General features: G+C 71.1%; 78 protein-coding genes, 1 tRNA gene, 3 rRNA genes, 1 pseudogene and 1 riboswitch (1 of these 84 running past the window's edge). Of the genes and pseudogenes, 55 read left to right on the top strand and 28 right to left on the bottom strand.

What is annotated here, in order from left to right; translation table 11 throughout:
* The 30 genes and pseudogenes from argH to ACWPQI_RS12715 all read left to right on the top strand — a co-directional run.
* Positions 1–894, top strand: the 3' portion of a protein-coding gene (gene argH / locus ACWPQI_RS12860) for an argininosuccinate lyase (RefSeq protein WP_010595384.1). It extends 528 nt beyond the left edge of the window; 894 of the gene's 1,422 nt are visible here — the last part of the coding sequence; its start codon lies off the left edge, out of view; its stop codon occupies positions 892–894.
* Between the two features lie 127 nt (positions 895–1,021).
* Positions 1,022–3,985, top strand: coding sequence for an AMP-binding protein (locus ACWPQI_RS12855; protein WP_474738851.1), 2,964 nt, complete (start codon positions 1,022–1,024; stop codon positions 3,983–3,985).
* Positions 3,986–4,028: 43 nt separating this feature from the next.
* On the top strand, positions 4,029–4,262 hold the full coding sequence (locus tag ACWPQI_RS12850) for a Trm112 family protein (RefSeq protein WP_010595386.1): 234 nt from the start codon (positions 4,029–4,031) through the stop codon (positions 4,260–4,262).
* A gap of 2 nt (positions 4,263–4,264) precedes the next feature.
* A complete protein-coding gene (locus ACWPQI_RS12845) occupies positions 4,265–4,882 on the top strand; it encodes a DNA-3-methyladenine glycosylase (RefSeq protein WP_010595387.1) in 618 nt (205 codons plus the stop codon).
* A gap of 7 nt (positions 4,883–4,889) precedes the next feature.
* Positions 4,890–6,167 carry a tyrosine--tRNA ligase gene (tyrS, locus tag ACWPQI_RS12840; protein WP_474738360.1) on the top strand — a complete coding sequence of 426 codons (1,278 nt, stop codon included), beginning with the start codon at positions 4,890–4,892 and terminating at the stop codon, positions 6,165–6,167.
* A gap of 461 nt (positions 6,168–6,628) precedes the next feature.
* A 16S ribosomal RNA gene (locus ACWPQI_RS12835) occupies positions 6,629–8,151 on the top strand.
* A gap of 304 nt (positions 8,152–8,455) precedes the next feature.
* Positions 8,456–11,588: ribosomal RNA gene (locus ACWPQI_RS12830) — 23S ribosomal RNA — on the top strand.
* Positions 11,589–11,693: 105 nt separating this feature from the next.
* Positions 11,694–11,810, top strand: a 5S ribosomal RNA gene (gene rrf / locus ACWPQI_RS12825).
* The 16S, 23S and 5S rRNA genes sit together here, the layout of an rRNA operon.
* 67 nt (positions 11,811–11,877) lie before the next feature.
* A complete protein-coding gene (locus ACWPQI_RS12820; RefSeq protein ID WP_072786395.1) occupies positions 11,878–13,083 on the top strand; it encodes a tetratricopeptide repeat protein in 1,206 nt (401 codons plus the stop codon).
* Positions 13,080–14,069, top strand: a complete 990-nt coding sequence (locus ACWPQI_RS12815; protein ID WP_048773824.1) for an HAD-IIA family hydrolase — start codon at positions 13,080–13,082, stop codon at positions 14,067–14,069. Before ACWPQI_RS12820 ends, ACWPQI_RS12815 begins: the two co-directional genes overlap by 4 nt.
* A 109-nt stretch (positions 14,070–14,178) precedes the next feature.
* Complete coding sequence (locus tag ACWPQI_RS12810; RefSeq protein WP_010596551.1) at positions 14,179–14,346, top strand: hypothetical protein; 168 nt, start codon at positions 14,179–14,181, stop codon at positions 14,344–14,346.
* 1 nt (position 14,347) lies between these two features.
* On the top strand, positions 14,348–15,172 hold the full coding sequence (locus ACWPQI_RS12805; protein WP_010596550.1) for a TlyA family RNA methyltransferase: 825 nt from the start codon (positions 14,348–14,350) through the stop codon (positions 15,170–15,172).
* Positions 15,169–16,113, top strand: a complete 945-nt coding sequence (locus tag ACWPQI_RS12800) for an NAD kinase (protein WP_010596549.1) — start codon at positions 15,169–15,171, stop codon at positions 16,111–16,113. The genes ACWPQI_RS12805 and ACWPQI_RS12800 overlap by 4 nt, the downstream gene beginning before the upstream one ends.
* Before the next feature lies 1 nt (position 16,114).
* Positions 16,115–17,908 (top strand): DNA repair protein RecN, encoded by a 1,794-nt coding sequence (gene recN / locus ACWPQI_RS12795; protein ID WP_017682149.1) that lies wholly within the window; start codon positions 16,115–16,117, stop codon positions 17,906–17,908.
* Between the two features lie 56 nt (positions 17,909–17,964).
* The gene (steA, locus tag ACWPQI_RS12790; RefSeq protein WP_010596547.1) at positions 17,965–19,149 is read left to right on the top strand and encodes a putative cytokinetic ring protein SteA; all 1,185 of its coding nucleotides are present in this window, start codon (positions 17,965–17,967) and stop codon (positions 19,147–19,149) included.
* Positions 19,146–20,096: a copper transporter gene (locus ACWPQI_RS12785; RefSeq protein WP_010596546.1), complete on the top strand. Its 951-nt coding sequence runs from the start codon at positions 19,146–19,148 to the stop codon at positions 20,094–20,096. The genes steA and ACWPQI_RS12785 overlap by 4 nt, the downstream gene beginning before the upstream one ends.
* Before the next feature lie 160 nt (positions 20,097–20,256).
* A complete protein-coding gene (locus ACWPQI_RS12780) occupies positions 20,257–22,041 on the top strand; it encodes a CTP synthase (protein WP_026138095.1) in 1,785 nt (594 codons plus the stop codon).
* Between the two features lie 6 nt (positions 22,042–22,047).
* Positions 22,048–22,674, top strand: coding sequence for an NUDIX domain-containing protein (locus tag ACWPQI_RS12775; RefSeq protein ID WP_048773822.1), 627 nt, complete (start codon positions 22,048–22,050; stop codon positions 22,672–22,674).
* A gap of 4 nt (positions 22,675–22,678) precedes the next feature.
* A complete protein-coding gene (xerD, locus tag ACWPQI_RS12770; RefSeq protein WP_010596543.1) occupies positions 22,679–23,596 on the top strand; it encodes a site-specific tyrosine recombinase XerD in 918 nt (305 codons plus the stop codon).
* Positions 23,597–23,696: 100 nt separating this feature from the next.
* Positions 23,697–24,698, top strand: coding sequence for a ParA family protein (locus ACWPQI_RS12765; protein WP_010596542.1), 1,002 nt, complete (start codon positions 23,697–23,699; stop codon positions 24,696–24,698).
* Positions 24,699–24,701: 3 nt separating this feature from the next.
* Positions 24,702–25,541: a segregation and condensation protein A gene (locus tag ACWPQI_RS12760; RefSeq protein ID WP_010596541.1), complete on the top strand. Its 840-nt coding sequence runs from the start codon at positions 24,702–24,704 to the stop codon at positions 25,539–25,541.
* Positions 25,538–26,224 (top strand): SMC-Scp complex subunit ScpB, encoded by a 687-nt coding sequence (gene scpB / locus ACWPQI_RS12755; RefSeq protein WP_010596540.1) that lies wholly within the window; start codon positions 25,538–25,540, stop codon positions 26,222–26,224. The genes ACWPQI_RS12760 and scpB overlap by 4 nt, the downstream gene beginning before the upstream one ends.
* 12 nt (positions 26,225–26,236) lie before the next feature.
* Positions 26,237–27,268 (top strand): pseudouridine synthase, encoded by a 1,032-nt coding sequence (locus ACWPQI_RS12750; protein WP_017682153.1) that lies wholly within the window; start codon positions 26,237–26,239, stop codon positions 27,266–27,268.
* Between the two features lie 17 nt (positions 27,269–27,285).
* Positions 27,286–27,948 (top strand): (d)CMP kinase, encoded by a 663-nt coding sequence (cmk, locus tag ACWPQI_RS12745; RefSeq protein WP_040269849.1) that lies wholly within the window; start codon positions 27,286–27,288, stop codon positions 27,946–27,948.
* Complete coding sequence (der, locus tag ACWPQI_RS12740) at positions 27,945–29,366, top strand: ribosome biogenesis GTPase Der (RefSeq protein ID WP_017682154.1); 1,422 nt, start codon at positions 27,945–27,947, stop codon at positions 29,364–29,366. The genes cmk and der overlap by 4 nt, the downstream gene beginning before the upstream one ends.
* A gap of 83 nt (positions 29,367–29,449) precedes the next feature.
* Positions 29,450–29,523: transfer RNA gene (locus tag ACWPQI_RS12735), tRNA-Pro, on the top strand.
* 369 nt (positions 29,524–29,892) lie between these two features.
* On the top strand, positions 29,893–30,198 hold the full coding sequence (locus tag ACWPQI_RS12730; protein ID WP_225222424.1) for a nucleotidyltransferase family protein: 306 nt from the start codon (positions 29,893–29,895) through the stop codon (positions 30,196–30,198).
* Positions 30,188–30,301: pseudogene (locus tag ACWPQI_RS12725) on the top strand (HepT-like ribonuclease domain-containing protein); the annotation flags it as partial. The gene ACWPQI_RS12730 and the pseudogene ACWPQI_RS12725, both read left to right, overlap by 11 nt.
* Before the next feature lie 684 nt (positions 30,302–30,985).
* Complete coding sequence (gene adhE / locus ACWPQI_RS12720; protein ID WP_010596534.1) at positions 30,986–33,646, top strand: bifunctional acetaldehyde-CoA/alcohol dehydrogenase; 2,661 nt, start codon at positions 30,986–30,988, stop codon at positions 33,644–33,646.
* Positions 33,636–34,073, top strand: coding sequence for an SRPBCC family protein (locus ACWPQI_RS12715; RefSeq protein WP_059174660.1), 438 nt, complete (start codon positions 33,636–33,638; stop codon positions 34,071–34,073). The genes adhE and ACWPQI_RS12715 overlap by 11 nt, the downstream gene beginning before the upstream one ends.
* A gap of 579 nt (positions 34,074–34,652) precedes the next feature.
* Here ACWPQI_RS12715 and ACWPQI_RS12710 read toward each other — a convergent pair.
* Together ACWPQI_RS12710 and ACWPQI_RS12705 are read right to left on the bottom strand one after the other, a co-directional pair.
* The gene (locus ACWPQI_RS12710; RefSeq protein WP_010596532.1) at positions 34,653–35,621 is read right to left on the bottom strand and encodes a vWA domain-containing protein; all 969 of its coding nucleotides are present in this window, start codon (positions 35,619–35,621) and stop codon (positions 34,653–34,655) included.
* 24 nt (positions 35,622–35,645) lie between these two features.
* Complete coding sequence (locus tag ACWPQI_RS12705; RefSeq protein ID WP_432373586.1) at positions 35,646–36,584, bottom strand: AAA family ATPase; 939 nt, start codon at positions 36,582–36,584, stop codon at positions 35,646–35,648.
* A gap of 130 nt (positions 36,585–36,714) precedes the next feature.
* On the opposite strand from ACWPQI_RS12705, the gene ACWPQI_RS12700 reads away from it, so the two are divergent.
* The 11 genes from ACWPQI_RS12700 to gcvP all read left to right on the top strand — a co-directional run bounded on the left by ACWPQI_RS12700 (position 36,715) and on the right by gcvP (position 46,472).
* Positions 36,715–37,332, top strand: coding sequence for an NUDIX hydrolase (locus ACWPQI_RS12700; protein WP_432373588.1), 618 nt, complete (start codon positions 36,715–36,717; stop codon positions 37,330–37,332).
* 74 nt (positions 37,333–37,406) lie between these two features.
* The gene (locus ACWPQI_RS12695; RefSeq protein ID WP_026137989.1) at positions 37,407–38,024 is read left to right on the top strand and encodes a CDP-alcohol phosphatidyltransferase family protein; all 618 of its coding nucleotides are present in this window, start codon (positions 37,407–37,409) and stop codon (positions 38,022–38,024) included.
* On the top strand, positions 38,021–38,887 hold the full coding sequence (locus tag ACWPQI_RS12690; protein WP_017681698.1) for a DUF881 domain-containing protein: 867 nt from the start codon (positions 38,021–38,023) through the stop codon (positions 38,885–38,887). The genes ACWPQI_RS12695 and ACWPQI_RS12690 overlap by 4 nt, the downstream gene beginning before the upstream one ends.
* A gap of 5 nt (positions 38,888–38,892) precedes the next feature.
* A complete protein-coding gene (locus ACWPQI_RS12685) occupies positions 38,893–39,249 on the top strand; it encodes a small basic family protein (protein WP_040269832.1) in 357 nt (118 codons plus the stop codon).
* A gap of 4 nt (positions 39,250–39,253) precedes the next feature.
* Positions 39,254–39,994: a DUF881 domain-containing protein gene (locus ACWPQI_RS12680; RefSeq protein ID WP_010596527.1), complete on the top strand. Its 741-nt coding sequence runs from the start codon at positions 39,254–39,256 to the stop codon at positions 39,992–39,994.
* Between the two features lie 43 nt (positions 39,995–40,037).
* Positions 40,038–40,442, top strand: coding sequence for a glycine cleavage system protein GcvH (gene gcvH, locus ACWPQI_RS12675; protein WP_010596526.1), 405 nt, complete (start codon positions 40,038–40,040; stop codon positions 40,440–40,442).
* A 174-nt stretch (positions 40,443–40,616) separates the two neighbouring features.
* Positions 40,617–41,084, top strand: a complete 468-nt coding sequence (garA, locus tag ACWPQI_RS12670) for a glycogen accumulation regulator GarA (RefSeq protein WP_003937274.1) — start codon at positions 40,617–40,619, stop codon at positions 41,082–41,084.
* Positions 41,084–41,821, top strand: a complete 738-nt coding sequence (ftsR, locus tag ACWPQI_RS12665) for a transcriptional regulator FtsR (protein ID WP_026137991.1) — start codon at positions 41,084–41,086, stop codon at positions 41,819–41,821. The genes garA and ftsR overlap by 1 nt, the downstream gene beginning before the upstream one ends.
* Before the next feature lie 104 nt (positions 41,822–41,925).
* Positions 41,926–42,399 carry a bifunctional nuclease family protein gene (locus ACWPQI_RS12660; RefSeq protein ID WP_010596524.1) on the top strand — a complete coding sequence of 158 codons (474 nt, stop codon included), beginning with the start codon at positions 41,926–41,928 and terminating at the stop codon, positions 42,397–42,399.
* 258 nt (positions 42,400–42,657) lie between these two features.
* The gene (locus tag ACWPQI_RS12655) at positions 42,658–43,284 is read left to right on the top strand and encodes a MerR family transcriptional regulator (RefSeq protein WP_003937271.1); all 627 of its coding nucleotides are present in this window, start codon (positions 42,658–42,660) and stop codon (positions 43,282–43,284) included.
* 72 nt (positions 43,285–43,356) lie between these two features.
* Positions 43,357–43,451: riboswitch (glycine riboswitch) on the top strand.
* Between the two features lie 168 nt (positions 43,452–43,619).
* The gene (gcvP, locus tag ACWPQI_RS12650; RefSeq protein ID WP_017681701.1) at positions 43,620–46,472 is read left to right on the top strand and encodes an aminomethyl-transferring glycine dehydrogenase; all 2,853 of its coding nucleotides are present in this window, start codon (positions 43,620–43,622) and stop codon (positions 46,470–46,472) included.
* A 141-nt stretch (positions 46,473–46,613) separates the two neighbouring features.
* Here gcvP and ACWPQI_RS12645 read toward each other — a convergent pair whose 3' ends face one another.
* From ACWPQI_RS12645 to ACWPQI_RS12565, 17 genes are all read right to left on the bottom strand, one after another.
* The gene (locus ACWPQI_RS12645; protein ID WP_010596522.1) at positions 46,614–47,768 is read right to left on the bottom strand and encodes a metallophosphoesterase; all 1,155 of its coding nucleotides are present in this window, start codon (positions 47,766–47,768) and stop codon (positions 46,614–46,616) included.
* Between the two features lie 4 nt (positions 47,769–47,772).
* On the bottom strand, positions 47,773–49,512 hold the full coding sequence (locus ACWPQI_RS12640) for a vWA domain-containing protein (RefSeq protein ID WP_017681702.1): 1,740 nt from the start codon (positions 49,510–49,512) through the stop codon (positions 47,773–47,775).
* Positions 49,513–49,659: 147 nt separating this feature from the next.
* Positions 49,660–51,852 (bottom strand): malate synthase G, encoded by a 2,193-nt coding sequence (locus ACWPQI_RS12635; protein ID WP_010596520.1) that lies wholly within the window; start codon positions 51,850–51,852, stop codon positions 49,660–49,662.
* Between the two features lie 309 nt (positions 51,853–52,161).
* A complete protein-coding gene (locus tag ACWPQI_RS12630) occupies positions 52,162–53,562 on the bottom strand; it encodes an NAD(P)/FAD-dependent oxidoreductase (RefSeq protein WP_474738359.1) in 1,401 nt (466 codons plus the stop codon).
* A 34-nt stretch (positions 53,563–53,596) separates the two neighbouring features.
* The gene (locus ACWPQI_RS12625; RefSeq protein ID WP_017681705.1) at positions 53,597–55,015 is read right to left on the bottom strand and encodes an FAD-binding oxidoreductase; all 1,419 of its coding nucleotides are present in this window, start codon (positions 55,013–55,015) and stop codon (positions 53,597–53,599) included.
* A 97-nt stretch (positions 55,016–55,112) separates the two neighbouring features.
* A complete protein-coding gene (locus ACWPQI_RS12620; protein ID WP_474738358.1) occupies positions 55,113–58,217 on the bottom strand; it encodes an ATP-binding protein in 3,105 nt (1,034 codons plus the stop codon).
* Positions 58,218–58,331: 114 nt separating this feature from the next.
* On the bottom strand, positions 58,332–59,219 hold the full coding sequence (locus tag ACWPQI_RS12615) for a hypothetical protein (protein WP_059174664.1): 888 nt from the start codon (positions 59,217–59,219) through the stop codon (positions 58,332–58,334).
* Positions 59,220–59,295: 76 nt separating this feature from the next.
* A complete protein-coding gene (locus ACWPQI_RS12610) occupies positions 59,296–60,381 on the bottom strand; it encodes a hemolysin family protein (protein ID WP_010596515.1) in 1,086 nt (361 codons plus the stop codon).
* Positions 60,381–61,751 (bottom strand): hemolysin family protein, encoded by a 1,371-nt coding sequence (locus ACWPQI_RS12605; RefSeq protein WP_040269845.1) that lies wholly within the window; start codon positions 61,749–61,751, stop codon positions 60,381–60,383. Before ACWPQI_RS12605 ends, ACWPQI_RS12610 begins: the two co-directional genes overlap by 1 nt.
* Positions 61,752–62,029: 278 nt before the next feature.
* Positions 62,030–63,469, bottom strand: a complete 1,440-nt coding sequence (locus tag ACWPQI_RS12600; protein ID WP_048773810.1) for a GuaB1 family IMP dehydrogenase-related protein — start codon at positions 63,467–63,469, stop codon at positions 62,030–62,032.
* Between the two features lie 10 nt (positions 63,470–63,479).
* Entirely contained in the window at positions 63,480–64,349 is an 870-nt protein-coding gene (locus ACWPQI_RS12595; RefSeq protein ID WP_010596512.1) for a DMT family transporter, read from the bottom strand.
* Positions 64,350–64,391: 42 nt separating this feature from the next.
* A complete protein-coding gene (gndA, locus tag ACWPQI_RS12590; protein ID WP_474738357.1) occupies positions 64,392–65,843 on the bottom strand; it encodes an NADP-dependent phosphogluconate dehydrogenase in 1,452 nt (483 codons plus the stop codon).
* Positions 65,844–65,913: 70 nt separating this feature from the next.
* Positions 65,914–66,867, bottom strand: a complete 954-nt coding sequence (locus ACWPQI_RS12585) for a M56 family metallopeptidase (RefSeq protein WP_010596510.1) — start codon at positions 66,865–66,867, stop codon at positions 65,914–65,916.
* A gap of 17 nt (positions 66,868–66,884) precedes the next feature.
* The gene (locus tag ACWPQI_RS12580; protein WP_010596509.1) at positions 66,885–67,307 is read right to left on the bottom strand and encodes a BlaI/MecI/CopY family transcriptional regulator; all 423 of its coding nucleotides are present in this window, start codon (positions 67,305–67,307) and stop codon (positions 66,885–66,887) included.
* Positions 67,308–67,316: 9 nt separating this feature from the next.
* Complete coding sequence (locus ACWPQI_RS12575; RefSeq protein WP_048773831.1) at positions 67,317–68,198, bottom strand: ABC transporter ATP-binding protein; 882 nt, start codon at positions 68,196–68,198, stop codon at positions 67,317–67,319.
* Positions 68,199–68,257: 59 nt separating this feature from the next.
* Entirely contained in the window at positions 68,258–69,355 is a 1,098-nt protein-coding gene (locus tag ACWPQI_RS12570) for a FecCD family ABC transporter permease (protein ID WP_010596507.1), read from the bottom strand.
* Positions 69,352–70,770, bottom strand: coding sequence for a FecCD family ABC transporter permease (locus ACWPQI_RS12565; RefSeq protein WP_010596506.1), 1,419 nt, complete (start codon positions 70,768–70,770; stop codon positions 69,352–69,354). The genes ACWPQI_RS12570 and ACWPQI_RS12565 overlap by 4 nt, the downstream gene beginning before the upstream one ends.
* Positions 70,771–70,913: 143 nt before the next feature.
* Between ACWPQI_RS12565 and ACWPQI_RS12560 the strand changes: the two genes are divergently transcribed.
* Together ACWPQI_RS12560 and ACWPQI_RS12555 are read left to right on the top strand one after the other, a co-directional pair.
* Positions 70,914–71,633 (top strand): hypothetical protein, encoded by a 720-nt coding sequence (locus tag ACWPQI_RS12560; protein ID WP_010596505.1) that lies wholly within the window; start codon positions 70,914–70,916, stop codon positions 71,631–71,633.
* Between the two features lie 214 nt (positions 71,634–71,847).
* Positions 71,848–72,294 (top strand): PaaI family thioesterase, encoded by a 447-nt coding sequence (locus ACWPQI_RS12555; protein WP_010596504.1) that lies wholly within the window; start codon positions 71,848–71,850, stop codon positions 72,292–72,294.
* Between the two features lie 37 nt (positions 72,295–72,331).
* On the opposite strand, the gene ACWPQI_RS12550 is transcribed toward ACWPQI_RS12555, so the two are convergent.
* From ACWPQI_RS12550 to soxR, 3 genes are all read right to left on the bottom strand, one after another.
* On the bottom strand, positions 72,332–73,711 hold the full coding sequence (locus tag ACWPQI_RS12550; RefSeq protein ID WP_026138129.1) for an NAD(P)/FAD-dependent oxidoreductase: 1,380 nt from the start codon (positions 73,709–73,711) through the stop codon (positions 72,332–72,334).
* Between the two features lie 136 nt (positions 73,712–73,847).
* A complete protein-coding gene (locus tag ACWPQI_RS12545; RefSeq protein WP_017682306.1) occupies positions 73,848–74,879 on the bottom strand; it encodes a tyrosine-type recombinase/integrase in 1,032 nt (343 codons plus the stop codon).
* Positions 74,880–74,971: 92 nt separating this feature from the next.
* Positions 74,972–75,427 (bottom strand): redox-sensitive transcriptional activator SoxR, encoded by a 456-nt coding sequence (gene soxR / locus ACWPQI_RS12540; protein WP_010596501.1) that lies wholly within the window; start codon positions 75,425–75,427, stop codon positions 74,972–74,974.
* Between the two features lie 1,276 nt (positions 75,428–76,703).
* Here soxR and ACWPQI_RS12535 point away from each other — a divergent pair.
* On the top strand, positions 76,704–77,057 hold the full coding sequence (locus ACWPQI_RS12535; RefSeq protein WP_048773801.1) for a VOC family protein: 354 nt from the start codon (positions 76,704–76,706) through the stop codon (positions 77,055–77,057).
* Between the two features lie 149 nt (positions 77,058–77,206).
* Here ACWPQI_RS12535 and ACWPQI_RS12530 read toward each other — a convergent pair whose 3' ends face one another.
* Entirely contained in the window at positions 77,207–99,211 is a 22,005-nt protein-coding gene (locus tag ACWPQI_RS12530) for a non-ribosomal peptide synthase/polyketide synthase (protein ID WP_474738831.1), read from the bottom strand.
* Positions 99,212–99,654: 443 nt separating this feature from the next.
* Between ACWPQI_RS12530 and ACWPQI_RS12525 the strand changes: the two genes are divergently transcribed.
* A complete protein-coding gene (locus tag ACWPQI_RS12525) occupies positions 99,655–100,263 on the top strand; it encodes a hypothetical protein (protein WP_017682078.1) in 609 nt (202 codons plus the stop codon).
* 10 nt (positions 100,264–100,273) lie between these two features.
* Here ACWPQI_RS12525 and ACWPQI_RS12520 read toward each other — a convergent pair whose 3' ends face one another.
* Entirely contained in the window at positions 100,274–100,606 is a 333-nt protein-coding gene (locus ACWPQI_RS12520) for a hypothetical protein (protein ID WP_010596419.1), read from the bottom strand.
* A 207-nt stretch (positions 100,607–100,813) separates the two neighbouring features.
* Here ACWPQI_RS12520 and ACWPQI_RS12515 point away from each other — a divergent pair, with 207 nt between their 5' ends.
* The 7 genes from ACWPQI_RS12515 to ACWPQI_RS12485 all read left to right on the top strand — a co-directional run bounded on the left by ACWPQI_RS12515 (position 100,814) and on the right by ACWPQI_RS12485 (position 106,954).
* Positions 100,814–101,152 carry an RNA polymerase-binding protein RbpA gene (locus ACWPQI_RS12515; RefSeq protein WP_010596420.1) on the top strand — a complete coding sequence of 113 codons (339 nt, stop codon included), beginning with the start codon at positions 100,814–100,816 and terminating at the stop codon, positions 101,150–101,152.
* A gap of 258 nt (positions 101,153–101,410) precedes the next feature.
* Positions 101,411–101,776, top strand: a complete 366-nt coding sequence (locus ACWPQI_RS12510; RefSeq protein ID WP_010596421.1) for a chorismate mutase — start codon at positions 101,411–101,413, stop codon at positions 101,774–101,776.
* 8 nt (positions 101,777–101,784) lie between these two features.
* The gene (gene pabB / locus ACWPQI_RS12505) at positions 101,785–103,884 is read left to right on the top strand and encodes an aminodeoxychorismate synthase component I (RefSeq protein WP_017682077.1); all 2,100 of its coding nucleotides are present in this window, start codon (positions 101,785–101,787) and stop codon (positions 103,882–103,884) included.
* Positions 103,881–104,789, top strand: coding sequence for a prephenate dehydrogenase dimerization domain-containing protein (locus tag ACWPQI_RS12500; RefSeq protein WP_010596423.1), 909 nt, complete (start codon positions 103,881–103,883; stop codon positions 104,787–104,789). The genes pabB and ACWPQI_RS12500 overlap by 4 nt, the downstream gene beginning before the upstream one ends.
* Entirely contained in the window at positions 104,776–105,756 is a 981-nt protein-coding gene (locus tag ACWPQI_RS12495; RefSeq protein ID WP_040269797.1) for an AurF N-oxygenase family protein, read from the top strand. Before ACWPQI_RS12500 ends, ACWPQI_RS12495 begins: the two co-directional genes overlap by 14 nt.
* A 110-nt stretch (positions 105,757–105,866) precedes the next feature.
* Positions 105,867–106,352, top strand: a complete 486-nt coding sequence (locus ACWPQI_RS12490) for a hypothetical protein (protein ID WP_225222423.1) — start codon at positions 105,867–105,869, stop codon at positions 106,350–106,352.
* A gap of 176 nt (positions 106,353–106,528) precedes the next feature.
* Positions 106,529–106,954 (top strand): Hsp20/alpha crystallin family protein, encoded by a 426-nt coding sequence (locus ACWPQI_RS12485; RefSeq protein WP_010596426.1) that lies wholly within the window; start codon positions 106,529–106,531, stop codon positions 106,952–106,954.
* A gap of 57 nt (positions 106,955–107,011) precedes the next feature.
* On the opposite strand, the gene ACWPQI_RS12480 is transcribed toward ACWPQI_RS12485, so the two are convergent.
* Genes ACWPQI_RS12480 through ACWPQI_RS12465 form a run of 4 tightly spaced genes read right to left on the bottom strand, consistent with a single transcriptional unit; the run spans position 107,012 to position 111,555 of the window.
* A complete protein-coding gene (locus ACWPQI_RS12480; protein WP_017682073.1) occupies positions 107,012–107,791 on the bottom strand; it encodes a polyprenol monophosphomannose synthase in 780 nt (259 codons plus the stop codon).
* 35 nt (positions 107,792–107,826) lie between these two features.
* Entirely contained in the window at positions 107,827–109,404 is a 1,578-nt protein-coding gene (gene lnt, locus ACWPQI_RS12475) for an apolipoprotein N-acyltransferase (protein ID WP_064065679.1), read from the bottom strand.
* Positions 109,401–111,011 (bottom strand): amidohydrolase, encoded by a 1,611-nt coding sequence (locus ACWPQI_RS12470; RefSeq protein ID WP_203010720.1) that lies wholly within the window; start codon positions 111,009–111,011, stop codon positions 109,401–109,403. Before ACWPQI_RS12470 ends, lnt begins: the two co-directional genes overlap by 4 nt.
* A 19-nt stretch (positions 111,012–111,030) precedes the next feature.
* Positions 111,031–111,555, bottom strand: a complete 525-nt coding sequence (locus tag ACWPQI_RS12465; protein ID WP_010596430.1) for an FxsA family protein — start codon at positions 111,553–111,555, stop codon at positions 111,031–111,033.
* A 99-nt stretch (positions 111,556–111,654) separates the two neighbouring features.
* Here ACWPQI_RS12465 and ACWPQI_RS12460 point away from each other — a divergent pair, with 99 nt between their 5' ends.
* Genes ACWPQI_RS12460 through ACWPQI_RS12450 form a run of 3 tightly spaced genes read left to right on the top strand, consistent with a single transcriptional unit; the run spans position 111,655 to position 115,335 of the window.
* Positions 111,655–112,422 carry a TSUP family transporter gene (locus tag ACWPQI_RS12460; protein WP_010596431.1) on the top strand — a complete coding sequence of 256 codons (768 nt, stop codon included), beginning with the start codon at positions 111,655–111,657 and terminating at the stop codon, positions 112,420–112,422.
* A gap of 37 nt (positions 112,423–112,459) precedes the next feature.
* The gene (locus ACWPQI_RS12455) at positions 112,460–113,971 is read left to right on the top strand and encodes a TldD/PmbA family protein (RefSeq protein WP_474738830.1); all 1,512 of its coding nucleotides are present in this window, start codon (positions 112,460–112,462) and stop codon (positions 113,969–113,971) included.
* Entirely contained in the window at positions 113,968–115,335 is a 1,368-nt protein-coding gene (locus ACWPQI_RS12450; RefSeq protein WP_474738829.1) for a metallopeptidase TldD-related protein, read from the top strand. The genes ACWPQI_RS12455 and ACWPQI_RS12450 overlap by 4 nt, the downstream gene beginning before the upstream one ends.
* Positions 115,336–115,343 lie beyond the last annotated feature (8 nt).

The raw sequence follows: 115,343 nt of genomic DNA, 5'->3' as shown, positions 1-115,343 counted from the left end.
CTGCTCGCCCACGCCCATCCGCTGCTGCGCGACGTACAGCGGCTGCGGGACTTCGATGCGCGTGCCGCGGTCTCCCCGTACGGCTCCGGGGCGCTGGCGGGCTCCTCCCTCGGCTTGGACCCCGACGCGATCGCGGCCGAGCTGAACTTCGACTCCGCTGCCGAGAACTCGATCGACGCCACCTCCTCGCGGGATTTCGCCGCCGAGGCCGCGTTCGTGTTCGCAATGATCGCGGTCGACCTCTCCCGCATGGCGGAAGAGGTCATCCTGTGGAGCACGCCGGAGTTCGGCTACATCACCCTCGCCGACGAGTGGTCAACCGGCTCGTCGATCATGCCGCAGAAGAAGAACCCGGACGTCTCCGAACTGACCCGGGGCAAGGCCGGCCGCCTCATCGGCAATCTCACCGGCCTGCTCGCCACGCTCAAGGCCCAGCCGCTGGCGTACAACCGGGACCTGCAGGAGGACAAGGAGCCGGTGTTCGACTCGGTCGCGCAGCTCGAGCTCCTCCTGCCGGCGATCACCGGTCTCGTGTCCACCCTGACCTTCCACACCGATCGCATGGCCGAGCTGGCACCCGCCGGGTTCACCCTCGCCACCGACATCGCCGAGTGGATGGTGCGCCAGGGAGTGCCGTTCCGGATCGCGCACGAAGCGGCCGGCGCCTGCGTGCGGGCGGCGGAGGCGCGGGGAGTCGGACTCGAGGAACTGACCGACGACGAACTGGCCGCCGTCGATGCCGCACTGACCCCGCAGGTACGTGAGGTCCTCACCGTGGAGGGCTCGATCGCCTCGCGCAACGCCCGCGGCGGCACCGCGGGCGTGCGGGTCGGTGAACAGCTCGACGGTGTCCGTGCCGCCGCCCGCGCGCTGCGGGACTGGGTGCGCGGCTGACCGGCCTGCTCGGTGAACGGGGCCATCGGGTCGACGTAATGTGGCAGGCTGTCATTCCTGACAGGGTCGACACACGCAGAACTCGGCGGATGGGAAGAGGTTCGTGGCACTGGGCGGTGGATCGGTGATGGGGCCCCTGCGACGTGTGGTGGCGACCGCGCAGAACGGCCTCGAGGTGATCCGTCACGGCGGCTTGGAAACGGGGGCGACCCCGTCCCCGTTCCAGGTCGTCGAGCGGACCGGCATGTACAGGCTGCGGCATTACTATCCGGAATCCGACGCCGCCGAGACCGGTGCTCCGGTGGTGATGGTTCCCCCGATGATGATGTCGGCGGACGTGTACGACGTCACCCGTGAGACGGGAGCGGTCGGCATCCTGCACTCGATGGGCCTCGACCCCTGGGTGGTCGACTTCGGTTCCCCGGACCGGGAGGAAGGCGGGTGGGACCGCACCCTCACCGATCACATCATCGCCCTCGACGAGATCGTCGATCACGTGCACGACTACACCGGTCGTGACATCCACCTCGCCGGCTACTCGCAGGGCGGGATGTTCTGCTATCAGGCCGCTGCCTACCGCCGCAGTCGGCACGTCGCGAGCCTGATCACCTTCGGCAGCCCGGTGGACACCCTGGCCGCGTTGCCGTTCGGAATCCCGGAGGGCGTCGCGGTCCGGGCTGCCGACTTCCTCGCCGACCACGTCTTCAACCGTCTCGCCATCACCGGTTGGATGGCCAAGACCGGTTTCCAGTTCCTCGATCCTGTCAAGACGGTGCGGTCGCGCATCGAGTTCCTCATGCAACTGCACGACCGGGAAGCCCTCCTGCCGCGCGAACCCCAGCGTCGCTTCCTCGACACCGAGGGGTGGGTGGCCTGGTCCGGTCCCGCGGTGGCCGAACTGCTCCGCCAGTTCATCGTGCACAACCGCATGGTCAGTGGCGGATTCGTCATCAACGACCGTGCTGTGAGCCTGGCCGAGATAACCTGTCCGATCCTCGCGTTCGTCGGCGAGGTGGACGACATCGGCCAGCCCCTTGCGGTGCGCGGCATCCGCAAGGCCGCCCCCCGGGCCCAGGTTTTCGAATATTCGCTACGCGCAGGGCATTTCGGACTCGTCGTGGGTGGCACTGCGGCCCGGCAGACCTGGCCCGCCGTCGGCGAATGGGTGCAGTGGCGCGAAGGGCACGGCGACCGACCGGTCGGCGTCGGCCGGATGGCGATCCCCGAACTCCACGCGGAAGGGGAAACCGGGGTGTCCGTCGCGACCCGGCTCACCCACACCGTCGCCACCATCGCGGAGGTCGGCGTAGAGGTCGGCAAGGGCATCGCCGACCTGGCCTCCGAGACGGTGCGCGGCGCGCGGGAACTGTCGGGGGAAGCGGCCCGCGCCCTGCCACGACTGGCCCGGCTCGGACAGATCCAGCCCCGTACCCGCATCTCCCTTGCCGGTGTCCTCACCGAGCAGTGCCGCAAGGGACCGCACCGCGAGTGCTTCATCTACGAAGACCGCGTCTACACCTTCGCCGAAGTCAATCGCCGGATCGACAACGTGGTGCGCGGACTGGTGCACTCCGGTGTGCGTCCCGCCGCCCACGTCGGCATCCTGATGGACACCCGCCCCAGCGCGATGGCCGCGGTCACGGCCGTCTCCCGGATCGGAGCGGTGTCGGTCCTGCTCCCACCCGGCCCCGACCTCGACGAGGCGATCCGATCGGGTGGTGTCCAGAAGATCATCACCGACCCCGAGAACCTCGATCGGGCGCTCGCCACGGGGATCCCGGCCCTGGTCCTCGGCGGGGGCAGCATTCGCGAACTCGACATCCCGCCCGGTGCAGACGTCGTCGATCTCGAGCACCTCGACATCACCACGATCGAACTCCCCGGCTGGTATGCCCCCGATCCCGGTGTCGCGCGGGAACTTGCCTTTCTCCTGTTCACCGGGAGTGGTGACACCCTGGAGATGCGTCAGATCTCCAACCACCGATGGGCGCTCTCCGCCTTCGGGACCGCCACCGCCGCCGCGCTCGGCCGCGGTGACACGGTCTATTGCCTTGCCCCGCTTTATCATTCGTCCGGTCTGCTGGTCAGCTTCGGCGGCGCACTCGCGGGAGGCTGCCGGATAGCCCTGTCCCACGGTCTCGATCCCGCACGCTTCAGCGAGGAAGTTCACCGTTACGGCGTCACCGTCGTCACCTACACCTGGGCGATGATGAGGGACATCCTCGACAGCCCCGCGCTGCACATCGACGAGATCCATCCCGTCCGCCTCTTCATCGGCTCGGGCATGACCACCGGACTGTGGCGGCGGACCCTCGAACGTTTTGCTCCCGCACAGGTGCTCGAGTTCTATGCCTCCACCGACGGCGAGGTCGTCCTGGCCAACGTCTCGGGTGCCAAGATCGGGTGCAAGGGACGGCCCCTGCCCGGCAGCGCCGAGGCTCGCCTTGCCGCATGGGATCCCACGACCGGGCGCCTGGTGGAGGATCCGCGGGGCTTCGTCCGCGAAAGCGCGGACGGCGAGGTCGGACTCCTGCTCGGGCGGCCCAGTGCCTCCACCGAAGCACTGCCCGGTGTCATGCGAGGTGTGTTCGAAGTCGGTGACGTATGGGTGCCCACCGAGAACCTCTTCCGTCGAGACCAGGACGGTGACTACTGGCTGCTCGACAGCAAGCACAGTGTCATCCGTACCCCGCACGGGCCGGTATACGGGCAGCCGGTGGCGGACGCGCTCGGCAGTGTCCCGAAGGTCGATCTCTGCGTCGTCTACGGTGTGCGCACCGCCGGCACCGAAATCGCCGTGGCCGCCTGCACCCTCCGCGAGAACCGCGCGCCGAGCGCCGCGGAGATCACCGCGGCACTCGACGCAGTCCCCGCCTCGGAACGACCCGATCTCGTCCATGTCGTCCCGCACATCGACCTCGGGCCCACATTCCGGCCCGTGTCCGGCGATCTGCCGGCACGAGGCCTGCCGAAGCCGACGGTGCGGTCGTGGTTCGCCGATCCCGATACCGGCACCTACAAGCGGTTCACCAAAGCGGTTGCAGTGAGATTTGCCGGCGTCGGCGCTGGTCCGGCGCCGGGCGCACGGTAGCGTGGGCCCGTCCGGCCCCCACACCACCGTCGAGAGGACAACCGTGGCTGTCGATCCCACGCTGCTGAGCATCCTGGCCTGCCCGCAGGACAAGGGGCCGCTGCTCCTCGTCGACGATTCGGTCCTCTACAACCCGCGGTTGCGCCGGGCGTATCCGATCGAGAACGGCATCCCCGTCCTCCTCGTCGACGAGGCCCGAGACGTGACCGACGCCGAACACGAGGACTATGTCGCGCGCGGGGTGGCCGGTTGGACCGAGGACCCGGTGACGGACTGACCGTGGCGTTCGAGCGGCTCACCGCGGTCGATCCGCTGAAGGCGGCCCACACGATCCTCGGTGCCACGCTGTGTGCGGGCGAGGTGGTGCTGCGGATCACGGAGGTGGAGGCCTACGGGGGCCCCGAGGACGGTCCCTGGCCCGATCCGGCGGCGCATTCCTACCGGGGACGTACGCCTCGGAACGCGGTGATGTTCGGCCCCGCGGGCCATCTCTACGTCTACCGCAGCTACGGGCTGCACCACTGCGCCAACATCTCGGTCGGAGCCGACGGAGTGGCTGCCGCCGTGCTGCTGCGAGGCGCGGAAGTCGTTGCGGGGGAGGAGACCGTCCGTGCCCGGCGAACGGCCGGGACTCCGGCGTCGAACCTCGCCCGCGGACCCGGCAACCTGGCCGAGGCTCTGGGACTGACGCTCGCGGACAACGGGATCGACGTGCTCGACGAAGGCGCCTCGGTGAGGCTCACCCTGGGGGACGCCGAGCGGGTCGCGGCGGGACCCCGCGTGGGTATCAGCGTCGCGGCCGAGCGGCCGTGGCGGCTGTGGATTCCGGGGGCGGTGGGCGTGTCGGCCTACCGGCGCAGCCCGCGCGCGCCGGCCGCTCCGCGCCGGATGGGATGATCGAGCAGTGACTGAGCACATCCTCGACGAACTGACCTGGCGCGGGCTGATCGCCCAATCGACCGACCTCGACACACTCCGCCGCGACCTCGACGCGGGCCCGGTCACGCTCTATGCCGGATTCGACCCGACCGGCCCCAGTCTGCACGCGGGTCACCTCGTGCCGTTGCTCGCACTCAAGCGCTTTCAGCGGGCGGGCCACCGGCCGATCGTGCTGGCCGGCGGCGCCACCGGCATGATCGGCGACCCGCGCGAGGTGGGGGAGCGGACCATGAACTCGGCGGACACGGTCGCCGAGTGGGCCGAACGCATCCGTGGGCAGCTCGAGCGGTTCGTCGACTTCGACGATTCCCCGACCAGCGCGATCGTCGTGAACAACGCCGACTGGACCTCCTCCCTCAGCGTCGTCGACTTCCTCCGCGATGTCGGCAAGCACTTCTCCGTCAACGTCATGCTCGCGCGCGACACCGTCAGACGCCGGCTCGAGGGCGACGGCATCTCGTACACCGAATTCAGCTACATGCTGCTCCAGGCCAACGACTACGTGCAGTTGCGTCGTCAGCACGGGTGCACCCTGCAGGTGGGTGGATCGGACCAGTGGGGCAACATCATCGCGGGCGTCGAGCTCAACCGGCGGACGGACGCCGCGGCAGTGCATGCGCTCACGGTCCCGCTCGTCACCTCCGCCGACGGAAAGAAATTCGGAAAGTCCACCGGCGGCGGAAGCCTGTGGCTCGATCCGCAGATGACCACCCCCTATGCCTGGTACCAGTACTTCGTCAACGCCGCGGATGCCGACGTCGTGAAGTACCTGCGGTGGTTCACCTTCCTGGATCAGGAGGAGCTCGCCGAACTCGAGACGGCGACGGCCGAGCGGCCGCACGCCCGTGAAGCGCAGCGCCGGCTCGCGGCCGAGATGACGACTCTCGTTCACGGAGAGGCGAACACTCGCGCGGTCGAACTGGCGAGTCGGGCGTTGTTCGGGCGAGGCGAGCTTTCGGAGCTGGACGAGGCGACCCTTTCCGCCGCCCTGGCAGAGGCTTCCGTCGCCGAGGTGCGCGACGGGCAACCCGACACGATCGTCGACCTGCTCGTCGCAACAGGTCTGTGCGAGAGCAAGGGCGCGGCCCGGCGCACGATCAAGGAAGGGGGCGCCTCCGTGAACAACCAGCGCGTCGCGTCCGAGGACTGGGTCCCGTCGAGTGCGGATCTTCTGCACGGTCGCTGGCTCGTGCTGCGGCGAGGCAAGCGCAACTTCGCCGGCGTCCGCGTCGAGCGCGGCTGACGAGAACGCCCTCACCCGCTGACGGGCCGCTGACCTGCGGGTTTGACGGCCCGTTAGCGGTGGCGTAACTTTGTCGTCGTTCGAGCGACACGGACACCGACCCGGACCGAGAGGTACGGAAGTTGGTTGTGTCCTGACCGACCGAACGGCCGACACGATGATCGCAGACGCTGATTGCGTAGGTGAACTCGGAGTGTTAGGATAGAACGGTTGCCCCGGAGCCGAACGCGAGAGCGCGAAGCGACGGTGTGTGCGTGTTCTTTGAGAACTCAACAGTGTGCCGATGAATGTCAGTGCCAAATTATTTTGGTGCGGCCACTTCACTTTTGTGGGGTGGTTGTTGCTGGCTGCCGCATTCTTCCGTCTGTGGTGGTCAGTGTTTTTGCTAGTTTGAGTTTTTTGCTAGTGATTCGGCTCTACGCTTATGGCTGATCGGCCCTTCGGGGTTTGATTGAGAGTCTTCAACGGAGAGTTTGATCCTGGCTCAGGACGAACGCTGGCGGCGTGCTTAACACATGCAAGTCGAACGATGAAGCCCAGCTTGCTGGGTGGATTAGTGGCGAACGGGTGAGTAACACGTGGGTGATCTGCCCTGCACTTCGGGATAAGCCTGGGAAACTGGGTCTAATACCGGATAGGACCTCGGGATGCATGTTCCGGGGTGGAAAGGTTTTCCGGTGCAGGATGGGCCCGCGGCCTATCAGCTTGTTGGTGGGGTAACGGCCCACCAAGGCGACGACGGGTAGCCGGCCTGAGAGGGCGACCGGCCACACTGGGACTGAGACACGGCCCAGACTCCTACGGGAGGCAGCAGTGGGGAATATTGCACAATGGGCGCAAGCCTGATGCAGCGACGCCGCGTGAGGGATGACGGCCTTCGGGTTGTAAACCTCTTTCAGTACCGACGAAGCGCAAGTGACGGTAGGTACAGAAGAAGCACCGGCCAACTACGTGCCAGCAGCCGCGGTAATACGTAGGGTGCGAGCGTTGTCCGGAATTACTGGGCGTAAAGAGCTCGTAGGCGGTTTGTCGCGTCGTCTGTGAAAACCCGCAGCTCAACTGCGGGCTTGCAGGCGATACGGGCAGACTTGAGTACTGCAGGGGAGACTGGAATTCCTGGTGTAGCGGTGAAATGCGCAGATATCAGGAGGAACACCGGTGGCGAAGGCGGGTCTCTGGGCAGTAACTGACGCTGAGGAGCGAAAGCGTGGGTAGCGAACAGGATTAGATACCCTGGTAGTCCACGCCGTAAACGGTGGGCGCTAGGTGTGGGTTTCCTTCCACGGGATCCGTGCCGTAGCTAACGCATTAAGCGCCCCGCCTGGGGAGTACGGCCGCAAGGCTAAAACTCAAAGGAATTGACGGGGGCCCGCACAAGCGGCGGAGCATGTGGATTAATTCGATGCAACGCGAAGAACCTTACCTGGGTTTGACATACACCGGACCGCCCCAGAGATGGGGTTTCCCTTGTGGTCGGTGTACAGGTGGTGCATGGCTGTCGTCAGCTCGTGTCGTGAGATGTTGGGTTAAGTCCCGCAACGAGCGCAACCCTTGTCCTGTGTTGCCAGCACGTAATGGTGGGGACTCGCAGGAGACTGCCGGGGTCAACTCGGAGGAAGGTGGGGACGACGTCAAGTCATCATGCCCCTTATGTCCAGGGCTTCACACATGCTACAATGGCCGGTACAGAGGGCTGCGATACCGCGAGGTGGAGCGAATCCCTTAAAGCCGGTCTCAGTTCGGATCGGGGTCTGCAACTCGACCCCGTGAAGTCGGAGTCGCTAGTAATCGCAGATCAGCAACGCTGCGGTGAATACGTTCCCGGGCCTTGTACACACCGCCCGTCACGTCATGAAAGTCGGTAACACCCGAAGCCGGTGGCCTAACCCCTCGTGGGAGGGAGCCGTCGAAGGTGGGATCGGCGATTGGGACGAAGTCGTAACAAGGTAGCCGTACCGGAAGGTGCGGCTGGATCACCTCCTTTCTAAGGAGCAACTCCTCGTGCACCCCGAGCAGTCGGGGACGGTAAACGCATGCAGGCAGAGCCATTTCGGATTCACACGTAATCCGGTGGTGCTCATGGGTGGAACGCTGACAGGTATTTTCTTCGTCACCGCCGGTCCGAGTGCCGGCGGGAAGAGAGTTATATCGGTGCACTGTTGGGTCCTGAGAGAACACGCGAGTGTTCGATCAGCGACGATGCCTGTCAAAGCTTCTGCCGGTCGGTGGGGTGAGTAGTGGGTGTTGTGTGTTGTTTGAGAACTGCACAGTGGACGCGAGCATCTTTGTTGTAAGTGTTTATGAGCGTACGGTGGATGCCTTGGCACCAGGAGCCGATGAAGGACGTGGGAGGCTGCGATATGCCTCGGGGAGCTGTCAACCGAGCTGTGATCCGAGGATTTCCGAATGGGGAAACCCAGCACGAGTGATGTCGTGTTACCCGCGCCTGAATATATAGGGCGTGTGGAGGGAACGTGGGGAAGTGAAACATCTCAGTACCCACAGGAAGAGAAAACAACATGTGATTCCGTGAGTAGTGGCGAGCGAAAGCGGAAGAGGCTAAACCGCGGGTGTGTGAGAGCTGGCAGGCGTTGCACTCGTGGGGTCGTGGGGCCCTTCTTCCCATCACTGTCATGGTGGGCGAGAGTAAGAAACCGGTGTGTTAGTCGAAGTGGTCTGGAACGGCCCGTCGTAGAGGGTGAGAATCCCGTAGACGAAAACATGCCGGCTCTCGTGGAGGGTGCCCGAGTAGCAGCGGGCCCGTGAAATCTGCTGTGAATCTGTCGGGACCACCCGATAAGCCTGAATACTCCCTGGTGACCGATAGCGGACTAGTACCGTGAGGGAAAGGTGAAAAGTACCCCGGGAGGGGAGTGAAATAGTACCTGAAACCGTGCGCTTACAATCCGTCGGAGCCTTCGAGCAGTTTGGTCTGCTGGGGGTGACGGCGTGCCTTTTGAAGAATGAGCCTGCGAGTTAGTGGCATGTCGCGAGGTTAACCCGTGTGGGGTAGTCGTAGCGAAAGCGAGTCCGAACAGGGCGTATCAGTGGCATGTTCTAGACCCGAAGCGGAGTGATCTACCCATGGCCAGGGTGAAGCGACGGTAAGACGTCGTGGAGGCCCGAACCCACTTAGGTTGAAAACTGAGGGGATGAGCTGTGGGTAGGGGTGAAAGGCCAATCAAACTCCGTGATAGCTGGTTCTCCCCGAAATGCATTTAGGTGCAGCGTCGCGTGTTTCTCACCGGAGGTAGAGCTACTGGATGGTCTAGGGGGCCCACAAGCTTACCGAAATCAGCCAAACTCCGAATGCCGGTGAGTGAGAGCGCGGCAGTGAGACTGCGGGGGATAAGCTTCGTAGTCGAGAGGGAAACAGCCCAGATCGCCGGCTAAGGCCCCTAAGCGTGTACTAAGTGGAAAAGGATGTGGGATCGCTGAGACAACCAGGAGGTTGGCTTAGAAGCAGCCACCCTTGAAAGAGTGCGTAATAGCTCACTGGTCAAGTGGTTCTGCGCCGACAATGTAGCGGGGCTCAAGTACACCGCCGAAGCCGCGGCACTCACACAACACCCACTCGTTTCTGCGGAGACGGGTGCAGTGGTGTGGGTGGGTAGGGGAGCGTCGTGCCGCCGGGGAAGCGCCGGAGTGATCCAGGTGTGGAGGCGGCGCGAGTGAGAATGCAGGCATGAGTAGCGAAAGACGAGTGAGAAACTCGTCCGCCGAATGACCAAGGGTTCCTGGGCCAGGTTAATCCGCCCAGGGTGAGTCGGGACCTAAGGCGAGGCCGACAGGCGTAGTCGATGGACAACGGGTTGATATTCCCGTACCCGTGTGAACGCGCCCCTGGTGAATCAGTGATGCTAACCGTCCTGAAGCCGGCCGGTTCCTTCGGGAATCGGTCGTGTGGATGCACGGGACCCGATCTGGTAGTAGCCAAGCGATGGGGTGACGCAGGAAGGTAGTGGGGCCGGTCAGTGGTTGTACCGGTGTAAGCCTGTAGGGCGTGACATAGGCAAATCCGTGTCGCACGAGCCTGAGAGGTGATGCGTAGCCGAATGAGGCGAATTCCATGATCCTATGCTGCCGAGAAAAGCCTCTAGCGAGCTTTCACACGGCCCGTACCCCAAACCGACACAGGTGGTCAGGTAGAGAATACCGAGGCGATCGAGAGAACTGTGGTTAAGGAACTCGGCAAAATGCCCCCGTAACTTCGGGAGAAGGGGGACCAGCCCTGGTGAAGACCTTCGCGGTCGGAGCTGGGGGTGGTCGCAGAGACCAGAGAGAAGCGACTGTTTACTAAAAACACAGGTCCGTGCGAAGTCGTAAGACGAGGTATACGGACTGACGCCTGCCCGGTGCTGGAAGGTTAAGAGGACCGGTCAGCGGAGCGATCCGCGAAGCTGAGAATTTAAGCCCCAGTAAACGGCGGTGGTAACTATAACCATCCTAAGGTAGCGAAATTCCTTGTCGGGTAAGTTCCGACCTGCACGAATGGCGTAACGACTTCTCTGCTGTCTCAACCACAGACTCGGCGAAATTGCATTACGAGTAAAGATGCTCGTTACGCGCGGCAGGACGAAAAGACCCCGGGACCTTCACTACAGCTTGGTATTGGTGTTCGGTTCGGTTTGTGTAGGATAGGTGGGAGACTGTGAAGCGGTGACGCCAGTTACCGTGGAGTCGTTGTTGAAATACCACTCTGATCGTATTGGACCTCTAACCTCGGACCCTGATCGGGTTCAGGGACAGTGCCTGGTGGGTAGTTTAACTGGGGCGGTTGCCTCCCAAAATGTAACGGAGGCGCCCAAAGGTTCCCTCAGCCTGGTTGGCAATCAGGTGTCGAGTGCAAGTGCACAAGGGAGCTTGACTGTGAGACCGACAGGTCGAGCAGGGACGAAAGTCGGGACTAGTGATCCGGCACCGGCATGTGGAAGCGGTGTCGCTCAACGGATAAAAGGTACCCCGGGGATAACAGGCTGATCTTCCCCAAGAGTCCATATCGACGGGATGGTTTGGCACCTCGATGTCGGCTCGTCGCATCCTGGGGCTGGAGTAGGTCCCAAGGGTTGGGCTGTTCGCCCATTAAAGCGGCACGCGAGCTGGGTTTAGAACGTCGTGAGACAGTTCGGTCTCTATCCGCCGCGCGCGTTAGAAACTTGAGGAAGGCTGTCCCTAGTACGAGAGGACCGGGACGGACGAACCTCTGGTGTGCCAGTTGTCCCGCCAGGGGCACGGCTGGTTGGCTACGTTCGGAAGGGATAACCGCTGAAAGCATCTAAGCGGGAAGCCTGTTCCAAGATGAGGTTTCTCACCCCCTTGAGGGGGTAAGGCCCCCGGCAGACCACCGGGTTGATAGGCCGGAACTGGAAGTGCGGCAACGCATGCAGGTGACCGGTACTAATAGGCCGAGGACTTACCACGAAGAAGCTACGCGTCCACTGTGCGGTATCTGAAACAGCACACACATCAGATACCGAAGCCCGACAAGGGTATTCGAGAACTCTGATGCGTGACGTTTCGCAGAGTTACGGCGGCCATAGCGACAGGGAAACGCCCGGTCCCATTCCGAACCCGGAAGCTAAGCCTGTCTGCGCCGATGGTACTGCACCCGACAGGGTGTGGGAGAGTAGGACACCGCCGAACACCCGTTACCGAGAGGGGACCCACCTGGTGGGTCCCCTCTCGTCGTTTTTCGTGAAAGGATTTTTCTGTGTCCGACAACAATGGTGAGCGTCGATCCTTCCGGGGTGGAGGGTCCACTCCCAGGTCGGGACGCGGAGACAGCGGCGAACGTCGCCAAGGCGGTGATCGGGGTCAGGCCCGCAGCGAGGACCGCCGGCAAGGATTCGCCGGCCGACCGGATCGCCGCGGCGAGGACCGCACGTTCCGCGGGGAACGCCGAAGTGAGGCACCCAAGGGCGCCGGGGACGACTCCCGGGAGGGCACCCGGTCCGAGCGACCCCGCAGCGACCGCCCGTCGGGAGACCGGCGAGACCGGCCCTACGGTGAACGGCGCGGCGAGCGTCCGCATCGAAGCACGAACGACGACCGCCGGGACGATCGGCGCACCGGTGACCGGCGTGACGATCGGACCCGGGATGATCGGCGCACCGGCACGTCCCGGGCCGGCCACGGACCCGAACAGCGGGACGGCAACGCCCCGCGCCGCCGCGGCGGCGAAGGCGGCTTCGGCCCGGGCCGGGGTCGGGAAGGCGTTCCCGCTGGACGTCGCGAATCTCGACCGGACGAGCCGGATCTTCCCGAAGACGTCGAGGCGTCGGAGCTCGATCCGACCATCCGCCGGGATCTGCTGAGCCTCGACAAGTCGAACGCCAACGCGGTGGCTCGGCACCTGGTCATGGCCGGCCGCCTCATCGACGACGACCCCCGTGTCGCCCTGGCTCATGCGCGTGCTGCGCGGCAGCGCGCCGGCCGCATCGCCGTGGTCCGGGAGGCAGCGGGCATCACCGCCTACCACGCCGGCGAATGGGCGGAGGCCCTGTCCGAGTTGCGGGCCGCTCGCCGGATGGCCGGTGGACCCGGATTGCTGGCGGTCATGGCGGACTGCGAGCGCGGACTCGGCCGACCGGAACGGGCGATCGAGCTGGGCCGTAGCGACGAGGCTCGGGCGCTGACCGGAGACGAGGCCACCGAACTGCGCATCGTCGTCGCGGGTGCCCGGATGGACCTGGGGCAGTTCGACCAGGCGGTGGTCACCCTGCAGACGCCGGAACTGGACGCCTCGCGCACCGGACCGTCCGCCGCGCGCCTGTTCTACGCGTATGCGGACGCGCTCGTGGCAGCGGGACGTACCGAGGACGGATTGAAGTGGTTCCTCAACGCCGCCGCCGCCGATCTGGAGGGGGACACCGACGCCGAGGAACGCGTCGCCGAGCTCACCGGAGAGGATCTGTGACCGGTACGCGCGCATCGTTGCGGACCCACTACGACGTCCTTCTGCTCGACCTGGACGGCACCGTCTACCGCGGCGCCGAAGCGGTGCCGGGCGCCCGCGAGGCCCTGTCCGAGGGGGCTGAGCGGTTGTTCTACGTCACCAACAACGCGAGCCGCCGCCCCGGTGAGGTCGCCAAACACCTGCGCGAACTCGGTTTCGCGGCCGACGAGTCGAACGTGGTCACCAGCTCCCAGTCCGCGGCCCGGCTGCTGGCGGAGCGGGTTCCGGCCGGCGCGCCGGTGCTGGTGGTCGGCACCGAAGCCCTCGTCGACGAGGTCGCCGGGGTCGGGCTGGTGCCGGTACGCTCCGCCGACGCCGACCCGGTGGCGGTCGTGCAGGGGCATTCCCCGGAAACCGGATGGGCCATTCTCGCCGAGGCGACGCTCGCACTGCGCTCCGGCGCGCTGTGGGTGGCGACGAACATCGACTCGACGCTGCCCACCGAGCGAGGTCTGGTGCTCGGGAACGGTTCCATGGTCGCGGCCCTGCGGTCGGCGACGGGACGTGAGCCGCTGGTGGCCGGCAAACCGGCCGCGCCACTGATCGAGGACGCCGTCGTGCGCAGCGGTGCCTCGCGTCCGCTCGTGGTCGGCGACCGGCTCGACACCGACATCGCCGGCGCGAATGCCGTCGGTGTCGATTCGCTACTGGTGCTGACCGGGGTGAGCACTGTCGCGGACCTGCTCCGGGCCCCGGCGGAGCAACGTCCCACCTATGTTGCGGACTCGCTCGCGAGTCTCGACGGCGAGGCCGCCGAGCTGCGGCCGGGCACGCGCGAGCCCCACGCGGTGTCGTTCGACGGTCGGGACGTGCATCTGGCCCCGCAACCGGCCGCGGACCCGATGGCTGCTCTTCGTGCCGTGCTCGACGTCGCCTGGTCCCATCCCGGCTTCGGTCGGGTCGTGGCGACGGACGACCTGCTGGCGCGGTGGGGAATGCCCCGCTGAGACCGTTCTGCGTGGTGTGCCGGTTCGTCACCGGCATGCACTAGCGTGGGCGATGATGAGCACGTCGATACCACGCCCAGGCGATCACCTTCCAGGCTCCCATCCGGGTATGGATCCTCGGTCGATCCACACCGATGTCGAGGGGCTGCTCACGCGTGCCCGCGACACCGCTGTCGGTGCGGCCGATCCGTCCGAGATCATCCCGCGGCAGGCGCAGCTGCTCGAACAGGCACACGACCTGCTCGTCCAGGCGCTCGCTACCGTGGACAAGATCTGACGTGGCCCGGCGAGCGCGAGTCGACGCGGAGCTGGTCCGTCGGGGCCTCGCCCGGTCCCGCGAGCACGCCGGCGAGCTGATCGCTGCGGGACGGGTCCTCGTCCACGGCACGGTCGCGACGAAGCCTGCGACGCAAGTCGATCCGGGGGCGCCCCTGTTGGTCACCGAGGTCGCCGACGAGGTGGAGTGGGCGTCACGAGGTGCTCACAAGCTGCTCGGCGCCCTCGAGGCGTTCACCGACCGGGGACTTCGGGTCGCCGGCCGGCGGTGTCTCGACGCCGGGGCCTCCACCGGGGGCTTCACGGACGTGCTGTTGCACGAGGGCGCACGGGAAGTCGTCGCCGTCGACGTGGGCTACGGCCAGCTGGTGTGGCGGCTGCAGTCCGACGACCGGGTCCGCGTGATCGATCGAACAAACGTGCGTAACATCGATGCGGACGCGATCGGGGGGCCGGTCGAGCTGGTGGTGGCGGATTTATCCTTCATCTCGCTGAAGCTGGTGCTTCCGGCGTTCGTGCGGTGCGTGACCGCGGGCGCAGATCTGCTACCCATGGTCAAACCGCAGTTCGAGGTCGGGAAGGAGCGGGTCGGCAGTGGCGGTGTCGTCCGGGCTGCGGCATTGCGGACCGAGGCGGTCCTCGACGTCGCGCGCGAAGCCCAGACTCTCGGGCTGCGTACCCTCGGGGCGGTGGCCAGTCCGCTGCCCGGTCCGTCCGGCAATGTCGAATACTTCCTGTGGCTGCGCGCCGGGGAACCGGGCCCGGCCGAGCCGGACGCGGACGTGGTCGAGCTGGTCGAACGAGCCGTGCAGGAAGGACCCCAGTGACCACAGATAGTGCAGCGCCCGGCCCGGAGCGCGCGACCCGCGAGGTCCTGCTCGTGTCCCACTCGGGACGGGTCGAGATCGCCGCGACGGCGCAGCGCACGGCGAAGATCTTCGGCGAGGCCGGCATCGGGCTGCGGGTGCTCGACGACGAGGTCGCCAGCACCGGTCTGGGTCCCCTGGCCGGACCCGAGGGCCGGGTCCGCATCGTCGAACCCGGACCGGACGCCGCCCGGGGTTGCGAGATGGTGATCGTGCTCGGCGGCGACGGCAGTTTCCTGCGCGCCGCCGAACTGGCCCAGTGCGCGACGGTGCCCGTGCTCGGAATCAACCTGGGACGCATCGGTTTCCTCGCCGAGGCCGAGACCGAGCATCTCGAGGAGGCGCTGGCACAGGTGGTGCGCCGCGAGTACCGGGTCGAGGAGCGGATGACGCTGGACGTCGCGATCCGGGTCGACGACGCGATCGTCGACCGGGGATGGGCGCTCAACGAGGCCAGCCTCGAGAACAAGTCCCGCCTGGGCGTGCTCGAGGTGGTGCTCGAGGTCGACGGTCGGCCGGTGTCGGCGTTCGGATGCGACGGAGTGCTGATCGCCACCCCGACCGGCTCGACCGCCTACGCGTTCTCCGCCGGCGGCCCGATCGTCTGGCCGGAACTCGAAGCGTTGCTGGTGATTCCCAGCAACGCCCACGCTCTGTTCGCCCGGCCCATGGTGACCAGCCCGGAATCGCTGATCGCCGTGGAGACCCTCGCCGGCAGCCACGACGGGCTGGTGTTCTGCGACGGCCGCCGCACCCTCGACCTGCCCGCGGGTGGGCGGCTCGAGGTGGTCCGCGGCAAGCATCCCGTGCGGTGGGTGCGCCTGGACTCGGCGCCGTTCGCCGACCGAATGGTGCGCAAGTTCGATCTTCCGGTGAAGGGCTGGCGGGGAAGGAGACTGTGAGGTGCTTGCCGAGATCCGGATCGACAATCTGGGGGTCATCTCCGAGGCGGGCGCCCAGTTCCACGGCGGTCTGACCGTCCTGACCGGCGAAACCGGAGCCGGCAAGACCATGGTCGTGACCAGCCTGCATCTACTGTCGGGGGTCCGCGCCGACCCTACCCGCGTCCGTGTCGGCGCCGCCCGCGCCGTCGTGGAGGGTCGGTTCTGCATCGACGCCGACGGCGGCTCGGGCGCGGCGGGCGCCGTGCCCAGCCACGTCGAGCGGGAGGTGGCGCGACTGCTCGAGACGACCGGCGCCCAGCGTGACGAGGACGGCAGCATCATCGCGGTCCGCACCGTCGGCAGCGACGGCCGCTCCCGCGCCCACCTCGGCGGTCGCAGTGTCCCGGTGGGGGTGCTCTCGGAGTTCACCGATCCGCTGCTGACCGTGCACGGCCAGAACGATCAGCTGCGGCTGCTGCGACCCGACCAGCAGCGCGCCGCGCTCGACCGGTTCGCCGGCAAGACGATCACGTCGCTGCTGTCGACGTACCAGGAACACCGCCGGCGCTGGCTGGCCGCGCGGGACGAACTACTCGAACGCACCGAGAAGTCCCGCGAACTCGCGCAGGAGGCGGACCGCCTGCGGTTCGCGCTCGACGAGATCGACGCGGTCGACCCGCAGCCGGGGGAGGACACCCGGATCGTGGCCGAGGTGCGCCGGCTCGGCGACCTCGATTCGCTGCGCGACTCCGCCCAGGGCGCACAGGCCGCGCTCGCCGGCGGCGACGGCGACGACGTGGGCGGCGCGGCGGCGCTGGATCTGCTCGGGGAGTCCCGGGCGCGCCTCGAGGCGGCCGAGGACCCCGCCCTGCGCGAGCTCGGGCCGCGGCTCGACGAGGCCATCGCCGTGGTCACCGACGTCGCGGGCGAGCTGTCCGGGTACCTGTCGGACCTGCCGTCCGATCCGGGTGTCCTCGAGACGTTGCTCGGCCGTCAGGCCGAGCTGAAATCGCTCACCCGCAAGTACGCCGCGGACATCGACGGCGTGCTCGCGTGGGCCCGCGACGCCCGTGATCGGTTGTCGCGGATCGACGTGTCCGCCGATGCGGTCGCCGAGCTCGCCGCACGCGCCGACCGTGAGGCGGCCGCGACCGCCGAAGCCGCCACCGCCCTCACCGCCGCCCGCAGGAAGGCTGCCGACAAGCTCGCCAAGGCGGTGAGCAAGGAGCTCTCCGGCCTGGCGATGGGACGGGCGAGTCTGGACGTGCAGGTGCGGGACCGGGAGGCGGGACCGCAGGACAGCGCACCTCTCGAGGTCGGCGGGCGGTTGCTGCACGCCGGCACGTCGGGTGTCGACGACGTCGAGTTCCGGCTCGCCGCGCACAGCGGCGCCCGGTCCCTGCCGATCGCCCGCAGCGCCTCCGGCGGCGAGCTCTCCCGCGTGATGCTCGCGCTCGAGGTGGTGCTGGCCGGATCCGAGCGCGGCGCCACGATGGTGTTCGACGAGGTCGATGCGGGGGTCGGCGGTCGCGCGGCGGTCGAGATCGGCCGGCGCCTGGCCCGGTTGTCCCGCACGCATCAGGTCATCGTGGTCACCCATCTACCGCAGGTCGCTGCATTCGCCGACACCCATCTCGTCGTCGACAAGGTCGACGACGCGGGCGGCGTCGTCAGCAGCGGGGTGCGCACCCTCACCGAGACCGAACGAGTCGCCGAACTCGCCCGCATGCTCGCCGGTCTCGGCGACACCGAGACGGGCCGGGCCCACGCCGAGGAACTGCTCGCCACCGCGCACGCCGAACGCCGGGGCTGATCCCGCCCCGGCGCGCCTCCGTTGCCCGACCGCGGCCCGGGTTCATCATCGATGCCATGAAGATGCCGGCGCTGCTGTCACGCAATAACGAAACGTTGCCCGGAGTGAGCGGCATTGCCCGGGTCGACAAGAACCAGACCAAGCTCCTGCGTCGGGTCGGTCCCGGCGACATCGTCGTTCTCGACGCCGTCGACATGGACCGCGTCACTGCCGACGCGCTCGTCGAGGCGGGAGTGACCGCCGTGGTCAACGCCTCGACGTCGATCACCGGCCGCTACCCGAACCTCGGCCCCGAGGTGCTCGTGGCCAACGGCATCGCCCTGATCGACAACACCGGTCCCGAGGTGTTCAAGAAGATCAAGGACGGCGCCAAGGTTCGCCTGCACGAGGGCGGGGTCTATTCCGGGGAGCGGCTGCTGATCCAGGGCGAGGAGCAGACCGAGACCGAGATCTCCGACCGCATGATCGAGGCGAAAACCGGTCTGGTCGACCACCTCGAGGCGTTCTCGGGCAACACCATCGAGTTCATCCGTTCGGAGAGCCCGCTGCTCATCGACGGGGTCGGAGTGCCCGACGTCGACGTGGACCTGCGCGACCGGCACGTGGTGGTGGTCGCGGACGGACCGGACCACGAGCAGGACCTGAAGAATCTCAAACCGTTCATCAAGGAGTACTCGCCGATCCTCGTCGGTGTCGGCACCGGCGCCGACACGCTCGTCCGCGCCGGGTACCGGCCGGATCTGATCGTCGGCGACCCGGACGAGATCGGCACCGAAACCCTCAAGTCCGGCGCCGAGGTGGTGCTGCCGGCCGATCACGACGGTCACGCGCCCGGTCTCGAACGGATCCAGGACCTGGGCATCGGCGCGATGACATTCCCCGCCACCGGCGCCCCCGCCGACCTGGCGCTGCTGCTCGCCGACCACCACGGCGCCGCCCTCGTCGTCACCGTCGGCAGCACCGTCTCGCTCGACGAGTTCTTCGACCAGGGCCGCCGTGACAGCAACCCGTCGGCGTTCATGACCCGGCTGAAGGTGGGCCCGAAACTGGTCGACGCCAAGGCCGTCGCCACCCTCTACCGCAGCCGCGTCTCCGGCGGGGTGATCGCCCTGCTGGTGTTCGCCGCGCTGATCGCCGTGATCGTCGCCCTGATCGTGTCCAACCTCGGCGGCGACGTCGTGGACTGGGCCGTGCAGAGCTGGGACAGCCTCGTGGTGTGGGTGCAGGGGCTGACCGCGTGATCTCGTTGCGTCACCACGCAATCTCGATCGCAGCAGTCTTCCTCGCCCTGGCCGTGGGCATCGCCCTCGGCTCCGGGCTGTTGTCGGACAGCGTCGTCGCCGGCCTGCGCGACGACCGGTCCGAGTTGCAGCGCCGGCTGCAGGACGCCGAGGACCGCACCAACGCGCTCACCGAGCAGCTCAACGCGGCGGACGGCTTCGACGCCGCCGTGTCCGGACGCATCGTGCGCGACACGCTCGCCGGTCGCACGGTGCTCATGATCGCCACCCCCGACACCGACCCGGCGGACCTGGACGCGGTGATCCGCACCGTCGAGGCCGCGGGCGCCGCCGTGACCGGCCGGATCTCGCTGACCGAGTCCTTCGTCGACGCCGCGGGCGCCGACCAGTTGCGCACCACCGTCACCAACGTCGTGCCCGCCGGGGTGCAGTTGCAGACCGGCGCCGTGGACCAGGGCAGCCTGGCCGGCGACCTGCTCGGCGCCGTGCTGCTCGTCGATCCGGCGAACGCGCAACCGCGCAGCACCCCCCAGGAACGCGACCTCGCCCTGTCCACGCTGCGCGGCGGCGGATTCGTCGCATACGACGACGGGACCGTCGAGCCCGCGCAGGCCGCGATCGTCGTCACCGGCGACGGGGAGGCCGGGGCCGAGGCCGGCGGTAACCGCGGCGCGCTGCTGGCCCGCTTCGCCGCCGCGTTCGACTCCCGGGGCGCCGGCACGGTCCTGGCCGGACGGCCCGGCGCCGCCGTCGGCAACGGGGCCGTTGCCGTGGTGCGGGCCGACGCGGCGCTGTCGGCCGGTCTGTCCACGGTCGACACCGTCGACCGCGAATCCGGCCGTATCACCACGGTGCTGGCGCTGCAGGAACAGCTCGCCGGGGTGTCGGGCCGGTACGGAACCGGGCCCAACGCCGGCGCCGTCACCGTCGGAACCGCCGCCCGCTGACGGGGCGCGCCGCGGCGGACGGTGTGATCCCCGTCCGATCCGGGCGAGTCGTGTACGCGGGACCCGCGGCAGGTGTTACCGTGAAGTTCCGTGGGTCGTGCAGGCCCCAGTTGTTCCGTCATCAGTCCGAAGTCCTGCACCAGACGTCACGGGAGCTTCTTTGCCACAGTCACGCCACTCGCGTACCGCCACCAAGCACATCTTCGTCAGTGGGGGTGTCGCCTCCTCGTTGGGCAAGGGGCTGACGGCATCGAGCCTGGGCGCTCTTCTCACCGCGCGCGGAATGCGCGTGACCATGCAGAAGCTCGACCCCTACCTGAATGTCGATCCCGGCACCATGAACCCCTTCCAGCACGGCGAGGTCTTCGTCACCGAGGACGGCGCCGAAACCGACCTGGACGTGGGCCACTACGAACGCTTCCTCGACCGCGATCTCAACGCCGCCGCCAACGTCACCACCGGCCAGATCTACTCCACGGTCATCGCCAAGGAGCGGCGCGGCGAGTACCTCGGCGACACCGTCCAGGTGATCCCGCACATCACCGACGAGATCAAGAACCGGATCATGGCGATGGCCGGCCCCGACAAGGACGGCAACGTTCCCGACGTGGTCATCACCGAGATCGGGGGAACCGTCGGCGACATCGAGTCCCAGCCCTTCCTCGAAGCGGCTCGCCAGGTCCGCCACGACGTCGGTCGCGGCAACGTCTTCTTCCTGCACGTCTCCCTCGTGCCCTACCTGGCCCCGTCGGGCGAGCTGAAGACCAAGCCCACCCAGCACTCGGTGGCGGCGCTGCGCAACATCGGCATCCAGCCCGACGCGCTGGTGCTGCGCTGCGATCGGGAGGTCCCCGCCGCCCTCAAGGCGAAGATCGCGCTGATGTGCGACGTGGACGTCGACGGCTGCATCTCCTGCCCCGACGCCCCGTCGATCTACGACATCCCCAAGGTCCTGCACCGCGAAGGCCTGGACGCCTACGTCGTCCGCCAGCTCGGCCTGCCGTTCCGCGACGTGGACTGGACCGTGTGGGGTGATCTGCTCGACCGGGTGCACCAGCCCCGCGAGACCGTGCGGGTCGCCCTCGTCGGCAAGTACGTCGACCTGCCCGACGCCTACCTGTCGGTCACCGAGGCGTTGCGGGCCGGTGGGTTCGCACACCGCGCCAAGGTCGACATCCGCTGGGTGCCCTCCGACGACTGCGAAACCGAGGCCGGCGCCCAGGCCGCGCTCGGCGACGTGGACGCGGTCCTGATCCCCGGCGGCTTCGGCATCCGCGGCATCGAAGGCAAACTCGGCGCGATCCGCTACGCCCGCACCCGCAAGATCCCGCTGCTCGGCCTGTGCCTGGGCCTGCAGTGCGTGGTCATCGAAGCGGCCCGCTCGGTCGGCATCGCCGACGCGAACTCCGCCGAATTCGACCCCGACACCACCCACCCGGTGATCTCCACGATGGCCGATCAGGAGCAGGCCGTCGCGGGAGAAGCCGACCTGGGCGGCACGATGCGGCTCGGCTCCTACCCGGCCGTGCTCACCAAGGGCTCGGTCGTCGCGCGTGCCTACGGCAGCGAACGGGTCTCCGAGCGGCATCGCCACCGCTACGAGGTCAACAACGCCTACCGCGACCGGATCGCCAAGTCGGGCCTGACCTTCTCGGGCACCTCCCCGGACGGGCATCTCGTCGAGTTCGTCGAATACCCCGCCGACGTGCACCCGTTCTTCGTGGCCACCCAGGCGCATCCCGAGCTCAAGAGCCGCCCCACCCGGCCGCACCCGCTGTTCTCCGCATTCGTCGCGGCCGCGCTGCGGTACAAGGCCGCCGAGCGGCTGCCGGTGGACGTGCACGGCGACGACGCCGACCACGCCCTGGTCGACGGCGGCGCCGCGGCGCCGACCGTGTCCGAGGACGCCACCGTGTCCGAGAACGCCACCGCCGGCGGCAAGTAGCCGACCGTGACGCAGCGACACGAGTTCCGGACACTGTCCACACGCCGGATCCACACCGGCGCCATCGTGTCGCTGCGCGTGGACCGGGTCGCCATGCCCGACGGGCACGAGGCCGAGCGGGAGGTGGTCGAACACCACGGCGCCGTCGCGATCGCCGCGGTCGACGCACAGGATCGGCTGATCCTCATCCACCAGTACCGCCACCCGCTCGGCCACCGCCTCTGGGAGCTGCCCGCCGGGCTGCTCGACGCGCCCGGCGAGGACCCGCTCGACGCGGCCCGCCGGGAACTCACCGAGGAGACCGGCCTGGCCGCCGCCCGCTGGGACCTGCTCGTCGACCTCGCCCTGTCCCCGGGGTTCACCGACGAGGCCGTGCGCGTATACGCGGCCCGGGACCTGTCCACCGCCGACCGGCCCGACCCCGAACACGAGGAGGCGGACCTCGAGATCCGCCGGGTCCCCGTCGACGAGGCCGTCGCCATGGTGCTCGGCGGACAGATCGTCAACGCCACCGCGGTCGCCGGAATCCTCGCTCTCGCCGCCACCCGCCGCGACGGGGCCCTGCGTCCCGCCGACGCCGAGTGGCCCGACCGGCCCCGCGCCCTGCTGCGCACCAAGAGCCTCGGGAACTGACGCCGTGCTGGCCCGACAGCTCGACGCCTACCTCGACCACCTCACCGTCGAACGCGGGGCCGCCCCCAACACCCTCGCCTCCTACCGCCGCGACCTCACCCGATACCTCGAACACCTCACCGACCTCGGCATCGCCGACCTCGCCGAGGTGCGCGAGGAACACGTCGGCGACTTCGTCACCGCGCTGCGCCGCGGCGACCCCGAACGCGGCAGGCCCGCCCTCGCCGCGAGCTCCGCCGCCCGAGCCCTCGTCGCCGTGCGCGGCCTGCACCGCTTCGCCACCACCGAAGGCCGCACCCCCGTCGACGTCGCCCGCGCCGTCAAACCCCCCGCCGCGGGCCGGCGCCTGCCGAAGGCCCTGCCGGTCGCCGACGTATCGGCCATCCTCGACGCCGCAGGCACCGGTGCCGACGGACCCCGGGACCTGCGCGACCGGGCGCTGCTCGAACTGCTGTACTCCACCGGCGCGCGCATCTCCGAGGCCGTCGGCCTCGACGTCGACGACCTCGACACCACCCACCGGTCGGTGCTGCTGCGCGGCAAGGGCGGCAAGCAACGCGTCGTACCGGTCGGCCGCCCCGCACTGGCCGCCGTCGACGCCTATCTGGTCCGCGGCCGCCCCGCCCTGGCCACCGGACACACCCCGGCCCTGTTCCTCAACGCCCGAGGGGGCCGACTGTCCCGGCAGAGCGCCTGGCAGGTACTGCAGACCGCCGCCGGCCGGGCCGGAATCACCGCCGCCGTCTCCCCGCACACCCTGCGCCACTCCTTCGCCACCCACCTCCTCGACGGCGGCGCCGACGTGCGCGTGGTGCAGGAACTCCTCGGCCACGCCTCGGTGACCACCACCCAGATCTACACGCAGGTCACAGCCGGTGCGCTGCGCGAAGTATGGGCCGGGGCCCACCCCCGCGCCCGGTAGCCACCACGGCGGCAGGGCGTGTCCACGGCGCCATCGCACCATCCGAAGCGGTAGCGTTGACCCGACAGCCGAGCGAGCAGGACAGGGGGAGCAGGGGACAGTGGCGACACCACAACCGCCCGCAGCGGACACAGCGCCCGCGGCGGACACAGCGCCCGCCGCGAACACAGCGCCGGCCTCGCAGCACGCCCTGCTCCACGGCCGCCCCGACGTCGACGCGGCCCACACCGACCCGGACCCCACCCACACCGCGGAACCCGAAGCCGAACTCGGCCCCACCGGACGACCCCGCCGGTACGTCCCGGAACCGCAGCCGCTGCCCGGTCACGGACCCGCGAAGATCATCGCGATGTGCAACCAGAAGGGCGGGGTCGGCAAGACCACCTCCACTATCAACCTCGGCGCCTCCCTCGCCGAATACGGCCGTCGCGTCCTGCTCGTCGACCTCGACCCCCAGGGCGCCCTGTCCGCCGGACTCGGCGTCGCCCACCACGACCTCGACCTGACCGTGCACAACCTGCTCGTCGAACGCGGAATCTCCGTCGACGACGTCCTACTGCACACCCGGGTCGAAGGACTGGACCTGCTACCGAGCAACATCGACCTGTCCGCCGCCGAAATCCAGCTCGTCTCCGAGGTCGGCCGCGAACAAGCCCTCGGCCGAGCCCTGTACCCCGTCCTCGACCGCTACGACTACATCCTCGTCGACTGCCAGCCGTCCCTCGGCCTGCTCACCGTCAACGCCCTCGCCTGCGCCGACGCGGTCATCATCCCGATGGAATGCGAGTACTTCAGCCTGCGCGGACTGGCCCTGCTCAACGACACCGTCGACAAGGTGCGCGACCGGCTCAACCCCAAGCTCAGCCTCGCCGGGATCCTCGTGACCATGTTCGACTCCCGCACCCTGCACGCCCGCGAGGTGATGTCCCGCGTCGTCGAGGTCTTCGGCGACCTCGTCTACGACAGCGTCATCGCCCGCACCGTCCGGTTCCCCGAAACCAGCGTCGCCGGCGAACCCATCACCACCTGGGCGCCGAAATCCGCCGGCGCCGAGTCCTACCGGGCCCTGGCCCGCGAAGTGATCCACCGCTCCGGCCGATAACCCGTGACCGTGGACAACCCAGGCCCGACCCCACCGGATCCGGCCCAGCCCGCCGCGACCCCCGCGGGATTCCAAGTACGACTGCGCAACTTCGAAGGCCCCTTCGACCTGCTGCTCACCCTGATCTCCCAGCACCGCCTCGACGTCACCGAAGTCGCCCTGCACGAGGTCACCGACGAATTCATCGCCTACACCCGCGCCCTCGGCCCCCGGATGGGGCTCGACCAGACCACCGAATTCCTCGTCGTCGCCGCCACCCTGCTCGACCTCAAGGCCGCTCGCCTCCTGCCCTCGGGCGACGTCGACGACCCCGAGGACCTCGCCCTGCTCGAGGCCCGCGACCTGCTCTTCGCCCGCCTGCTGCAGTACCGCGCCTTCAAACAGATCGCCGACCGGTTCGCCGAGTTCGAAGCCGCCGCCCTGCGCCGCTACCCCCGCACGGTCGCACTCGAACCGCAGTACGAAAACCTGCTGCCCGAGGTCGTCCTCGGCGTCGACGCGACCCGGTTCGCCGAGATCGCCGCCGCCGCCTTCCGGCCCAAACCGCCCCCGCGCGTCGGCCTCGACCACCTCCACACCCCCCGCGTCTCCGTCCCGGAACAGGCCGCCCGCCTGCTCACCCTGCTGCGCGCCCTCGGCGCCGGCACCTGGGCCACCTTCGGTCACCTCGTCGCCGAATGCGACAACGGCCTCCAGGTCGTCGCCCGGTTCCTCGCACTGCTCGAGCTCTACCGCGAACGAGCCGTCACCTTCGACCAACCCGAACCGCTCGGACCGCTGCACGTGGCCTGGACCGGTGAGAACGACGACACCGTCACCACATTCGAGGAGGACTACGGGTGAGCAGCGCCACACCGGACCCCGATGCGCACGGACTCGACGCGGAACTGCTCGAGATGAGCGACGACGAACTCGCCGCCGCCCTCGAAGCACTGCTGCTCGTCGTCGACACCCCCGCACCCAACGCCCAGCTCGCCGACGCGATCGGCGTCACCGCCACCCGCGTCGAGACCACCCTGCACCGCATGGCCGCCGACCTCGACGCGCGCGGCTCCGGCATCGACCTGCGCTACGCCGGCGACGGCTGGCGCTTCTACACCCGCCGCGACTACGCCCCCTACGTCGAACGACTCCTGCAGGGCGGCGCCCGCACCAAACTCACCCGCGCCGCCCTCGAGACCCTCGCCGTCGTCGCCTACCGCCAGCCCGTCACCCGCGCCCGCGTCAGCGCGGTGCGCGGCGTCAACGTCGACGGCGTCATGCGCACCCTCCTCGCCCGCGACCTGATCGCCGAGGACGGCACCGACCCCGAGACCGGCGGCACCCGCTACGTCACCACCGAACTGTTCCTCGAACGCCTCGGACTGGCCTCCCTGCACGATCTGCCGCCGCTCGCGCCACTGCTCCCGGACGTCGATGTGATCGACGACATCAGCGAAAGTCTCGAGGCCGACCCACGATTTGCGAGAATGGGAAGGAACCCGCGCACCGAGGTCCCCTCGCCCGCGCCGTTCGATCCCGATTGAGACAGGAAAAAAGTGCACAAGCCCGCTCGCCGTGATGGCACACCGGACCGCAGAAAGACCAACTCCCGCGCAGGGAACCCACCCCGCGAACGCCGGGGCGAACCCGCCGCCCGCGCGGCCACATCGAAGCCCGCCGCCGGCGCGGCCACACCGAAGAAGGCACACCGCAAGGGCGACACCCCGCTCAACAAGCGCGGCCGTCCCGCCGCCCCCAAGCCCCAGGCCCAGCGCCCCGCGGCCCTGCCCAAGATCAGCAACGCCAGACCCGCCCGGCACCAGCACGCTGCCGAACGCCCGCAACTGCCCGCCGGCGAAGGCGTGCGCCTGCAGAAGGTCCTCGCCCAGGCCGGAGTCGCGTCCCGCCGGGCCGCCGAAGAACTCATCGCCGCCGGCCGCGTCGAGGTCGACGGCGCCATCGTCACCGAGCAGGGCCTGCGCGTGGACCCCGAGAACGCCGTGATCCGCGTCGACGGCATCCGCGTCGTCGTCGACAAGGACCTCGTCCACCTCGTGCTCAACAAGCCCCGCGGCTGGCAGTCCACCATGTCCGACGACCTCGGCCGCCCCTGCGTCGGCGACATCGTCTCCGAACGCGTCGCCGCCGGCCAGCGCCTCTTCCACGTCGGCCGGCTCGACGCCGACACCGAAGGACTGCTGCTGCTCACCAACGACGGTGAACTCGCCCACCGGCTCATGCACCCCTCCTACGAGGTGACCAAGACCTACCTCGCCACTGTCAAGGGCGTCCTTCCGCGCGGCATCGGCAAGCAGCTGCGCGCCGGCGTCGAACTCGACGACGGCCCCGCCAAGGTCGACTCCTTCGCGCTCCTCCAGGTCAACGAGGGCCAATCCCTGGTCCGCCTCGAACTGCACGAAGGCCGCAAGCACATCGTGCGCCGGTTGCTCGACGCCGTCGGCCACCCCGTGATCCGCCTCGTGCGCACCGACATCGGCCCCGTCGCGCTCGGCGACCAGCGACCCGGCACCCTGCGGGTGCTCGGCCGCAAGGAAGTCGGCGGCCTCTACCAGGCGGTGGGCCTGTGAGCTCGCTCGTCGTCGCCATGGACGGTCCCTCGGGCACCGGCAAGTCCACCGTCTCCAAGCGACTCGCCCAGCTCCTCGGCGCGGCATACCTGGACACCGGCGCCATGTACCGCGTCGCGACCCTGCACGTGCTGCGTGCGGGTGCGGACCTGACCGATCCGGTCGCCATCGCCGCCGCCACCGAGCCCCTGCCCTGGTCGATCGGCACCGACCCGGAGGCCGAGGACATCCGGCTCGCCGGGGAGGACGTCCGCGAGATCATCCGCGGTGCCGAGGTCACCGGCGCCGTCTCGGCCGTGTCCGCCGTCCCCGCCGTCCGCCGGACCCTCGTCGCAGCGCAGCAGCGCATCGGCCGCGACGCGGGGCACATCGTCGTCGAGGGCCGCGACATCGGCACCGTCGTCTTTCCCGACGCGGATGTGAAGATCTACCTCACCGCCTCCGCCGAGGCGCGGGCACAGCGGCGCAACCAGCAGAACATCGCCGAAGGCCGCGGCGACAACTACGAGGCGGTGCTCGCCGCGGTGCAGCGCCGCGACCACCTCGACTCCACCCGCGCGGTGTCCCCGCTGCGCGCGGCGGACGACGCGATCGTCGTCGACACGAGCGAGATGGACATCGACGAAGTGATCGCCGCGCTCGCCGCCGTGGTCGCCGAACAGACGGGAGCGACCCTGTGAGCGAGGACGTGACGGAATTCACCGGCGACGGTACCTGGTCGGAGGAATCGGACTGGGACCTCGAGCTCGCCGGGGCCGCCGAACTCGAAGAGTTCGTGCCCGTGCCGACGGTCGCCGTGGTCGGACGCCCCAACGTCGGCAAGTCCACCCTGGTCAACCGCATCATCGGCCGCCGCGAAGCGGTCGTCGAGGACGTGCCGGGCGTGACCCGCGACCGCGTCTCGTACGAGGCCACCTGGAACGGCCGCCGATTCATGGTGCAGGACACCGGGGGATGGGAACCCGACGCCAAGGGCCTGCAACAATCCGTCGCGCGACAGGCAGAGATCGCGATGCGCACGGCCGACGCGATCCTGATCGTCGTCGACGCCACCGTCGGGGCCACCGCCGTCGACGAGGCCGTGGCCAAGGTGCTGCGCCGGTCCAAGACGCCGGTGCTGCTCGTCGCGAACAAGGTCGACGACGACCGCGTCGAGTCGGAGGCGGCGGCACTGTGGTCGCTGGGCCTGGGGCAGCCGTACTCGGTCTCGGCCACCCACGGTCGCGGCACCGGCGACCTGCTCGACGAACTACTCGCGGTGCTGCCGCGCACCCCGCGTGAAGGCACCGGGGGACAGGGGCCACGTCGCGTCGCACTGGTCGGCAAACCGAACGTCGGCAAGTCCAGCCTGCTCAACAAGCTGGCCGGCGACGAACGATCCGTGGTCCACAACGTCGCAGGCACGACGGTCGACCCGGTGGACTCCCTCGTCGAACTCGGCGGCAAGACCTGGCGGTTCGTGGACACCGCCGGTCTGCGCAAACGCGTCAACACCGCCTCCGGCGCCGAGTTCTACGCCTCGTTGCGCACCCGCGGCGCCATCGAGGCCGCCGAGGTCGCGGTGTTGCTGATCGACGCCTCCGAACCCATCACCGAGCAGGATCAGCGGGTGATCTCGATGGTCGCCGACGCCGGCCGCGCCCTCGTCATCGCATTCAACAAGTGGGACCTCGTGGACGAGGACCGACGTTACGAGCTGAGCCGGGAAATCGAACGCGACCTGCTGCGCGTGCCGTGGGCGGCGCGCGTGAACATCTCCGCGAAGACCGGCCGCGCCGTGCAGAAGCTCGTGCCGGCCATGGAGACCGCCCTCGAGTCCTGGGACAAGCGCATCTCCACCGGCCGTCTCAACACCTGGCTCAAGGAGGTCATCGCCGCTACTCCGCCGCCCATGCGCGGCGGCCGCCTGCCCCGGGTACTGTTCGCCACCCAGGCCGGCACCCGACCGCCGACCTTCGTGCTGTTCACCACCGGCTTCCTCGAAGCCGGCTACCGCCGCTTCCTCGAACGGCGGCTGCGCGAGGAGTTCGGCTTCGAGGGCAGCCCGGTGCGGATCTCGGTGCGCGTGCGCGAGAAGCGGGACCGCCGGAGCAAGTAGCGTCCGCAAGTGCCGTGACCAGGCGATTGGTGAATCGGTCCGTCCCTGTTGTAATCTCAACGAGCGCTCGACGAGAGCGCGGACGGGCTGTGGCGCAGCTTGGTAGCGCACTTGACTGGGGGTCAAGTGGTCGCAGGTTCAAATCCTGTCAGCCCGACTTTCTGGGGCCTGACCTGTTCATACAGGTCAGGCCCCTTTTTCGTCCCCACCGCGGCTCCGTCGAACGACTGCAAGGTTGGGACGCTGGGGACCAGAAGGCGGCGCTGCCGCGCCGTCCTCGGGCCGTCCCAACGCGAGGGGAGTGGTACCAAGTGGCTCCCGCCCCCTGGACCCCTGGACACGGATCAACCTCGACGGCCAGCCGTTCTGTCTCACGCAGCTTCGGCGGCCGTCGAGGTCGCTCCGGAACGATTTGGCGTGCCCCTCGAGAGCGTCAGCCCCCCGTCCCGCGGGCAGAATTGTCGGGTGCCGATGCATGACGTGCCAGACTGGTGCAAGTCGACTCCGGGAGGGGAAGGAGAGCGTCATGGCTGGGCCTCTCGTGCTTGATCGCGCGGCGATCGCCGAGACCTGCGAGCGGTACGGCGTGAAGCGGCTGGTCATCTTCGGCTCGGCCGTCACCGAACGTTTCAACGAGTCGACCAGTGATGTCGACTTCCTCGTCGAGTTCCGCGACGACGTCGCGAACCGCTTCGACGCCTACTTCGGTCTCAAGGAGTCTCTGGAAGCCCTGCTCGACCACCCGGTCGATCTTGTCTCTCCCGTTGCCCTGGAGAATCCCTACTTCGCTGCGTCGGTCGAGGAGAACGGGCACGAGGTCTATGCGGCCTGAGGCGCCGGGGCTGCTATGGGACGCCCGTAAGGCCGCTCGGCTGATCGCCCAGTTCGTCGCGGACCGGACATGGCACGAGTACGAGAGCGACGCGATGCTCCGCTCAGCAGTTGAGCGACAGTTCGAGATCATCGGCGAGGCGCTCAACAGGCTCAGCCGTCTCGACCCGGACACCGCCACCCTGATCCCGGACCTGCCGCGGATCGTCGCCTTCCGGAACTGCTCATCCACGGGTACGCCGTCATTGACAACGAGCTCGTCTGGGAGGTCGCAACGACGCGCGTCAGGGACCTGGCCGCGCTACTTGGACGGCTCCTCGGCGAAGACGAAACCGCATAGCGACGGGGAGGCGGAGCCAGCGGCCGAGGCGCTGTGCCACCGGGGACCCGGCGGGGACCAACGCCACGTTCGACCACTCGATTTCACGCCTGAACGACCGACAGCGACAGACAAGGGCAGACGACTACAGACAGTCGGTTCACGCTCAGGTCCTCGAGCCCCGGCTGGGGGTCAAGTGGTCGCAGGTTCAAATCCTGTCAGCCCGCCCGACGAACGAGGCGGTCCCGGATTTCCCGGGGCCGCCTCGTTCGCGTCTGCACATCCCTTCCGGCACACCGCGCCGTTCCACCCGGGCAACATTCGTTCCCCGGCGGCGGGACAGGTCCGCGAATGGCCCACGGTCAGGGTCCAAAGACCGCAGTCAACCCCCTGCGCCGCGAGTACTGTCGCGAACAGAAGCCGCGGCCACACCGAGGCACGACGGGCATCTCCAGTACGAGGAGACAACATGACCGAAACCCGGATCGGAACCGGATCCCAGGCCGTCAACAGCTCCGGCGACGCAGCCACAGCGCAGACCACCCCCGCCGTCGATGCCGGCCCGGTCCGGCACGAGCAGGTCGACGCGGTCGTCGACACGGCAACCGCGGCAGCGGCCCAGTTCCGCATACTCGACCAGCAGCAGGTCGATGCGATCGTCGAAGCCATGGTGCGGGCCGGCATCCGGGCGGCCGCGGAACTCGCATCGGTGGCGATCGAGGAGACCGGGTTCGGTGTCTTCGAGGACAAGGTAGTCAAGAACTACGTGGCCACCGAGTTTCTCTACGACTACCTCAAGGACAAGAAGTCCGTCGGAGTCATCGAGGAGAACGTCGAACACAGCATCGTCCGTATCGCCGAACCCATCGGCGTCGTCCTGGCCATCACCCCGGTCACCAACCCCACCTCCACCGTGCTGTACAAGGCGATCGTCGCCGCGAAGACCCGCAATGCCGTCATCTTCCGACCGTCGCCGTTCGCCGTGCGGTCGTGCGAACGCACGGTGGAGATCCTGCGCGCGGCGGCTGAAGCCGCCGGCATGCCTCCCGGCGCGCTCCAGGTCATCCCCGACGCCGCTCACGAAGTCACCCATTACCTGTTCAAGCATCCGAAGGTCGACTTCATCTGGGTCACCGGCGGGCAGAAGATCGTCGCTCTCGCCAACGCCGCCGGCAAGCCCGCCCTCGGTGTGGGTCCAGGCAACGCTCCCATCTACCTGCACCGCACGGCCGACATCAGGGGCGCCGTCGTCGACATCCTCATCTCGAAGACCTTCGACGCCTCCGTGATCTGCCCCGCCGAACAGACCTGCATTATCGACGACGAGATCTACGACGCCACCGTCGCGGAGTTCGAGCGGATGGGGGCGCACCTGCTCACGGACGAACAAGCGGAGGCGATCGCCGAGTTCGCGTTCGGCTGCGGCGACAAGGTCAACCTCGCCGCGCTCGGCCAGCAGGCTCCCGAACTCGCCGCCCGGGCGGGTTTCACGGTGGATCCCGCGGTCAAGGTGCTGCTCGCGCCGCTGCCGTCCGACCTGGACCGGCTCGCGGCGCACCCCCTGGTGCAGGAGAAGCTGATGCCGGTCCTCGGCCTCGTGCGCGCCCGCGACGTCCAGCACGGCATCGACGCCGCCGTCCTCGTCACCGAACACGGCGGTCTCGGCCACACTTCCGCCATCTACGCCACCGACCCGGCCGTGATCGACGCCTACGGCCTGGCCGTGCGGACCGGCAGGATCCTCGTCAACGCCCCGACCGCGGTAGGGGCCCTCGGCGGGATCTACAACAACCTCACGCCCACGTTCTCGCTGGGCTGCGGCACGTGGGGCGGGTCGAGCACCACCGAGAACGTCAACTACCAGCAACTGCTCAATATCAAGACCGTCGCGCACCGCCGCACCCCGCCGCAGTGGTTCCGCGTACCGTCGAACACCTTCTTCAACGCAGGGGCCCTCGAGAACCTCCGGGAAGTGCCCTGCACCAGCGTCGTGGTCGTCACCGACGCGCTCAGTGAACAGCGGGGAGTGGTCGACGAACTGCGCGCCCACCTGCGCGCCGAACACGTCAAGGTGTTCAGCGAGGTCGAGCCGGAACCGGACGAGGCCACCATCCGCCGCGGAGTCACCCTGCTGGAAGGAAATCCGCCGGACCTGCTCGTCGCCATCGGCGGTGGGTCGGTGATCGACGCGGCCAAGGCCATCCGGCTGTTCTACGAACACCCGGAGAAGGACCTCGCCGAGCTGAGCCTGCCGTTCCTCGACCCGCGCAAGCGCATGGCGGACTACCCCCAGGATCCGCACAAGCTGCGGCTGGTGGCAATCCCCACCACCGCCGGCACCGGTTCGGAGGTCTCACCGGCGGCCGTCCTCACCGTCGCCGGCCGCAAGGAGACCCTGGTCGACTACTCCCTGGTTCCGGACATGGCGATCGTGGACCCGATGCTCACCCTCTCGATGCCACGCACATTGACGGTCGACACCGGAATCGACGCCCTCACCCACGCGCTGGAGGCGGTGGCCTCCATCTTCGCCTCGCCCTACACCGACGCGTTCTGTGTCCAGGCCGCGCGCTTGATCTTCGAGGCGCTGCCGCGGGTGTACGACGATCCGGACGATCTGGCCGCGCGCACCGACATGTCCAATGCCGCCACCCTTGCCGGTCTCGCATTCTCGAACGCGTTCGTCGGCACGAACCACGCGCTTGCACACTCCGTCGGCGCCAGGTTCGGGATCGCCCACGGCCGGGTGAACGGCGTGTTCCTACCCCACACCCTTCGCTACAACGCCGGCCTGCCGACCAAGTTCATGCCGGCCCCCGGCTATTCCGCGTACGTCGCGCCGGAGAAGTACGCCCAGCTCGGACGGATCGTGTTCGGTGGGCACGATCCCGAGGAGAGCCGCCGCCGGCTGTTCCAGGGCGTCGAGGACCTGCTCCGTCGCATGCAGGTGCCGCGCACACTGAAGGAGATCGGCGTCCCCGAGGAGGAGTTCGTCACGGCGCTGCCGGAGCTGGCGATGAACGCGTTCCAGGATCTGAGCAATCGTACGAACCCCCGGATGCCGCTCATCAGCGAGATCACCGAACTCCTGCGCCTCGGCTACTACGGGGACGGCGAGCATGCCCACTGACAGCGCCACCAAGACGATTCAGGTCGACGCACCCCTGGAGACCGTGCTCACGACCATCCGTGACATCGAGAGCCAGACCGAGTGGATTCCCGAGATCCTCGAGGCCGAGGTGCTCGAGGCCGAGGAAGGGACCGGACTTCCGCACACCGCCCGGTTCAAGGCGTCGGCCACCGTCGGCACCGACAGCTACACCCTCACCTACCGGCACCGCGACGACGGCATGAGCTGGACGATGCTCCAGGGACGCCTGCAGACCGGACAGGAGGGCCGTTACCACCTCGTCGCGGTCGGTCCCGACCGAACCTCGGTGACGTACGAACTGACGATCCATCACAACCTGCCGCTGCCCGGCTTCCTACGGAACCGAGTGATCAAGGGCCTGGTCGACAGTACCCTCACCGGACTGAAGAAGCGCTTGGAGAGCTGAACGGGGAAAGGGGAGGGCAGCAGCGCCCGCAGACGCGTCCCGCCGGCCGCGTAGGGTGCCACCCGGATCCGCTCCCGGCGCCTTCCACGAGCCCGCGGTCGGTCACCGACGGCCCCCCCCCGGGGACGCTCGCGGCCTAGAAGCCCTGCACGCCGCGCCCCTGCACGCCGCGTCTGCCGAGAACGGATCCCGGGCCCTATCCGGTCGTCCCGGCGGTAGCCGGACCGTGGCACGTCCTGGGACATCTGCCGGGAGTTGTAGCTGCCGACGAGACGTCCGGCATGGGCGGATGCCGATGCGGGGGAGGGCCGGGTAGGTCACGCCGCGCAAAGCCGGGCGGTGCATGGCGAGTCGTCTCGTGGAGGCACATTCTCCCGTCCGTTCCTGCAGAACGCGGACCGTCGGGAGCAGCAAGGACCCACCGTCCCATTTCGGATCTCACGGAACTCTAGTGTTTTCAGGAACAAACCAGGGTCGGCGACATGTACAGAATCCGACGCGGACGGAATCGTATAAATTACCGAATTCCCCAGCTACGTAGCACTCCAATCACGGGCAAGACACGCACGGACCGGCCTGTCAGGCGCCGAATGCACGCGAGATCGCTGCAGCGACATCCCGGTGTCCACGGATGGGCAGGGCGAATCCCCTCCCGGACCGAGCGAGGTCGCGGGCGGTGAGCAGATCGTGTTCACCGGAGATGTCGGCGAGCACGTCGAGCCGGGGGAGCCGGCCGGCCGCGGTCCTCGGATCGGGCCCGGCATTGTGCACGCAATCCGACAGAAGCAGTACCCGTCCCTCGTCCGCGGGTACGTCCCGCAGCTGACCCCCCGCCACGTCGAGCGCGAAGCCGACGTTGGTCAGACCCTTGCTCGGGATCCGGAGCAGCAGGTCCACGAGCGCGGCAGGGGAGACCGGCTCCCCTAGGGCACTGAGAACGGCGGCTTCGGACCAGAAGGCCACCACGGCCAGATCGTCGTGTCCGAGTTCGCCGGCCACGGCACCGACCGCGGCCGCGGCGGTGCGGATGCGCTCGCCGCGCATGGAACCGGAGATGTCGACGACCAGCACCACTTTCCGGCGATCGCGGATCCGATCCCGCATCACCAGATCCGTGGACCGTGCGAACGGGTCCTCGGCAAGTATCTCGACGGTGCGGTCCAGGTCGAGTTCCTCGGCACCGTCCTGATACGGCAGCGTCCGGAGCCTGCCGAGGCCCCTCCGCGGCGCACGACGATGTCGTGGGCGCGGCACGGACAGCCGCGCAGCAATCTCGCGTGCCCGGCGTCGGACCTCGGCGTCCGCGACCGGACCGGAGGCATCGAGATCGGCCAGCGGCAATACCTCGGCCGGCTCGTCGGTCTGCCCGGGTCCCGCGCCGACTCCCGATCCGGGGGTACGTCCGGCTCGATGCGGGCCACCCACCATCACCAGACCCTGGTCGCCACCGCGGTGCTCGTACAGGGCCGGGTCGACCGACAGCTGCTTCGGTCTGCGCCGGAACGGCTTTCCCCGGCCGGTGGAGTGGCGCTGAGCACGATGGTGCACGGGGCCCTCGGCGGGGACGGACCTTCAACCGGGGGCGGCGGCAGCAGGACGGAGAAGGAAGTGGTCCTGCCAGATCTCCCGCAGGACCGCTTCGGGCGTGGTTTCGGAGACCTCGTCGACCGCGATCCGTCCGGACAGCGCCACCAGCAGCGCGTCGAGCACAGGGCCGGTGTACTCCGCCGGAAGATCCCGCGGTGGATCGGTCGAGTCCGGCAGATCGTCTGCAACCCCCCGCATGTCGAACAGTTGCATGGCGACCAGGGTCAGGTCGATCGCGCCGCGGACGCTGGACCCACCCCGCAGATCGGGGTGCTCTCGCGTAGCACGGGTGAGCGCTACCGCGTCGGCGACGAGCCGTGCCGACCCACATCCGGTTCGCCGGACGACGATCTCGTGTTCGGCCTGCGTGTCCTGATAACCCACCGACAGTCGGCAGAACCGGTCGTGCACGCTCATCGACAGTCGGACGGTGCCGATGTTGTCGAACGGGTTCATCGAGGCCACCACGCGGAACGCCGGATCGGCGACCACCGTGCCCACCCGCGGCACCGTGATCCGCCGTTCCGCCATCGCGGTCAGCAGGCTGTTGAGTGTGTCCTCGGGCGATCGGTTGAACTCCTCGAGGTAGAGCACTCCACCGTCGCGCATCGCCGCCACCAGCGGTCCGGGCACGAAGTTGTCCTCGTGGTAGCCCTCGGACAGCACCCGTGCCGGATCGTGATAGCCGACCAGGCGCGCCGGCGTCAGGTCGGCGTTCCCCTCGACGAACATCAGCGGACTGCCGAGCTCGGCGGTGATGGCCCCGAGCAGGGTGGACTTGCTGGTCCCCGGCGGACCCTCGAGGAGCACGTCGCGGCCTGCCCCGATCGCGGCGAGCAGAAGATCGGTCTCCCGGACGCGGCCCACCACCCGCTCCGCGACTCCCCGCCGGACCTCTGCCATCGATCGGATGGTGCGCTGCATGCTCACGTCCTCGTGTACCCCTGGATCTGTTCGTTTCGTCGAACAACTATGCATCGGCCGGGCACGCCGAACGGACCGTTTCGGGGATCCATGCGCAGAATCGCAATTCCTACCGCCTAGTGTCGGTGCCATGACCGTCCGGAATCCCCTGGACCCGAGCGAGGTCGGGTCGGCACTCTCCGCGTTCGAACCCCGTTTCCTGCCCCTGGACGGCCGGCGTCACGCCGCGGTGGTCGTCGCCGTGCTCGACGACGGGCACGGCAACCCGGTCGTGCCGCTCACTCGCCGCCCCACGCGCCTGCGATCTCATCCCGGTCAGTTCGCATTGCCGGGCGGACGCCTCGACGACGGGGAGACCCCCGCCGTGGCCGCGCTGCGCGAACTGCACGAGGAACTCGGACTGCGCGCTGATCCCGGCGGCATTCTCGGCCGTCTGGACGACTACATCACCCGCTCGGGCTACGTCATCTCGCCCTACGTCGTGTGGGTGGATGCGGCGATCGGCGATCTCGTCCCCAACCCGGACGAGGTTGCCGCCCTCTATGCCGTCACCGAGTCCGAACTCGACAGCGAGCCCCGGTTCGTCACCATCCCGGAGTCGGACAAGCCGGTGATCCAGTGGCCGTTCCGGGGTCATCTCGTCCACGCACCGACCGCGGCGGTGATGTACCAGTTCCGTGAAGTCGTGCTCCACCGCCGAAGCACCCGCATCGACGACCTGGAACAGCCCGTGTTCGCGTGGAGGTGAGCGGTCGCACGGGCAGCGGCGGCGTGGGGTGTGCAAGGCTGTCGGGACCGACTCCCCGAACGACAGGACGGATGATGAACGACGCGACGACGACCGGTGCGCCGGCTCGATCCGACCGCATCGTCACCGTCCCCAACGTGCTGAGTGTCGTCCGCCTGGCTGGAATCCCGATCTTCCTCTATCTGGTCCTCGTCCGGCATGCCGACGGGTGGGCGCTCGCGGTTCTGATGCTCAGCGGGATCACCGACTGGGCCGACGGCAAACTCGCACGGCTGCTCGATCAGGCGTCGCGACTCGGGGCGGTGCTCGATCCGCTCGTCGACCGCCTCTACATCGTCACGACTCTTCTCGCGCTGGTGGCCCGGGGCATCGTGCCGTGGTGGATCGCCGTTCTTCTGATCGGCCGGGAGATGGTGCTCGCCCCGACCCTGGCCGTCTATCGACGCCGCGGTCTGCCGCCACCGGAGGTGCTGTACCTGGGCAAGGGCGCCACGTTCCTGCTCATGTTCGCGTTGCCGCTCCTCTTGGCCGCGCAGGCGCTTCCCGCCGCCGGCGACGTCCTCGAACCCGCGGGGTGGGCCGCCCTCCTCTGGGGCACTGCCCTCTACGTGTGGACGGGCGCGCTCTACCTGCTGCAGGCGGTGCAGACGGCTCGAGCGGTGCCCGTGTCCGGAGGGCCTGCCACCGGATGAACCGCAACTGGGAGCAGATCCGCCGCAACCCCGTCCCGTCGCTGCTGAAAGCGCTGCTCGAGGACCATCTCGATCCCGGGTACGCCGGCGCGGCGCGCGACCGCGCCGCCGGCCATTCCCGCCCGACCCGCACCGGCATCGGGGTGTGGCTCGTCCTCGGTGGTCTGCTTGCCGGCCTCGTCCTCGGCGTGGCATACGCCCAGAACATCGAGCGCGAATCCGGGACGGAGCAGGCGCGCGACGACATCCTCGCCACCGTCCGCGCGACCGAGGACCGCAACGACGCACTCGCGGCCTCCCGCGACGACTTGTCGACCGAGGTGGAACAGCGCCGCATCGCGGTGCTCGCCGACGACGAACAAGGGAGGGCGGTGCTCGACCGGCTCGCCCGCGCAGAGGACGACGCAGCGTCGACGCCCGTGCACGGGCCGGGAATCACGGTCACCCTCGCCGATCCGGCGTCGCGTCCCGACCTGACGGACTCGGCGGAGAAGGACCGCGCCCGCAGCGCCTCGGTGATTCTCGACCGCGACCTGCAGTCGGTCGTCAACGCGCTCTGGCGCAGTGGCGCCGAGGCCGTCGCGATCAACGGGGTCCGGATCGGTCCGGGTGTCACCGTCCGTCAGGCCGGTGGAGCGATGCTCGTGGACAACAGGCCGGTCTTCTCGCCCTACACGGTCTCCGCCGTCGGGTCTCCTGCCGAGTTGCAGACCGGGTTCGTGGTCAGCGATGCCTACCTGCGCATGGCGGGGGTGCAGCAACTCTACGAGGTAGGTTTCACCATCGCGGACGCGGCAGACCTGGCGCTGCCGGCCGCCACGGTGCGCGATGTCGCAGCGGCACGGGAAACGGGAGAGCGGTGAGGACTGTGGTGACCAAACGCGGATATGCCCTCTACGCGGTGCTGGCCCTCGGTGTGGGCATCGTGGTGGGCGTGATGGTCAGTCCCCAGGTTCCGGACGTGGTCCAGCCCTACCTGCCCATCGCGGTCGTCGCGGCGCTCGACGCGGTCTTCGGCGGCCTGCGCGCCTACCTGGACGAGATCTTCGACGCCAAGGTGTTCGTCGTCTCCTTCGTCTTCAACGTGCTGGTCGCCGCACTGATCGTCTGGCTCGGTGACCAACTCGGGGTGGGCACCCAACTCTCCACGGCGATCGTCGTGGTTCTCGGTATCCGGATCTTCGGGAACGCATCCGCACTGCGCCGCAGGCTGTTCGGGGCGTAGCGGGATGGGCGAGGGCAAGCACGAACGACACGACACGGCCGAGACCGGCACAGCGCGCCGATCGCGGATCGTCTTCTCCGCCCTGGCGGCGCTGCTCATGGTTCTGCTCGGGGTGGGGATCGCCACCCAGGTCAGGAACACCGGTTCGGGGGATGCGCTCGACTCCGCCCGGCCCGCCGACTTGCTGGTGGTGCTCGACAACCTCAACCGGCGCGAGGCGGAGCTGCGCCAGGAGATCACCACCCTGGAGCAGACGCTGGCCAGTCTGGAACGCAACGGCTCCGAGGCCGCGCTCGCGGAGGCGCAGCAGCGCCTGTCGGCCCTGCAGATCCAGGTCGGCGCCGCCCCGGCCACCGGTCCGGGAGTGATCTTGACCATCGCCGACCCGCGGCGGGGGGTCGGTCCGGAGGTCCTTCTCGACACGATCCAGGAACTGCGCGCCGCGGGAGCGGAAGCGGTGCAGGTCGCCGGAACCGGCGACGCTGCCGTGCGTATCGGCGTGGACTCCTGGGTGGGCGGAACCGCAGGTGCGTTGGTCGTCGACGATCGACCGCTCGCAGCGCCCTACGTCGTCGCCGCGATCGGGGACGCGCCCACACTGGCGGCGGCGCTGAACATCCCCGGCGGTGTGGTCGACACGGTGGCCCGAGCCGGCGGGACGGTGCAGATCGAGCAGTCGCCGCAGGTCGAGGTGCCCGCCTTGCGGGAGATCGAGCCGCGACAATACTCTCAGCCCGGTAATTGAACCCGGCGTTCCACGCGAATGTCGCTGCCCGAAAGGACCTGTCGTGAGTGAGTTCCGAACACCCGCCGATCTGCGTTACACGGCGGAGCACGAGTGGGTTCGCCGAACCGGCGACGTGACCGCACGCCTCGGCATCACCGACTATGCCCAGTCGCAGCTCGGCGACGTCGTCTTCGTGCAGTTGCCCGAGACCGGTGCGGAGCTCACCGCGGGGGAGTCCTTCGGCGAGGTGGAATCGACCAAGAGCGTGTCCGACGTGTTCGCTCCGCTCACGGCGAAAGTCGTTGGGGTGAACTCGGATCTGGACGGCAATCCCGAGCTCGTCAACGGGGATCCGTACGAGGCCGGCTGGCTGGTGGACGTCGAGGTCGGCAGCAAGGACGAGCTCGACGCCGCTCTGGCGGACACGCTCGACGCCGACGGATACCGCGCAATCACGCAGAACTGACCCCGCGTCCGGCCGGGGCCGCGTCTGCCTGCACGAAGGACGTCGTGCAGGGTACGGTCATCGGTAGGCGTGTGCCGGGTCGGGGCGCGGGTCCGTACCGGAAGTGATCGTGGCTGAACGAAACTGCGGCCCCGGGGGAGCGATCCCGAAGGGCCGAACGGATAAGGAGATACGGTGAGCGAGAACGGCAACGCGGGCTACGAGGAAACCCCTGCGGAAACCACTTCGGTGTTTCGTGCCGACTTCCTGAACGAGCTCGATACCACCGGCACGGGCGCGGGAACGACCGAAGCGCCGGTCTCGGGGGTCGAGGGGCTTCCCACAGGATCGGCGCTGCTCGTCGTCAAGCGTGGCCCGAACGCCGGGTCGCGTTTCCTGCTCGATCAGCCGACGACGTCGGCCGGGCGTCACCCGGACAGTGACATCTTCCTCGACGACGTGACGGTGAGCCGTCGGCACGCCGAGTTCCGCCAGGACGAGGGCGAGTTCCAGGTCGTCGATGTGGGAAGCCTGAACGGAACCTACGTCAACCGCGAGCCGGTCGACTCGGCCGTTCTCGCGAACGGCGACGAGGTGCAGATCGGGAAGTTCCGGCTGGTGTTCCTCACCGGCCCGCGGGGTTCGCAGGGCACGGGTAGCTGATGACCGCTGCCCGCCAGCCGTCACCGGGGGGGATGTCGATCGGCTCCGTGCTCGATCGGCTCCGGCCCGAGTTTCCGGACGTGACGATCTCGAAGATCCGTTTCCTCGAATCCGAGGGACTGATCAGTCCGGAACGCACCCCGTCGGGTTATCGCCGTTTCTCGATCGCGGACTGTGAGCGTCTGCGGTACGTACTGACCGCGCAACGGGACCAGTACCTGCCGCTGAAGGTGATCAAGGAACAGCTCGAGGCGATCGACCGCGGTGTCGCGACGGTGGGCTCGGTGGAGGGTCGCCCGAAGCGGCCCCGGACCCTGGCCGTGGCGCCGGGGCAGGTGTCCCCGGAGGATCTGCGCACGGACCGGGAGGTGCGGATCAGCCGGGACGACCTGTGCGGGCGGGCGGGCATCGAGTCGTCCTTCCTGACGGAGCTGATCCGCGCCGGGCTCATCGTGCCCGGCGCGGCCGGCTTCTTCGACGAGGATGCGGTGCTGCTGGCGCGCACCGCCAAGGCCATGTCCGAGTTCGGCCTCGAGGTTCGGCACCTGCGTGCGTTCAAGCTCGCGGCCGACCGGGAGGCGGGCCTGGTGGCGCAGATCGCGGGTCCGGTGGCAAAGGGCCGGGACGTCGGTGCGCGTGCTCGGGCCGAGGAGATGGTACGGGAACTGGCCGCGCTGTCGTTGACGATGCACACATGCCTCGTCAAGGCCGCCGTCCGGGGCGCTCTGGATCGGTGAGCGGCGGGCGTCGACCTCGACGACGGCGCGTTTGGCACTAGAATTCAGGGGGATATCGGCGGACGGTTCGCCACCGTCGCACAGCAGGGATGGGAGGCGGCTCGATGAGCGAGATGCGAGTAGTGGGGATCCGGGTCGAGCAACCGCAGAATCAGCCTGTCCTGCTGCTGCGCGAGGTCGACGGAGATCGGTACCTGCCGATCTGGATCGGCCAGATGGAAGCCACGGCGATCGCACTGGAACAGCAGGGTGTCGAGCCGGTCCGGCCGTTGACGCACGACCTGATCAAGAATCTGGTCGATGCCTTCGGCCGTACCCTCGAAGAGGTCCGGATCGTGGATCTCAAGGAGGGGACGTTCTACGCCGATCTCGTCTTCGACGGCGGTCTGCGCGTGTCGTCCCGCCCCTCCGACGCGGTCGCTGTAGCCTTGCGCATCGGCGCGCCGGTCTTCGTGGAGGAACCGGTGCTGGCGGAAGCGGGCCTCGTCATGCCGGATGAGCGGGAGGACGAGGTCGAGAAGTTCAAGGAGTTTCTCGAATCCGTCTCCCCCGACGACTTCAAGGCGACGGACGGCTGATCGTCGAACGCCGCCGAGGTTCTGTCGCGACTTCCGGCCCCGACGGCCGGGACGCGCGCCGCGAGTGTGACGCGGAACCGGAAGGTCGTCGTCCGGTCGGCGTGTTGCTGCCCAACTTTTCGTACGGGGCGTACGCTGAGTGAATCGCTACGGATCGACTCGGTGGGTCACGCGAGCGCTCGACGACCGGATGGGGGTGGGGATCCGCCCGTCGTTCGTTCCAGGGCACGCCTGTGCACGCGAGAGGGAGTCACAACAGTGGGAGATCGGCCGCAGGGACAGCAGCTCAGCTTCGACGCCGTCGACCGCGATGCCCCGTCACGGGCAGCTCTCGATGCCGACGAGATGCAGCCGGGTCTGTTCCCGGACGATTCGGTGCCTGACGAGCTCGTCGGCTACCGCGTGCCCATCGCCTGTCAGATCGCCGGCATCACCTACCGCCAGCTCGACTACTGGGCGCGGACCAACCTGGTCGTTCCGTCCATCCGGGGCGCGGCCGGCTCGGGCAGCCAACGGCTCTACTCGTTCAAGGACATCCTCGTCCTGAAGATCGTCAAGCGTCTGCTCGACACGGGCATCTCGCTGCAGAACATCAGGGTGGCGGTCGACCACCTCCGCGAACGCGGAGTGCGGGACCTGGCGAAGATCACCCTGTTCTCCGACGGCACGACTGTGTACGAGTGCACCTCCCCGGAAGAGGTGGTCGATTTACTGCAGGGCGGGCAGGGAGTGTTCGGGATCGCGGTGAGCGGTGCCATGCGGGAGCTGACCGGCAGCATCGCCGACTTCCCGGCTGAGCGCGCGGACGGTGGCAACGTGGAACAGCGACCCGAGGACGAACTGGCCTCTCGCCGCCGCGAACGCGTCAATCGGCGGATCGGGTAGACGCTCGTCACAGGAAACGCCCGCGACCTCCGTGTTCCGCGGCCTCCCGGTGCCCTAGAATCGGGGGTACGTCGCCGCCGTGCGGGAGAGTTCCGGACCTGTTCCGGGCGCCGAAGGAGCAGCACCTCCCCGTCAATCTCTCAGGCATCGAGGACCGTACGGGCACCGACGTCTCTGGAAAGCGGTGGGAGCACCCACCCGCCCACGGGGAAAGGGCCGGTTCGTTCCGGTACCGAATCTCTCAGGCGCTCGCTCGACGAGCTCGCGACAGAGGGGGAGGACACGCACCGTGCGACCCTTGCCCGGATGCGGACCTCCGACCTCAGGGAGTCGCGATGACCGATGCTGCCACCCACACCTTCGCCGACCGCCACGTCGGCCCCGACGCGGCGGGACTGCGCCGCATTCTCGACGTCGTCGGCGTCGAATCCCTCGACGAACTGGCCGCGAAGGCGGTGCCCGCCGGGATCCTCGACGCGCGGACCGACGGGGTCGCGGACGGACTCGAGTCGCTCGACGCGCCGCTGTCGGAACACGAGGTGCTGAAGGCCCTGCAGGAACTCGCCGGGCAGAACACCGTCGCGACGTCGATGATCGGTCAGGGGTACTACGGCACGCTGACTCCGCCGGTCCTGCTGCGCAACATCATCGAGAATCCCGCCTGGTACACGGCATACACCCCGTACCAGCCGGAGATCAGCCAGGGGCGCCTCGAGGCCCTCCTCAACTTCCAGACCATGGTCTCGGACCTGACCGGCATGGAGGTCGCCAACTCGTCGATGCTGGACGAGGCGACCGCCGCCGCGGAGGCGATGACGCTGCTCGCGCGCGCCAACCGCAAGTGCCGGAGCACGCGGGTCGTCGTGGACACCGACGTGTTCGCCCAGACCGCGGCGGTCCTCGCGACCCGCGCGGAACCCCTGGGAATCGAGATCGTCACCGCGAATCTCGTCGACGACGGTCTGCCCGAGGGGGAGTTCTTCGGCGTGATCCTGCAGATCCCGGGTGCCTCCGGCCGGGTGTTCGACGCGGGTCCCCTCGTCGAGGCGGCGCACGAGCGTGGCGCCCTCGTGGCGGTGGGGGCGGACCTGCTGGCCCTGACGCTGCTCACCCCGCCCGGTGAACAGGGCGCGGACGTATGCTTCGGCACCACCCAGCGGTTCGGCGTGCCCATGGGATTCGGCGGGCCGCATGCCGGCTATCTCGCGGTGCACGCCGCCCATGCCCGCAACCTGCCTGGCCGGCTCGTCGGTGTCTCGGTCGACGCCGACGGTTCGCCGGCGTACCGGCTGGCGCTGCAGACGCGTGAGCAGCACATTCGCCGTGAGAAGGCGACCAGCAATATCTGCACCGCGCAGGTGCTTCTCGCGGTCCTCGCCGCGATGTACGCGTCGTACCACGGCGCCGAAGGCCTGGCCGGGATCGCGACCCGTGTGGCGGGCCAGGCCGCCCGGCTCGCCGCGTCGCTGCGAGCCGCCGACATCGACGTGGTGCACGACAGCTTCTTCGACACCGTTCTGGTCCGCGTTCCCGGCCGCGCCGACGCGGTGGTCGCGGCGGCGCTCGAGGCCGGCATCAACGTCCGGCGGGTCGACGACGACCAGGTGGGGGTCTCGTGCGACGAGGCGACCAGCGAGGCCGATGTGGCTGCAGTTGTTGCCGCGTTCGGGGCGGAGGACACCGCGGCGGAAGCCGCGCCCGCCCTTCCCCGGCACCTCGCGCGCACGAGCGCGTACCTGGAGCACGAGGCGTTCACCCGGTACCGTACCGAGACCGCGATGATGCGGTACCTGCGCCGCCTGTCGGACATGGACCTCGCGCTCGACCGCACCATGATCCCGCTGGGTTCGTGCACGATGAAACTCAATGCCGCCGCCGAGATGGAGGCGATCACCTGGCCCGGATTCTCGGCGCTGCATCCGTTCGCCCCCGCGGATCAGACCGCAGGCATCCGCCGGCTCATCGCGGACCTGGAAGGGTGGCTTGCCGCGGTGACCGGGTACGACGCGGTGAGCCTGCAGCCGAACGCCGGCAGCCAGGGCGAGTACGCCGGGCTTCTGGCCATCCGCCACTACCATCTGAGCCGGGGCGACGAGCACCGCGACACCTGCCTGATCCCGTCGAGCGCGCACGGCACCAACGCGGCCTCCGCGGTCATGGCCGGTATGCGCGTGGAGGTCGTCGCGTGCCGTTCGAACGGTGACGTGGACCTCGACGATCTGCGTGCGAAGATCGCCGATCACGCCGAACGTCTCGCCGCGATCATGATCACGTACCCGTCGACCCACGGCGTCTACGAACACGAGATCGCCGACATCTGCGGCGCCGTGCACGACGCCGGTGGTCAGGTGTACATCGACGGGGCCAACCTGAACGCTCTCGTCGGTCTGGCACGACCCGGCAAGTTCGGCGGCGACGTGAGTCATCTGAACCTGCACAAGACGTTCTGCATTCCGCACGGCGGGGGCGGTCCCGGGGTGGGGCCGATCGGCGTGCGCGCACACCTGGTGCCGTTCCTGCCCGGACACCCGGCGGAGCCGGGGCTCGGCGGGGGCGGACCGGTGTCGGCGGCGCCGTTCGGATCGGCGTCCATCCTCCCGATCACGTGGGCGTACATCAAGCTGATGGGGGCGCAGGGCCTGCGGCGGGCCTCGCTGACCGCGATCGCGTCGGCGAACTACATCGCGCGCCGGCTCGACGAGTACTTTCCCGTCCTGTACACGGGTGAGAACGGCATGGTGGCGCACGAGTGCATCCTCGATCTGCGGCCCCTGACGAAGGACACGGGCGTCACGGTGGACGACGTCGCCAAGCGTCTGGCGGATTACGGCTTCCACGCACCCACCATGAGCTTCCCCGTTGCGGGCACCCTCATGGTCGAACCCACCGAGAGCGAGGACCTGTCCGAGCTCGATGCGTTCATCGACGCGATGATCGCCATCCGCGGCGAGATCGACCGCGTCGGGGCAGGGGAGTGGCCGGTGGACGACAACCCGCTGCGCGGGGCGCCGCACACCGCCCAGTGCCTGGTGGGGGAATGGATCCACCCCTACAGCCGTGAGATCGCGGTGTATCCACTGGGGCAGACCCGCGCGAAGGTGTGGCCCGCGGTGCGACGCATCGACGGGGCGTACGGGGATCGGAACCTTGTGTGCTCGTGCCCGCCGTTGGAGGCGTACAGCAGCTGAGTGAGTTCTCGGGGGTGAGCCGCCGGAGCGGCTCACCCCCGAGAATCAGACCAAAATATTCCGAGCCATACGGAACATATTAAATAACCGAACATCCCGCAACGGCAACCCTCCAACACCCGACCCCAAACTCGAGGACGGTCAGACGGTCCCTACGGTCAGTTCGAGAATCGCCACTTCCGGAGGGGTGGCGATGCGGACCGGCGGCCCCCAGGCACCGGTACCGCGGGAGGTGTAGACGAGCGTGTCTCCGAACCGGTCGAGACCCGTCACCGTCGGCTGCTGCAGGGGCACGACGTATCCGAGCGGCCACATCTGTCCGCCGTGCGTGTGCCCGGACAACTGCAGATCGATGCCGTGCTCGCGCGCCTCGAACACGTGGCGAGGCTGGTGGGCGGCCAGGAGAACGAAGCGTTCGGGATCGCGGTCCTGCAGTGCCGCGGTCAGGTCCGCGTCGTTCGGGGCCGGCGCCGAATAGTCGTGGATGCCGGCGAGATCGATCGCGTCGCCGCCGCGCTCGAGGGTCACTCGCTCGTTGCGGAGGGTGCGTACACCGAGGGTTTCCCAGAAATCCAGCCAGGACATCGCGTCGTCGGCGTAGTACTCGTGATTTCCGCTGACGCCGTAGACCCCGAGCGGGGCACGCAGGTCCGCGAGAGGCGCCAGGTCGGGTCCGACGAGGGCGATGGTGCCGTCGGTGAGGTCTCCGCCGAGCACGATCAGGTCCGGCCGCTGTGCGTTCACGAGGTCCACTGCGCGGCGGGTGAACTCGCGGCCGCGGGACGGGCCGACGTGCAGGTCGGTGACGAGGGCGACGCGCAGCCCGTCGAATCCGGCCGGGAGCCGGCGCAGCGGGATCCGGGTGTGCACGAGCCGGGGCCGAGCGGCCTCGACCGTGCCGTAGCCGACGGCGGCGACCGCTGCGACGGTCAGCGCGCCCGTCGCGACCTGCAGAGCGCGCCGCCGGGAAGAATCCGGCGGATGGGCGGCGTCTCGACGGAAGCGGCGTACCGCTCGCGCTGCGAGGGACACGATCCCGATCAGGAGCGTGCCGAGGACCAGGTACAGCACTACTGCGAGCCAGGTCCAGCCGAGGAATCCGAACGGGCGGGCCCAGCGCGGGTCGAGTGAGGTGCCGCTCTGCGCACCGATCAGCGCGACGACGAGGAGGACGCCGAGCGCGGTGTTCGCGGCGATCGCCGCGCGCCCGCGCAGACCGGGGGCACGGACGAGGCGGCGGTGGAGCCAGAAGGTGACGAGGGCGAGGAACGTCCCCGCGACGAGTAGCCGGATCACGGTGTCAGGACATCAGCTTTCGGAGGGCGGGGGCGAGTTCGGGCCCGTCGGTCGTGGTGACGGAGACGAGCGCGCCGCCGGTGCGGTCGGCGAGGGTCTGCAGGGTGTTGCGGTCGGTGTCGTCGCCGAGGGTCACGACGTCGATCCGGACGGGCCGGTCGGGGTCGCCGGCGGCGGTGACGAGGTCGAGGATGCGCTGGCGGGTGGTGTCGTCGTCGTTGGCACTGTCGGTGATCAGGAGGACGGAGTTGGGCTGCCCGGGCGTGAAGTTTCGGACGGCGTCGACGTAGGCGGCGGCCAGGGACCGGTAGACGGCGGAACCGTCGGTGGTACGGGTGCCGCTCAGGGCGGTGGTCAGAGCGGTGCGGTGGTCCGCGGTGAGTGCGCCGCGTGCCACCGTGGTGCGGTACGGGGTGGTGCCGTCGAGGTCGTCGGCGAAGACCCACAGGGCGAGGTTCGAGGCGTCCGGTGACCGGTCCACGTGCTGGTCCAGGGCGGCGGCGAGGTGGGCGAGACGGGTGTCGTCGCCTTCGACGGTTCCCATGGACGTGGAGGTGTCGAGAAGGATCGTGGTGGTGCGGGGTGCCACCGGTGCGCGCCGGTGGTCCAGGAGGATGTCGGCCACGGCCGGGTCGGCGCGGTTCAGGGTCTGTTCGATGCGGGGGAAGGGCACCGCGTCGCTACGGGGTGCGGGCTGACCGTCGACCCGGAAACCGGCGTCGGCCAGGGCGCGGGCGGCGGCGGGTTCGCGGAGATAGCCGGTCAGTTCGGCGGCGGCGCGCGAGAGCGTCTCGTCGACCCACGGGGCGTCGACCACGGCGGCGGGGAAGTCGGCGGTGGGAGTGGGACCGGTGGGGACGAATTCGGCGAGGCCGGCGGCGCCGCCGGACGTGACTGCTGTGTGCAGCTGTTGCTCGGTGATCGGTACGGCGTGCACCGTGCCGTCGGCGCCGGGCGCGTCGGCGAGGGTGTCCAGGGCTGCGGCGGTGGTCGGTCCGGCGCCGGCTCCGAGGGCGTCGGCGCCGAGCGCGAGGGTCCCGACCGCGGAGGTGGTTGCCGGGGAGGCGGCTTGTTCGGCGGTCAGGGGGCCGGGTCCGGCGTCGGTGACTGCGGCGGCGACGGCCTCGAGGGCGGGTGTGGTGGCGTCGGCGTCGGGGCCGGTGGGCAGGGCGAGACGGAGGCCGGTCCAGCCGTCGAGGCCCAGACCGGCGAGGATGCTGCCGTCGGACTGGAGGGAGGGCAGCTGACGCCATGCGGTGTTTGCGGCGTCGAGGGCACGCCCGAGTGCGGTGGGGACGGCCAGCACGATCGGGGAGGTGGCGAGGGAGCGGGACTGTCCGTCGAGGGCCTGTGCCGCGCGCGCGGTGGCGTCGCTGCTGAAGGGGACCCAGAGGGCGGGTGGGGGCCCGAGGGCGGGGTCCCAGCGGGGGTCGGCGGCTGAGGCGTCTGCGGCGGCGGTGAGGGCGGTGGTGGCCGGGGTGGTGGCGACGGCGGTGACGCGCACGTCGATGCAGTGGTCGCGGACGACCGGGCGGGTGTCGGTGACCCAGCGGGCGGCGAGGGCGGTCAGTGTGGGGGCGACGGCGGGATCCGCGGCGACGTCGAGAAGCGCGTCACCTTCGACGCAGGTCTGTGCGGCTTCGGTCGCCTGCTCGTCGATGCGTTCGCGCAGGCGGAACCAGCCGACGACGGCGAGGACGAGGACGAGTGCCACGGCGACGGCAACGATCGGGCCCTTGCTCACACCTCTGGCGCCGCCCGTTCCGCGATGTCGACCCACGTGTTTCCTGCCTGTCGTCGTGTCTGCCCGCCGTCGTTCCCGGAGTCTAGTGATCGGCTGTGAGACGCCACGGCCCCCGATCCACCGTGGATCGGGGGCCGTGGCTGGGGGTCAGGCTCGGCGGCCGTGGGCGGCCTTGAATTCGAGGCGGCGCCGGTGCAGGATCGGCTCGGTGTAGCCGCTGGGCTGGGTGGTGCCTTCGAGGATCAGTTCCTTGGCGGCCTGGAAGGCGATGCTGGAGTCGAAGTCCGGGGCCATCGGCAGGTAGGTCGGGTCGCCGGCGTTCTGCCGGTCGACGACCGGTGCCATGCGCTGCAGGGCGCCGACGACGTCGTCGGCGGTGACGATGCCGTGGTGGATCCAGTTGGCGAGCAGCTGGCTGGAGATGCGCAGGGTGGCGCGGTCCTCCATGAGGGCGATGTCGTGGATGTCGGGCACCTTCGAGCAGCCGACGCCCTGGGAGATCCACCGCACGACGTAGCCGAGGATGGACTGGCAGTTGTTGTCGAGCTCCTCACGCTTTTCCTCGTCGCTCCAGTCGGTGGACGGGGCGAGCGGGATGGTGAGGATGTCGTCGACGGTGGCGCGGCGCGTGCCCTTCAGCTCGTCCTGCACGGCGAACACGTCGACCTGGTGGTAGTGGGTGGCGTGCAGGGTGGCGCCGGTGGGCGAGGGCACCCAGGCGGTGTTGGCGCCGGCGCGGGGCTGGCCGATCTTCTGTTCGAGCATGTCGGCCATGAGGTCGGTCATCGCCCACATGCCCTTGCCGATCTGGGCCTTGCCCTGCAGCCCGCACGCGAGGCCGGTGTCGACGTTCCAGTCCTCGTAGGCCGAGATCCACTTCTGCTTCTTCATCTCGGCCTTGCGGACCATGGCGCCGGCCTCCATGGAGGTGTGGATCTCGTCGCCGGTGCGGTCGAGGAAGCCGGTGTTGATGAACACCACGCGTTCGCTGGCTTCCTTGATGCAGGCCTTCAGGTTGACGGTGGTGCGGCGTTCCTCGTCCATGATGCCGACCTTGAGGGTGTTGGCCGGCAGGCCCAGGACCTCTTCGACCCGGCCGAACAGTTCGGTGGTGAAGGCGACTTCTTCGGGGCCGTGCTGTTTGGGCTTGACGATGTAGATCGAGCCGGTGCGGGAGTTGATCAGCGGCCCGGTCGCGTTGCCGACGGACAGGCCGTGCACGGCGGCGAGGCTGGTGATCAGCGCGTCGAGGATGCCCTCGGGGACCTCGTTGCCCTCGGAGTCGAGCACGGCGGGGTTGGTCATGAGGTGACCGACGTTGCGGACGAACAGCAGCGATCGGCCGTGCAGGGTGAGGTCGGAGCCGTCGGGGGCGGTGTAGACGCGGTCGGCGTCGAGGGAGCGGGTGAAGGACTTGCCGCCCTTGGAGATCTCCTCGGCGAGGTCGCCGCGGTTGAGGCCGAGCCAGTTGCGGTAGCCGATGACCTTGTCCTCGGCGTCGACGGCGGCGACCGAGTCTTCGAAGTCCATGATGGTGGTGACCGCGGATTCGAGGACGACGTCCTTCACCCCGGCGGCGTCGGTGCTGCCGATCGGGGAATCCGGGTCGATCTGGATTTCGACGTGCAGGCCGTGGTTGCGCAGCAGCACCGCGGTAGGGGCGGTCTTGTCGCCGAGGTAGCCGGCGAACTTCTCCGGCTGGGCCAGGGTGGTGGTCGTGCCGTCGCCGAGTTCGATCTTCAGCTCGGCGCCGTCGACGAAGTACCGGGTGGAGTCGGTGTGCGAGCCGGTGGCGAGGGCGGCGGCGGTGTCGAGGAAGTCGCGGGCCCAGGCGATGACCTTGTCGCCGCGCACCTTGTTGTAGCCGGTGCCCTTCTCGGCGCCGCCTTCTTCGGAGATGGCGTCGGTGCCGTAGAGGGCGTCGTAGAGCGAGCCCCAGCGGGCGTTGGAGGCGTTGAGGGCGAAGCGGGCGTTGAGAACCGGCACCACCAGCTGCGGTCCGGCGGTGGTGGCGATCTCGGCGTCGACGCCTGCGGTGGTGACCTGGAAGTCGGCGGGCTCGGGGACGAGGTAGCCGATGTCCTGGAGGAACGCCTTGTAGGCCGCGGCGTCGTGCGCCTGGCCCTTGCGGTCGCGGTGCCAGGTGTCGATCTGTGCCTGCAGCTCGTCCCTCGTGGCGAGCAGGGCGCGGTTGCGGGGGGCGAGATCGTGGATCACCTTGTCCGCGCCGGCCCAGAACTCGGCCGCGTCCACCCCGGTGCCGGGGATCGCCTCGTCGACGACGAAGTCGTAGAGCACCTTGGCGACCTGGAGTCCACCGACTTGCACGCGTTCAGTCATTACCTGCCTCACTCTTTCCGGGACCTGTGCGCTCGCGTCGGCGGCGCCGACGGGCAGCACGACGAACAGCACTCACGTTACCCGCCGGTAGTTTCGGGCAGGCCGGTTCGACCCGCCGCCGGGGCGGTACATCGATTCAGCAGCTCCTCTCCAGGGCCGCGGCGCGATGGTGAGCGCCGACCGCTCGCGGGCGTACTGTGCGCGCCCGGAAGCGGTCTCGATCGTGATCGGCGAGTAGCCGCAATCGCTCAGATCATACGGGGTGGTCCGCGACCCCGGCCCGCCCGGGCGGGCCGGGCGGCCGCGCAGTCACGCCGCCTGCCGGGCGTCGTCGAGCAGTCCGGTGAGGTTGGCGAGGGCGGGCCGGACGTGCGTGGCGAATCGTCTCGTCGCTTCCCGGACGAGGGGCCGGTCGGCGCGGTGCCGGAGTCCCCGGGACGTGTTGAGGCGGGAACGCTCGAGCCAGTCCGCCATGTCCGGTTCCTTCGACCATGCGTACTCGGCGTTCGTCTCAACGAGCGTTCCGCGGATCCAGTCGAGGGGGACGTCCGGTAGCCGGTTCGGTGGGCAGAGCCGGTTCTTCTCGGCCGGGTCCCGGCCGGTGGCCTCCACGAATCCGACGAGGGCGGCATTGAACGGGACGAGCCCCGTGCGGACGGGCTGCAACGTGATACGGCCCTCCTCGAAGATCGGGACGGCCGGTGCCGGGTTCAGGCCCGGGGCGGCGCAGTGGACGTGGAGGTGACCGGGCCCGGTACGGATCGTTCCGTGGTCGAGCACGATCGTGTCGTGTTCGATGCGTCGCACGTGCCCGAGCCGGACGACGTCCTCGATGCGGCGGAGCTGCTCGAGTTCGGCGGTGCTGACGGTCGGCCCCTTGTACATGGTGGGGAGGACGTGCTCGTCGACGCGCAGCAGCTGTTCGCTCGCCTCGAGCCGGGCGAACAGCTCGGCCGGCGTCCTCGCCCGGGCGGCGGCTTCCATCTGCCGGGCCAGTCCCTCGATCAAGTCGTCGACCAGTTCACCGCCCTGGGCGAACCGTCGGTTGCGCAGCCACGCCTCCCGGGGTTTGACCCACTGGATCGCGTCCGGGGGCAGGCCGAGCTGCAGCAGCCACAGGCACGCGTCCATCGCGGTCTTGCCCGCCCCGATGATCACGTACCGTTCGGGCGGTTCGGCCACGCGCGCAAGGGCGTCGACGGGGACGCAGCGGACGCCGGGGGCCACGTCGAACGGTGGTGTGAACGTGGCGGGTATCGCAGGCTCGAGGTAGGTGGCGTCGACGAGGGCGGTGCGGACCTCCACCTCGTACCGGTCGGTGGAGATCCGGGAGACGAAGCGATGGTCACCGACGTATTCGCTCATGGGGAAGTAGCGCACCGCTCCGGATGTCAGCAGATTGCTGCGCATGACACGGTCGAAGTATGCACAGATCTCCGGTGCGCTCGCCTGTTCGTACATGCCTCGGTTCGGGCCGGTGCGGTCGATGACGTCCGTCCCGAGCGGCAGCGAGTTCACGCCGTAGTACGCGGACGGCTGGTGCAGCCGCACGAACGGGTAGGCCTCGTTCCAGTGCCCGCCCGGGGCGTGATGCCGGTCCACCATGACGACGTCGGTGTCGGAATCGGTGATCAATGCGTCCGCGAACGCCATGCCGGCCGCGCCGCAGCCGATCACCAGATAGTCCGCTTCCAGCCTGTGCGTGGGCATAGTCCGTTCCTCTCCGGGCGGGTACGGTTCCGGGCTACCGTTCGGCCGCGGCGGGCCGGATGTTCTGGTTGACGTGGAAGACGTTGTCCGGGTCGTAGCGGCGCTTGATCCGGGTGAGCCGGTCGTAGTTGCCGCGGTAGGCGGACTCGACCCGGTCCTGGCCCTCGCTCATCAGGAAATTGACGTAGGCGCCGCCGGCGGAGGTCGGGTGCAGCTGTTCCCAGTAGTCGCGAGCCCACCGGGTGATGAGGCCGGCGTTGGCGGGGTCGGGGTCGACGCCGACGATGACCCCCGCCCATCCGCCGCCCCGGTACGCGAACGGGGTCGCGTCCTCGGGGACGCGGCTGGTGGCGCCGTCGATGGGATAGAGGTGCATGGTGGAGTGACCGGTCGGTAGCTGCGGCCCGTACCTGCAGTGCACGTCGATTGCGGCGTCGGTGATCTCGTCGAAGAAGTCCGCCCGCCAGTACCACTGCAGGCCGGGCGGGTAGAGGGCGTCGAACGCGCTCTGCAGGACGGTGAACGGCATGTCGTGCAGGCCGACCAGCAGCGGCGAGCCGTAGGTCCGGATGGGGTCGAGCACCTCGTCGGCCTTGGCGTGTGGTCCGGTGTAGCACCAGACGATGCCGCAGCACCTGCGGCCCCAGAGGTCCTCGGGGAACGGGGCGGCGGGTGGGACGGTGAGCAGCGCGATCCAGCCGCTGAGTTCCTCCGGGAGCGCCGGCAGCAGCTCCCGGTACCAGCGCATGACGTCGGCGGTGTCGGCGAGGTCGTAGAGCACCGGGCCGCCGACGATCATGCCGGCCTCCCCGATGTCGTGGCAGCGGAAGGTGAAGGAGGTGACGACGCCGAAGTTCCCGCCGCCGCCGCGCAGCGCCCAGAACAGGTCGCTGTGCGAGCTCTCGTCGGCCGTCACGAGCGTGCCGTCGGCGAGGACCACGTCGGCGGACAGAAGGTTGTCGACGGTCAGCCCGAAGCGCCGGGAGAGGTAGCCGATGCCGCCACCGAGGGTCAGCCCGCCCACGCCCGTGGACGAGAGGAAGCCGGACGGGGTGGCCATGCCGAAGGCGACCGTGGCGTGGTCGACGTCGCCCCAGGTGCATCCGCCGTCGACGCGGACGGTGTGGTGTGCCGGATCGACTGTGGTGCTGCGCATCAGGGACAAGTCCACGACGAGCGCGTCGTCCCACACGCCGAGACCGCCGGCGTTGTGCCCGCCGCCGCGCACGGCCAGGGTGAGCGCGTGGGCGCGGCCGAAGCGGACGCAGGAAACGACGTCGGCGGCGTCCCGGCAGCGTGCGATCGCCGCGGGATGTTTGTCGATCATGCCGTTGTAGACGGCACGCGCCGTGTCGTAACGGGTGTCGCCGGGGGTGATCAGGTCGCCGCGCAGTGCCGCGGCCAGGTCGTCGTACGGCACCGCGCCGGCCGGCCGGGTCGAAATGGTGGTCACGAAAGCCCCTCTCGGGTCGGTCGCTCGCCGGTGCGGGCGTTGTACCGTCGACCCTAGGAAGAGGGCGTTCGCGCAGCGTTCGGGTGCGCGCCGCCGGTCACCGGGCCGGGGGAACGCCCGGGAGCGGCAGGTCGACGCCGTGTTCGGCGAGGTCCCGCGCGCAGCGCCGGAGCAGGGCGGCACTGCCGTGGGCGGCCGCGGTCCGGGCGGCGGCACGCAGTCGCACGATCGCGGCGACGTGGTCGTCGTGCGCCGCGCGCATCCGCATCACCTCGGGCAGCCACCACAGGTCGTCGCGGGCCTGTCCGGCGACTATCGCGGCATCGAGCGCGGCCCGGGCAGCGCCGGGTTCCCCTTCCCGCACCGACAGGTCGGCGAGCAGCGAGAGCCAATACGGCATCCGGGCGAACGAACCGGCCGAGCGGAGCGTGTCGATGCCGCGCCGCATCTGCACGAGGCCGGCCTCGCCGCCGCGGGACCACCCGCCGAGAATCAGCGCCCACTCGCTGTAGTAGGCGAATCCGTACCGGATGCACAGGTCGGTCAGTTCCGCGACGGCGGCGTCGAGGGCGGCGGGGTCTGTGCGCAGGTGGTGGGTGATGCCGCTGTAGGCCAGGGCGACGGCCAGGCTGTAAGGATGATCGATCGTTTGGGCCAGCCGGACAGCCTCGTTGCAGCAGCTCAGGGCGGCGTCGTTGTGGCCGAGCAGCCAGTGGGCGTGGGCCGCCCAGGCGCTGCCGTGCACGTCGGGCCGGGTGCCGACGGTCAACGAGGGAGCGCCCCGGGTCAGTGCGGCCGCACGGTCGAAGTGGTGGAGCGCCTCCTCGGGGCGGCCGAGCTCGACCGCGGACCCGGCGAATGCGAAGTGGGCCGACCCGCGCAGCGGGGAGCCGGGGTCGACGAGAGTCAGTGCGCGGGTCGCGACCTCGTGGGCGCCGGCGATGTTTCCCTGCACGAACCGCGACGACCAGAGGCCGACGAGGCCGGCCAGGAGGGAGTCCTTGCGGCCGAGGGACTCGGCCAGCCGGATCGAGCGCTCGAGGGTCTGCTGCAGTTCGGGGGAGGAGTAGCCGTATCGTGCGTTGAGCGGCGCCGCCATCTCTTCGCGGACGGCGAGTTCCTGTACGGCGGCGTCGCGCCCCTCGAGTTGGGTGCGAGCGATGGCGAGTGCCTTCTTGTGCAGTCGGATCGCCTCGGTGTGGGCGAAGGTGCTCGAGGCGACATCGGCCGCGCGACGGTAGTAGGTCACTGCCCGGTCCGGTCGTCCCCCGCGGGCGTACTGCTCGGCGAGTTGCGCCGAGACGCTGTCGTAGTCGTCGGCGTGCAGCAGTTCGAGGCTCTGCGCGAGACGGCGGTGCAGCAGCCAGCGCCTGGGCGGGCTGATCCGGGCGTAGGCGGCGTCGCGGAGCAGGTCGTGGGAGAAGTCGTAGCCGTCGCGGAACTGTCGCAGGATTCTGCGTTGCCACAGCTCGTCGACGGCGCGCACCACGGCGTCGGTGTCGAGGTCGCTGGCCTCGGTGAGCAGGTCGAGGGTGAAGTCGCGGCCTACCGCCGCGGCGAGTCCGGCGACGTCCCGTGCGGCGGGGCTCACCTGCCCGATCCGGTCGTGCAGCACGTCGGCCAGGCGGCCGGCGGGGGCGACGCCCGGTCCGCTGCGCATCGCTTCGATGATGTAGAGGGGGAAGCCACCGGTGGTCGCGTGCAGTAGTTCGGCGTCCTGCGGGTCGAGCGGGCGCCCCCCGAGCGTTTCGGCCAGGCGGGCGGTGCCGCAGGCCCCCAGGGGCTGCAGTGGCAGGTCGGCGAGCAGACCGGCGGTCCGCATCCGGTCTGCCCATTGCTCGAGGTCCCGGTTCTCGTCGGTGTCGTCGGTGCGGGCTGTCGCGGCCACCATCAGGGGCGCGTCGGGTGTCAGGGACAGGCAGAACGTCAGGAACGTCAGCGTCTCCGGGTCGCACCACTGGATGCTGTCGAGGGTCAGCAACGCGGGGCGGCCGCCGCCGATCAGCGCCCGCGCCAGGCCTTCGAAGAACCGGAGGCGCTGCCAGGCGTCGACCATCGCCCGGACGCCGGCGCCGGGTTCCGGGCGGGCCGCGCCGGACGGTACGAGCCTGTCGACCTCGGCGCGCCAGATCGGGTCGAGCGCGGTGAGCGCGGGCTGCACCGCGGGGGTACGGAGCCAGTCCGCTACCGGGGCCAGGGCGAGCCGTCCGGACGTTCCGAAGCATTGGGTGCCGGCCACCACCGCGGGTTGTGCGCGGGCGGTGGTGGCGATCTCGGCGACCAGGCGGGTCTTGCCGACGCCGGCGCCGCCGGTGACGAGGACGAGGGTGGGGTGCCCGGCGGCGGCCGTGCGCCACGTCTCGTGCAGCCGACGGAGTTCGCGTGTGCGTCCGACGAGTGTCGGGGCGGCGAGTCCGGGCCGCTCGGCCGCCGGTCCGGCGATGGGGCGGGCGGTCGCGGTGGGGTCCGCGGGGGCGAGCAGGCGGTCGGCGAGGGTGCGCGTCGCCGGGTCAGGTGCCAGCCCGAGTTCACGTTCGAGGACGGCGGCGCAGCGGTGATAGGTGCTCACTGCGCCGGCGCGGTCGCCGTGCTCGGCCTGCAGGGTCATCAGGGTGCGGTACCCGCTCTCTTCCAGGGGTCGGAGGGGGATCCGGCGGCGGACGGCGTCGATCGCCCCGGGGAGGTCGCCGGTGCGCGTCCGGAGCCGGCACAGCAGATCGCACAGGTCGACGCAGTGCCGTTCGAGATCCGATCGGGCCTCGAGGATCCAGTCGTCGTACATGCCGGGCAGCAGGGAGCCGCGGTATTCGGCGAGCGCGGTGGTGGCGTGCCGCAGCGCCGCCTCGTCGTCGCCGCTGGTCGCGGCCGCCCGGGCGGCCTGGTACTCGACGGTGAAGGTCCGTAGGTCCACCCGGCTGGTCTCGGTGTCGCGCCAGCACAGATCCCGGGAGGTCACCTCGACGGCCGGGTCGTCTTCGAGGGCGCGGCGCAGGTGGTGCAGTTCGCGGCGCAGGTTGGTCAGGGCCTGGGCGGTTGTCGAGTCGGGCCAGAACAGGGGGGCGATGAGCTGGCGGGGCTGTGCAACTCCGGCGTGGAGGGCGAGGAAGGCGACCAGGGTCGTGCCGCGAGGGGACCGCGTCACGACGGCGCCGGTCGTGTCGTCGGTGATCGACTGCTCACCCAGGACGGAGACGTACAGCATCAGCTCGTGGCCTCTCCAGACTTCAGCCTAGACCCGGGGAGGGATATCCCTCCCCGCGGGGGCCGCGCCGCGCGCCGGGGACGTCCCGGGGAGAGGGCAGGCGGCGGTGTCCGCTCAGCGGTGGGTGTGCTCCCGGCCGGCGTCGAGGAGTCGGCGGCACCGGTCGAGCAGCGCCGCGCGCAGTGGCGCGGAGCGGTCGGCCAGTTCCGTCTGTCCGCGGACGTACTCTGCCCGGCCGCGGGGTGTCTCGATCCGTATGGGCGGGTAGCCGTGGTCGCTCAGGTCGTAGGGGCTGGCCCGCATGTCGAGTTCCCGGGCGGCGTAGGCCAGTTCGAAGCAGTCGGCGGTCAGGTCCGAGTCGAGCAGCGGGGTGAGCTTGTAGCACCACTTGTACAGGTCCATGGCGGCGTGCAGGCACCCGGGTTGCTCCCGCCGGATCTGGTCGTCGCGGGTGAGGGGTTCGAGATTGAGGGGGCCGGCGGCGGGGGTGAAGAACCGGTACGCGTCGTAGTGCGTGCAGCGCAGCTGCAACGATTCGACGACGGCGTCGGTGCCGGTGTGTCCGAGCCGCAGCGGTACGGCGCTGTGGCGGAGGTCGGCGGGCTCGGTCCGGTACACCATGGCCCACTCGTGCAGGCCGAAGCAGCCGAGGTGCGCGGGACGGGAGGTCGTGGCCTCGAGCAGGTCGGTGACGTAGCGGATGGTGTCGCGCCGGCGGGCGAGGTGTTCGGGGTCGGCCGAGACCCCGGCGCCGGTGGTCCGGTAGCCCCGGAGGGAGGCGTACTCCGCGGATGCGGGGCCGGTGAGTGTCGTTCCGAAGCCGGGGTGCCAGCGCAGGAGCTGGGACGGCGTGTAGCTGTAGTAGGTGAACAGGAAGTCGATCACCGGGTGTGGTGTGCCGTGCGCGCGTTGGTCGAGGTAGGGGGCGAGCAGCGCCGTCAGCCGGTGGCGGTGCCGCTCCCGGCGGGGCAGCCAGTGCTCGGGTTCGAGGACGGTGGTCACCGCTGCCCCCCGGTATCGACTGCACCGACGGTGCAATGATTGTTGTGCCGCGTCGGGGTGTCGGGTGGGCGGAGGTTCACGGACGTGGTCCCGGGCCGGGGTCGGCCATCCGGTGGGTGGTGTCGCGCACGGTGCCGACGAACTGTTCGACGAGGTCTTCGAGCGCGACGATGCCGATCACGGTTCCGTGCTCGTCGACGACTCCGCCGAGGTGGGCGCTGGTGCGCCGCAGCAGCGACAGCGCGTCGTCGAGGGGGGCGTCGACCGGCACCGGCGGCAGGGGCCGGATCTCGGCGGTCGCGATGAGGGTGTCCGGCCCTGCCGATTCGTCGCGCACGAGGTCGAGGACGTCCTTCAGGTGCAGGTAGCCGGCCAGTTCCCCGTGTGCGGTCTCCGCCGGGTACCGGGAGTAGCCGGTCTCGGTGACGGCCTGCTCGACAGCTCCGAGTGTGGTGCCGGCCGGGCCGAGCGGGACCGTGCGGACCCCGGACAGGGGGATCGTGACGTCCGCGACGGTCCGTCCGCTGGTCTGGAGGGCCTGGGTCAGACGCCGGTGTTCCTCCTCGTCGAGCAGTCCTTCCGAGCGGGATTCGCCGATCATCTCGGACAGTTCGAGTTCGGTGACGGTGACGTCCAGTTCGTCCTTCGGTTCGACCCGCAGCAGGCGCAGGCTGAGGTTGGCGCACAGGTTGTAGAACGCGATCAGTGGCCGGGCCACCTTCATGAACAGCAGGTGGGTCGGTACGAGCAGCATCGCCGAGCGTTCCGGTCCGGCGATGGCGATGTTCTTCGGAACCATCTCGCCGAGCAGGATGTGCAGCACCACGACGATCGTGAGGGCGAGTGCGAAGCCGATCGGGTGCAGCAGGGAGTCCGGCACGCCGAGGGCGTGCATGGGTGTTTCGATCAGGTGGGCGATGGCCGGTTCGCCGACGCGGCCGAGCAGGATCGAGCAGATGGTGATGCCGAGCTGGGACCCGGCGAGCATCAGCGACAGGTGCTCCCCGGCGGCGATGACGGTGCGGGCGCGTTTCTTGCCCTGCCCGACGAGGGCTTCGAGTCGGTCGCGGCGCGCGGTGATGAGGGCGAACTCGGCACCGACGAAGAATGCGTTGCCGGCGAGGAGCAGCACGGTGAGCAGCACCGCGAGCCAGTCGTTCATCACCGGTCTCCGTTCTCGCGGCCGGGTGCGTGCTCGTCCTCACCGGCAGGCTCGGTGGGGACGAGCAGGACGCGGTCGATGCGGTGCCCGTCCATGTCGAGGACCCGGGCACGCCAGCGGTGGTCGGCGTCGCCGGGCCGGTGCGGCAGCAGCACCTCGTCGCCGGATTCGGGGATCTCCCCGAGTTCGGTGAGGAGCAGCCCGCCGAGCGTCTCGTATTCGCCGTCCGGTGCGTGGTATCCCGTCAGGTGGGCGACCTCGTCGATGCGCAGCAGGCCCGAGCAGGACCAGCCCTGCTCGACGCGCTGCGCTTCGGGCTCGGGTTCGTCGTGTTCGTCGCGGACGTCGCCGACGATCTCCTCGATCAGGTCCTCCATGGTGACGATGCCGGCGGTGCCGCCGTATTCGTCGACGACGAGCGCGACCTGCATGCCGTCGGAGCGGACCCGTTCCATGACCGCGTCCCCGTCGAGGGTGGACGGCACGACGGGGACCTGCCGGGCGAGAGTGTGCAGCTGGGTGTGGGCGCGGCGCCGCGCGGGCACGGTGAACGCGTGTTTGACGTGGACGACGCCGACGGTGGCGTCGAGATCGCCGTCGACGACCGGGAAGCGGGAGTAGCCGGTGCGCGACGAGGCGTCGATGAGGTCGAGGACGGTGTCGTGGACGTCGAGGGACTCGATGGTGACGCGGGGGGTCATGAGGTCTTCGGCGGTGCGTTCCCCGAAACGCAGCGAGCGTCCCACGAGCAGCGCCGTGCTCTCGTCGAGGGCGCCGCGTTCCGCCGAGGCGCGCACCAGTGATCCGAGTTCCTCCGGGGAGCGCGCCGAGCGCAGTTCCTCGGCCGGTTCGATACCCAGGCGCCGCACGATCCGGTTGGCGGCGCCGTTGAGTCCGCGGATCGCCCATTTGAACACGAGCGAGAACCCGGCCTGCAGGCCGGCGGTGGCGCGGGCGGTGGCCAGGGGCCGCGCGATGGCGAGGTTCTTCGGTACGAGTTCGCCGAAGACCATCGAGAACGAGGTGGCGATGATCAGGGCCAGGGCCAGGGAGATGCCGGAGGCGAGGGCGGCGCCGAGTCCGGCGGCGCGCAGCAACGGGTCGAGGAACCGGGCGAGGACCGGTTCGGCGAGGTAGCCGGTGATCAGGGTGGTGATGGTGATGCCGAGTTGGGCGCCCGAGAGCTGGAAGGACAGGGTGCGGTGGGCGTGCTGAACCTGGCGTGCGCGCAGGTCGCCGTCGCGGGCGTGCGCGTCGACGGTGCTGCGTTCGAGGGCGGTGAGGGAGAATTCGGCCGCCACGAACACCGCGGTGCCGGCGGTCAGGGCGATGAACCCGAGCAGGCTGAGGACGGACAGCAGGACGGACATCAGCACCGCTCCCGGGCCGGCGGCAAGCTCCGCTCCGATGTCGTGAGGGTCCGGCCGGGTATGTCACCCGGCTCGCTAGGGGAACCCTCCGAACCGGCGGAGTCGGACTCCGCGTCGGCCGTGGCGGCCGGAGGCCGTGTCGAAATGATGGCGGCCGGAGGCCGTGTGGAAATGGTGGTGGGTGCCGCGGGCACCGGATTCCTCTCGTCGGGCCCGAGGTGCGGGCGTTCACGGTGAGGCATCATTCTACGGACCGTGTCCGGCCTCGTGCGGTGCGGTCACCATCCGGTCGGCAGGGGGCGTCCCTCGGCGAATCCGGCGGCCGACTGGACCCCGAGCACGGCGTGCGCGTGCAGGTCCTCGAGGGTGCGGGCACCGGCGTACGTGCAGGTGCTGCGCACCCCGGAGCAGATGTGGTCGATCAGGTCCTCGACGCCGGGCCGTTGGGGGTCGATGCGGATGCGGGAGGTGGAGATCCCTTCCTCGAACAGGGCTTTGCGGGCGCGGTCGAAGGAGGAGTCGTCGACGGTGCGGGCGGCGACCGCACGCTTGGAGGCCATGCCGAAGCTTTCCTTGTAGGGGTGGCCGGTCTCGTCGTAGCGCAGTTCGCCGGGCGATTCGTAGGTGCCGGCGAACCAGGACCCGATCATGACGTTGGCGGCGCCGGCGGCGACGGCGAGTGCGACGTCGCGGGGGTGCCGCACCCCGCCGTCGGCCCAGACGTGCGCCCCGAGGTCCCGGGCGGTGCGGGCGCATTCGGCGACGGCGGAGAACTGGGGTCGTCCGACACCGGTCATCATGCGGGTGGTGCACATGGCGCCGGGGCCGACGCCGACCTTGACGATGTCCGCGCCGGCGTCGAGCAGTTCGCGGGTGCCGGCGGCGGAGACAACGTTGCCGGCGACGAGGGGGACGGGCAGGTCCAGCGCCTTGATCCGTTTCAGGGCGTCGAGCATCTTCTCCTGGTGGCCGTGCGCGGTGTCGAGGACGAGCAGGTCGACGCCGGCGTCGACGAGCCCCGCGGCCTTGGCGGCGACGTCGCCGTTGACACCGACGGCGGCGCCGATGCGCAGGGCCCCGTCGGCGTCCACGGCCGGGGTGTAGATGCCGGCGCGGACGGCGCCGGTGCGGGTCAGGACCCCGGCGAGGGTGCCGTCGTCGTGGGTGAGCACGACCAGCGGGTCGTGTTTGGCTTCGAGCAGTGCGAACGCTTCCCGCGGCGACGAGCCGACGGAGGCGGTGGCGAAGTCGCGGATGGCGACCGCGCGCAGCCGCGCGAACCGGTCGACCTCGCGGCAGGAGCCGTCGGTGACGACACCGACGGGGCGGCGGTGGTCGTCGACGACGACGACGGCGCCGTGGGCGCGTTTGGGCAGGAGGGCGAGGGCATCGGAGACGGAGTCCTCGGGACCGAGGGTGACGGGGGTGTCGGCGACGAGGTGGCGGCTCTTGACGAACGCGACGGTCTCGGCGACGGTGCCGGCCGGCAGGTCCTGGGGGAGCACGACGAGTCCGCCGCGACGGGCGACGGTCTCGGCCATGCGGCGGCCGGACACGGCGGTCATGTTGGCGACCACGATGGGGATGGTGGTGCCGGAACCGTCGACGGTGGACAGGTCCACGTCGAACCGGGACGCGACGGCGGACCGGTTCGGGACGAGGAACACGTCGTCGTAGGTCAGGTCGTACGGGGGCTGGTGGCCGTCGAGGAAGCGCACCTGGCGAATGCTACGCGCCGGTGGCGTCGGGCGCGGTGAGCCGGGCCTGGCTGCGCGAGAGCGCCACCGTGGCGATCAGCATCACCGCGACCGAGGCGACGACCAGGGCGAGTCCCGGGCCGTCGACCCGGAGCCGTTCGTCGAGGACGGTCATGCCGAGGAAGACGGCGGCGAGGGGTTCGCCGATGGTGATCGCCGGCAGGGACGCGGCGAGCGGGCCGGCCTGGAAGGCGCGTTGCTGGAGGTAGACGCCGAGCAGGCCGGCGGTGAGCAGGGCCCAGGTCTGCCAGGCGCCGACCACGGGACGCAGGCCGTGTTCGAACAGGTCGGTGACGTACTTGGTGAACGCCACCGCCACGCCGTAGAGCAGGCCGCTGGCCGCGCCGAGTGCCATCGCCCGCGTGCCGGGGTCGTGGCCGAGCAGCCCGATCGCGGTGGCGGCGGACACGGCGGTGCACACCGCGCCGAGCGGGAGGACCCACTCGTGCCAGGGGGCGTCGATCTCACCGGCGGTGGGGTCGCCGACGACGAGGAACACCACGAGCGCCGCGCACAGGGCCGCCGCGGTCAGCCAGGTGGGACGGGTGATGCGGGAGCCGGAGAACGCGGCGGACAGGGGCAGGGCGAACAGCAGCGACGACACCAGCAGTGGCTGGACCACCAGGACCGGCCCGAGGGCGAGGGCGGCGACCTGCAGCAGGTAGCCGCCGCCGTCGCCGACTACCCCGGCCCACCAGCGGGGACTGCGGATCAGGGCGGCGACGAGGGACTCGCCGGCGGGGACGGCTTCGGCGGAGCGTTGCTGGGCGACGCTGGCCGCCGCGAACAGGAGCGCGGCGGCCAGCGCGCACACGACGGACGCCGTGACGGTGCCGCTCATGGGCACAAACTATGCCCTACCGGGGTGCCGGTGCGGGCGTGGTCAGGCGCGGACCTCGGTGCGGTCCCCGCTCCAGAGGGTGTGGAACTTGCCGTCGGCGTCGATGCGCTCGTAGGTGTGGGCGCCGAAGAAGTCGCGCTGGCCCTGGGTGAGGGCGGCGGGCAGGCGGTCGGCGCGCAGACCGTCGTAGTACGACAGCGAGGAGGTGAACGCGGGGACGGGGATGCCGAGCATGGTGGCGGTGGCGACGACGCGGCGCCAGCTGTCGATGCCGGCCTCGATGGCCTCGCGGAAGTAGGGGGCGAGGATCAGGCTGGGCAGCTGCGGGTCGGCGTCGTAGGCCTCCTTGATGCGGTTGAGGAACTGGGCGCGGATGATGCAGCCGCCGCGCCAGATGGTGGCCAGGGCGGCGCGGTCGACGTTCCAGCCGTGTTCGGCGCTGCCGGCGGCGATCTGGTCGAAGCCCTGCGCGTAGGCGACGATCTTCGACGCGTAGAGGGCGCGGCGGATGTCCTCGGTGAACTGGGCGGCGTCGGTAGGCTTGTCGCCGAGGGTGCCGGAGGCCAGGCCGCGGGCGGCGGCGCGCTGGGTGCGGGAGCCGGACAGGGCGCGGGCGAACACGGCCTCGGCGATGCCGGTGACCGGGACGCCGAGGTCGAGGGCGGACTTGACGGTCCAGCGGCCGGTGCCCTTCTGCTCGGCGGCGTCGACGATGACGTCGACGAGGGGTTTGCCGGTGCTCGCGTCGGTCTGGCGCAGGACGTCGGCGGTGATCTCGATCAGGTAGGACTCGAGGGTGCCGGTGTTCCATTCGGAGAACACGTCGGCGATCTGCGGGGCGTCGTGGCCGAGCGCGTCGCGCAGCAGGTGGTATGCCTCACCGATGAGCTGCATGTCAGCGTACTCGATGCCGTTGTGCACCATCTTCACGAAGTGGCCGGAACCGTCGGGGCCGATGTGGGTGCAGCACGGGGTGCCGTCGACGTGGGCGGAGATGGACTCGAGGAGCGGGCCGAGGGCCTCGTAGGACTCGGCGGGGCCGCCGGGCATGATCGACGGGCCGTTGAGGGCGCCTTCTTCGCCGCCGGAGATGCCGGCGCCGACGAAGTGCAGGCCGCGGGCGCGCAGTGCGGCTTCGCGGCGGATGGTGTCGGTGTAGAGGGCGTTGCCGCCGTCGATGATGATGTCGCCGGGTTCCATCGCGTTGGCGAGTTCGTCGATGACCGCGTCGGTGGCGTCGCCGGCCTTGACCATGACGAGCACCCGGCGCGGCTTCTGCAGGGCGGCGACGAACTCGTCGATGGTTTCGGTGCGTACGAAGTCCCCGTCGTCGCCGTGGGCTTCGAGCAGGGCGTCGGTCTTGGCGACGCTGCGGTTGTGCAGCGCGACGGTGTGGCCGTGGCGGGCGAAGTTGCGGGCGATGTTCGACCCCATGACGGCCAGGCCGGTCACGCCGATCTGGGCGCGGGGATTCTCGGTGCGTTCGACGGTCATGGGTACAGCTTCCCCCGAACCCGGACGGGATCGAAATCGGGGGCGTGCTACCGGTGCGGACGGCGGGGGGTCACCAGGCGCGCAGCAGGCGGCTCAGTTCGGTCAGCCACGGCACGGCGACCGCGATGGTGGGCACGACGAGGATGGCGGCGGCCGCGGTGTAGGCGGTCACGGCGGTGCGCAGGTCCGGGCCGGGTTCGGCGAGGCGCTTGACGCGCAGCACGGTGGAGGGGCCGCCGACGGCGAGGGCGCCCTGGGGGGTGCGGGCGCCGGCGCAGGCGACCAGGGCCCGGGCCAGCGGGGTGGGGCCGGTGACGCGCACGGCGGAGTCGTCGGCGAGCATCTCGACGAGCAGCTGCACCGAGCCGAGCGCGGACCGGGACCGTACCCACCGCGGGAAGGCCTCGTAGACGGCGGTGAACGCCTCGAGGACGAGGTCGTGCCGGGCCCGCAGGTGGGAGTGCTCGTGGCGGAGGATGGCGCGGATCTCATCGTCGGCGAGGTGGTCGAGGGTGCCTTCGCTGAGCACGACCCGGTGCCGCAGGCCCGGCAGGCAGTAGGCGACGGGTTCGGCGGTGTCGAGGACGCGCACGTGGGACAGCTGCCGCACCGAGGCGCCGCTGTCGCGCCGGTCGAGCAGATCGACGAGCATGCGGTGCCGGGCCCGGCGGCGGCGGGTGCGGACACCGACGCGCAGAATCGAATACATCAGCCGTGCACCGATGAGCAGGGTGAGGGCGAAGACCACGACGTAGGTCAGCCACAGGGGCAGGCCGAGCGCGTCGATCTCCTGGAGTGGGGCGGTGGTGGGGCGGCCGTCCTCACCGGGGACGAGCAGCAGCGATGCGATGGCCAGGCCGGAACTGAACGCGGACAGCACGGCCGCGAGCGCCACCGCCTGCCACAGCACGAGGGCGGGGCGGGGGTTGCGGTACGGCCAGGTGGCGCGGCTGAGCAGGGCCGGGACCGGCCCGGCCAGCAGCAGCGCGAGGATGCCGAAGACCAGCGCGGTGGTCGCGTTCATGGCACCGAGTGTGCCAGTCAGCTCGCCCGACCGGTACCCGGGTCGGCGACGGTGGGACGGGTGGGCCCGTCCTGCTGGGCCTCGAGCGCGGCGAGGGCCTCGCGCAGCGCGGCGGCCTCGTCGGGGTTGACACGCCCGATGAAGTGGACGAGGGCGGCGACCCGGCCGGCGGACTCGTCGGCCTGGTCGAGGGCGTCGACCATGAGGCTGGCGACGAGTTCTTCGCGGCCGTGCACCGGGACGTACCGGTGGGCGCGGTCGTCGCGCTGCTGGATGACGAGGTTCTTCTTCGCGAGGCGCTGGAGAACGGTCATGACGGTGGTGTACGCGAGGGAGCGCCGGGCGGCGAGGGCCTCGTGGACCTGCCGGACGGTCTGCGGTTCGGTGGAGGACCACAGGTGGTCCATCACTGCGCGTTCGAGTTCTCCGAGTGCTGCCATGACACGAGTTTACCGGGTCTCCGACGAGCGTGTCGTACTACCCGAAGTAGTACGTGTTCTCGTCCGCGGTCCGCCCGCCGTGCCGAACACGTGCCGGGTGCCGATCGGCACGACCAGCGGCCGGTCCGAGACCGGGTCGTCGATCACCGCCGCGTCGAGCGCGAACACCTCCCGCAGCAGCTCCTCGGTGATCACCTGCGCCGGCGGGCCCGCGCGCACGATCCGGCCCTCCTTCATCACCACCAGGTGGTCGCTGTAGCGGATCGCGAGATTCAGATCGTGCAGCACCATCACCACGGTGCGGCCGAGTTCCGCGTGCAGGCGGTCGACGAGGTCGAGGACCTCCACCGAGTGCGCCAGATCGAGATAGGTGGTCGGCTCGTCGAGCAGCAGCACGTCGGTGCCCTGCGCCAGCGCCATCGAGATCCATGCCCGCTGACGCTGCCCGCCGGAGAGCTGGTCGACCGGGCGGTCGGCGAGCTCGGTGATGCCGGTCCGGTCCAGTGCGACGGCGACCTCACCCTCGTCGTCGGCGGACCACTGCCGCAGCCACGACTGGTGCGGATGCCGCCCCCGGGCGACGAGGTCGGCGACGGTCAGGCCCTCCGGCGCCACCGGCGCCTGCGGCAACATCCCCAGCACCCGCGCGACGTCGCGGGTGCGCATCGAGGAGATCGCGTGCCCGTCGAGCAGCACGCTGCCGCGACGCGGGCGCAGCAACCGGGCCAGCGCCCGCAGCAGGGTGGACTTGCCGCACCCGTTGGGCCCGATCACGGTGGTGATCACCCCGGGGGGCACGGTCAGGTCCAGGCCGTCGACGATGAGCCGGTCGCCGTAGCCGAGCGCGAGGTCCCGCGCGACGAGCCGCGGCGGCGGGGCGGCGCTGTCCACGGCCTCGGATGGGGGCGCGGCGGTGGGCGCGGCGACGTCGTCGGTGCGGGGGATTCTGGTCACAGCGACACCTTCCGGTTCGAGCGCACGAGCAGATACAGCAGGAACGGACCGCCGAGGGCGGAGGTGACCAGGCCGACGGGCAGCGCGACGGGCAGCACCGTGCGGGCGAGGATGTCGGCGCCGGTGACCAGGGCCGCTCCGGTCAGGGCGGAGGCGATCAACGGCGGACCGGGGGAGCGCACGAGGCGCAGCGCGATCTGCGGGGCCGCGAGCGCGACGAACCCGATCGGCCCGGCCGCCGCGGTGGCGACACCGACCAGGGCGCAGGCGGACAGCAGCAACACCGCCCGCTGGGTCTGCAACCGCACGCCGAGCGACCGGGCCGTCTCGTCCCCGAGCCGCAGGGCACCCATCGTGAAGGCGGCGGTGGCGAGCCAACCGGTCAGGACGGCCAGCGCCACCGCCGTCGGCACGACCTGCGACCATCCGGCGCCGTTGAGCGACCCGGTGAGCCACACCTGCGCCTGGGACACGTCGTTGATGTCGGCCGAGACCAGCATCCAGTTCGTCAGCGCCACGAACAGCGCGTTGGCGCCGATCCCGATCAGCACCAGTCGGAAGCCTTCCACGCCGCCACGCCAGGCCAGGACGTACACCGCCGCGGCGGTGCACAGGGCCCCGCACAGCGCCGCGAGGGGCAACCCGAGCGCGCCGAGCATCCCGGCGAGCGTCCCGGAACCGGCGGCGACGATGAGCGCGACCGCGGCCGCGCTCGCACCGGCGGTGACGCCGAGGATGTCCGGGCTGGCCAGCGGATTGCGGGACACCGTCTGGGTCAGGGCGCCGGCGACGGCGAGCGCCGCGCCGACGAGCACCGCCGCGAGGCCCCGCGGCAGGCGCAGCTCCAGGACGATGAACCGGTCGAGTTGCTCCCCACCGCCGGCGAGCACCGAGACCACCTGCGGCACCGACAGCGGATAGTCGCCGCGGCCGAGCCCGACGCACAGCAGCAGGAACGTGGCCGCCACCAGAGCCAGGCACAGGAACACCGCGCGCGGTCGCCACACGAGCGAGAGCGTGCCGATCCGCAGTGCCGGCCGGGACGGGACCGTCGCCCGGGTCGGGCCGGTGCGTGCCGGCGCGGTGGCGGTCACAGGGCCACCAGCCGGCGCCGGCGCACGAGGGCGATGAAGAACGGTGCGCCCATCAGGGCGAGGACGATGCCGACCTGCAGCTCCCCGGGGCGGACCACGATCCGGCCGACGACGTCCGCCAGGACGAGCATCACCCCGCCGAGCAGCCCGGCGTAGGGGAGCAGCCAGCGGTAGTCCGGTCCGGTGATCGCCCGGGCGACGTGCGGGACCACGAGCCCGACGAAGGCGATCGGTCCGCAGGCCGCGGTCGCGGCGCCGGTGAGCAGGGTGATGGCGACGATGCCGACGGTGCGGGCGGCGACGACGTTCGTGCCCAGGGACCGGGCGACGTCCTCGCCGAGGCCGAGCACATTGAGGCCGGGTGTGTTCACCACGGCCAGCAGCAGTCCGGCCGCGAGGAACGGCAGCACCTGCCACAACACCTCGAGGTCGCGGCCGGCGACCGAGCCGACGATCCAGAACCGGTATCCGTCGAGCGTGGTCTGGTCGAGCAGCACCACCGCATGCGTCATCGCCTGCAGGAAGAACGCCACGGCCGCGCCGGCCAGGGCCAGGGTCAACGGTCCGGCGCGGCCGCCTCCGAGGGAGGACAACCCGAAGACCACGACACTGGCGGTGAGCGACCCGGCGAAGGCGAACCACAGGTACTGCCCGGGGGTGGCCATCCCGAGCAGGTAGATCGAGAGCACCACGAAGAAGGCTGCTCCGGCGTTGAGTCCGAGCAGGCCCGCGTCGGCCAGGGGGTTGCGGGTGTGACCCTGGATGAGGGCGCCGGCGACGCCGAGAGCGATGCCCACCACGAGTCCGAGCACGGTGCGCGGGATCCGCAGGGTGTGCACGATGACGTCGGTGTCGGAGCCGTCGTCGGTGGTGAGAGCGTGGACGACCTCGGCGATGGTCATCGGCCGGGCGCCGACGGCGATCCCGGCGAGCAGCACCACCGTCAGTATCGCGGCGATGGCCAGCAGACCGAGCAGGCGGCGACGGCGGACGGCGCCGACGCTCGTGTCGGCGGCGAGGGGGACGAATCCGTCGGCGGCCGCGACGCGCTCGGTGACGACCTCGGTGCCGCGGCGCAGGAGGGCGCGCCGCGCGCCGACCGGCCCGCCGTGGCCGCGGTCGCGGGTGACCAGTCCGGTCCACTGTTTGCCGAGGCTGCGTCCGGTGGTGCCTTCGCGGTGCCCGCGGTTGTACCACCACAGGCCGACGGTGACGGCGAGGGCCGTTCCACCGAAGACGACACGGTCGGTCTGTCCGCCGCCGTGGGCGTCGGACAGGGCGCGTACGAGCAGCACACCGACGACGGCGGGCACGGCGAGCAGACCCAGGTCGCCGGCTTCGGCGGCGAGACGGCGGGGGAGGGAGGGGGCGTCCGCGACGGGCGGCGGCGTCTCCGGGGGGCGGAGGGTGGTCACAGGCGGTGGGCTCCTCGGGGACGCGTACTCGGCCGAACGAAGGTTAGGTTACCGAAGCCTATCTTCCAGGCTTGCATCCCCCACGACGTAATGGCATGGTTAGGCTTACCTAATTGTGACGATCCGCCGATCGGGAGGTGTGGATGACAACCCTGCTGCCACCGAGATCCACCGCGGTGCAGATCCCCGCGTTCGAGGACACCGACGCCCGCCTGAGGCTGCTGATGCCGCACGCTCCCCGCGTCTACGCCGTCGCCCGCATCGACGACGAACCCCGCCGACGCTGGTGGCGGCTCGCCGACGCCGACCGGGACCGGCGGATCGCGCTGTTGTACGCCCGCGCGCTCGAGGACGTCGCGGACCCGCGGATCGCCGTCGACCAGGTGGCGGCCGCCCTCGTCCACGTCGTCGCGGGCCGGGTCCTCGCCCCCTATCTGCTCGAGGCGCGCTGCTGGGATCCCGGGCTCGAGAACCTGTGGATCCACCAGGACAGCGACGGCGGCATCGACTGGGCCGCGGTCGCGGACGACACCCTGCGTGTACTACCCGACGATCCCGCCGTCGCCGACGACGCGGTCGTCGTGCTGCCGTGCGAGGAGGCGCTCGCCCGGTGGACCGCCCACCGTGCCACCACGGCGCTGCGTGCCGTCCACGCGTCGCTGGCGCAGTGCGCCCCCGCCGAGCAACTGCGCCTGTGGTCCCTGCTCGGCCGCACCGTCGTGGCGGGCGCGGCGCAGCTCCCCGCCCTGGCCGGCACCTCCCGCACCGTCGCGGCGCGCCGCGGCCAGGTTCTGCTGGATGCGTTCCTGACGCTGGGGGTGCCGGTCCGCGGACTTGCTAAATTAGGCAAGGCTTACCTATAGTTACGAGGCGTTGCTACTGCCGGACCGCGCCGGAGTCCTGAGGGCTGCAGAGACCCCCGGTCCTTCCCACGGCGGGCCTCGCGTGCACCACGCGAGGCCCGCCGGCTCGTCCCGGCACTGCGTGCCGCCCGCGATGTCCTAGCATCCCTTCCAGACCCGGCGACCGGCGCCGGGCCCGCGCCAGGGAGCTGGCACGACCCGGACGGAGTGACACATGACCGATCTGCCCACCCAGGAACAACTCTCCGACCCCGCGGCCGTCACCGCCCAGCACAACGACGGCTTCGGGTCCGTCCTCGGCCTCGAGTTCACCGAACTGAGCCCCGACCGGGTCCGCGCCCACTGGACCGTCACCCCGAACCAGCACCAGCCGTTCGGCATCGTCCACGGCGGCGTCTACTGCGCCGTCGTCGAATCCGTCGCCAGCTTCGCCGGCAGCATCTGGCTCGGCGACCGCGGCAAGGTGGTCGGCGTCAACAACAACACCGACTTCATCCGCGCCACCCGCGACGGGGTGCTCACCGCCACCGCCACCCCCATCCAGCGCGGACGCAGCCAGCAGCTGTGGCAGGTCGCGATCACCGACGAGCAGCACCGCACCGTCGCCCACGGGCAGGTGCGCCTGGCCAACATCCTCGATCCCGACGCCCTGGGCAACTGACCGGCGCCGCGGGCCTCGAGCCCCCGGCGCCCGCCGCTCAGCCCGCGGCGCGTCGCCCGGCGCTGCCGCGCTCGGCCTCCTCGGTACGCCGCTGCAGCCGGTCGATCGCGTTGCGGGCAAACACCTGCTGCTCCGTCGAGGCCATCTCGTTGCGGCCCCGGGTCAGGAACGTCGTCGCCCACGACAGCAGGGTCGACAGCTTGCTCGAGAAGCCCACCAGGTACAGCAGGTGGATCCCCAGCCAGGCCACCCAGCCGACGAACCCGCTGATCTCGAGCTTGCCGACCTTCGCGACCGCGCTGAACCGGCTGATCGTGGCCATCGACCCCTTGTCGAAATACTTGAATGGCTTGCGTTCGGCCGGATCGTGACCGGACAGGCCCGCCACGATCTGCCGCGCCGCGTACTTGCCGCCCTGCATCGCCACCTGCGCCAGGCCCGGCAGCTTGTCCAACGACATCATGTCGCCGATGACGAACACATTCGGATGACCGGGCAGCGACAGGTCCGGATTCACCAGGACCCGGCCCGCCCGGTCGATCTCGGCGCCGGACTGCTCCGCGAGCCGGCGGCCCAGCGGACTCGCCGACACGCCCGCCGACCACACCTTGCACTGCGATTCGATCCGGCGCTCGGTGCCGTCCTTGTCCTTGACCGTCAGGCCCGTCGCATCCACGTCGGTGACCATCGCGTTGAGCTGGATCTCCACCCCCAGCTTCTCGAGGGTCTGGCGGGCCTTGGCGCTGAGCTTGCCCCCGTACACCGGCAACACGTCCGGTGCCCCGTCGAGCAGCACCACCCGGGCGGCCGCCGGATCGATGTTGCGGAACGCGCCCCGGAGCGTGTGATGGGACAACTCGGCGATCTGTCCCGCGAGTTCCACCCCGGTCGGTCCCGCCCCGACCACCACGAACGTCAGCAACCGGCGCTGCTCGGCCGGGTCCTCGGCCAGCTCCGCCTGCTCGAACGCCCCCAGGATCCGGCCCCGCAACTCGAGCGCGTCGTCGATCGTCTTCATGCCGGGCGCGAACTCGGCGAAGTGGTCGTTGCCGAAATACGACTGGCCCGCCCCGGCGGCCACGATCAGACTGTCGAACGGCGTGACCGTCTCCCGCTCGAGGAATCGGGACGTCACGGTCTGCCGCGTCAGATCGATCGACTCGACGTCGCCGAGCAGTACCTGGGCGTTCTTCTGCTTGCGCAGCACCAGCCGGGTCGGCGGCGCGATGTCACCCACCGACAGGATGCCCGTCGCCACCTGGTACAGCAGCGGCTGGAAGAGGTGATGGGTGGTCCGAGCGACGACGGTGACGTCCACGTCGGCACGTGCGAGGGCCTTGGTAGCGAACAGACCCCCGAATCCGGATCCGATCACCACCACATGGTGACGACGTGGCTCAACCGACTGGATGCTCATTCCGTGCTCCTCGATGTCTCGGGTCGACCGGGCAACCGGTGGCGGAGGAGCAGCGGGGCTCCCGCGCCGCCCCCAGTCTGTCAGCTATACCCACTCGCCACAGGCTTACGCGTCCCGTGACCGCGCAGCCCCGACGTCACTCGCGCCGGTCCAGCAGCCCGTAGACCGGGTTGTGCCGGGCGGCGTGCCGGACCGCGTCGTCCGTCGCCGAGGTGTAGATCTGCACGGTCTGCAGTGACCGGTGGCCGAGCAACTGCTGCAGCTCCACCATCGTCGCCCCGCCGTCGGCCAGGCTGGTGGCGAAGGTGTGCCGCAGCGCGTGGGCGAGGGCGCCGCGCTTGCGCTCGCTCTCGATGCCCGCCATCCGGTACATCCGCCGCACCCGGTACTGCAGGGTGCCGCGCGTGATACGCCGGCCGTCGGCGCCGACGAACAGCGGATCGGCCGGGGGATAGCGCTCCCACACCGCGAGTGTCTCGTCGTCGCCGCGCCGGGGCCGATGCGTCGGCGGGAACCGGGTGTAGCGCTCCTCGAGATACGCCGAGACGATCGCGGTCCAGCTCTGCTCGAGCGGGATCTGCCGCTCCACGGTGCCCTTGCCCATCACTCGCAGCACGGGGGCACGGGTGCCGCCGAGCACGCTGCCGAGGTCGAGGCGGATCAGCTCCTCCGAACGGATACCGGTCAGCAGCAAGGTCGCGATCAGCGCCAGGTCGCGCTGCGGCCACTCCCGGCCCGAGGCGGCCGGGCGCTGCGCCTCGACGGTGAGGGTGTCCACGAGTTGCCCGATCGCCTTGGGCGTGAACGACTTCGGGGTGTGCTGGGGGCGCTTCGGCTGGGCGATCGACGCCATCGGGTTGCCCTCCGACACGCCTTCGGAGACCAGGAAGTTGCAGAAACTGTTCCACACCGACCAGGCCCGCCGCACCGACGCCGGCTGCCGCTCCCGCGCGAAGGCGGCGAACGCCGAACGCATCGCCCGGATCGTGATGTCCTGCACGCACAGCTCGTCCGGGGCGACCGAGAGGCGGACGGCGAGTTCCCCGCACACCGCCTGCAGATCCAGCCGGTACGCCTTGATCGTGTGCGCGGACCGCTTCGCCGTCTGCAGCGTCTCGAGGTACGCGGCCACCCAGTCCAGCAACCCCGGATCCACCCGGCCCGTCATGACCCTCCCCGCATCCCGGTCGTACACCTGTGCGATACCAGTGTGACATCCGGGGCCGACGGGAACGGTGCGACCCGGCGGGCGGCCACGGCCTACCGGTGTGACCCGGCCCCGCCCAGGCGCTGGGGTCCCGGGCCCCGGGCGCCCAGCACATCGCCGGGGTTGGCCAACGGGCACGACGCCAGGCTCAGGCAACCGCACCCGATGCACTCGGTGAAACTGTCCCGCAGGGCGGTGAGGGCCTCGATCCGCTCGGTGAGCCGGTCGTGCCACTGCCGCGACAACCGCGCCCAGTCCGCCGCGGTGGGCACCCGGCTGTCCGGCAGCGAATCGAGCGCCTCCCGGATCTCGTCGAGGGAGACCCCCACGCCCTGCGCGACCCGGATGAAGGCCAGGCGACGGAGCGTGTCGCGCCGGTAGGTGCGCCGGTTCCCCGAGGTGCGTCTGCTCTCGATCAGGCCGCGGGCCTCGTAGTAGTGCAGCGCGGACACCGCCACCCCCGACCGGGACGACAGCTCGCCCGGGGTCAACCACACGTTCGGCGGCATCGCCGTTCCTCCCGAATCCGGGGCCGGCCCCACGGACCTGCCGTTCGTCGAACCGACTGTACGACGAGGGGAGCGGGCCGGCGACGTCGCCGATCCACCCGTCGAGGGGGAGGTGGTGGTGGTGGTGTGCGACGGCCCCCGCCGGGACATCGCGGGCGGCGTGGGCGCGGCGGTCCGGGGGCCGGGGGCGGGGAACGAATCGGGGCGTGCTGAGGCCCGGCGTTGGCGGCGGCGTCGTGCCGGGAATGCGCGCATGCTCGCGCGCCGTGGGCGTGTGATGGATAACGGTGATTATCCATCAGTATTGTTATCAGCAATAGGTGAGTGGGTCCGCACGGGAGTGCTCGACGGGGAGAGGGCCTCGTCCGGCCCACGCAGGACGGGCGCCGACGGGTCGCGCGGTGCCGACCGACACGCCGGACGACCGCCGGTGCGAAGCGGCGATCCGGTCGATCGACGAGACGACGCGGGCGACCGGCCGGACGCCGCGCCGCCGGCCGACGGTGCGGCGAGGCCGGACGCGTCCGCCGGGGGCACTCCGGTGCGCGCCCGGTTCGAGCACATCCACCGGTTCGAGCGCCTGCATCGGTTCGAGCACCCGGGGTCCACCTTCCCGCGGGGAGGCTTCCGGCACACTACTTGACATAATGTGCATTATCGGCAATTCGGGATGCGGGGTTGACCAGCCGTTTGTCTGCGCGGCCCGCTCGGGTGTCGAAGCTTCCGGCGACCCGTGTCCGCACTGCGGGCGCTCGGCTTCCGCAACCGCGGCGCTCGCGCCGCCCGGCGTTCCTGCCGGCGTTCGCCGCCGGATCGTGCGGCTGCGGGCACCCGACGGGACCGGACGCCGGCTGCCTTCCACGGATCTCCACGCAGCCTCGCTCACGCTCCGGCGTTACCCGCCTCGCCCCTCCACGGCCCCGGCCCAGACGGGACCTAATTCGTCACGGTGACGATTACCGGGTCGGGCCCGTGTCCGACCGCTCGTGCTCCAGCGTGCCGAAGTTCGACCCGCGGTGGTCCGGTGACCCGTCCGCGACCGTGGGCGGCACGCTTGGGAATCGCCCGACCGGGTCGGCGTCGCGCGGGCCGGTCGACCGGGTCCGCAATGCGGGCTCCATCCTCTCCCCTCGCCCGGGGGTTCTCCCGGGACTAATTCGTCACAGTGACGTAAATCAGTCGGGTATGTCGACCGGTGTTCGACGGGACGATCGACCCTCGATGTCACGGTGTCGATCACGTTAGGCTTTCCGGACATTCGCCGAAGGAGGCATCCGTGAGCAGCCATGAAGTGAAGATGATCGTGCTGTCGACCGACGATCTCGACGAGTCCATCAGGTTCTACAACGAGACCCTGGGCATGGCGTTGAAGTTCCGGGACGGCGCCCATTTCGCTGCCCTCGACGGAGGTGGGGTCACCCTCGCGCTCGCGACCGCAGTCGATCATCCGATCCACGGCCAGGTGGTCGTCGGCATCAAGACCGCCGACGTCGATGCCGCCGCGAAGGCCATCGAAGAAGCCGGCGGCGGCATCGTGCAGGGCCCGTACGACGACGCGCACGAGCGCCGCGCCGTGGTCTACGACAACAAGGGCAACGGGTTGGTCTTCTACAGCCCGCTGAGACGGTGATCGGGCGTCTCGGACGGTGACCGGGCGCTGATCTCGGGGCACCGCCGCGACACGTCCGTCGATCGCCGGGGTCCCCTCCTTCACTGCGGGACCTCGCCCCGTCCGTGACCGTCCGCGGGGATACGGAAGATGCTGTCCCGAAGACGATTTCAGTTCCGTGGGCCCGCGCCAGTGACCGCCGGGTCCGCCAGTCGCGCCGACAGGACCTGCACGATCGCCTCGACCGCGTGCGGGGACACCATCTCGTGGTGATCGCAGTCGATCCGGTACTGGTGGATCTCCCCCGACACCACGTTGTGCCAGGCCGCGACCGCCGCGACCGGAGCGGCGGACCGGACGGCGGTGAAGAACAGCACGTCCCCGTCGAAGGTGGCGGGCCCGTGCCGGCGGGCGGCCCGCAACGCGGCGGCCGAGCCCCGGTGGATCCGCTCGAGGTGCGCGGCGGTCAGACCGGTGTCGCCGCCCAGCGCCGCATCGAGCAGCTCCGACGCCTGCTCGTAGGTCGGTTCCTGTTCGGCGTCGAACGGCACACCCAGATCGCGGAGCATGTCGCGGATCCCGACCGAGCCGGCGCCCCGGACGCTGAGGTGACTGTCGAGCAGGGCGAGGGTGTCCACCCGCTCCCCTCCCCGGCGCAGTTCCACGGCGACGGCGTGGGCGACGACGCCGCCGAGCGACCAGCCGAGCAGGTGATAGGGGCCGTGCGGCTGGATACGGCGGATCTCCTCGACGTACCGCCGGGCCAGCGCGGTGACCGACTCCGGGGCGGGACCACCACTGAGAGTGGGCAACTGGAGCCCGTAGACGGGGCGGTCGCCGCCGACGCGCTGGGCGAGCGGCGCGTAGGCCCACGACAACCCGGCGGCCGGGTGGACGCAGAACAGCGGTGCGCCGGTGCCGTCGCGCAGGGGGACGAGCACCTGCAGGGCCTCGTCGATGCCGGTGCGTTCCTGCGGGCCCCCGAGGTGGGCGGCGAGGCCGGCGGGGGTCGGATGCGTGAAGATCGAGTGCAGCGGGACGGGCCGCCCGAGGCGCTCACCGAGTGCCGGCAGCATCCGGGTGGCGAGCAGCGAGGTGCCGCCGAGGTCGAAGAAGTTGTCGTCGACCGAGACCCGGTCCAGGCCGAGATAGTCGACGAATACCCCCACCACGGTGTGTTCGAGTTCCGTGGCCGGGGCGCGGTAGGTGCCGCCGAGCGCGGCGAAGTCCGGCTCCGGGAGGGCCCGCCGGTCCAGTTTGCCGGCCGGCGTGAGCGGGATCCTGTCGAGCACGACCACGGCGGTCGGCACCATGTGGCCCGGAAGTTGTTGCGCCGCAAATGCTTTTATGTCGGCGGGATCGGGGGCGCTGCCGGGGGCCGGCAGGACGTACGAGGCGAGGACGGTCTCCCCGGACGGGGCGGTGCGGCCGACGGTGTGCGCGAACACCACGTCCCGGTGCCCGGTGAGCGCGGCGTCGATCTCGGCGAGTTCGATGCGGAACCCGCGGACCTTGACCTGGAAATCGGAGCGACCGACGTATTCGAGGCTGTGGTCCTTGGTCCAGCGCACCACGTCGCCGGTGCGGTACAGCCGCTCCCCCGGCGCCCCGAACGGGTCGGCGACGAACCGCGCGGCGGTCAGGTCGGGGCGGGCGTGGTAGCCCCGCGCGAGGCCCGGTCCCGCGACGTACAACTCACCGGCGACCCCGACGGGCACCGGTCGCAGCCGGGCGTCGAGGACGACGGCGTGGAAGGCGCGGGTGGGCCGGCCGATGGTGACGGGTTCCCCCGGCGCCAAAGGATCGCTGATGGAGGTCATGATGGTCGCCTCGGTGGGGCCGTAGGCGTCGACCAGGCGGCGGCCGGGGGCCCACCGGGCGACGAGTTCGGGAGGGCAGGCCTCACCGGCGACGAGGAGAACCCCCACGCTGTCGACGGTGTCCGGGTCGAGGGAGGCCAGCGCGGTCGGGGTGATGAACGCGTGCGTGACCTGTTCGGCGTGCAGGACCTCGGCGAGTTCGTCGCCGCCGTACACGGCCGGGGGCACGATCACGAGGGTGGCACCGGCCGAGAGGGCCATCATCTGTTCGAACACCGAGGCGTCGAAGCTCGGCGAGGCCAGGTGCGAGACGCGGCTGCCGGGCCGGACGTCGAGGTGCAGGTGTTCCTCGACGGCGAGGTCGGACAGGCCGCGGTGGGTGAGCACGACGCCCTTGGGGCGGCCGGTCGACCCGGAGGTGTAGATCAGGTAGGCGGGATGGTCGGGTTCGAGGGTCGCGGTGCGCTCGGCGTCGGTCGGGGGCTCGGGTGCGTACGGCGCGAGTTCGGCGACGGTGGTGGCGGAGTCCAGCGCGAACCACGGCACGGTGGCGGGCAGCCCGTCGCGATGGGCGGTGACGGTGAGGCCGAGGGCGGCACCGCTGTCGGTGAGCATGTACTCGATGCGTTCACGCGGGTAGCTCGGGTCGACGGGCACGAACGCGGCGCCGGTCTTGGTCACGGCCCACAGGGCGGTCACGGAGTCGAGGCTGCGGGGCAGACCGAGGGCGACGACCGTCTCGGGGCCGACACCGTAGTCGACGAGCATCCGGGCGAGGCGGCTCGAGTGGGCGTCGAGTTCGCGGTAGGTGGCGCGGCGGGGCCCGTCGACGACGGCGAGGGCGTCCGGGTCGACGGCGACGGCGTCGGCGAGGATCTGCGGCCACACTCGGGTGCCGAGGGTGTGCGGGCCGTGGGCGGGGACCAGGGCACGACGCTCCTCGTCGGTGACGAGGTCGATGTCGCCGACGGGGGTGTCGGGGGCGGCGGTGACGGCGTCGAGGAGGCGGACGAACCGGTCCGCGAAGGCGGTGACGGTGTCGGCGTCGAACAGGTCGGTGGCGTAGACGAGGGCGGCGTCGAAGCCGGCGGGGGCGCCGGTGTCGTCGTGGTTCTCGCCGAGGAGCAGTTCGAGGTCGAAGTTGGCGACCGTCGGGTCGAGCGGCACGCCACTGACGGTCAGGTGCGGCAGTTCGAGGCGGGGGCGTGCGGTGTTCTGGAATTCGAGCGAGACCTGGAACAGCGGCGCGTGGGCCGTGGAACGGGCCGGGTCGACGGCTTCGACGACCTGTTCGAAGGGGACGTCGGCGTGGGCGAAGGCGTCGAGGTCGGTGGTGGTGACGGCGGTGAGCAGATCGGCGTAGGTGCGCTGTCCGGGAACGTGGGTGCGCAGCACCAGGGTGTTGACGAACATGCCGACCAGATCGTCGAGGGCACGATGCCCCCGGCCGGCGATGGGAGTGCCCACCGCGATGTCGTCGCTGCCCGACAACCGCGCCAGCAGCACCGCCAGCACCGCGTGCACGGCCATGAACACGGTCGTGCCGCGGGCGGCGGCGAGGCGGGTGAGGCGTTCGTGCAGGGCGGCGTCGATCGGGAAGCGGACGACGTCGCCGCGGAAGGACTGCTGTGCGGGCCGCGGCCGGTCGGTGGGCAGGGCGAGGACTTCGGGCAGGCCGGCCAGGGCGGTGCGCCAGTAGTCGAGCTGGGTGGCGGCGAGGGAACCGGGGACGGCGGCGGCGCCGAGGCGGCCGACCTGCCAGAGGGTGTAGTCGGCGTACTGCACGTCCAGTGGCGCCCAGGCGGGGGCGTCGCCGCGGGTGCGTGAGCGGTAGGCGGTCATCAGGTCGCGGGCGAGGGGCCCGGTGGAGAAGCCGTCCCCGGCGATGTGGTGGACGACGAGGACGGCGAGGTGCTCGTCGCGGCCGAGCGCATACACCCGCGCCCGCAGCGGCACGTCGACGGTGACGTCGAATCCGGTGGCGGCGAACTCCGCGGCGGCGGCGAGGACGGTGTCCTCGGTGGCGGGCACGACGTCGACGGTGAGACCGACGTCGTCGGCGTCGAGGATCCGCTGCACGGGCCCGTCGGGGCCGGCCGGGTAGACGGTGCGCAGGCTCTCGTGCCGGGCCAGGACGTCGCGGACGGCGGTGTCGAGCGCGGCGACGGACAGATGACCGGTCAGCCGGATCGCGAGCGGAATGTTGTAGGCCGGGGAGCTGGTGTCGAACTGGTTGACGAACCACATCCGTTGCTGGGCCGGGGACAGGGGGATGCGGTCCGGGCGGGGGCGGCGGACCGGTCCGGCACCGGTGACCGGTTCGGTGCCCGGGGTCGCGGCCAGCCGGGCCGCGAGGGCGCGGACGGTCGGGGCTTCGAACAGGGCCCGTACCCCGAGGTCGACGCCGAGGGCGGCGCCGAGACGCGACGCGGCGCGGGTTGCGACGAGGGAGTTGCCGCCGATGTCGAAGAAGTTGTCGGTCACCGAGACCCGGTCGAGGCCGAGGACGTCGGCGAACACCCCGGCGACGGCGGTTTCGAGTTCGTCGGCCGGTGGGATGTAGTCCCCGCTGCCGCCGGACAGGTCCGGTGCGGGCAGGGCGCGGCGGTCGAGTTTGCCGACCGGGGTGAGCGGGATCTCGTCGAGGACGACGACCGCGGCGGGCACCATGTGCGCGGGCAGCCGGTCGCCGACGTGCGCGCGCAGGATGTCGGTGCCGATTTCGTGGCCGGGGGTGGGCAGCACGTAGGCGACGAGCACCGTCTCCCCGGAGGGCGCGGTGTGGCCGAGGGTCGCGGCGAACGCGACGTCCGGGTGGCTGCACAACGCGGCGTCGATCTCGCCGAGTTCGATGCGGAACCCGCGGACCTTGACCTGGAAGTCGGTGCGGCCCACGTATTCCAGTTCGAGGGCGTCGGTCCAGCGCACCACGTCGCCGGTGCGGTACAGCCGCTCCCCCGGCGTCCCGAACGGGTCGGCGACGAACCGGGCGGCGGTCAGGTCGGGGCGGGCGTGGTAGCCGCGGGCCAGGCCGAGGCCGCCGAGGTACAGCTCGCCGGCGACGCCGGCGGGCACGGGGCGCAGGGCGGCGTCGAGGACGACGGCGCGGACACCGCGCAGCGGTCCCCCGAGGGTGAGGGGGCCGGCGGCGGTCATCGGGGCGCTGATCGCGGCCATGATCGTGGTCTCGGTGGGGCCGTAGGCGTTGACCAGGCGCCGGCCGGGTGCCCAGGTGTCGCGTAGTTCGGCCGGCCAGGCCTCACCGCCGACGGCGAGGTCGGCGAAGGCGTCGAGGTCGGCGGCGGGCAGGGAGGCGAGGGCGGCGGGGGTGATGAAGCCGTGGGTGACGCTGTGCTCGCGCAGGACGCGGGCGAGTTCCTCACCGCCGTACACGGTGGGCGGTACGACCGCGAGGGCGGCGCCGGAACCGAACGCGAGCAGGTACTCGAAGATCGAGGCGTCGAAGCTCGGGGAGGAGAAGTGCATGACGGTGGCGTCGGGTCCGGCCCCGAACCGCTCCCGCTGGTCGAGGGCGAAGTTCTCGAGGCTGCGGTGGGTGGTCACCACACCCTTCGGGCGGCCGGTGGAACCGGAGGTGTAGATGAGGTAGGCGGGGTGGTCCAGCCGCAGGGGGCCGCGGCGGTCGGCGTCGCCGAGGGGCCCGGCGGGGGTGTCGGCGAGCCGGGCGGCGAAGTCGTCGGTGTCGACGGTGAGCCAGCGGACGGTGCCGGGCAGGGTGTCGTGGTGTGCGGCGGTGGTGAGCCCGAGGGCGGCGCCGCTGTCGGCGAGCATGAAGGCGATGCGGTCGGTGGGATAGTTCGGGTCGACGGGCACGAACGCGGCACCGGTCTTGGTCACGGCCCACATCGCGGCCACCGAATGCAGCGACCGCGAGATGCCCAGGGCCACGAAGGTTTCCGGGCCCACGCCGAGGTCGGTCAGGACGCGTGCGGCGCGGGTGGACCAGTCGTCGAGGCGGCGGTAGGTCCACCGGGTGGCGCCGTCGACGATCGCGACGGCGTCCGGGTGCGCGGCGGCGGTCGCGCCGAACAGCTCCGGCAGGGTGTGGGTGGTGCCGCCGACGGGACCACGGACCGGGGCCAGGGCGGCGCGTTCGTCGCCGACGAGCACGTCGACGGCCGCGGCCGGGGCGTGCAGATCGCCGGCGAGGGCGGTCAGGACCTTCTCGATGCGGTGGGCGACGGTCTCGACGGTCGCACGGTCGAAGACTTCGGGCAGGTACTTCAGCCGCAGGTGCAGGGTGGCGGTGTCCCCGCTGCCGGCCGGGTGGGCGACGATGCTCAGCGGGTAGTGCGTGGCGTCGTGGCCGCTGATCCCGGCCACCCGCATCCCGGCGATGTCGGTGTCCTCGGTCAGACCGGCCCGGTCCACCGGGTAGGACTCGAACACGGTGAGGGTGTCGAAGCCGGCGGCGGCGCCGACCCGGCGTTCGATGGTGCTCAGTCCGATGTGGTGGTGGTCGAGCAGGGCCGCCTGCTCGGCCTGTACTCGGTCGAGCAGGGCGCCGAGGGTCTCGGCGGGGCGCACGGTGACCCGGACCGGGACGGTGTTGATGAACAGCCCCACCATCGACTCGATTCCGGTGACCTGCGGGGGCCGGCCGGAGACGGTGGCGCCGAAGACGACGTCGTCGCGGCCGGTGAGCGCACCGAGCACGAGCGCCCACGCGGTCTGCACCACGGTGTTGACGGTCACGCCGCGGTCGGCGGCGACGGCGTCGAGGCGCGCGGCGAGCCCACCCGGAAGGTCCAGGTCGAGATCTTGCGAGACCGCGGCGGTGCGACCGGGCCGGTGGGTGGGGGCGAGCAGGGTGGGTTCGTCGAGGCCGGCGAGGGCGTGGGCCCAGGCGTCCGCGGCGACGTCGGTGTCCTGCCCGGCCAGCCACCGCAGGTAGTCGCCGTAGCTGCGCGGGCGGCCGAGGGCCGCGGTGTCGCCGTCGGTGGCGTAGAGCAGCAGCAGATCCTTGACCAGCAGCGGAGTGGACCAGCCGTCGAGCAGGATGTGGTGGTTGGTCAGGGCCAGTCGGTACCGGTCGGCGGCGACCCGCACGAGGGTGGCGCGCAGCAGCGGGGCGACGGCGGTGTCGAAACGGGTGCGGCGGTCCTCGTCGAGCAGGCGCGCCGCCTGGCGGTCCGGGTCGTCGAGGCCGGTCAGGTCGAGCACCGTCCAGGGCAGGTCGACGCGGGCGGGCACGACCTGCACGAAGCCGCCGGAGCCGTCGTCGGCGAACGCGGCCCGCAGGTTGGGGTGGCGGTCGAGCAGCAGTTGCGCGGCGCGGCGCAGCCGGTCCGGGTCCACGGTGCCCTGCAGGTCGAGGACGAGTTGGACGACGTAGGCGTCGGCGGACTGCTCGGCGAGCAGGGCGTGGAACAGCAACCCGGCCTGCAGCGGGGCGACGGGCCACACGGTGGCCAGGCCGCCGGCGTGCCCGGCCGCGCGGTAGTGGCGTTCGAGGCGGTCGAGGGCGGGCTGGTCGAGGGCGACGAGGGGCACGTCGGACGGGGTCAGGCCCCCGGCGTGCGGGCGGTGGACGTGTCGGGCGAGGGCGGCGGCGGCGGCCGCCCACCGCTCGGTGAGGGCGGCGACGTCGGCGTCGGTGAGCAGGTGCTGCGGGTAGGACCAGGTGGCGCGCAGCACGGGCCCGTCGGTGGTGGGCACGGTGACGGCGTTGATGTCGACGACCGCGGCGGCCGGCATGTCCGGGCTCTGCGCGCCGCCCCGGTCGAAGGCGTCGACCGGGAGCCACGGGGTGTCCGCGTCGGTGACGCCCGGGGTGAGCCGACCCAGGTAGTTGAAGCTGATCTGCGGGGCGGGGCGGGTGCGCAACCGGGCGGCGGTGTCGGCGTTGAGGTAGCGCAGCAGGCCGAACCCGATGCCGTGGTCGGGGACGGCGGCGAGTTGTTCCTTGACGGCCTTGACGGCGGCGCCGGCAGCGTCGCCGCCGTCGAGCGCATCCGGCAGGTCGACATCGCTCAGGTCGAACCGGACCGGATGAATGGTGGTGAACCACCCGACGGTGTGGGAGAGGTCCGCGCCGGGGGCGACGGCGGTTTCGCGGCCGTGACCCTCGAGCGCGATCAGGACGTGGTCGGTGACGGTGCCGCGGTCGCGGCGCCAGGCGGTGACCGCCAGTGCCAGGGCGGTGAGCAGGCCGTCGTTGACGGTGCCGTGGAACGCGCCGGGCACCGTGGTCAGCAGCGCTGCGGTGACGTCGGCGGGCAGGTCGGTGGCCAGGGTGCGGACCGTGGCGTTGGTGTCGACGACCGGGTCGAGCGGACGGTCCCCGAGCAGCGGGTCGTCCCCGTCGAGGATCGCGGTCCAGCGGTCGAGTTCGGCGACACGGTCGGCGCGGTGCGCGGCGTCGACGAGGGCGTGCGCCCAGCGTCGCACGGAGGTGCCGGCGGGGGTGTCCTCGATCGCGGTGCCGTGACGGGCGGCGGCCCACGCGGTCGCGAGGTCGGGGACGAGGATGCGCCAGGACACCCCGTCGACGGCGAGGTGGTGCACGACCAGCAGCAGGCGCCCGGCGCCGGCGGCGGCGTCGAACCACACCGCCTGCAGCAGGATTCCGGCGGCGGTGTCGAGGCGGTCGGCGGCGGCGTCGAGTTCGGCGGCGGCGAGGGCGAAGAAGTCGTCGGTGTCGGCGGCGGTGGTGACGGGGACGCGGTGGATGAGCGGGTCGGCGGTGACCGCGCCGGGGCCGCGGACCTGCAGGCCGACGCCGGCGGGGTCGTCGACGTCGGGGACGAGGCGGGCGCGGAGGATGTCGTGCCGGTCCAGCACCGCCTGCAGCGTGGCCGTCAGGGTGGCACGGTCCAACCCGGCGGGCAGCCGCAACAGCGCGGCCTGCGAGTAGCGGTCGATGCTACCGCCGCGTTCGAGCATCCACCGCACGATCGGGGTCAGGGGGACGGCGCCGACGCCGCGGCCGGGCAGCTCCGCGAGGACGGCGGGGCCGTCGCCGAGGGTGGCGACGGCGGCGAGCGAGGCGGGGGTCTTGCGTTCGAACACGTCCCGGGGGCTCAGCTCGATGCCGTCGGCGCGGGCGCGTGAGACCAGCTGGATGGACATGATGCTGTCCCCGCCGAGCGCGAAGAACGAGTCGTCCACGCCGACCGTGTCGAGGCCGAGGACCTGCGCGAACAGCTCGACGAGCTGCCTTTCGAGGTGGCCGGCGGGGGCGCGGGTCGTGGTGGCCAGCGCGCCGAAGTCGGGGTCGGGCAGTGCCCTGCGGTCGAGTTTGCCGGTGGCCGTGACCGGCAGGGTGTCGAGGACGACGAGGGTGGCCGGGACCATGTAGGCGGCGAGACCGACGGCGACCTGCTCGAGCGTGGCGGCCACGTCGACGGTCGCGCCGGTCTCCGGAACCACGTATCCGACGAGGCGGTCGGCGGCCCGCTCGTCGCGGTGGAGCACGACGACGGCGCGGGCGACGCCCGGGCAGCGCAGCAACGCCGCCTCCACCTCCCCCAGCTCGATGCGGAAACCGTGCAGCTGCACCTGGAAGTCGCTGCGGCCGAGGTATTCGAGCCGGCCGTCGCGGCGGCGGCGGGCGAGGTCGCCGGTGCGGTACATGCGCGCGCCCGGGCCGGCGAACGGGTCGGCGACGAAGCGCGCGGCGGTCAGGTCGGGGCGGCCGAGGTAGCCGCGGGCGGCCTGGTCCCCGGAGACGTACATCTCGCCGATCACGCCCGTCGGCACCGGGTGCAGGCGCCGGTCGAGGACGTGCACCGTCAGGCCGGGGATGGCGTCGCCGATGACGCTGGCCGAGGCGGTCGCGGCGAACTGCCGGTCCAGCGGCTGCAGGGTCACGTGCACGGTGGTTTCGGTGATGCCGTACATGTTCACCAGCGCCGGGGCGGTGTCCGGGTGGCGGCGATACCAGCGTTCGAGCTGGGCGAGGTCGAGGGCCTCGCCGCCGAAGACGACGTAGCGCAGCGACAGGGTGTGGTCGCCGGCGGCGCGGTCGGCCTCGATCAGCTGGTAGAACGCGGTCGGTGTCTGGTTGAGCACGGTGACGTGCTCGCGGCGCAGCAGGTCGAGGAATGCCTCCGGGGAGCGGGCGGTGTGGTGGTCGACGACGACGAGGCGGCCACCGTAGGCGAGGGCGCCCCACAGTTCCCACACCGAGAAGTCGAAGGCGTAGGAGTGGAACATGGTCCACACGTCGTGCTCGTCGAACCCGAACCGGCCCTGGGTTTCGGCGAGGAGGGTGACGACGTTGCGGTGCGGGACGACGACGCCCTTGGGGCGGCCGGTCGAGCCGGAGGTGTAGATGACGTAGGCGGCGTGGTCGGGGTGCAGCGCTCCGAGCCGGTCGGCGTCGGTGAGCGGGCCGTCGGGTAGGTCGGCGAGCCGGGCGGCGGTGTCGGGGGTGTCGAGCAGCAGCACCGGGGTGTCCCCGGCGGGCAGGGCGGCGGTGTCGGCGGTGGTGCTGACGATGCACACCGGCCGGGCGTCGTCGAAGAGGAACGCGAGCCGCTCCGGCGGGTAGGACACGTCGACGGGCAGGTATCCGGCGCCGGTCTCGAGGACGGCGAGCAGGGTGACGATCAGGTCGGTGGAGCGGGGCACGGCGACGGCGACGAGCCGGTCGGGTCCGGCGCCGTGGGCGATCAGGTCCCGGGCCAGGCGGCGGGCCCGCGCGGCGAGGTCGCGGTAGGTCAGCGCCGGGGTGGCCGGGTCGGTGGGGGCGGTGATCGCGACCGTGTCGGGTCCGGCGGCGACGGACCGCGCGAAGACGGCGGTGAGGGTCTCGGCGTGCCGGACGGGGCGGGGCGCGGGCGCGGGTCGTTCGGCCGGGTCGAGCAGGTCGAGGTCGCCGACGGGCCGGGCCGGGTCGGTGGTGACGGCGGTGAGCAGCCGCACGAACCGCTCGGCGAAGGTGGTGACGGTGGCGGCGTCGAACAGGTCGGTGGCGAAGGTGAAGGCGCCGGTCATGCCGGCGGGGTCGGGACCGGCGGGCGGGTTCTCCCCCATCGTCAGCTGCAGGTCGAACTTGGCGACGGGGGCGTCGGCGTCGAGGGCGTCGACGGTCAGGTCCGGCAGCTGCAGGTGGGCGCGTTCGTTGTTCTGGAATTCGAGGACCACCTGGACGAGCGGGGCATGGTCGGTGGCGCGGGTGGGGGCGAGAGCGTCGACGAGCTTCTCGAAGGGCAGGTCTGCGTGGCCGAAGGCGGCGAGATCGACCTCGCGGGTGCGTTCGAGGTGGTCGGTGAACGGCAGGGCCGGGGTGACCGGGGTGCGCAGCACCAGGGTGTTGACGAACATGCCGACCAGATCGTCGAGGGCACGATGCCCCCGGCCGGCGATGGGAGTGCCCACCGCGATGTCGTCGCTGCCCGACAGTCGCGCCAGCAGCACCGCCAGCACCGCGTGCACGGCCATGAACACGGTCGTGCCGTGGGCGGCGGCGAGGTCGGTGAGGCGGCGGTGCAGGTCGGGTTCGACGTCGAAGCGGACGGTGGCGCCGCGGAACGACTGGTGCGGCGGGCGGGGCCGGTCGGTGGGCAGCGGCAGGATCTCCGGCAGGTCGGCCAGGGCGGTGCGCCAGTAGTCGAGCTGCCGGGCGGTCAGCGAGTCCGGGTCGGCCGGGTCGCCGAGGACCTCCCGCTGCCACAGCGCGTAGTCGGCGTACTGCACCGGCAGCGGCGTCCACGCCGGGTCCTGTCCCCGGGTGCGGGCGGCGTAGGCGGTCATCAGGTCCCGCGCCAGCGGCGCCATCGACGCCCCGTCCGCCGCGATGTGATGCACCACGAACACCAGCACATGCTCGGCGTCGCCGAGCACGAACAACCGCACCCGCACCGGCACCTGCGCCGCCACATCGAACCCCGCGGTCACCTCCGCCGCCACCCGCTGCGCCAGCCCATCGGCGGACACCGGGACCGGATCGAGGTCGGGGGTGGCCTGGACGGGGTCGGTGACCAGCTGCGCCGGTCCGGTGTTCTCGCTCGGGTACCAGGTGCGCAGGGTTTCGTGACGGGCGATCAGGTCGTGCACGGCGGCGGTGAGCGCAGCCCGGTCGAGGCGGCCGGTCAGCCGGATCGCCAGGGGGATGTTGTAGGCGGCCGAGGTGGTGTCGAACTGGTTGACGAACCACATCCGCTGCTGCGCCGGGGACAGCGGGATCCTATCCGGGCGCGGGCCTGCGGTGAGGGAGACGCGGGGGCCGCCGGCGTGGTCGTCGAGGATGCGGGCGGCCAGGGTCCGCACCGTGGGGGCCTCGAACAATGCCCGCACGCCGGCGTCGGTGCCGAGGGCGGCGTTGATGCGGGCGACCACCCGGGTGGCGATCAGCGAGTTCCCGCCGAGGTCGAAGAAGCTGTCGTCGACGGAGACCTTCTCGTGGCCGAGGGCCTCGGCGACGATCTCGGCGATGACGGTCTCGGTCTCGGTGGCCGGGGCGCGGTATTCGCCGGTGGCCGACAGGTCGGGTACCGGCAGGGCGCGGCGGTCGAGCTTGCCGACGGGGGTGAGCGGGATCTCGTCGAGGACGACGACCGCGGCGGGCACCATGTGCGCCGGCAGTTGCCCGGCGACGTGGGCGCGCAGCGCGGCGGTGTCGACGTGGTGGCCGGTCTCCGGCAGCACGTAGGCGACGAGGGCGGTGTCGCCGGACGGGGTGGTGTGCCCGATCGTCACCGCGAACGCGACATCGTCGTGGGCGGTCAGGACGGTGTCGATCTCGCCGAGCTCGATGCGGAACCCACGGACCTTGACCTGGAAATCGGAACGCCCGAGGTACTCGACGGTGCCGTCGGTGCGCCAGCGCACCACGTCGCCGGTGCGGTACATCCGCTCCCCCGGCGCCCCGAACGGGTCGGCGACGAACCGGGCGGCGGTCAGGTCGGGGCGACGATGGTAGCCGCGGGCGAGGCCGGCGCCGGCGATGTAGAGCTCACCGGCGACCCCGGTGGGGACAGGCCGCAGTCGTTCGTCGAGGACGACCTCGTGGAAACCGATCGCGGGGCCGCCGACGGTGACGGTGGTGTCCGGACGCATGTCGGGGCTGACGCTGGTTTCGATGGTGGCCTCGGACGGGCCGTAGCCGTTGTACATGTGCCGGCCCGGCGCCCACCGGTCGACCAGTTCCGGTGGGCAGGCCTCCCCGGCGACGACGAGCACGCGCAGCTCGTCGAGCCCGGTGGGGTCGAGGGAGGCGAGGGTGGTGGGGGTGACGAAGGCGTGGGTGATGTGTTCCTCGCGCAGGATGCGGGCGAGTTCCTCGCCGCCGTAGACGGTGGGCGGCACGATGACGAGAGTGGCGCCGGCGCAGAACGCCTTGGTCAGCTCGAACAGGGACGCGTCGAAGCTCGGCGAGGCCAGATGCGACACGCGGGCCCGGTGGGTGATCGAGAAGTGTTCGCGCACTTCGGCATTGAGGTTCGTCAGGCCGCGGTGGGTGACGACGACGCCCTTGGGCCGACCGGTCGAGCCGGAGGTGTAGATCAGGTAGGCCGGATGGTCGTACCGCAGCGGGGCCCGACGGTCGTCGTCGGTGACCGGGGCGGGCGAGACGTCGTCGAGTCCGCGGCGCAGGCCGGGGTCGTCGAGCAGCAGCCACGGCACCGAGTCGGCGGGCCACACGTCACGGTGGGCGGTGGTGGTCAGCCCGAGGACGGCCCGGCAGTCGTCGAGCATGTAGGCGATCCGCTCGGGCGGGTAGCCGGGATCGACGGGGACGAACGCCGCCCCGGACTTGGTCACCGCCCACACCGCCGCCACCGACTCGATCGATCGGGAAATCCCCAGCGCGACGAAGGATTCGGGTCCGACGCCGCGCTCGACGAGGACCCGGGCCAGCCGGTTGGACCAGGCGTCGAGCTCACCGTAGGTGACGGTGCGGCCTTCGAACGACAGCGCGACCGCCTCCGGCACGATCGCCGCCACCGACGACAGCAGTTCGGGCCACAGCTGGGGGGAGACCGCGGGCCGGCCCCGCGCCGGGGCGAGGGTGGCGAATTCGCGGGGGGTGACGATCTCCACGTCCCCCACCGTCACGGCCGCATCCGCGGTGACGGCGTCGAGGATCCGCACGAACCGGTCCGCGAACGAGGCGATTGTGGCCGCGTCGAACAGGTCGGTGGCGTACGTGAACGCCGCCTGCACGCCGGATCCGGCGGGCCGTTCGGCGATCGACAGCTGCAGGTCGAACGGGGACAGGCCGGGATCGAGGTCGAGCACGCGGGCCGTCGCCCCGGGCAGGGCGATGTCGGGGCGCTCGATGTCCTGGAATTCGAGCAGCACCTGGAACAGCGGCGGGTAGGACGTCGACCGGGGCGGGTCGAGGGCCTCGACGAGCCGCTCGAACGGGACGTCGGCCTGGCCGAAGGCCGCCAGGTCCGCCGACCGGACGCGCCGCAGCAGCGAATCGAACCGTTCGCGTTCGTCGACCGGGGCCCGCAGCACGACGGTGTTGACGAACATGCCGACGAGATCGTCGAGGGCGCGGTCGCCGCGGCCGGCGACGGGGGTGCCGATCACGATGTCGTCGCTGGTGGACAGCCGGGCCAGCAGCACCGTGAGCGCCGCGTGCACGACCATGAACAGCGACGCGTCGTGCGCGCGGGCCAACGCGAGCATCCCGCGATGGGTGTCGGTGCCGATCTCGAAGGCCACGCGGGCACCGCGGCCGGACTGCTGCACCGGGCGGGGCCGATCCCACGGCAGCTCGAGCAGTTCCGGTGCCCCGGCCAGGGTGTCGTGCCAGAACGCGAGCTGCCTTGCGGCGAGGGAGGCGGGCTCGGACTCGTCGCCCAGCACGGTGTGCTGCCACAGCGTGTAGTCGGCGTACTGCACCGGCAGCGGCGACCAGGTGGGGGCGTGCCCCTCGGCGCGGGCGGCGTACGCGGTCATCAGATCCCGCCCCAGCGGTCCCATCGAGAATCCGTCGGCGGCGATGTGGTGCACGACCAGGACCAGCACGTGGTCGGTGTCGGTGACGGTGAGCAGCCGGATCCGCACCGGCACCTCGGTGGCGACGTCGAAGCCGGTGCCGACGATCCGGTCGATGTGCGCGGGCACCGTGTCCTCGGTCTCGACGGGGGTGACGGTGAAGTCGGGCTGCCACACCGCGACGGGCAGCACGACCTGTACCGGGCCGTCGTCGGTGAGCGGGTAGCGCGTGCGCAGTGTCTCGTGCCGGGCGGCGACGTCGGCGGCGGCGGCCCGCAGCGCGGCGTGGTCCAGCGTCCCGGCCAGGCGCAACGCGACGGCGATGTTGTAGGCCGGGGACGTCGTGTCGAACTGGTTGATGAACCACATGCGCTGCTGCGCCGGGGACAGCGGGACCACCGGCGGCCGGGTCGCGGCGGCGAGCGGGGGCCGGGCGGCGGCGTCACGGTCACGCAGCCGCTCGGCCAGGGCCGCGACGGTGGGTGCGTCGAACAGGTCCCGCACGCCCACCTCGGCGCCGGTCGCGGCGGCGATCCGCGCGGCCATCCGCATGGCCAGCAACGAGTTTCCGCCCAGTTCCAGGAAGTTGTCGTGCACACCGACCCTCGGCACCGCGAGCAGACCGGCGAAGATCTCGGCCAGCACCTGTTCGACCGGGGTCCGCGGCGCGACGTGTTCCGCCGCCCGGTCGGCGGCGAGATCCGGGGCGGGCAGGGCCTTGCGGTCGAGCTTGCCGTTCGGGTTCAGCGGGAGCCGGTCGAGGACGACGACGTGGGTGGGCACCATGTAGCCGGGCAGCCGGGCGGCGGCCGCCTCGAGCAGGGCCGCGGTGTCGACGGTGCGGTCGGACTCGGGTACCACGTACGCCACGAGCACCCCGTCGGAACCGTCGGCGGCGCCGGTGGGCCGGTGCACCACGACGGCGGTCTGCGCGACGACCGGGTCGGCGAGCAACGCGTGCTCGATCTCGCCGAGTTCGATTCGCAGCCCCCGGAGCTTGACCTGGAAGTCGGAACGGCCGAGGTAGACCAGGTTGCCGTCGCGGCGCCAGGACACGAGGTCGCCGGTGCGGTACATGCGGGTGCCGGGTGGACCGAAGGGGTCGGCGACGAACCGGTCGGCGGTCAGGTCGCCGCGCCCGACGTAGCCGCGGGCGAGCTGGATGCCGGACAGGTACAGCTCGCCGACGGCACCGACGGGGACGGGGTGCAGCCGCGCGTCGAGGACGTGGACGCGGGTGTTCCACACCGGTGCACCGATCGGCACGACGTCGGCGTCGTCGTCGGTGCACGCCCACGAGGTGACGTCGACGGCGGCCTCGGTGGGCCCGTACAGGTTGTGCAGCGCGGCGGCGGGAAACGCCGCGTGGGCGGCGGTGACCGTGGCAGGGGGCAGCGCCTCGCCGCTGCAGAACAGCAGCCGCAGCGACGGGCAGCGGCCCGCGTCGGTGGCCGCGACGAACACCGCGAGCATGGACGGCACGAAATGCGCCACGGTGACGTGCTGCTGCTCGACGACGGTGGTCAGGTAGGCGGGGTCGCGGTGCCCGTCGGGTGCGGCGACGACGAGCCGAGCCCCGGTGTGCAACGGCCAGAAGAACTCCCACACCGACACGTCGAACGTGAACGGGGTCTTCTGCAGGACGGTGTCCTCGGCGGTGAGCGGGTAGGCGTGCTGCATCCACCGCAGCCGGTTGACGATCGCGGCGTGCGGGACCGCGACCCCCTTGGGGCGGCCGGTGGAGCCGGAGGTGTAGAGCACGTAGGCGAGGTGGTCCCCCGTCAGCGGGGCGGTGCGCTCCTGCGGGGTGAGGGCGGCGGCGGACTCGCCGCTCGGCTCCAGCCGGTCCAGCTCGAGGACCGGGACGGAGGTGGGCAGCGGTGTCCGGTCGGCGGTGGTGGTGAGCACGCACACCGGGCGGGCGTTGTCCAGGACGTACTCGAGCCGGTCGGCGGGATGGTCGGGGTCGAGCGGCAGGTACGCGCCGCCGGCCTTGATCACCGCGTACATCCCGACGAGCAGCTCGACCGAGCGGCGCATCGCGAGACCGACGAGACGGTCCGGACCGACCCCGGCGGCGATCAGGTGCCGGGCGAGCCGGTTGGTGCGGGCGTCGAAGTCGGCGTACGTCACGGTCTCGTCGCCGAACACGACGGCGTCGGCGTCGGGCGTGCGGGCGGCCTGCCGGGCGAACAGGTCGGCGAGGGTGTGCGCGGTGCGGGGCGCGTCGGTGGCGTTCCAGCGCCGCAGGATCAGCTCCCGTTCTCCCCCCTCGAGCAGGTCGAGGTCGCCGACGGGGACGTGCGGGGCGGCGGTCACGGCGGTGAGCAGCCTCACGAACCGCTCGGTGAGGGCGGTGACGGTGCCGGGGTCGAACAGGTCGGTCGCATACGACAGGGCGCCGGTGAGGGCGGCGCCGTCGTGGCCGGGGACCTCGGTCAGGGTCAGGTGCAGATCGAATTTGGTGGTGCCGGTGTCGATTTCGGAGACGTCGACGGTCAGGTCGGGTAGCTGCAGGCGGGCCGACTCGGTGTTCTGGAATGCCAGCATCACCTGGAACAGCGGCGCGTACGCCTCGGACCGGTGGCCGGGGACGGCATCGACCAGGGCGTCGAACGGCAGGTCGGTGTGGGCGAGGGCGTCGAGGTCCCGGTCCCGCACGCGGGTCAGGTGTTCGGCGAAGGTGTGCTGCGCGTCGACGGGGGTGCGCAGCACCACGGTGTTGACGAACATGCCGACCAGATCGTCGAGGGCACGGTCGCCGCGACCGGAGACGGGGGTGCCCACGGTGACGTCGTCGCTGCCCGACAGCCGGGACAGCAGCACCGCCAGGGCGGCGTGCACGGTGATGAAGGGGGTGGCGCCGTGGGTGCGGCCCAGTTCGCCTACGGCCCGGTACAGCTCGGCACCGACGTCGAAGCGGACGGTGGCGCCGCGGAACGACTGGTGCGGCGGGCGGGGCCGGTCGGTGGGCAGCGCCAGCACTTCCGGTGCCCCGGACAGGGTCTCGCGCCAGTAGTCGAGTTGGGCGGCGGCGAGCGAGTCCGGGTCGGCCGGGTCGCCGAGGACCTCCCGCTGCCACAGCGCGTAGTCGGCGTACTGCACCTCGAGGGGCGTCCAGGCGGGCGCGGAGCCGTCGGTGCGGGCGGCGTAGGCAGTCATCAGGTCCCGCGCCAGCGGCGCCATCGACGCCCCGTCCGCCGCGATGTGATGCACCACGAACACCAGCACATGCTCCCCGTCGCCGAGCACGAACAACCGCACCCGCACCGGCACCTGCGCCGCCACATCGAACCCCGCGGTCACCTCCGCCGCCACCCGCTGCGCCAGCCCATCGGCGGTGACGGTCGTCGCGGTGAGATCGACGGGCACCTGCTCGACCGGGCGGATCCGCTGGACGGGTCCGTCGGCGGTGGCCGGGAACTCGGTGCGCAGGGCCTCGTGGCGGGCAAGCACATCGGTGACGGCGGCGGTGAGGGCGTCGCGGTCGAGTCGGCCGCGCAGCCGGATCGCCATCGGGATGTTGTAGGCCGGGGAGGTGGTGTCGAGCTGGTTGACGAACCACATCCGCTGCTGCGCTGCGGAGACCGGGAGCACGTCCGGGCGGGGCCCGGCCACCAGCGGCGCCCGGGTGCCCGCGCCGGCGCCGGCGGTCAGGGCGGCCAGGGTCCGCACCGTGGGGGCCTCGAACAATGCCCGCACGCCCAGGTCGGTGCCGAGGGCGGCGTTGACGCGGGCGACCACCCGGGTGGCGATCAGCGAGTTCCCGCCGAGATCGAAGAAGCTGTCGTCGACACCGACGCGGTCGACGCCGAGGAGTTCGGCGAACACCTGCGCCACCGTCCGTTCGGCGTCGGAGGACGGCGCGACGTAGGTGCTGCCGTCGGGCGCGAGCACGGGCACCGGCAGCGCACGCCGGTCGAGCTTGCCGACGGGAGTGAGGGGGATCTCGTCGAGAACGACGATCGCCGTGGGCACCATGTGCGCCGGCAGGCTCCGCGACAGGTGCGCGAGGAGGGCGCCGGGTTCGGCGGTGTGCCCGGCCGGCGGCAGCACGTAGGACACCAGGACGGTGTCGCCGGACGGGGCGGTGTGCCCGATCGTCACCGCGAACGCGACATCGTCGTGGGCGGTCAGGACGGTGTCGATCTCGCCGAGCTCGATGCGGAACCCACGGACCTTGACCTGGAAATCGGAACGCCCGAGGTACTCGAGGTCGCCGTCGGTGCGCCAGCGCACCACGTCGCCGGTGCGGTACATCCGCTCCCCCGGCGCCCCGAACGGGTCGGCGACGAACCGTTCGGCGCTGAGCCCGGGCCGGCCGCGGTAGCCGCGGGTGATGCCCGGTCCGGCGATGTAGAGATCGCCGGCGACCCCGACCGGCACCGGCCGCAGTCGGGAGTCCAGGACGACCTCGTGGGTGCCGCGCACGGGGGTGCCGATCGGGATCGCCGGTGCCGGCGTCAGCGGGCCGCAGATGTTGACGACGATGGTGGCCTCGGTCGGGCCGTACGCGTTGAACATCCGTCGGCCCGGGGCCCAGCGGGCGACGAGTTCGGGCGGGCACGCGTCCCCGGCGACGGTGACCGACTCGGCGGCGACGCCCTCCGGGTCGACCGAGGCCAGCGCCGCGGGGGTGGAGAAGGCATGGGTGATGCGTTGCTCGCGGAAGAAGCGGGCGAGTTCCTCGCCGCCGTAGATCGTCGGGGGCACCACGACGAGGGTGGCGCCGATCGCGAAGGCGGTCATGTACTCGTACACCGAGGCGTCGAAGCTCGGCGACGAGAAGTGCGAGACCCGCGAGTGCAAGGTGGGGCCGTGCCGGCCGTGCAGTTCGGCGCACAGGTTCGCCAGACCGCGATGCGGGACCACCACGCCCTTGGGTCGACCGGTGGACCCGGAGGTGTAGATCAGGTAGGCGGGATGGTCGAAGTGCAGCGCGCCGCGCCGGTCGAGGTCCGACAACGGGCCGTCGGGGACCGAGTCCAGCGCCGTGACGAACTCCGCGTCGTCGAGCACCAGCCACGGCACGTCGTCCGGCAGGCCGTCGCGGTGGGCGGTGGTGGTCAGCCCGAGCACCGCCCCGGAGTCGGCGAGCATGTACTCGATCCGCTCGGCCGGGTACGTCGGGTCGACCGGCATGTAGGCGGCACCGGACTTGGCCACCGCCCAGATCGCGGCCACCGATTCGAGGGATCGGGCGATGCCGAGGGCGACGAACGTCTCCGGCCCGGCGCCGGCGTCGATCAGGACCCGGGCGACCCGATCGGACCAGGCGTCGAGCTGCCCGTACGTCATCGTGCGGCCCTCGAACTCGAGCGCACTCGCCTCCGGGACGTGCGAAGCCACCGCGGTGAGGATCTCGGGCCACAGCTGCGGGGACACGCCGGGCAGTCCGCGGACCGGGCTCAGCTGCGCCGCTTCGTCCGGGAAGACGATGTCGACGCTGCCGACCGGGGCGGTGGGGTCGGCGGCGACGGTGCCCAGAACCCGCAGCAAACGTTCGAAGAACGATCGTGCGGTGGCGGGGTCGTAGAGGTCGGTGGCGTACGTACCCCGCAGGTGGGTGCCGTCGGGGCCGGTCGCGGTGTGCAGCGCGAGTTCGGCGTGCGCGAGGCCGTCGTCGGCGGCGGTGCCGCCGGGGTCGAGAAGCACCGGCAGGGCCGGCACGTGCTGTGCGTCGAAGCACCGGGCGAGCCGGTCGGCCGGGACGTCGGCGTGGGCGGTGGCGGCGGCGTGGATCGCCGCGACCCGGCCGAGCAGCTCGGCGAACGGCTCGTTCTCGTCGAGCCGCACCCGCAGCGGCAGCGCCCCGGCCGGGGTGGACAGTCCGACGAGGGTGTCGGCGCCGGCGGTGAGCCGGGCGACGAGGACCGCGGCGGCGGCGTGCAGCACCTCGGTGGCGGTGACGCCGTGGCGCCGGGCGAGGTCGCCCACCCGGTCCCCCAGCTCGGCGGGGACGGGTAGGTCGAGGCGGGCGGCGACGGGGGTGCTGCGCGGACCGGTGCGGCGACGGTCGGCGGGCAGCTCGAGGTGTTCGGGCGCCCCGGCCAGGGCGGCCCGCCAGAACCGCTCGAGGTCGGCGTCGCGGCGCAGGCGCTCGGCGACGGCGGCGGTCGCGGGGTGGATGCGCGCGACCGGCGTGTCCGGTTCGGCCCGCAGGAACTCGCCGAACAGCTCGACAAAGCGAGCGTGGTGCTCGCGCAGCTCGTCCGGCTCGTACTGGTGGGGATTGCCGCGGAAATCCACGAACGTCCGGGCGGGGGTGCCGCTCTGATAGATGTTGACCAGCAGGTCCTCGACCGGACCCGAGGTCATGATGTGGAACTCGCCGCGGATGGGGCCGAGCGCGATCTCCTGGCGGAAGAGCATCACGTTGATCATCGGTCCGCCGTAGCTGCGGGCCCGGCCGGTGGTGCCGGTCTCGCGGCGGATGTCCTCGAGGCTGAAGCGCTGGTGCCGCAGCGCACCGGTCAGTTCCAGCTGGGCGCGGTGCACCAGGTCGCCGCGGGTGTCGGTGTCCTCGAGGCGGATGTGCAGCGGCGCGGTGTTGACGAGCATGCCGCCGGAGCGCTTGGCCGCCACGGTGGTCCGCGCGAACACCGGCAGGTTGAGCATCACGTCGGCGCGGCCGGTGATCCGGGAGAGGTAGCACGCGAACGCCGCGACCACCGTCGCGGCCGCCGACGATCCGCTCGTGGCGTCGGCGTCGGTCAGCCGGGCGACCAGGTCGTCGGGCAGGGTGACGCTGTCGAGGGTGCTGCGCGCGGCGGTCGGGGCCGTCCGCCGCGCCAGGGTCGATCCGTCCTCGAGCCCGGCGACCCGCCCGATCCAGTGGTCGCGGTCGCTCGTGTACCGGCTCGAACCGCGGTAGTCGAGGTCGGATCGGTAGAGGGAGTGCAGGTCGGCGGCGGTGGGCGGCTCGGGGGCCCGGTCCTCGTGGGCCGCCGAGTACAGGGCGGCGATCCGGTTGACCATCGTCATGGCGCCGAAACCGTCGAGGGCGACGTGGTGGATCCGGCTGTACCACAGGTGCCGTCGCTCGCCGAGCCGCAGGATCGTCATGTTCACCAGCGGGTCGCGGGCCAGATCGACCGGGGTGGCGTAGTCGGTGTTCATCCACTGCTGCGCCGCGGCCATCGGGTCCGGGGCCCCGGAGAAGTCGAGCAGCGGGACGTCGCTGCGGTCGAGGTCCGGATCGACGTACTGGTAGGGCTCGCCGTCGACCTCGACGACGCGCAGGTACGGCGACTGGAACTCGCGCGCGGCCTCGTGCGCGACGGCGCGCAGCAGATCCAGGTCGAGGTCTCCGGGCAGGTCGACGTACTGGGCGATGCAGACGGGGACCTCGGGTGCCAGCTGTTGCGCGACCCAGATCGAACGCTGGGCGGAGGACAACGGGAAGGCCCCGGGCGGAATGTACGGCCGCTCTTGCAACGAACTCCCCTTCACGAAAGTGATTCCAGTGCTGTCCTGGCACCCCCCGGCACCGTGCAGGAAAACCTCTCGGTCGGATCGACGTGGCTGTAGCTCTCTCCCCTTCGATCGTCCGCGCCCTCGAAGATGTGACAGCGGGCGCTCCCTCAAGCTAGACCACCGCGACGACATCCCGACCCGAAACCGGAGCGAAAAATCGACCCCCCGGGCCGCATCGTTTCCGAGTCGAGACCTCGACGGGGACCTGTCGCCGTCTCGACCGCAGATCGACGGGAAACTGTGACCGTTCCATCGCGGTCCGGTCACCGAATGAGCGCGAATCACGGTTTCGAGAGCCGTCTTTCGAGCCGGTTCACGGAAACGGCCCGCGCCGGCCCCGACCCCCCTATTGTCGAGCCGACCACGTCGTCGCCCGTGCCCGTCCCACCCTCGAGGAGCTCTGGATGCAGCAGCGTCGATGGACCGTTCGTTCGCTCACCGCCGCAGCCGCTGTCGCGGCGGCGGTGGCCGTGCCCGCGCACGCCGTCGCGGAACCCGAGCCCCCGGGACTGCCGCCGGACGCGTTGCGTGCGGCCGCGGCCGCGGAGTCCCCCGAGGCGCTGCGGGCGGTGGAGTCGCTGCTCGACGCGGCTCGCACCCCGGCGTTGTTCGAGCCGCCACCGCGCAACACTCCGCAGCCGTTCATGCAGCCCGCCCCCACGTTCGGGCTCGGCTGCGGGGGCGGTTTCACCCCCTACGCGATGACCACCGGATGGGCCCAGCCCGGCCCCAACGCGGTGCCCCCGGTGCAGATCGGCCAGCTGAAGATCTTCGTCTCCCCCACGATCCCCACCCTGCCCGCGCGGGCCGACCTGAAGTTCGTGTGGCTGAACATGGAGAACTTCCGCGGCGGCGTGGACACGCTCGACGACACCGTGGGCGGGGTGCCGCAGCTGTCGAAGACCCTCGACACCGGCACCGGTCCGGTGCTGTCGGCACTGTTCGGGTCCGTGCAGTACGTCGACGGCACCTTCTGCCAGGTGGTGTACACGATGGGGGCGTTCTTCGCCTGAGCGGGCCGGCTCAGCGGAGCCGTTCGGCGGCGCGGGCCAGCCGCACGAGCTCGTCGCACAGGGCGGCCAGTTCCGCCGGACCGGCGCCCTCCGCCACCGCGGTCGCGACGTCCTCGGCCGCGCACCGCACCTCGAAGGCACGGTCGGCGACAGCGCTCGCCTCCGCGGCGGTCAGGATCACCGCGTCCTCCGGCAGTCCCGCTTCCCGGGTGAGGGTGCGTTGCTCGTAGGCCCGCTGACGGCACGAGCGGCGGCAGTAGCGGCGACGGCGCCCGAGGGGGGCGTCGGCGACCGGCCGGCCACACCAGAGGCAGTTCTCCGGTTCACGGGTACGTCCGGTCATGGCCGTCCACCCTACCGGCCGGCGGAGCCGCGGCGGCCGGGGCGGTAGACTCACCCGCGCCCACGGCCGCGGGGCGGTCGGGAACCGATTCGACCGCGTGTGCGTTGACAGAAGAGGTCGGCATCCGCCGATGTCGACCGCACTGTGGACGCGCGCTCGCCCCGGAGGCGAGCGCACCGGGCGGAGCACACAAGAGAGGACACCACCATGGCAGATCGTGTACTGCGAGGCAGCCGGCTCGGGGCGGTGAGCTACGAGACCGACCGTGACCACGATCTGGCGCCGCGGCGGATCGCCCGCTACCGTTGTGACAACGGCGAGGAGTTCGACGTTCCGTTCGCCGACGACGCGGAGATCCCCGGCACCTGGATCTGCAAGAACGGTCTGGAAGGCTCCCTGGTCGAGGGCGCGGCGCCCGAGGCGAAGAAGGTCAAGCCGCCGCGCACCCACTGGGACATGCTGCTCGAACGCCGCTCCATCGACGAGCTCGACGAGCTGCTCAAGGAGCGCCTCGAACTGCTCAAGACCAAGCGGCGCGGCGCCTGACCTCAGGTCGACCGGTACGCACGAGGCCGCCCCCGGGATCCGTCCCGGGGGCGGCCTCGTGCGTACCGGGGGCGGTGCGTGTCCTGCCGGGTCGGCCGTGTTGCGCGCACGGCACAAATGGATCAAACGCCGACAGCGGCTCCGCGCGCGTGTCATCATGATCGAACACCGGCCGGATTCTCGGACCGGCGACCTCGGACGACGCGAAACGGAATGACCCACTGGGGTTTCGGGCCGCGGTACAGGGGGCGAGAAGCGATGGACAACAGCAACGACCACCGGGCGGACGCCACCGCCGAATCCGCACCGGACGACCTGCTCGACGGGCTGCGCACCGAACTCGACCGGGTCGACGCCCGGCTCCTCGATACCGTTCGGGACCGGCTGCGCATCTGTGCCCGCATCGCGCACCTGAAACAGCGGCACGCGATCCCGATGCTGCAACCGGGCCGGATGCAGGTCGTGCATGCCCGCGCCGAGTCCTACGCGCACCGCAACGACATGTCGCCGGAATTCCTGCACTCGTTGTACGCGCTGCTCATCGCGGAGGCGTGCCGGGTCGAGGACCTCATCATCGACGGTCCCGGCGCGGCGCCCGCCCAACTGCGCGAGACCCGGACCTGAGACCGGTCATGGCCGCCCCGCCGCCCGCCGGTTCGATCCGCACCCTGCTGATCGACAACTACGACTCGTTCACCTACAACCTCTACAGTCTGCTGGCCGAGGTCAACGGTGTCCCGCCCACGGTCGTCAGCAACGACACCCCGTGGGAGTCCCTGGATCTGGACCGGTTCGACAACATCGTCGTCTCCCCCGGGCCGGGCCGCCCCGACCGGGCCCGCGACTTCGGGATCAGCTCGCACGCCCTGCTCGACTCCGGTCTGCCCGTGCTCGGGGTGTGCCTCGGTCATCAGGGCCTGTGCAACCTGTTGGGCAGCGAGGTGGTGCGGGCACCGCAGCCGGTGCACGGCCGGCTGTCACGGATCCGGCACGCCGGCACCGGGCTGTTCGCCGGCATTCCCTCCCCGTTCGAGGCGGTGCGCTACCACTCGCTGGTCGTCGACCGGGTGCCCGACGACCTCGAGGCCGTCGCCTGGACCGAGGACGGACTCCTGATGGGGGTCGCCCACCGGACCCGGCCGCTGTGGGGGGTGCAGTTCCACCCCGAGTCGATCTGCACCGAGTACGGCCGCGAGCTGCTGGCGAACTTCCGCGACGCGACCCCCGCCCGGCCGCACCCACCCGAGCCGGTCCCGCCGCCCGCGCCGCCCGCGCCGCCCCCGGCGCTGGTCCTCGAAAGCCGCCGGATCGACCACCACCCCGACCCGCAGCGGGTGTTCGAGACGTTGTTCGCCGACGGTCCGCACAGCTTCTGGCTGGACGGCAGCGCCGCCACCGAACCGAACTCGCGGTTCTCCATCCTCGGGGACGGGTCGGGTCCGCGCGCCGAGTTCGTCACCTACAGCGTCGCCGAGACCCTGGTGCGCGAACAGCGCACCGGGCAGCCGGTGGCCGAGTTCCACACCACCTTCTTCGACCACATCGACCGCCGCCTCGCCGAGCGCACGGTCGCCCGGCGCGGCGACCTGCCGTTCGCGTTCGCGCTGGGCTACGTGGGCTACCTGGGGTACGAGCTCAAGGCCGACACCGGCGGGCAGCTCGTGCACACCTCCCCCATCGCGGACGCGGCGATGGTCTTCGCCGACCGCGCCGTGGTCCTCGACCACGAGACACGCTGCTGCTACCTGCTGGCGCTGAGCGAGCGGGCCGGGGAGCCCGCCACGACCGCGTGGTTCGACGCGACCGCTGCCGTGCTCGGGTCCCTGGCCGAATCCGCCGCGGCACCGGTCGCGGCCCCACTGGTGCGGGCGGAGCAGGATCCGCGGGTGCGGTTGCGGCACGAGCCGCAGCGCTACCTCGAGCTGATCGCCCAGTCGATCGCCGAGATCCGCAGCGGCGAGACGTACGAGGTGTGCCTGACCAACGCGGCGACCGTGGACCGCAGCGTCGATCCCCTGCGCACCTACGAGACGCTGCGCGAACTGAGCCCGACCCCGTACAGTGCCCTGCTGCGGTTCCCCGAGGTGTCGGTGCTCAGTGCCTCGCCGGAGCGGTTCCTGCGGATCGGCCCGGACGGGGTGGTCGAGTCCAAGCCGATCAAGGGCACCCGGCCGCGCGGCACCACCGAGGACGCGGACCGGGCGTTGCGGCAGAGCCTGCTCGACAGCGAGAAGGACCGGTCGGAGAATCTGATGATCGTCGACCTGGTGCGCAACGACCTGTCTCGGGTGTGCGTGCCCGGTTCGGTGCACGTGCCGAAGCTGTTCGACGTCGAGACGTACGCGGCGGTGCACCAGCTGGTCTCCACGGTGCGGGGGACGTTGCGCCCGGATGCGACCGCGGTGGACTGCGTGCGGGCCGCCTTCCCGGGGGGATCGATGACCGGGGCGCCGAAGCTGCGCACCATGGAGATCATCGACAAGCTCGAGGACGGCCCCCGCGGCGTGTACTCGGGTGCGCTGGGATACCTGTCCCCGACGGGAGCGGCGGACCTGTCGATCGTCATCCGCACCATGGTCGCCACCGAACACGAGGTGGGCTTCGGCATCGGCGGCGCCATCGTCGCGTTGTCGGACCCGGCGGACGAACTCGAGGAGACGATGGTCAAGGCGGTGGCGATGCGCCGCACCCTGTCGGTGAACGAACCCTCCGAGGACGGTTCCCGCGCGTGAGCGACACGACCGGCCTCGTCGTCGTCGCCGGGGGTGCCGGCGCGGTCGGCCGGATGCTCGGTGAGGCGCTGCGCCGCGACGGCGCCGATGTGCTGGTGGTCGACCCGGCCGCCGGCGACGATCCGGGCGCGCTGCGCGACGATGTCACCGTCCCCACGGCGGCCGTGCGGGACGCGGTGCGGTGCGCCTCGATGCTGGTGCTGGCCGTGCCCGAGGCCACGGCGCTGGCGGCCGCCGCCCGGCTCGGTCCGCTGCTGTCGCCGGACGCGGTGCTGGTGGAGACCCTGTCGGTGAAGTCGGCGTGGGCGCAGGCGGGACGCGGGCGGGGGTGGTCCGCGCAGTGTGTCGGGCTGAACCCGATGTTCGCGCCGGCGCTGGGCATGGCGGGACGACCGGTGGCGGTGGTCGAGCACCGGCCCGGCCCGGCCGTCGACGCGCTGCTCGCGGCGCTCGACCGGTGGGGCGCGCGGGTGGTGCGGATGACGGCGGACGACCACGACCGGGTCGCGGCGGCCACCCAGGCGGCCACGCACGCGGCGGTTCTGGCGTTCGGGCTGGCGCTGGGACGGCTCGGCGTCCCCCCGTCGGTGGCGGCGGCGACCGCCCCGCCCCCGCACGTGCTGCTGCGGGCGCTGCTGGCGCGGATCGCCGGCGGCGCCCCCGAGGTGTATCTCGACGTGCAGGCCGGCAACCCGCACGCGGCGGCGGCCCGGTCGGCGCTGCGGGCCTCCCTCGACGAGCTCGAGGCGGTGGTCGAGACCGGATCGGTGGCCGGGTTCGCGGACCTGCTGGGCCGGGCCGCAACGCCGCTGGGCGCGGACACCGGCCGGTATCGTGAGCTGTGTGCGGAACTGTTCGCGGAACTGACGCACGAGGAAACGGAGAGCCGTCATGGCCGAGCCTGATCTGCCCGCCGCGCAGGGTCCGCTGCTCGTACCCGCGCTGCCCGACCACGATCCGCACGACGTCGTCGAGAGCGCCGTGGTGCGGGGACTGGCCCGGTCGTGGGGGCGGCGCGCCACGGTCAAGAAGAGCGAACCGGATCTGGACGAGCTGTTCGATCCGGGCCGGCTGGATTTCCCGGACGAGCTCGTGCCGTTCCACACCCATCCCGCGTACCGCGCCCTGGACGAGGGGCGCCGGGCCCGGCTGCGGGGCTGGGGCTGGATTGCGTACAACAAGAATGTCATGGACATCGAGCAGTACGTGGTCAACCCCGGTTTCGCGCTGATCACGACGGACTTCTTCGGGGTCGGGCCGTCGGACACCGTGACCGCGGGGGTGCTGCAGGCGATGGTCGACGAGCAGTACCACACGCTCATGCACCTGAACGCGAGCGCGGTGATCCGCCGCCGCCGTGGCTGGCACATGCCCGAGTCGGTGCTGCCGCCGTGCCGGACCGTGCGCGAGCACCGGGCCGCGGTGGCGGCGGCGCCCGATCCGCGGGGGCAGGCGCTGATCCGGTTGGCATTCACCACCGTCGCCGAGACCTCCATCAGCGCGTTCCTCGCTCTGATGACCGAGGACGCGGAGCTGCAGCCGGTCAATCGCACGACGGTGGCGCTGCACCGGCGGGACGAACTCAGTCACGCCTCCCTCGCCGCGGAGCTGCTGAAGATGGTGTTCACCGAGCTCGGGCCCGGCGACCGGGCGCAGCTGCTCGCGGCCCTGGCGGCGGGAATCGAGGCGTTCACCGGCTCGGATCTGGGCACCTGGGCGGCGATCGTGGACGCGGAGCGCGTTCCGGGTGGGCGGGCGATGCTCGCGGACGTGGCCGCGACACCCCCGCGGCGGGTGGTGCAGGACTGCAGCGCGATCCGCCGGTTGTGCACCGAACTGGGCGTCGCGGACGAGCTGCCCGTCACCTGGTAGAACGATCGAATCCAAACGAACGACACGATCGTTCGAGCGGTGTCCGGTTCGTGACCCGGCGCCGTTCCTCGAACGTTCGTGCGGGGGGTTCGTCCTGGTAGTCTGCGGTGGTGAGCGACGCCTCCTCGGCGCCCGGCACGCCGATCGGGGCAACCCCCGCGACGGGCGGCCGCCGCAAGCAGTACGCCAACAGCGCCGAACGTGCGCGCGCCTGGCGCGAACGCCAGCGCCGGACCGCCACCCCGTCCCCACCCGCAGCGACCCCCGACCCGCCCCGGTCGGCGTCCTCTTCGCCGCCGGAGCGTGCGGGTACCCGCCTCGGCGCCGCCCCGGACCCGCCCCGGGCGGCCGGCACCGGGGCGGTGGACCTCGAGGCGACCCGGCTGCGCACCGAACGCGACGAGGCGCTGCGCTCGGCTGCCGAGGCCTGGCAGCGGGTGGCCGAACTCGAGGCCGATCTCGCGATGGTGCGCGCCGAACTGGCCGACGAGCGGGCCACCCAGCTGCGCGAGGCGCGGATCCACATCGCCGAGCTGCGGATGCAGGTGGCGGAACTGCGGCGCGAACGCGGCCGCCCCGGACCGGATCCCGACTGACGAACGTTCGCCGAACGCGTAGGCCGGATCCGAACGATCGTTTGGGGGGCTACCGGGGATGCGAACGTTCGGATCTCGGGGGTCGGGACTTCCGGCCCTGTCGGGCGCGTCCCGCACGGAGTCGAATGGACACGGACCGACCTTCCGCCGATCCGTGTCCCAGGAGAGGAGCAGACATGTCCACTGTGCCAGCGCGCCGTTCCCGTTCGGTGTTCCCGGACCTGTCCGAGTTCTTCGACGCCTTCCCCTTCACCGGTCTACGTCCCGCTCTCGGCGGCAACCTCATCCGGGTCGAGGACCGTGTCGAGAACGGCCGGTACGTCGTGCGGGCCGAGCTGCCCGGCCTCGACCCGGAGAAGGACATCGACGTCGCGATCAACGCCGGGCAGCTCGAGATCACGGCCGAACGGACCGAGGAGAAATCCGAGGGGGGACGCTCGGAGTTCCACTACGGCTCGTTCCGGCGTTCGGTGGCCCTGCCACCGGGTGCGAAGGACGACGACGTCGAGGCGTCCTACGCCAAGGGCATCCTCACCGTCTCGATCGCTCTGGCCGAGCAGCAGCAGGCCGGGAAGAAGATCGAGGTCAAGAACGCCGAATGAGCCCCGCCGCCCGGATGGGGGTGACCGGTCCTCGACCGGCCCCCAGCCGGGCGGCGCTCAGCGGCGCAGCAGGCCGCGCAGTTTCGTCCACCGGTTGCGCACGCCCCACACGGTGACCTTGATCAGCGCCTCCTGCACGATGCTGCCGCTCATCTTCGATTCGCCGATGATCCGCTCGGTGAAGGTGATCGGCACCTCGGCGACCGTGAACCCGGCCTGCACCGCCCGCCAGGCGAGGTCGACCTGGAAGCAGTAGCCGTGCGAGGCGACCGCGGCGAGATCGAGGTGCTCGAGCACCTCGCGCCGGTAGGCGCGGTAGCCGCCGGTGATGTCGTGGATCCGCACCCCCAGCGCGAGCCGCGAGTAGATGTTGCCGCCGCGGGAGAGCACCTCCCGATGCCACGGCCAGTTCACCACCGCACCGCCGGGCACGTACCGCGAGCCGAGCACCAGGTCGGCGCCCGCGTCGATCCTCTCGAGCAGCAGGTGCAGCTGCTCGGGGGCGTGGCTGCCGTCGGCGTCCATCTCCACCAGCACGGTGTAACCGCGCTCGAGTCCCCACCGGAAACCGGCGATGTACGCGGCCCCGAGGCCGTTCTTCTCGGTGCGGTGCATCACGTGGATGCGGTTCTCGCTCGCCGCGGCGAGACGATCGGCGACGTCGCCGGTGCCGTCCGGGCTGCCGTCGTCGACGATCAGCACGTGTGTGTGCGGCAGCGCGGCGTGCAACCGGCCGACGATCAGGCCGATGTTGTCACGTTCGTTGTACGTCGGGATGATCACCAGGGTCCGGGCGCTCGGCGCGCTGTCGTTCCCGGCCGGCGTCGCCGCTGCCATCGAAGGTCCTTCCTGTCGCACCGGCCGGCGGCCGGTCATCTCGCGGTGCCGGCTGCGGCCGGCACGGTGGTGCTCCGCCCGCGTGTGCGCACCAGCGCCACGCCGACGGCGGCGACGGCCCCGACGCAGAGCACGAGCTCCGGGATCGGTCCGAGCCGAGTAGCCAGCGTAGCCGTCGCGCGCAGCGGCACCTGCGCCACCAGTACCTCGGGCACGAACAGGGCGCTGCGCGTGGTGACCGTGCCGTCCGCCGCGACCACGGCGCTGACCCCGCTCGTGGCGGCCACCACCACGGCCCGGCCGTGCTCGACGGCCCGCACCCGGGACATCGCCAGCTGCTGGTAGGTCATCTCCGTGTCGCCGAACGTCGCGTTGTTGGTGGGCACGGCCAGCAGGTGCGCGCCGGCGCGCACCGAGTCCCGCAGTGCCCGGTCGAACGCCACCTCGTAGCAGGTGGCCACCCCGATCGGGATGCCCGCGGCGTGGACGGTGCCGTCGCCGCTGCCCGGCACGAAGTGCCCGGCCCGGTCGGCGTAGTCGGAGAACAGCCGGAAGAACGAGCGGTACGGCAGGTACTCGCCGAACGGCTGGATGATGCGCTTGTCGTGCCGCTCCCCCGGCCCGGTCGCCGGATCCCACACGATCACCGAGTTGGTCGTGGTGCCGTCCCCGTTGACCAGCACGGCACCCACCAGGATCGGGGCGCCGACCGCGGCCGCCGCGGCGCCGATGTCGGCGGCGGCGTCGCGGTTGCGCAACGGGTCGATATCGGAGGCGTTCTCCGGCCAGATCACCACGTCCGGGCGCGGCGCGGTGCCGCCCCGGACCCGGTCGGCCAGCTCGAGGGTGCGCGCCACGTGGTTGTTCAGCACGGCCTTGCGCTGGGCGTTGAAGTCCAGACCCAGCCGCGGCACGCTGCCCTGGATCGCGGCGACCGTCACGGTGCGCTCACCCGCCTCGGGGGCGGGCAGCGCCGGCCAGGTCGCCAGGGCGAGCAGCGGTGCGGCGACGGTCGTCGCCGCGGCCCGCAGCAGCGGCGACCGCTCCCGGTGCCCGCGGGTGTAGCGCAGCCCAGCCCGCGCGCACGCCCACAGCCCCGTGCCGGTCAGCGCCACCGCGAACGACACCAGCGGCGCACCGCCGACCGCGGCGAGAGCGACCAGCGGCCCGTCCGGCTGACCGAACGCGAGCCGGCCCCAGGGGAACCCGCCGAAGGGCACGCTCGCCCGCAGGTACTCGGTCAGGCTCCAGCCGGCCGCGATCCACACCGGTGCCCCCGGCAGGGCCCGCACCTGCACCGCGACCACGCCGAACAGGCCGACGAACACCGCCTCGGCGGCGGCGAGCGCCAGCCACGGCACCGGGCCGACGTACTCCCCGACCCACGGCAGCAGCGGCACGAAAAATCCCAGGCCGGCGAGGTAGCCGTAGCCGAAACCGCCGCGGCGGCGCAGCGTCGGCGCCCCCAGGACCCCGGTGAGCAGGGCGATGCCCAGCGGCGCGAGGAACCACAGCGGACGCGGCGGGAAACTCGCGAACAACAGCAGCCCCGCCGTGACGGCGGCGACGCTGCGGACCACCACCGGCCGGGCGGCGGCGCGCGAGCCGATCACCGGGCGTACACGACGCGGCCGCGGTGCACGCTGCGCAGCAGCACCGGATCGGGCGTGCCCGGCTCGAGATCCGGCAGCGGCGCCACCCGCGACCGCGGGTCGGTGGACCAGCGCTGCACACTGTCCTTCGGCGCGCTGACCACGAGCTCGTCCGCGTCCCAGACCGCGTACGACGCGGGCGCCCCGGGGTCGAGGGTGCCGGCGATCCCGTCCCGCACCCCCCCGGCGCGCCACGCCCCACGGGTGGCGGCGGCGAACGCGGCGCGGGGGGAGATCCCGCTGCCCGGGGTGCGGTGGTGCACGGCGGCGCGCAGCATCGGCCACGGCCGGGCCGCGGTGACCGGCGCGTCCGAGCCGAACGCGAGGGACATGCCGGTCGCGGCGAGCGGCGCGAACGGGTTGAGGCCGGCGGCGCGGTCGGCGCCGAGGCGGGTGGCGTACAGCCCGCCCGGTCCGCCCCACAGCGCGTCGAAGCTCGGTTGCATGCTGGCGATCACGCCCCAGCCGCCGAGCCGCTCGCCCTGCGCGGCGGTGACCATCTCGAGGTGTTCGAGCCGGTGTCCGCGGGCCGCGACGGCCGGGCCGCCGAGGTCGGCGACGACCGCGGCGAATGCCTGCACCGCGGCGTCGACGGCGGCGTCGCCGATGACGTGGAAGCCGGCCTGGATGCCGGCTTCGGTGCAGGCCCGCAGGTGCGCGGTCATCTGTTCGACGGTGAGGTAGGCGGTGCCGCAACAGTCGGGGCGGTCGGTGTACGGCGCGGCGAGCCACGCGGTGTGGGAGCCGAGGGCGCCGTCGACGAACAGGTCGCCCCCGAGGGCGTGCCCGCCGGTGGCGGTGAGCAGCGCCCGGGCCTGCTCGGCGGTGGTGACGGCCTCCCCCCAGTAGCCGCGGACCTGCACCCCGTGGTCGGTGGCGAGCAGTTCGGCGAAGTCGTCGCGGCCGGCGATGTCCGGGCCGCCGCATTCGTGCACGGCGACGATGCCGTGTGCCGCGTAGTCGTCGAGGGCGGCGGCGCGGGCCCGGGCGCGTTCGGTGGGGGTGAGCAGGGCGCGGGCGGCGGCGCGGACACCGTGGTGCGCGGCCGCGGTCAGCGGGCGCTGCGGGTGGTAGCCGTCGAGTCCGGCGAGGTCGGCGGCGGCGCGCAGCGCGGTGGAGGCCGCCGCGGAGTGGGCGTCGACGCGGGTGAGGTAGACGGCGCGGCCGGGGGCGGCGGCGTCGAGGTCGTCGGTGGTGGGGGCGGTGGGGTCCAGCCAGCGGGTCTCGTCCCACCCGTGCCCCCACACGACGGCGCCGGCGTGCCGGGCGGCATGGTCGCGCACCTGGTGCAGCGCCTCCTCGCGGGACCGCGTGTCGGACAGGTCGAGACCGGTCAGGGCCAGGCCGTGCGCGGTGACGTGCACGTGGGTGTCGACGAAGGCGGGTGCGACGAACGCCCCGTCGAGGTCGACGATCTCGGCGTCCGGGTGCAGGGCGCGGCCGGGCCGGTCCTCCCCCACCCACACGACCTGCCCGTCGGTGACGGCCATCGAGGTGGCGTCGGGGGCGCTGGCGCTGTAGATGCGGCCGCCGACGAGGAGCTGAGTGTGCGGTGCGGGGGACTTCACGGCTACCCAGTGTGCCCCGTTACGGCAGGTGCGGACGGTGCGGGGGGTCGACGATCTCGCCCTCGAGCACGGTCCCGGCTCCGGAGGCGGGGGTGTCGAGGCGGGCCGGGCCGACCACGGTGTGCTCGACGACCTCGCCGTCGACGATGACGACGCGTTCCCCGCGGAAAGTGCCGCCCCGGGCGGCGGAGGCGGCGACCCGGCGGGCGGCCAGCGCCCGCACGAGCGGGCGCAGAAGCGCGCGGGTCGGGGGCAGCAGCAGCAGAATTCCCGCGGCGCTGGTCACCGGTCCGGGTACGAGCACGAGCCCGGCACCGGCGCCGACCAGTGCGCCGTCGGTCAGGGCCCGGTCCGCGCCGGCGGCGCTGCGGACCCGGCCCAGATTCTGCAGGGCACGGCGGCCCTGCGCGGCGAGCACCAGGTAACCGAGGACGCTCACCCCGAGGAACACCAGGATCGTCGTGCCGATGCCCAGGGTGGACCCGAGCCACGCCAGCACCCCGATCTCGACGACGACGTAGGCCAGGAACAGCAGCGCGATCATGGGGTGATCCTTCCAGCTGCCGGGAACGGTGCGGCGGTCATATCCGCTCAACGAGCGGCGCCGCGGTTTTGCTCCCGGTCGCTGTGATCGAATGGCCGCGTGGGTGCAGGCGACTGGGCGGTTCTGATGGTGGCGGCGACCGCCGCCGGGTGGGTCGACGCCGTCGTCGGTGGGGGCGGGCTGATCCTGTTGCCGGCGCTGTTCGTCGTCGCCCCGCAGCTGACACCGGCGGCCGCGCTGGCGACGAACAAGCTCACCGCCCTCTGCGGCACCGGCGCGGCGGTGGTGACCTTCGCGCGGCGGATCCGGCTGCAGTGGCCGGTCCTGGCTCCGGCGGCGGTCCTGGCCGCGGTCGCGGCGGCGGCGGGTGCGGCGACGGTCTCGCGGATCGACAAGGACCTGTTCGTTCCGATGGTGATGGTGGTGCTGGTGGCGGTCGCGGTGTTCGTGACGCTGCGGCCGCAGGTCGGCACGACCCTGGCGCACGAACCGCCGACGATGCGGCGCACGGTCCTGGTGGTGCTGACCGCGGCCGCGGTGATCGGCTTCTACGACGGCCTGCTCGGCCCGGGCACCGGCACGTTCCTGATCATCACGTTCGCGACGCTGCTCGGCACCGAATTCGTGCGGTCGGCGGCGATGGCGAAGGTGATCAACCTCGGGTCCAATGTCGGGGCGCTGGTGTATTTCGCGGCGGCCGGGTACGTGTGGTGGTCGCTGGGGCTGGCACTGGCGGTGTGCAATATCGCGGGCGCGGTCGTCGGTTCGCGGACCGCGCTGCGCCGCGGCGCGGGGTTCGTGCGGGCGGTGCTGCTGATCGTGGTGCTGGTGATGGTGGTGCGTCTGGGCTGGCAGCAGTTCGGGTGAGCCGACGCGCCGGGTGCGACCCAGTACGGTGGTGCCCGTGAGCACCGTCGACGCCGACTTCCTCGCCCTGCCGTTGCGGACGCTCGCGGACGCGGCGCTGTCCGCCGCCCGCGCCGCCGGTGCCTCCCACGCGGATCTGCGGGTGCACCGTCTGCACAGCCAGTCGCTGAGCCTGCGGGACGGCGCCGTGCAGGCCGCCGTCGACAGCATCGACACCGGGCTGGCCGTGCGGGTGGTGGTCGACGGCACCTGGGGGTTCGCCTCGCACGCCGAGCTGAGCCCGGCCGTCGCGGCGGCCACGGCGCGGCAGGCGATCGAGGTGGCCCGGACGTTGCGGGCGCTGAACCGGGACCGGGTCGAGCTCGCCGACGAGCCGGTCTACCCGGACGCGGTGTGGGTCTCGCCGTACGAGGTCGACCCGTTCACGGTGCCCACGGCGCACAAGGTGGCGCGGCTGGCGGAGTTCTCCCGGCGGCTGCTCGCCGCCGACGAGGTCGATCATGTGACGGCGCACTGTGGGCAGGTCAAGGAGCAGACGTTCTACGCGGACCTGGCCGGCTCGACGATCACCCAGCAGCGGGTGCGGGTGGCCCCGCAGCTCGAGGCGACCGCCGTGGACCGGCGCACCGGCGAGTTCGAGACGATGCGCACCCTGGCCCCGCCGGTGGGGCGGGGCTGGGAGTATGCGGCCGGCGACGCGCACTGGGACTGGAGTGCGGAGCTGGCGCAGATCCCCGGGTGGCTGGCGGAGAAGGCGTCGGCCCCCAGTGTGCAGGCGGGGCCGACGGACCTGGTGATCGACCCCACCAACCTGTGGTTGACGGTGCACGAATCGATCGGGCACGCAACGGAGTACGATCGGGCCATCGGGTACGAGGCGGCCTACGCGGGCACTTCGTTCGCCACCCCGGACGGGCTCGGCACGCTGCGCTACGGCACCGAGGTGATGCAGGTGACGGCGGACCGCACCGTCGCGCACGGGCTCGCCAGCGTCGGCTGGGACGACGACGGGGTCGCCGCCCAGTCCTGGGACCTGGTGCGGGACGGGATACTGGTCGGCTACCAGCTCGACCGGGTGTTCGCGCCGCGGCTGGGCCTGCCGCGTTCGAACGGCTGCTCGTACGCCGACTCGGCGCATCACGTGCCGATCCAGCGGATGGCGAACGTGTCGCTGCAGCCGGACCCGGCGGCCGACACCACCACCGCCGAGCTCATCGCCCGCGTCGACGACGGGCTCTACGTCGTCGGCGACAAGTCCTGGTCGATCGACATGCAACGCTACAACTTCCAGTTCACCGGCCAGCGGTTCTACCGGATCCGGGGTGGCACGCTCGCCGGGCAGGTGCGCGATGTGGCCTACCAGGCCACCACGACCGACTTCTGGGGCTCGCTCGAGGCGGTGGGCGGGCCGTCGACGTGGCAACTCGGCGGCGCCGTGAACTGCGGCAAGGCCCAGCCCGGGCAGGTCGCGCCGGTCAGCCACGGCTGCCCGTCGGCGCTGCTGCGGTCGGTGAACGTCCTCAACACCCGCGCGGAGGGCCGGCGATGATCGAGGCGCAGGAACAGCTCGAGCGGGCGTTGCGCTGCTCGACCGCCGACGAGACGATCGTGCTGGTCACCGACACCGGCGAGGCGTCGCTGCGGTGGGCCGGCAACTCGATGACCACCAACGGGATCTCTCGTTCCCGCAGCTGGACGGTGATCGCGGTCCTGCGCGGCGACACCACCCGCGTCGGGGTGGTGACGTCGAGCAGCGTCGACCCGGCCGACATCGCCCCGACCGTGCGGGCGGCGGGGGCGGCGGCCGCGGCGGCGGCCCCCGCCGAGGACGCGGTGCCGCTCGTCGGCGGGGAGGGCGAGCCCGGCGACTGGGCCGACGCCGCGGCCGGGACCGACATCACGGTGTTCGGGCGGCTCGTCGACGATCTCGCCGCCGGCTTCGACGGCGCCGATCAGCTCTACGGCTTCGCCCACCACCGGATCTCGACGACCTGGCTGGGCACCTCGAGCGGGGTGCGGCGCCGGTTCACCGAGCCGGAGGGATCGGTGGAGATCAACGGCAAACGGGGCGGGCTGACCGGGCCGAGTGCGTGGGCCGGGGCCGGCACCCGCGACTTCACCGACGTCGACACCCCGTCCCTGCTGGCGGAGCTGTCGCGGCGGCTGGACTGGGCGCGCCGCACCGTCGAGCTGCCGGCCGGGCGCTACGAGACGCTGCTGCCGCCGTCGGCGGTGGCGGACCTGATGATCTACCTGATGTGGTCGATGGAGGGCCGCGGCGCCGAGGAAGGGCACACCGCGCTGTCGCGGCCCGGCGGCACCCGCGTCGGCGAACGGCTCACCGCGCTGCCGTTGACCCTGTTCTCCGATCCCGCCGCCCCCGGCCTGGAATGCGCGCCGTTCGTCACGGCCACCGCGTCGTCGAACTCGCTGTCGGTGTTCGACAACGGCATGGACCTCGGGCGGGTCGACTGGGTGCGCGCGGGGACGGTGCACGCGCTGGCGTACCCGCGGGCCGCCGCCGCCGAGTTCGGGGCGCCGGCCGCCGCGCCCGGGGAGAACCTGCTCCTGACCGGCGGCGGCACGGCCGGCGTGGACGAGATGGTGGCCCGCACCGAGCGGGGACTGCTGCTGACGACCCTGTGGTACATCCGGGAGGTCGACCCGGCGACGTTGCTGCTGACCGGACTGACCCGCGACGGCGTGTATCTGGTCGAGGACGGTGCGGTGACGGCGGAGGTGAACAACTTCCGGTTCAACGAGAGCCCGCTGGATCTGCTGCGGCGCACCACCGAGGCCGGTGGCACGCAGCGCACCCTGCCGCGGGAATGGAAGGACTGGTTCACCCGCACCGCGATGCCGCCGCTGCGGATCCCCGACTTCCACATGTCGTCGGTCAGCCGCGCCCGCTGATCCCGCGG

The organism is Rhodococcus sp. LMD, assembly GCF_056108245.1.
This window is presented reverse-complemented; position numbering and strand designations above follow the sequence as displayed.

Coding starts and splice junctions, on each gene's coding strand:
- ACWPQI_RS12560 (WP_010596505.1), top strand. CDS start 70,914: ATGACAACCCTGCTGCCACCGAGATCCACCGCGGTGCAGATCCCCGCG.
- ACWPQI_RS12605 (WP_040269845.1), bottom strand. CDS start 61,751: ATGTCCGTCCTGCTGTCCGTCCTCAGCCTGCTCGGGTTCATCGCCCTG.
- ACWPQI_RS12595 (WP_010596512.1), bottom strand. CDS start 64,349: ATGAGCGGCACCGTCACGGCGTCCGTCGTGTGCGCGCTGGCCGCCGCG.
- ACWPQI_RS12700 (WP_432373588.1), top strand. CDS start 36,715: ATGACCGTCCGGAATCCCCTGGACCCGAGCGAGGTCGGGTCGGCACTC.
- gcvP (WP_017681701.1), top strand. CDS start 43,620: ATGACCGATGCTGCCACCCACACCTTCGCCGACCGCCACGTCGGCCCC.
- ACWPQI_RS12730 (WP_225222424.1), top strand. CDS start 29,893: ATGGCTGGGCCTCTCGTGCTTGATCGCGCGGCGATCGCCGAGACCTGC.
- ACWPQI_RS12660 (WP_010596524.1), top strand. CDS start 41,926: ATGAGCGAGATGCGAGTAGTGGGGATCCGGGTCGAGCAACCGCAGAAT.
- pabB (WP_017682077.1), top strand. CDS start 101,785: ATGGCCGCCCCGCCGCCCGCCGGTTCGATCCGCACCCTGCTGATCGAC.
- ACWPQI_RS12620 (WP_474738358.1), bottom strand. CDS start 58,217: ATGCTGTACGTCTCCGTCCTGGGTGAGCAGTCGATCACCGACGACACG.
- ACWPQI_RS12705 (WP_432373586.1), bottom strand. CDS start 36,584: ATGCAGCGCACCATCCGATCGATGGCAGAGGTCCGGCGGGGAGTCGCG.
- ACWPQI_RS12515 (WP_010596420.1), top strand. CDS start 100,814: ATGGCAGATCGTGTACTGCGAGGCAGCCGGCTCGGGGCGGTGAGCTAC.
- ACWPQI_RS12580 (WP_010596509.1), bottom strand. CDS start 67,307: ATGGCAGCACTCGGAGAACTCGAACGCGCAGTGATGGACCACCTGTGG.
- ACWPQI_RS12520 (WP_010596419.1), bottom strand. CDS start 100,606: ATGACCGGACGTACCCGTGAACCGGAGAACTGCCTCTGGTGTGGCCGG.
- ACWPQI_RS12525 (WP_017682078.1), top strand. CDS start 99,655: ATGCAGCAGCGTCGATGGACCGTTCGTTCGCTCACCGCCGCAGCCGCT.
- ACWPQI_RS12465 (WP_010596430.1), bottom strand. CDS start 111,555: ATGATCGCGCTGCTGTTCCTGGCCTACGTCGTCGTCGAGATCGGGGTG.
- ACWPQI_RS12690 (WP_017681698.1), top strand. CDS start 38,021: ATGAACCGCAACTGGGAGCAGATCCGCCGCAACCCCGTCCCGTCGCTG.
- ACWPQI_RS12510 (WP_010596421.1), top strand. CDS start 101,411: ATGGACAACAGCAACGACCACCGGGCGGACGCCACCGCCGAATCCGCA.
- soxR (WP_010596501.1), bottom strand. CDS start 75,427: ATGCCGCCGAACGTGTGGTTGACCCCGGGCGAGCTGTCGTCCCGGTCG.
- ACWPQI_RS12495 (WP_040269797.1), top strand. CDS start 104,776: ATGGCCGAGCCTGATCTGCCCGCCGCGCAGGGTCCGCTGCTCGTACCC.
- ACWPQI_RS12610 (WP_010596515.1), bottom strand. CDS start 60,381: ATGAACGACTGGCTCGCGGTGCTGCTCACCGTGCTGCTCCTCGCCGGC.
- ACWPQI_RS12550 (WP_026138129.1), bottom strand. CDS start 73,711: ATGAGCATCCAGTCGGTTGAGCCACGTCGTCACCATGTGGTGGTGATC.
- ACWPQI_RS12630 (WP_474738359.1), bottom strand. CDS start 53,562: ATGCCCACGCACAGGCTGGAAGCGGACTATCTGGTGATCGGCTGCGGC.
- ACWPQI_RS12855 (WP_474738851.1), top strand. CDS start 1,022: ATGGGGCCCCTGCGACGTGTGGTGGCGACCGCGCAGAACGGCCTCGAG.
- adhE (WP_010596534.1), top strand. CDS start 30,986: ATGACCGAAACCCGGATCGGAACCGGATCCCAGGCCGTCAACAGCTCC.
- steA (WP_010596547.1), top strand. CDS start 17,965: ATGAAGATGCCGGCGCTGCTGTCACGCAATAACGAAACGTTGCCCGGA.
- gndA (WP_474738357.1), bottom strand. CDS start 65,843: ATGACCGTCGAACGCACCGAGAATCCCCGCGCCCAGATCGGCGTGACC.
- ACWPQI_RS12545 (WP_017682306.1), bottom strand. CDS start 74,879: ATGACGGGCCGGGTGGATCCGGGGTTGCTGGACTGGGTGGCCGCGTAC.
- ACWPQI_RS12680 (WP_010596527.1), top strand. CDS start 39,254: ATGGGCGAGGGCAAGCACGAACGACACGACACGGCCGAGACCGGCACA.
- ACWPQI_RS12450 (WP_474738829.1), top strand. CDS start 113,968: ATGATCGAGGCGCAGGAACAGCTCGAGCGGGCGTTGCGCTGCTCGACC.
- cmk (WP_040269849.1), top strand. CDS start 27,286: ATGGACGGTCCCTCGGGCACCGGCAAGTCCACCGTCTCCAAGCGACTC.
- ACWPQI_RS12810 (WP_010596551.1), top strand. CDS start 14,179: ATGGATCCTCGGTCGATCCACACCGATGTCGAGGGGCTGCTCACGCGT.
- ACWPQI_RS12585 (WP_010596510.1), bottom strand. CDS start 66,867: ATGAACGCGACCACCGCGCTGGTCTTCGGCATCCTCGCGCTGCTGCTG.
- ftsR (WP_026137991.1), top strand. CDS start 41,084: ATGACCGCTGCCCGCCAGCCGTCACCGGGGGGGATGTCGATCGGCTCC.
- ACWPQI_RS12635 (WP_010596520.1), bottom strand. CDS start 51,852: ATGACTGAACGCGTGCAAGTCGGTGGACTCCAGGTCGCCAAGGTGCTC.
- ACWPQI_RS12715 (WP_059174660.1), top strand. CDS start 33,636: ATGCCCACTGACAGCGCCACCAAGACGATTCAGGTCGACGCACCCCTG.
- ACWPQI_RS12485 (WP_010596426.1), top strand. CDS start 106,529: ATGTCCACTGTGCCAGCGCGCCGTTCCCGTTCGGTGTTCCCGGACCTG.
- ACWPQI_RS12480 (WP_017682073.1), bottom strand. CDS start 107,791: ATGGCAGCGGCGACGCCGGCCGGGAACGACAGCGCGCCGAGCGCCCGG.
- ACWPQI_RS12695 (WP_026137989.1), top strand. CDS start 37,407: ATGAACGACGCGACGACGACCGGTGCGCCGGCTCGATCCGACCGCATC.
- ACWPQI_RS12555 (WP_010596504.1), top strand. CDS start 71,848: ATGACCGATCTGCCCACCCAGGAACAACTCTCCGACCCCGCGGCCGTC.